We start from the raw sequence: 113,169 nt of genomic DNA, 5'->3' as shown, positions 1-113,169 counted from the left end.
TTCCCACAAAGGGATGGCCCTCGCATCAGAATATGAGGCCACATACCGTCCTTTTCACGAGATTGAAGATGCGCTCGCAGATTCTGACATGATCGTCTGCTCAACCGGTGCGGAGCATTATCTCGTGACAACAGAGATCGCCGAAAGGTCCCTCGCAAAAAGGGGACGCCGATCCATGTTCATGATCGATATCGCTGTTCCCAGAAATATTGATCCGGAGGTTGCTCGTCTGGGGAATCTGTTCCTCTATAACGTCGACGATCTGAAAGCGGTTGTGGAGTCCAATCAAAAAGAACGCGAATTTGAGGCCCACGCAGCTGGGGCCATCATCTCGGAAGAGCTGCAATCATTTGCCCGATGGCAGGAAAATCGTTCCTCTGTCCCGCTGATTCAGGCTCTCAAGAATCACACGGAGAAGATTCGCCAGTCCGAAATAGAGCGATTTCAGGGAACACTGGCTTCATTACCGCCTGAAGCCCGTGAAAAGATCGAAATTCTCACAAAGTCCCTTCTGAACAAGATCTTGCATCCGGCCTACCAAACGATCAGACATTCTCCCGGATCGGAAGAAATCTGGGAATGGACAATGAAATGCTACGGACTTCCTGAAAATGCCCTTGAAACACCTTCTCCGGAAAAAACGCCTGTCAATTCCCCCGTCTCAAATCCCATCCCCTTTCTGAAAGGTGAGAGCCCGGCCTAATGACTCAAATTCTGAAAATAGGAACCAGGGGATCCGAACTGGCCCTCTGGCAAGCCCGCCATGTCGCAGCACTGATAGAAAAAACATCCGGTGTAAAGTCTGAATTGACGATTATCAAGACATCAGGAGACATGATTCTGGACAGGCCCTTGTCCGACGTGGGCGGGAAGGGGCTTTTTGTCAAGGAGATAGAGGAAGCGCTTCTTTCCCGGCAGGTTGATCTGGCCGTTCACAGCATGAAGGATGTTCCTGCGGAGATGCCTGAAGGACTGATACTGGGTGTGACGATGGAGAGGGAAGATCCCAGGGATGTCTTTGTCAGCATCCACTACCCCAGCCTGAGAAAACTGCCGACAGGAGCAAAACTGGGAACCTCTTCCCTGAGAAGGGTCTCCCAGGTCAGAAGAATAAGGCCGGACCTGGTCATTGTTCCGGTTCGGGGAAACGTTGGAACGCGTCTCAGAAAGCTTGAGGAAGGCCAGGTTGATGCACTCCTTTTAGCTGGTGCCGGAATGAAACGGCTGGGACTCGAACACAAGATTACAGAGTGGCTTTTGGTATCGGACCTCCTCCCTGCAATCGGTCAGGGCGCATTGGGACTGGAATACCGGGAGTCGGACACCATCACATCCTCGATTGCTTCCAGGCTTTTCCATTCGGATACCCATATAGCTGTCTCTGCTGAAAGAGGTGTTCTCAAAAGTCTGGCCGGGGGATGCCAGCTGCCGGTCGCAGCCTATGCCACCGTCAAGAGAAGCGGATGGGTTCAGCTTGAAGCCCGGGTCATGAGCCTCAGCGGAGACAGGATGCTCACAGAAAAGGTCACAGGACCCTCCGAAGAAGCGATGGAACTTGGACTTGCCATCGGTCAAACACTCCTTGAAAAAGGCGGAAAAGAGATCCTGGATGAAATTCGCCTAGGTTCCTGACTCAGGAGATCATCATGAAGCTTCCCCCACCACCCCATCAACTTGTTGACGCCCTCAAAACACTTGAAGGCGGAGGGTTTCCGGTCCGTCGTCCATTTCCGACCAATCTCATTCATGATGCGGATCCGTTTCTTCTTCTGGACCATATGGGTCCCGTCAACTGGGCTCCAAGGGAGGCAATCGGCGCCCCTGACCATCCGCACAAGGGCTTTGAGACCGTGACATACCTTCTCGAAGGAGAAATGGAACACAAGGACTCCAAAGGCCACTCCGGCCGGATGGGGCCAATGGATCTGCAATGGATGACCGCAGGATCCGGTCTTTTGCACTCCGAGCTTCCGTCCCCTCAGTTTTGGGAACGGGGGGGAGTCATGAATGGTTTTCAGATCTGGATCAATCTGCCTGCCAGCCTCAAAAACACCCCTCCCCGCTATCAGGAGATCACCAAGGATAAAATCCCGTCCTATCAAAACAGGGAAAAAACAGGATTGGTCAAAATTCTTGCGGGAGAACAAGACGGGATCGCATCACCGATACAAACGCTGCATCAGGTCTTTATCGGTCATCTCATTCTCGACCCGAACGCAACAATCTCCCTGTCCCTTGCCCCGGAAGACCGGACACTTCTGTATGTTTTCAAAGGCTCCATCATTCCCAATGAAGACAAGACAGAAATCCGGGAAGGACAGATGGCCCTCTGGAACCCCGATTCCAAACGCCCCGAAACATGGCTCTTCTCCGGCATGAAGGAAGGGGCCGAAGCGCTGATCCTTTCATCTCCTCCCATAGGAGAGCCCGTTGCCCGTTACGGCCCGTTTGTCATGAACACGAATCAGGAAATCAGGGAAGCCATCGAAGAATATCGATCTGGCAAATGGGGAGACATCAACTGAGTTTTCTCTGCCTCCTGTAAAGATATATCATGGTGTCACCGTCCGAAGAGAGATAACCTCCCCACCCGGAACATCTGATCAGTCCCTTTAAAAAAAGACATGATCAATTAACCAATCGGATAGCAGCAAGATGGATAGCAACACCTCAGAAAAAAAGATTGGAACAGTCTACCTCGTCGGTGCGGGACCGGGAGACCCGGAACTTTTGACCCTGAAAGGGAAAAAAGCCCTTGAAACCGCTCAGGTGGTTCTTTACGACCATCTATCCTCCCTGGATCTGCTGGATCTTGTTCCGGACAGTGCCGAATTCATCGATGTCGGGAAAGAGCGTGGCCACCCGAAGCTTGGACAGCGCGAAATTGAAGAGCTGATGATTGACCGGGCAAAAAGGGGTCTGACAGTGATTCGTCTCAAGGGGGGAGATCCGCTCGTTTTCGGACGTGGTGGTGAAGAAGGCCAGGCACTCGAACAATCCGGGATTCCCTATGTCATCGTTCCTGGAGTCACATCGGCCATCTCCGTTCCGGCGTATGCGGGTGTCCCGGTCAGCCACAGGGAGACCAATTCCAGGATTTCCATCCTGACCGGCCATGGAAATCCCGACCGGATGACAAAGGAGGAAATCGCATCCCTGGCCATTCCGATGCAGACGGTGATCGTCATGATGGGTGTCGAACATCTCCAATCCCTTGCCCAAAAGATCATCTCTGCAGGCAGGGACCAAAACACCCCTGTCATGATCATTCGATGGGGGACAACCTCCCAGCAGACATCATGGGACACAACACTCGGAGAAATAGCGGCCCATGCGCTTGCCCCTCCCGTAAAGCCTCCCGCAGTGGTCGTCATCGGAGAATCAGCCGGAAAAAATGTCAGGCTTTCCTGGACACAGCACCTCCCTCTGGCACACAAAACAGTCTTGATCACCAGAGAGAGGGATCAGGCCAGTTTTCTGAAAAACAGCCTGACCTCTCTCGGAGCAGAGGTCCTTGTCTGCCCCACAATCAGCATTGACCAGCCGGATGATTGGAGCCCTGCGGATCATGCCATCAAAGCTCTGGAGCAATGGAATTGGATCATGTTCTTGAGTCCCAACGGGGTAAGAGGATTTTTCACCCGCTTCCTTTCCCTCGGCAGGGACTTGAGAGAGCTCTATACGAAAAAGCTCTTCTCTCTTGGCCCGCAAACGACAAAAGCCCTTTCCGACTGGGGAATCACTCCGGATCTTGTCTCGGGGGAATCCCATGGAGAAGGGGTCATCCGATCCATGCAGAACGTCCTCAAACAAGGAGAACAGGTTCTCCTTGTCAGAGGGGACCGGGGAGACAAATCCATCCCTGAAGGACTCACCCGCTCCGGAGGGGAGGTCTCTGTCATCTCCTGCTACGTAAACAGGCTTCCCAAACTGCTTCCACATGTTGAAGACCGGATCAGCGCAAGGATCCTCGAGGGAACCATTGACGCGATGGTCTTTTACAGCCCCTCAGCTGTCACCAACCTCTTAAGCCTGTTTCCCCGATTGGCCAATTCCATTCGATCGGTTCCCGCTTGCGCAATCGGTCCCACCACCCGGAAAGCGCTTGAGTCCGAACATTTTTCGAGGATTCATGTTTCAGACGATACCAGCGTCGAAACAATGGTCCAGACCATTCAGCAATCACTCAACACCAAACAGCAGCATCCATAAAAGAAGGGGTATTGACCATGGGATTCCCAATTGATCGACCAAGACGACTGAGAAGCTCTCAAACGATCAGAAACCTTGTCAGAGAATACCGGCTTCACCCCTCTCAACTCATTCTTCCCCTGTTCATTACCTTCGGGAAAAACAAAAAAGAACCCATATCCTCCATGCCAGGAGTTTTCAGATACTCCGTCGACAGACTGTCTCCGGTCATAGAGGAGGCGAAAAAAGTCGGAGTATCAAGCTTCATCCTCTTTGGAATCCCAGAGACCAAAGACCTGGAAGCCACACAGGCTCTCAACCCCGAGGGGCCAGTCCCCACAGCTGTCCGCTTCCTGAAGGAAAACTTTCCTGACACAACCGTCATGACGGATATCTGTATCGATGAGTACACCTCCCATGGCCATTGCGGATTTCTCTCCTCCGGAAACAGGATCGACAACGATTCGACCCTTGGATGCCTTGCCAGTATGTCCCTCGTCCACGCCAGGGCCGGAGCCGACGTTGTGGCGCCATCGGACATGATGGACGGTCGTGTGGCCGCCATACGATCCGCTTTGGACAAGGAAGGATTCATCGATACATTGATCATGTCCTATGCCGTCAAATACGCATCCTCTTTTTATGGGCCATTCAGGGATGCCATGATGTCCGGCCCCCAGTTCGGAGACCGGACCTCCTACCAGATGGATCCGGCCAACAGAACAGAGGCGATGAGGGAAGCCCGCCTCGACGTTGAGGAAGGAGCCGATATCCTGATGGTCAAGCCGGCGCTCCCCTATCTCGATATTTTGCGGGAGGTCAAGAATGCGGTTGATCTTCCGATGTGCGCCTATCAGGTCAGCGGCGAATACTCCACACTGGTCGCGGCCGGACAAAACGGGTGGATAGATCTTGACAGGGCCATCCTTGAAAGTCTTCTATGTATTCACCGGGCGGGAGCATCGACAATCATCACCTATTTTGCGATTCGGGCGGCGGAACTTCTTCTAAAGGGAGAATGATGGAACAAACACAGTCTGGCAAAACCCATGTCAGGACGCAGAATGGCCGGAAAGACTCCCTGATGGGAACGATTCCGTTTGCATCAGGTCATGCTGTTCGATGAAAATCATTGAACAATTTTCGGATGAAGGATTTTCTCCATCCAACAACCCCTATCCGTCCGGAACCAAAACATTTCTTTCCATCGGCAACTTTGACGGCGTTCATAAAGGCCACCAGCAGCTTCTGAGAAGACTCGTCTCCCTCGCAAGGGAGCATCGGGCGCTGGCAACGGTCATTACCTTTTCTCCCCACCCGCTGGAAATCCTTTTTCCCGAAAAACCTTTTCTCAGAATCATGGATCCTTCCCAGAAAGAAAGGATCCTCGCTTCCACAGGGGTCGACATACTGACAATTGTCCCCTTCACCACCCAGCTGGCGAAGATGAGCCCGGATGCCTTTACCACAAGCTTTCTGAAGAAACTTTTTCCATTGGCCGGACTGATCATCGAAGAAAATTTCCGGTTCGGCCATCAACGGATTGGCTCTGTCTCCGATTTTCAGCGGATTTTAACTCCGGACGGCATTTCGGTGGAAGTCATTCCTCCACTGACAGAAAATGGGTCAAGGGTCTCGAGCTCAAGGATCAGGGATCTCATCCGCTCCGGAAATGTCCGGGAAGCAGGAGATCTCCTCACACGCCCTTTTCAGATTGAAGGTCCGATTATCGATGGCGAACGCAGGGGGCGAAGAATCGGATTCCCGACTATCAACATTCTTCCACCCGCGGGAAGAGTTCTTCCTCCGAATGGGGTTTATGCCACCATTACGAAAATCCAGGAAAAACAGTATCCAGGCGTTTCTTATATAGGAAGCAGGCCAACCTTTGGCCAGGGACAGATCATTCTGGAAACACATCTGTTTGATTTTGAGGGAGATCTTTACGGACTCATGGCCGAAGTCTCTTTCATCGATCACCTGAGAGGCGAAAGATCCTTCAGTGGCCCGCAGGAACTGATCCAGTCGATCCGGCAGGATTCCGAACAATCCCGAAAGCTCCTGCATGAACTCTCTGGATGATCTCCTTGGGGATTTCCGCTTTTTTCATGACACATTAAGCCGTTTCCTCGAAAGAAACAGACTCTTTCAAAACGGAAACGAAGACCTCCAGGCTTTTGTCGGCGTATCGGGCGGAGCGGATTCCCTTTGCCTCCTTTACACCTTGTCCCGCTTCCCTGAAATCCGCAAAACCCTCACCATTCTTCATTTCAACCATCAGACCGATCCGGAAAGAAATGGAATGGAAGAGGCCTTTGTCAGGGATCAAGCCGGCAGTCTTGGACTTCCAGTCATGACCGGTTATCGAAAACAAGCCCCATCAGGGCTCTCGGAAGATCTTCTCCGAAGAGAACGATATCAGTTCTTCGATCGTTGCCTCGACCAATCATCCCGCCCGGTTCTCTTTCTGGGCCATCATCGCTCCGATCAATCCGAAACCATCCTCATGAATCTCTTTCGCAACAGGGGACCCAGAGGTCTGTTGGGGATGAGCGAGTTCAGGGACGACCGATATGCCCGCCCATTCCTGTCATTGACCTCCTCCGAGATCCGGGCGGCCCTTCAAAAGAGCAACCTTCCCTATCTCAAGGATCCCAGCAACCAGGACAGCCGTTACCTCAGGAATCGTGTCAGGAATGAACTGGCCCCCCTGATCAGGGAGATTTTCCCGCCCATGGGAATAGAGTCCCTTTCGTATCTGGCAGAGCAGATGGCAAAAGAGTTCCGGCCGGAGATCCGGAACATCGATTCTCTTCTTGACCATGAAATCCGGGGCACAATCATCATGCCCTTGTCTCTCTTTCGCTTTTTATCCCCCGTCAGGCAATCCATTCTGGTCGAGCATCTTTTTCAGCAGCAATCTCTTTGGGACTTGCCCGTCGCTCCTTCCGGAAACATTCTCCGGAGCCTGAACAGGACTCCCCCTCTCACAGGCCCAATGGGGAATGGTTGGCTCCTGTCCATTGAATCCGGAAAGATTCGACTCACCCATAACTCGACAGAACCGGAACTTGATGAGACACTCTCTCCATTCTTTCAATTCCGCCCACTCGACACCAAAAGCAATATGGAAGAGAATATAAAACTTCCAAGGGGAGGATTGATTCACTTGTCGTCAAGGCCCATAGAAGACGATTGGAACTTGTGGGAAATGGGAATGAAACCCTCCCGACAGTGTGTCCTTCAGGAAGAGGACTTGAAAAGTCTTGTTCTGGGCTACCCTTTTCGGGGAGCCAAAATCAAAATCGGCGTTCCCGGAAACCGTTCAAAGAATCTGAACCGGGAGATTCTGGAATCCCGCATCAGTCGCCAGGAGCGACCAAAGATCCCTGTTCTTTACCAGAATGGTGAAGTCCTTTGGGCTCCGGGAGTGGTTCCGCTGCCTCATTCACCTTCCCTCAAAACAGGATGGGGAGTCAAATTGACATACTTTCCATGGAAGGAGCTCTGAACCGTTGGAAAAAATTTTTGGAAAGCCGCTCATCACCCACGATGAAATCGTCCACAGGATCAGAGAGCTTGGCATTCAGATCACCGCGGACTACGCCCAGAAGAATTTGATCCTGATAGGCGTTCTAAAGGGAGCCTATGCATTTGTTGCAGATCTTTCCAGAGCCATCGGCCTCCCTGCGGGCATCGATTTCATCATGACTTCAACCAATGCCCATGGCGAGAAAACCATTTCAACCCCGACCATGGACTTGAGGTCTGCAGACGTTCTCGTGATCGAAGACATCATCGACTCAGGCGTGACGGCAAGAGTCATCCTCGAGCAGTTGACCAAGCTCGGTGCCGAGAGTGTCAAAATCTGCGCCCTTCTCGATAAACCGGCCGGAAGAAAGCTTGACATCACGGCGGACTATATCGGATTTTCCGTTCCGAACCGCTTTGTAATCGGATACGGCCTGGATTATAAAAACAAATACAGGACACTGCCTTATATAGCCGTTCTTGATGAACGTGCCGGATCCTAGCCTCAACGGATCAGTTTTCGTTGATGAGAGCAAGATGTCAATGCTAGAATGCAAAGGCATGTTGCTTATTCACGATTAAAAAATCAGGACCTCTGGGGGTGTGAATGAAACCGTTTTACAAGAACCTCGCGCTCTGGCTCGTTATTGGATTGGTGATTTTTCTCGTTTTTGACCTGTTTCAGGTACGTCAGCCGGGATACAAGAATCTGATCTTCTCCGACTTCATCTCCAAACTTCAGGCAGACCAGATCAGTGAAGTCACGATCAAGAACAATTATATCAGCGGAGTCATGAAAGACGGATCCCACTTCAATACGTACGCCGCAAATGACCCTAATCTTGTCTCCGAGCTGCAGAAAAAAAATGTCCGGATCGTGGCCGTTCCGCCCGAAGAAAATCCCTGGTATCTGAACCTTCTCATTTCATGGGGACCGATCGTTGTATTGGTACTGTTGTGGATTTTCTTCATGAGGCAGATGCAGACAGGAGGAAACAAGGCCATGTCTTTCGGAAAATCGAGAGCAAAACTGATCTCTGAGGACAAAAAGAAAATCACCTTCGCCGATGTTGCCGGAGTCGAGGAAGCAAAGGAAGAGCTCGTAGAGATTGTGGATTTTCTGAAAGATCCGTCAAAATTCCAGAGACTTGGCGGCAGGATTCCCAAGGGTGTTCTGGTTGTTGGCCCCCCCGGAACGGGAAAAACACTTCTTGCAAAGGCCATCGCAGGAGAGGCGGATGTTCCGTTCTATAACATCAGCGGATCGGACTTTGTCGAGATGTTCGTCGGAGTTGGCGCATCCCGCGTCAGGGATCTTTTCGAACAGGGCAAGAAAAATGCCCCCTGCATCATTTTCATCGACGAAATTGACGCGGTCGGTCGCCATAGGGGTGCAGGACTCGGTGGAGGCCATGATGAAAGGGAGCAGACCTTAAACCAGCTCCTGGTCGAGATGGATGGATTTGAAAGCAATGAGGGTGTCATCCTCATCGCGGCGACGAACCGTCCTGATGTCCTTGATCCCGCCCTTTTGAGACCAGGCCGATTCGACCGTCAGATTGTTGTGGGCCGGCCGGATCTGCAAGGACGCATCAAGATTCTGGAAGTCCACACGAGAAAGATCCCGATCGATTCCTCGGTCAATCTCGAAACCATCGCCCGTGGCACTCCCGGATTTGCCGGAGCTGATCTTGCCAATCTGGTCAATGAAGCCGCTCTTCTGGCCGCAAGACGCAACAAGAAAACGGTCGAAATGCCGGATTTCGAGGATGCAAAAGACAAGGTCCTTATGGGCGTCGAACGGCGTTCGATCCTCATCACTGAAGAAGAAAAGAAGGTTACGGCATTTCACGAAGCCGGCCACACACTGGTGGCAAAGCTTATCCCGGGAACCGATCCGGTCCACAAAGTGACCATCATCCCTCGTGGACGGGCTCTCGGACTCACACAGCAGCTCCCGACGGAAGACCGGTATACCTACAAGAAGGAATACCTTCTGAACACCATTGCCATCCTCATGGGTGGAAGGGTCGCCGAGGAAATTGTCATGAAAAGCATGACGACAGGCGCGGGAAACGATATTGAGCGCGCAACGGACATGGCCCGAAAAATGGTCTGCGAGTGGGGCATGAGCGATAAGCTTGGACCCATCACCTTCGGAAAGAAAGATGAAGAGATCTTCCTTGGAAGGGAAATTTCCCAGCACAGGGATTACAGCGAATCAACAGCGCTTGAAATTGACAGTGAAGTCAGCCGGATTGTCTCGGAAAACTACCAGAGGGCAAAGGATTTGCTTACGACCAATGTTGTGGCCCTGACCAGTATCGCAGAGGCTCTTCTCACAAAGGAAACCCTTGACGGGGCAGAAGTCGATGAACTGATCCGCACTGCCAATGCTCCCGCCTGATCTGTCCACACGAATCCGCAAGGTCCTGACCGACCGGTCAGGGCCTCTTGTTATGGGGGTCATGAACGTGACCCCCGATTCGTTTTCACCCTCTTCCCGTGTTCTGACAGCAGAAGACGCTTTCGAAAAAGCGCAACGATTCCTGGACTCAGGAATGGATATCCTCGATATTGGAGCGGAATCCACCCGTCCCGGCTTCACGCCCATGTCGACGGAGATGGAACTGGACCGGCTCTTGCCGATACTCGATCGGGTCGCCCGGCTCCCGATCCCGATTTCCATCGATACCAGGAATCCCGTTGTCATGGAAAAGGCGATGATTTATTCTCCCCTCATCATCAACGACACAGGCGGTCTCGAAGACCCGGGATTCATTCACCTCATGAAAAAACACGACACTCTTCTGGGGGTTGTCATGCATGGGGCAGGATCAGCCGTCACAAAGCGAAAAAAGGAGCATGGGATTTCGATTGAAAGCTCCGTTTCAGACTATTTGCACTCGAGACTCAAAGAGATTTCAGAAGCCGGGATTGACCCGGAAAGACTTCTTTTTGACCCGGGGATCGGATTCGGGAAGGACACAACGGAAAATATTCGTTTGATCAAGAACATTCAGGAATTGATTCCTGGCTTTCCTGTTCTCCTTGGTGTTTCCAGAAAACGATTTCTGGGAGAGATCACCCGGGAGCAGACTCCGGAGAACAGGGATCCCCAAACACTTGCCGTGATGGCTTATGTTTTTGAAAAGGTTTCCATTTTCAGGGTTCATGATGTCAAGGGAACCATAGCCTTCCGCAAGACACTCCAGACCATCCGCGAGGGAACCATCCATGCTGGGCCTTAATATCACCTGGCACAGCATCGTTGATATCTGCGCTGTCTGGTTCATCATTTACCAGATTCTGCTTCTTCTTCGGGGCAGCCGGGCATTCCAGATGGTTGTCGGGATCCTGGTGTTTCTCTTCATATACCTTTTTTCCCGTCTCCTGAAGCTTGACACCCTCAACTGGATGATCACGAGTTTTTGGTCCCAATTGATTCTGGCGGTCTTGATCCTGTTTCAACCGGAGATCAGAAGGGCACTGGCAAGAGTGGGAAAATCGCCTCTTCTTCTCGGATTTCGGCTTTCTGAGACTTCCCTGGACATAGACGAGATTTTAAAAACCTTACAAACCCTTTCCAAAAGGGGTATGGGGGCGATCATCGTCCTTGAGCGCAATAATGACCTCTCCGATGTCGTGGAGGTCGGAACAACGATTGACGCCACGATTTCACAGGAACTTCTCACCTCCATTTTCCTGTCCTATTCCCCTCTCCATGATGGCGCAGTCATCATCCGTCAAAACAGGATTCTTGCGGCGGGGTGCTTTCTTCCGATCTCCCTTTCGGGAGATGTATCAAGGCATCTTGGCACCAGACACCGTGCCGCCATCGGGATCACAGAAGAAACGGATGCGCTTGCGCTCGTCGTATCGGAAGAAACTGGACAAATCTCTCACGTTATCGCCGGCAGGATCCACCCGATGGCAAACATGACAGATCTCAGAAGCATTCTGGTTCGCCTGTTCAGGAAACAGCAGCCCTCCCGGCTGGCCATACGGGCGGCTCTTTTCCGGCAAAAGGTTGAACAAAAAATGGGGGGCAAAACAGATTCATATGGCGGAAAACGGCCATACTCCAAACAGATCGCACCCCAGGACCGTTATCTGGACCCCGAAAAGAAGGATCTGGAGAAGTGATCATTTCTCAAAAAATCCGCCAGTTTTTTTCAAAGAATCTTCTCCTGAAATCGCTTTCCCTGTTTCTGGCGATACTCCTGTGGTTCTATATCAGCCAAAGAGGGCAGGAGTCTTTCACGATGAACGTTCCGATCATCGTGAATCATATCCCTTCATCTGTTGAGCTGGAACGGGCATCTCCCACTCATGTACTGGTGACATTCACGGCCCCTCCGGGACTCTATCAGCAGCTCAAGGATCAGGACCTTTCGGTAAGAGTCCGGGCCGATACCATTCCCACTGGAACAAGAAGGGTCAGAATCTCTCCCTCAATGATCACCCTGCCCCCGGGAGTCCACATCCAGAGGATTACTCCGGAACTCGTCTCCCTTCATCTGGTCAGGACAATCATCAGGATCATCCCGGTGGAACTTCAGTATTATGGTCAGTTGACCGTTCCCCTTGACCGGTTCAAGATCATGGTCACTCCCAACACCGCAAAGGTTCAGGGTGATGCGATCATCCTGAACAAGATGCGGGCGCTGAGAATTCCTCCCATCGATCTCAAAAAGATCACGCTCAAACACTCCGAACAGTTTGTCATTCCTCTCACCGCCCGGGAAGGGGCAGGATTTCAGATCATCGGTCCGGAGAGCGTAACGGTGACCATTGTTCCAATCGCGCACAGGTAGCGGATACAGACATCCATGTTCCGATGGAGATCCAAAAGTTTGTGCCTTGAGCTCTCTCCTACCATTTTTCAGGAAGAATCCCCTTGAATTTCTGTTGGTGCATGGTGTATATTTCCGTGGTTAGATTCCCAACATTCCCCGGTAGCTCAGTCGGCAGAGCAGGTGGCTGTTAACCACCGTGTCGGGGGTTCGAATCCCTCCCGGGGAGCCATAAAGATCAAGCAGTTACTCTCTTCCAATCCCACCCAATAAAAATCAGGTCCCACACATACTCGACATTCGATAGGAAAAATCTTTGCCGCACACTGAGACTCGAACCATTCATCATTTTGCGGGGATCTAAGGGTTTCATCTCGCATAGATTCGATTGCGGTGAAACAGTTCCCATTGACATAGAGTTACCGATGCTTAAAAGATAACGATTGCCTGCTTCGTTCATCAGATCCACACGGACATCTATTTCAACGGAACTCCCGAGAATTCGTCCCTTGTTACCCCCATTTTTTCATCCAACGCCGTGTGATTTAACCTGCTTCTTTCAGCCCATAAATCTGATATCGTAATTTCATTAGTGAGCTGCTTATACTTTTTCACTCGTTCTCCTTTGACTTGGTTGTTTGAATAACATTGATAGTATCCCAGCTCAGCCTAGATTCATTTTCAAAAGTTGTAATTCAGAGTTGAATCCAAGTTTTATAAAAGGGATCACTTCAAATGGCCCCAAGCGGACTCCCATGTTATGATGCAAAAGCAAAAATCCTTGCAGAACGCTATGAATCCATGGACTTTACAAAAATTCATGGCTGGCTACTCCCACTTTTGTCCAATTCAGGCGGTTCAGCCTTGGATGTCGGAGCAGGATCCGGGCGAGATGCCAAAGGATTGCTGGATTTAGGATTTGATGTGGTCGCTGTTGAACCATCCTCCTTCATGCGAAAAGAAGGACAGACCCGTCATCCAGATCCAGGCATCCTGTGGATTGACGAATCTCTTCCGGGGCTCGACACCCTCCTTCGCCAGGGATCTTCTTTTGACCTCATTCTATTAAGTGCAGTCTGGATGCATGTATCGCCAGTCGATCGTCCTCGAGCATTCCGAAAACTCGTCTCACTTCTTAAACCGGCTGGGCTTCTTGCCATCACACTCCGACATGGTTCAGACGATCCCGATTGTCCCATGTTTGACACATCCATCGATGAACTTGAGTACTTGGCGAAATCTCATGGAATGTCTGTTTTACACTCTGACACTGAGCCAGACCACCTAGGACGAAATGAGATCACTTGGCACCATGTTGCATTCAAATTCCCGGATGATGAAACAGGAGCTCTGACTCTTTTTCGTCATGTCATTTTGAAGTCGGATAAAAGTTCGACCTACAAATTGGGACTTCTTCGATCTATCGCCCGCATTGCCGATGGATCCCAAGGAATGGGACGGCTCATAGGGGAAGATTTGATTTCTATTCCTCTTGGCCTCGTCGGTTTGTATTGGATTAGGCTATACAAACCCCTTATCTCCGCCGAACTCCCTCAAACCCCTACAAATAAAGGCACGAATGGCCTGGGGTTTATTCGGGAATCCTGGCAGCATCTTCGTCTCTCCCCTCTTGACCTCCGTCCAGGACTACAATTTTCAGGCGAGACAGCCCTTGCACTATATCGATCGATTCGAGATGCCGTTGAAACCATTACCAAAATGCCCGCCCACTATATGACCTTTCCGGGAAAAAATAATCCGATCTTTGAAGCTAAAAAAAAGAGAAACAGAATGCCTTCTGGATCCTTTTGCCTTGATGAAGACATCCTTCGAAGTTTTGGAGACATGCTGATCCCTCTCCATCTATGGAAAGCCCTGTCACGTTACGACGCCTGGATTGAACCAGCGCTTCAGGGCGAATGGATCCGTCTCATGGAGAGTTATCAAGAAGGGTTGGGGGTTGAAAAAGACCTTCGAGTCATCATTGAAGCCATGAAATGGTCTGAACCCAGAAGAGATGTATCAACCGTCAAAGAGATCGCTCGTCGATTTTTGGATAAAAATCAACTTTTTTGCATCTGGAGTGGAAAAAAGCTTACAGAAAAGAACCTTGATATTGATCATTGCTTTCCGTGGGCCGCATGGCCATGTGACGACCTTTGGAACCTCTTTCCAACAAATGCTTCTACAAACAGAAATAAGAGGGACAAGCTTCCCTCTTCCAAAGTTCTTCTTCAATCCTCAGAAAGAATGATGGAGTGGTGGAGTTCCGCATTTATCAAAAATGAAAGCCAACCGATTCGGAGACGATTTTTTGTCGAGGCACAGGGAACGTTGGTCATGAATCCTAATTGGAATATTGAAATACAACCATCAGAACGATCTCTTGAAATTCTTTTCAACGCACTCTCATTAAAAAGGGTTTCACTTAAAACCGATCAGGGGATCGAGGAATGGGAAGGAGTGCAAGAATAGATAGCTCAGAAGTTATCAATACAATTTTTCTTCAAAATACAAAGTCTCCATCCCGATAGCTGAGCGGAATAATCCATTTTCAAGAATGAAGAACATCCTCCATCAGGCGGTTGTCCGCCTTTTTTCTGATTCTGTTCATTTTATCCTTGAAGATCTCCTTGCACACAGATGACAGTACCTTCTGCAGACGTTCTTGATCCCCCCCCGAATGATGGCTTGACCGGGTCAGGCTATCGGATTATGTTTTGATCTTACGACAAAAAAACATCTCAACTGAAAATCTAAAATATAAGGATCAATAATGGCTGAATCAGACTCTGACAAGGTTAAAATCGCAGTATATTCCGAAACAGGAGATTATCTTGGGGAAAAAATCCTTCCAAAGGTCAAGGAAGATCCATCCTGGAAGGAGCGGCTATCCCCCCTCTCCTACGCAGTGACAAGAGACCACCAGACCGAACGTCCTTTTTCCATCCCTGGACATGATCAGAAAAGCCCTGGACTCTATCGATGCATCTGCTGCGGGACCACCCTTTTCAATTCAGAAACAAAATTCGATTCGGGAACCGGTTGGCCAAGCTTTTATGCACCTGTCTCAACGGAAAACGTAGCCATCAGGGAAGATAACAGCCATGGAATGAAGCGGAGTGAAGTGCTTTGTCGGCTATGTGATGCCCATTTGGGCCATGTCTTTAATGATGGACCAAAACCAACGGGTCTCAGATACTGTATCAATATGGTATCCCTTGATTTTGTCCCTAAACCATAATGGCCCTTTGAAAGCAATTTCCTCTGGAAAAAATAACGTATCCCAAAAATAATGGCAAAAGGAGAAAATGGCAAGATAAGCCGTGAGTTCAAGATTGTTACCGACAGCCATGTGTCAGAAAGCAGGGCAAGAGATGAATAAAGGAAATTTATATACAGGCGGTGGGTGGGTTGGCCGAGGGAAGAACGAACGCCCAACCCGCTGATTAAGAATCCGAAACCGAAGCGCTAACACAAGGCAAAATGTGGGATCTGCCCTCAGCTTCTCGGACATTGCCGGACGATAAAAGACGGTTTCGGACGATGAATATGGCACATGGAATAGACTAAGATTTGAAGAGATCCAGAATGTGTATTCCCCCTCACTTTGCTCAGGTTCCAAACGATCTACCTGAAGCCAAGTGAGTAGTAAAAACTTTCAGATAGAAACATATTCCACAAGACTCGTCGGTTCCGGGACGGGTTGATGATCTTCCCGCATTCCTTCAAGATGAAAAGCAATCGCCTCCTTAATTAAACTCTCTGTCTCTTCAATCGTGGATCCGGTCGCAATACAGCCGGGGAGATCAGGAACATACGCAGAATAGTTCGATTCCATTTTTTCAATAACAATAGCATAACGCATCTTGACCTCTTATTTCTTTGTTTTTAAGCCGGACTGCTTCAAAATGCTGTTCAATGTTCCAGGGGAAAGATCATCGCTTGTTTTCCCAGCCACTGTAACCCGGCCGGGTTTGAGAGAGTGTTTAAATTGTCGATGACTTCCCCTCGTATCGACTAGAAACCAGCCGTCTTGTTTTAGAAGATCAAGAACCTCGGAAACTTTCATGAATGCCAGAATACCATATTTCGAAATAGCCAAACAGATCAATAAGACTCACATGAAAGAAGATCTGCCCACAGGTGTCTGGTTCAAATGGGTGCACGACAATTTGGTAGGGGCGGCTCATATTCTGGACACCACGTTCAACACTTGGAGCGTCGAGCCTGCATGGTCTTTCGGCGTCCATCTATAGGTCCCTGCTGAGTTTCAGGCAATTTGCGATTTATCAGGTTGCTCTGCTTGGATCTCCTCCTGAGAGGGGACAAGGTGCAGCATTGTTGTTGCTGCATTCCTGATCCTATAGCCAACATTTCCGACGGTTTGTAAGAGAGGGGCCACCCTTGTAAGTTTGATGTTTTACATGTCACTCATAATTCATCTTCTTTCGCGCAGGATACCCTTCCCTGGACGGTTTATATCAGGGAACGGGAGGAATGCGCTGCTCCTTATCATCTGTTAGGAATTGAGACAGGAAACAATGTTTCCTGTGATGGGTCTATGAAAAAAACATTGAAGGTCAAACTGACCCCGACCAAAGAACAGGCCAAGTCTCTTCTGGAGACGATCGAGAGCTTCAACGACGCCTGCAACTGGATTTCCAGAAAGTCCTTCGAGGCCGGGACCCCGCACCAGATGAAACTCCACCATATGGTCTATTTTGAAGTGAGGGAGAGGTTTCCCGCCCTCACCTCCCAGATGATCGTCCGGGCCATTGCCAAGGTCTCCGGCAGCTACAGGACGGAGAAGAAAACGCTCCATTCTTTCAAGAGACATTCGGCCATGGAATACGACAAGCGTCTTCTGTCTTTCAAGTCCCTCTCCCACGCTTCCATGGCCACGGTCCACGGACGGATCACCGTTTCGCTGATATTCGGCCACTACGCTCCGCTCGACCGGAACAAGATGCTCGGACAGGCGGATCTCACCACCTCCGGCGGGAAATTCTTCCTGAATCTCCTGATCGATGTTCCGGACGGAACACCCTATGACCCCGAAGAGTGTCTCGGAGTCGATGCGGGGATCGTCCATCTTTCCACCGACTCCGATGGAGAATCGTTCTCCGGAGAAGGGGTGGATCAGGTTCGGGAAAAGATCCACACCCTGAAAAAAGCGCTTCAGGAGAAAGGAACAAAGAATGCCAAACGCCACCTGAAAAAAGTATCTGGCAAAGAAGCGCGATTCAAGAAAGACACGAATCACTGTCTTTCGAAAAAGATCGTTTCCAAGGCAAAAGGCACCGGACGAGGTATTGCCCTTGAGGATCTCAAGGGATTCAACGGCCGGACAATGGTTGGAAAGAGCCAAAGGGAACGATTCGGGAAATGGGCGTTTGACCAGTTGAGACGCTTTATCACCTACAAGGCTGTTCTGGAAGGCGTTCCCGTGGTGGTTGTCGATCCACGAAACACCTCCCGCACATGCTCTGTGTGTGGACATTGCGAAAAAGACAACCGAACGTCTCAAGGCCATTTCTCCTGTTTGAGGTGCACCCATACCGAACATGCGGACATCAATGCCGCACGGAACATTCGCTTCAAGGCTGCAATCAATCGGCCTATCGCAGTCTGAATCGAACGCTTGAACTGCAAACCCCCACTACAGCCTCGGCTGAGTGGCCGGTAGTTGATCTCCTCGCAGTATGTTTTTCAAGGGCCAATTTGCATTTCTACACATCCAATTTCCTGGCGGTTAGCCATTCGACCATAGCCGGATCGCGATGAGAGAAGAACGCGCTGGTCGCAGTATCCATTGCCGTGATCCTGTTCATGTCAGAGTCTGACAGTTCAAAATCCATGACATCGATGGTTTCCATCATGCGTTCTTTAATAATTATTGCGACTTTTTAAAATTCCCGGCGGTTATTTTTTATAAAAGATTGCATTTCCTTACTTTGAAAAAGGATTTTTGTCTTCTTTTTGAATGTCAACAAGCGGATGGAGGGAATCTATTCGACCTATGTTAACTTCTATTCCTTTCTTCTTACTAAACGCAAAGGAATTTGAACAGGAATATCAATGTTGAGTTTACAGAAAAAGGACGAAGAAGTGATTCTCTTGTATGCGAATATCCCTGATCACAAGAGACCTCGCTAAGCTTTCTTTTCCCTTCTCACGGAACGAGGCATCAATTCCTCTTTACGATCCTAATGCCATTGCAAAAAATATTGATATAACGCACCCCTTCCAGTAAACTCGATCAAAAGGAGAAACCATGGCCTCTTCCATCGAAGCGATTCAGAAAATTCTTCAGGAAACCGTCGCACCTGGCATCAGCGATCTTCGGGAACGATTGACACGCGTGGAAGTCGAGATCAAGCGACTAGATGACAAAATCGACAATGGGCTTGCCCAACTAGACGACAAAATCGAGAATGGACTTGCCCGGCTAGATGCCAAAATCGACAACGGATTTGCTCGTATGGACGAACGTTTCTTGCGTCAGGATGCACGAATGGATCATCTGGAAGATAAACTTTCCACCGCCCTTGATATCCGAGAACGATTGGCAGCTCTTGAAGCAAAAATGGCTTCCCGATAGATTCCTGTAGAAAGACGGCCAGACATGATTCATTTTAGTCCCGCAGCGGAAACGATCCTCATCATGGGCCTTTTCCTTTCGGCTCTACTCGGTGGAATTCTCTTGTATGGGAATATCCATGACCGCAAAAAACCACGTTAATCCACCAGAGTGAATATTCGCTCTGAAGGACCGTTACAGGCTGGACTTCATGAGCCCGCCGTATGATTTCCACCCCGCTTCAGAGAGACCAAAACATTTGACCTTCCCCTCCTGAATCAGATTTTTTACGGCTCCGGCCACCTCTTTGATTCGTTCAGGACGACTGTCTAATCCTTCGCTTGAATTTCCTTCCTTAAAGCCAGACTTGGTGGCAATCACCACATTGTCCCGAAAGGGTTCAAAGACTTCTGCAACAGTTTCTTCATTAATGAATGCCCCATAGGCTCTGGCTGTATCAAAAAAGGTGACTCCCCGCTCTACCGCCGACCGGATCAAGTAGAGGGCCTCCGATTTTGCCACCGCAGGGCCCAACCCATAGCTCAAATGGAGAACACATGCAATCTGCTCATTCCCAATGACTGTATCTTCATATACCGTCCTCCTGAATAAAAAACATGGTAGACGTTGTCATCGAATAGTCCCGAACCTTCATGAATCCAATCTATCACTGAACAGGCGAGAGCGGTAGAACGATCCTATTTATTCATTGCCTATTCATACGTTTTTTAAAATTAAAATTTTTCTTTTCGGATTGGGCTGGTAAAATCTGGAATGGAATAAACATTGGAAAGGGTTAGGTCTTAAAAAGACACAAATGGATCTGGCCCTTGAAACGCCAGGAGGAGGTATTGCTCGATTGATGAGAAACGCTCATCTGCTGATCATAGTTAAGAGGGATTCAACTGAAAAGGTTGACTTTGTGAGCATGGCTGGTGTTGGTGGGCCGAGGGAGGATCGAACTCCCAACCCGCTGATTAAGAGTCAGGATTGTATTGCCATAAATACTTGTTTTTTAACAACTTATCCGGTGTCTGCCAAAGTCTAACCGGATCAAAACGGATTGAAATTCCAAGCCCTCCGTTTAAGGTCACGTCACAAATTCGTCACAATGGAGAAATCGGGAATGAGCATCGGTTCATCTATCGCGGGAAGTCTTCTGGACGGTCTGGGACGATCCGCAGGCGCCTTCGTAGAACTCGAAACGGCAGACTCGAAGTATGTCCTGGCGGCCAGGGACGGTTCTCTCGTGACACTTCTGTCCGTCGGTGGCGTGGCGTCCCTCGTGGGAGGGCCCGAATTCGACGTTCTTGTGGGAAAAATCGCCGATGTCCTGAATACGGCGGTGGGGCGGGGAGGACACATCGTCCAGCTGTCCTTCTCCCGGGATCCTCTGGAATCCAGACGGGCGGTCCGGGAGAGTCTGGATTCGGCGATCCGGACTTCCGGGCGCCTTGGTCTTGACTTATCGGATCTGTTCGATGAAAAGACAAAGGTTCTGTCCGACTGGTGTGCTCAGGAGTCCGTCCTTATCGCTGTCTGGACCACTCCCGACGTTCTGCCTCCCGATTCCCGGAAAGAAGCCATCAAGGACCGGCAGTTTGAACGCGACGGCGAACGGAAATCCTCAAAATGGCGATCAGGTTCTGCCGGCCAGGATATTTATGCCGGTCTCGCACGTCTCCGGGAAAAGCACCGGGCGGTGGTCTCCAATTTCGAAATGGGGCTTTCCCAGACCGGCTTCCTCGTCCGGGCACTCGACTGCCACACGGCGCTACGGCAGATTCGCCACATGGTCGATCCGGATGTGACTCCGGAAGAATGGAGGCCAAGACTTCCCGGAGACAAAATTCCGGTCCGGTACCCGGATCCGGGGGAAGACCTGATCGACTGCGTCCAGTGGCCACAGGTCGCACAACAGGTCGTTCCCCGACCTGCCGAGGTTCTGGATCTCGAAACCGTTCGTCTGGGGGACCGGTATATCCGGACATTCTCCGTAACGATGCCCCAACTCTCCCCCGTTCCCTTCGGGGAACTGTTCTCGTACCTTCGGGAAATCCCATGGAGGATTCTTTTCCGGTTCGAGGGGAACGGAATCGGGAGCCTCTCCTGGCGGCCTGTGGTCGCCCAGATCCTGTCGTTCGTTTCGGCCCGGAACAAGCAGATCTTGGCCGGTGCGGAAGACATCCGGGCCCGCTTTCTGGCCGGACAGCCGGTTGTACGAATCTCCATGGCTGTCTGCACCTGGGGAGAAGACGGGAAAGAGGTCCGCCGGAACGCTTCCATTCTCCAGCAGGCACTAAACGCCTGGGGCGGAGTGGAGGCAACCGCCAGAACGGGAGATCCCTTTCTGGGACTCGTTTCGACCGTTCCGGGACTTTCTCGCCGGTCGGTTGCGCCCGTCCTGATTGCACCACTTTCCGAGGTGGCCCCTACGATTCCTGTCCGTCCGGCCAGCGTGTTCGAGAAGGGAGCCCTCCTGCTCCGCTCTCCCGACGGGAAGATCCTGCCCTTCCAGCCCGGATCTCCCCTTCAATCCTCCTGGATCGAGCTGGGATTTGCTCCTAGCGGCGGCGGAAAGAGCGTGTTTTCGAACGCACTGAACCTCGCGCTTTCTCTTCTTCCGGGTCTCCGGCGTCTTCCCCGGATCGCCATCCTCGATATCGGCCCATCGTCGTCCGGACTCATATCGCTTCTGAAGGGGGCACTACCGGAAGGAAAGAAGCATCTGGCAGCCCATTACCGGGTGACGATGAGCTCGGATTATTCCGTTAATCCTTTCGACCTGCCCTTGGGCTACCGCACCCCTCTTCCGGCACACCGGGCGTTTCTCGCGAATTTCCTGAGCCTTTTGGCGACCCCTCTGGGAGCGAATGACCCTTATGACGGAGTTTCGGGGATCGCCAGCCTCGTGGTCGATCGGGCGTATTCCTCCCTTGAGGACCGGGAAGCGAACGCATCTCCCCGGGAATACGCTCCTCACATCGATCCCGTAGTCGACCAGGCCCTTTCCGAAATCGCCTTCCCTTTCGAGAAGCATCCTAAACTCTACTGGTGGGACGTCGTCGACGCTCTCTATGACCAGGGGCGGATCCGGGAAGCATGGCTTGCTCAGACGCATGCCGTTCCGAATCTGAAGGATATCCCGTCCATAGCAAGCGATCCTGCGGTGACCTCCGAGTATCGGTTAACAACTCCGACGGGAGAATCTGTGGTGGAGTATTTCAAGCGACGGATCCAGGAAGCGATCCGGGAGTACCCGATTCTGGCGGGGGAAACGAAGTTCGACCTGGGAGAGGCCCGGGTGGTGGCGCTGGATCTCGATGCGGTCTGTCCAAAAGGTTCGGGACCGGCCGCCCGCCAGACGGCTGTCATGTATCTCCTGGGACGATACATGCTCGTCCGGGACTTTTTCCTGGACGCGGAAGAAGCAGTCCTGGCCCCGGACCGCTACAAGGCCTTTCATCTCGACAGGGCTCGGGATCTGAAAGAGGACGCCAAGCGCCTGGTCTTCGACGAGTTCCACCGCACCGACGCGGCACCCCTTGTGCGGACGCAGGTCATGACAGACATCCGGGAAGGCCGCAAAAGAGGAATCCAGATTGCCCTCTTCTCCCAGTCGATCAACGATTTCGACGAGACGATGGTGGATCTCTCCACCTCGGTCTGGATCCTGGGAGCGGCCACGAAGCAGGCGATCGACAAGGCGGGAAAGATCTTCGGATTCTCGGAGAGCGTGCTGGGGGCAATGGAGAAGATAGGGTCCCCGTCCAAAGCCGGCGCTAATCTGATTGCCCGGATGGTGACGAACCGGGGGACGTTCCAGCAGTTCGTCACAAACACCTTGGGGCCGATCGAGCTGTGGGCGTTTTCGACGACCTCCCAGGACGCGGTTCTGAGAGATGAGCTTTATCGACTTCTGGGGCCTGTGGAGGCCAGAAAGAGACTTGCCACCCGATTTCCGGGAGGCTCGGCGCGGGAAGAGATCGAGCGCCGCTCCCAGAACATGAAGGACCGGGGAGAAAGCGGAGACGCTGATAAGACGGTGGTCCAGCAGTTGGTGGAGGAGATGGAGAAGAAGAGGTGAAGAGAGTTAACTCATGGTTGATTTTTTTCATCTTTTTGGTTGGAAACCCGGTAAAGGGTTGAAAACTCAACTCCTTCTTCCTTCGCCGCTTGCTCCATAGGAATGCCATTCTTCACTTTCTCAAGAGCAGAACAAGTGGATTCTTTAGAAATTCGTTCATACCAAGTAGCAGTTCGGAAAACAGCGAGTGTAGCTGCTAGTGCTGTGAAGATGGCATAAATAAAAAACCAGAATCCAACAAATCTTAAAAATACCTTAATGTAATTAAATAATTCCAATAAAAAGGGAGTTTTTGGGATTGACAATCTATAGGCCAAAGCCATTATAGCTAATAAAATTGCGATTATCTGAATAATAACAAAGTGAGCAAATGTTGCACATACGCTCATATAATGGCTTCTTTTATCCTTACCCACCATGAGTCTTAATCGAAATTTCTCATCACCAAATCCGAGCCAAATAGTAAAGCCTGCCAAGGTAAAACCAAGAACGCTAGGAAGTACAGAAAGTGTGGTTTCCCACCAAGGCTTCTCCATCCAATAATGCTTCAACAATAAGGACATTCCTAATGAGGCATGGAAATACGGGGAACTTAGGAAAGCACGGAAGCCTCCGTATGCACTCCAATACCTATGCACTATATCAAACAAGTTCTTGTAATTAGCAAATATTTTATTAAACACCAGTTTTATTCCTTGCTATTTATGTTACTCCATATATCTATTGCTTTTTTTACTAATACATTAAATATATTTTCGTGTTCAGGATTGAAAGATGTTTTTGCATAGTAAGGGTGTTGCGATGTAGATAAAGTATTTGTGTTCCCATATTCTCCTCCAATTCCCGTAACCATCCCATTGGATTGTGCGACCTTAGCAATTTTTCTTGTTTTTTCATCTGGTATTAACCCGTTTTTGGTAGCAGCAGAAAGCTCCACACTGTAGGACCTTGCATTTTGATCATGCATTCTGCCGAAGATTTCTTTTTCATCTTCACCAAGGTCGTCTGGATTGGGAGGAGTAATTTCAATTTTCAAAGTGTGTAACTGAGGTAACGTCAAAATATTATCTAAGGATTCACGGGCTGGCTCCACTGTAATACTAACATTTTCATATTTTGTTAAAATTTCTGGTCTAGAAAACACACTGGAAAGGACTTTATTTGCTTGAAAAGGAGAAAATGAGTTTTGACCATTCTTTGTGATAAAAAATAAGCGATGATGCTCAATTAAAAAAACAAAAAAAGATTCTTGAAAATGCGGTTTTAGTTCATCTGGGATTTGAATAGATTCGATTTCATTTTTCTGAGCAGGCTTGAACTCTTTAATGTTAAACCATTTTTTTGTTGAGATGAGGTCTATGTATTTATAAAATTTTCCACAAAGGAACCTTACACTATTTTCTGTGCGTTCCTCTTCTGCCGCTATGACACCTATCATTCCAACCCAATCCCCTTTGAGATTCACTGGATTTTTTAATTCAAGTGCATCCTGCATGAGTTGAACATATCGGCTCGCTTCATGTGGAGGGGAAACAGCAATATTAATAATACTTATACTAATATTCCTGTCTTTGGCTTTCCTCATAATATGAACCCCCTATTCATTTTAATGATAAATCTCTTTTAGGCGGAGATCCTCCGGGATTCCCTCTCACGGCAACAATGGCAACCCCAGTTCTTTGAGAAACTCGTTATGTCGTCTGGCTGCCGCCTCGATTTTCTTTTCAAGAGAAATCAATTCTGAATTGACCGCCCCCAGGTCGATCCCTTCCTCTTCCTGCGCCGTGCTGACATAACGGGAGATGTTGAGATTGAAATCGTTTCCCTCAATCTCTTCCATTGAGACCCGTCTCGAATACCGCGCCTCTTCGGTCCTCTTCTGATATGTCTCGAGAATCTTGTCAATATCTTCAGGTCTTAGCCGGTTCTGGCGCTTGCCTTTTTCGTAGTGGTCTGCGGCATTGATGAACAGAACATCATCCGGCTTCTTGCATTTCTTTAGTACCAGGATGCACACCGGGATTCCGGTGGAGTAAAAGAGGTTGGCCGGAAGCCCGATAATGCTGTCGATATTGCCGTCTTTCAGCAGTTTGGTCCGAATACGCGCTTCGGCACCTCCTCGGAACAGCACTCCATGCGGGAGGATGATGGCCATGACGCCATCGGGCTTCAGAAAATGAAACCCATGGAGCAAGAAAGCAAAGTCAGCGGCAGATTTTGGGGCTAGGCCATAGTTCTTGAAGCGAACATCATCACCCACTGCATCAGTAACATCCCAGTGGTAGCTAAAGGGCGGATTGGCCACCACCGCATCAAATTTCGGTACCTTGGCCGGGTTGGTCTCACGCAAGAAGTCCCACTCATTGGTCAGCGTGTCACCGTGGAAGATTTCGAATTCAGAATCCTTCACCCCGTGTAGCAGCATGTTCATCCGGGCCAGGTTGTAGGTGGTGATGTTCTTCTCTTGTCCGTAGATCTTGCCGATCCCATGCGGTCCCATACGATGGCGCACGTTCAGGAGCAGCGATCCCGAACCGCAGGCAAAATCGAGTACGCTCTCCAGATGATTCCTTTTCCCGGTGGAGGGATCCTGACTGTCCAGCGTGACAATGCCCGACAGGATGCTGGAAATCTGTTGGGGGGTATAAAACTCGCCCGCCTTCTTTCCGGAGCCTGCGGCGAACTGGCCGATCAGGTACTCATAGGCATCCCCCAATGTGTCGCTGTCGGTGGAAAACTCGGAGAGTCCCTTGGCGATCTCACTAATGATCTTGCACAGTTTTGCATTGCGTTCCGGATAGGTTTTTCCCAGTTTATCCGAGGTTAGACCGATCTCTGAAAACAGCCCATGAAAGGTGCTGTTAAAGGATTCGTTTTCAATATAATTGAACCCCTTCTGAAGCGTATTCAGAAGCTCCCCGCTCTGGGTGCGCGCCATTTCCGCCATGCTTGACCAGAGGTATTCCGGGCGAATGACGTAATGCACCTTGCGTCGCATTTGTGTTTCAAATTTAGGGGTATCGTTGTGGTTCTGTTCATACCACACCGCAAGAGGGGCGCGCCGGTCGCCAGACGACAAGGAGGGATAGTCAGGCCCCAGTTCCTTGCTCGCCGCTTCTTCGTAGTTGTCGGAGAGGTATCGAAGGAAGAGGAACGCCAGCATGTAATCCCGGAAGTCATCCGCATTCATCGCTCCCCTTAGTTGGTCGGCGATGTTCCAAAGGGTCTTGCCCAGTTGTTGCCTTTCGATGTCGGTCATAATGTGTCTGTTTCCTCAGAGGCTTTAGGAAAAAAGTCTGGATTGAAGGGATAGCGGTTTAGGAAATCATACAGGATCTTCCTAAAATGCTGTTTATTTTCCTCCAGCATTTGCTTGGGTTCGTAGAGGGAATAATTGCCGTGGCTCAGGATATTGATCAGGCGGGCATGCAGAATCCCGTCCTGGTCATCGTCTTGCTTCTTGATGCAAGCCGAAAAGTTCTTGTGGCCATGGAAACTGGCAGTCTTCTCTAGAATGACGCGTAGCATATTGAAATGGTGGGTAAATAACCGGTCTTCCTGTGCGGCCTGATACAACTCTGTTAAGGCCGCAACATGGTGAAAAAAAGGCGTATCGCTCGTCTCCTCCCGAAGGATGTAGTTGCTACTGGTTGCCGGCTTTTGGAGGAAATACTTTCGAGCATTTTTCAGCTCGTTGCTCAGCACATTGAAAAATAGGGTGTGATGCGTTGAGATGACGGTCTTGAGGTGGCTGTTTTCGTGCTTGAGCAGTTGTGCGAGGTGGTTCGCCACTCCAATGGCGTTCTGCTCATCTAACGATGAAATGGGATCATCGATGTAGAGATATTTTACCCAGCGATAAGCCTCTATCTCAGGGTCCATCGCCAACTGGGCGATGGCAAGAAAGAAGCACCAGACGAAAATGTTCTCTTCGCCGCGCGAGACCTTGATGTTGTTGAGAATCTGCCCGTCCACCCTTCGCGAGAAGAATACCTCCCATTTTTCCGTATCGATGGAGAAGTCAAAATCCGCATAGCGTTCCAGCAGAGGACGGATTCGGGTCTCCATTTCCAACTCGGCGAGACCTGCAAAAAAGTACGACGCCGCATTGAGCACTAGCTGGCGGTCACTGTCGCCATCGAGATCGTTATCCCATTGGAAAAGATCCTCGGTGAAGGCATTGAAGTAGAGCGTGTCACGATCGATGGTTTCGTCATCATCATTTGTTTTCTTGCCAAGATCCTTGAAGGCCATGGACAGCCGCGTTTTGCCCGTACCGTTGTAGGCATAGAGAAGAATGATCTTCTTTTTTTCCAACTCCTGCCGTAGATCCTTCGCCAGCGCAGACAGGTCATTGAAGGGCTGGGACTCTTTCATTCTTCATCTTCCAGTACCGGAAAGAGCTGCTGCATCAACCCTTTCTTGTGAGTCTTGAGGGCCTCGAGTTTTTTGGTCTCCAGAGTGATCAGGTCATCGAGAGAGGAGAGGGAATCGGCGATTTTTTGTTGTTCCTTTTTATCTTTGGTAATGGCAATACGAATCTGCCTAAAAGTGGACTTGGAAATGTTGAATCGAGTGCTCCCTTGAGCGATATCAGTAACAGATTTGCGGTAGCTAGGACTATGAAAAAGATACCGCGAGAACTGACCATTCAGACTATTGTAATTATAAGCTCGAAGAGCGAAGCAAAAACTATTTAGGTAAGTCTCTACTTCTGGTTCAGCGAGAATAACGGAAGCAACGCCAACTTCATCTGGAGTTTCTGACGATGCTGTAAATAAAATATCCCCTTGCTGTAACTTGTTTTGTGTCTCATTTTTCTCGACTCTAACTCGTCTGCACTCTTTCATATCAATGTATGTACTGTTAAATATCTGGCGATAAGTAACAAACGGTGATCCTTGGCCAAAATCCTCGGCAGATTTGGCGCTCAGACCGCCCAACAATTCGCCGATTTCTGATATTGTTTTCTCTTCCCACTCCCCCGCCTCCCGAAACTCCGGAAACCTTAGTCGTGGAACGGTTTCCCCCGCACGAGGGAAGAGCTGTTGCATTAACCCTTTTTTGTGAGTCTTGAGGGCCTCTAGTTTTTTGGCCTCCAGAGTGATCATCTCATCGAGGGAGGAGAGGCAGTCCGCGATTTTTTGTTGTTCGGCATGTTCTGGTGTCGGAATTCTGATATCGTAAAAATCTTTCTTGCTGATATTTAGAAGTCCATTACTCCTTGCACCACTTGTGATGTGCTTTCTGAGTTGAATGCCATGCGCGTTCTTCTCAAAGCACTGCCGAAAGAAACTGTTCTCAAATCCATCTTTCAGTTGAAAGCAGATAAAGACATTGGGAGCCGCGACTTCACCCCAGCCCTGAAGATCGTAAACGCAGCCTTGGGGATATTTGAGAGAATTCCCTTTGTTGTAAACAAAGTTACCATCTCTAACCACGGTGTACAGCTGATATTGGTTTCCGGAAATATCACGTCCGAATTTCTGATATTGAGGCACGAACCCAATCCCTGCGGAAATACTAACGGGCGTGAGTTGTTGATCTCCCACTCGTTCTTCGACAGGTTCTGAAATTTCCCCCAAGGAAGGAGATTGCCACTCCTCCGCCTCCCGAAACTCCGGAAACCGTAGTCGTGGAACGAGTGGACGTTTCATTTTGTCATCCTTACTGCTCATATGCCTCCAATCCGGAGATCTCTCGCCCATGAGCGAGTTTTCGGAGTAAAGGGGCAAGTTCCTCCATAAGGGCCAGTTCTTTCTGTATTCGGGATTTCCACCCGAGATTTTGTGGAGCGAACAGCTCGCTCAGCCGCTCCCCGTCGAAGATGCGCCGGCGAAGCACCTCGTCAATAAAATCTTGCAGCGCTTGTGAATCCAAGCCGTGCTGGATCGCCAAGTCTGACAGAACCTCCGCTTTCTTTTCCGCCTTGAATCGATCGAATCCTTCCCGGATCTGGTTTTCATCCAGTGCCTGCGCCACGGGCAGACTGCGAATGTAATCGGCAAGATCGTCACGGTCGTCGAGAAACTTGGAATCAGACTGGATGAGCCCAATCAACTGTTCGCGGGTCATCGTTTGCTTGCCCGGTTTCTGTTGGGTGAGGCGCGCGATGAGATTCATGATGTAGTCATAGTCGATCACCGCCGAGGCAAAGAGCACAAACTTAAAGTCGATCTCGTTCACTTTGGGATTGGCGTTGCCTTTGTCCTGTTTCTCCTTGAGTTGGCGGGCAGTTTCGAGATACTGGGAGCGGAAGCCCTGTAACATATCAGGAGGAGTGATGCGGGAAATCGTCGCTATCTGCTCGTTGGTCAGGTCGGTGTACTGGTCGACCTTGGCGGTCATGCGCTGCACTTCTTTAAAGAGCTCGATGAACTGACTACGGGCGGCATCCCCTTTCAGGTTGGGAACGTCTTCCGGTGTAAAAGTGAGTCCCTGCGACTGCATGAAGGTCTCTAGTTGCTTGGTCGCGGTCTGCAACTTCTCCACGACTTTGGGAGCCGGGTCCACCAACCAGATCTCGCGCGGATTGTTAACCTTCTCTCCGGAGAACAGGGCAATGGCTTCTTCCACCAGATTTTGCTGGCGGCGAAAATCGAGGATATTCCCATAGGGTTTGCTGTCGTTCAGCATGCGGTTCGTTCGGGAAAACGCCTGGATCAAACCATGGTATTTGAGATTCTTGTCCACATAGAGGGTGTTCAGGTATTTGGAGTCGAAACCGGTAAGCAGCATGTCCACGACGATGGTGATGTCGATCTTTTGACTATGGGGCAGGTCTAAATTGGGGAATTGCTGATCCTTGATCCGCTTTTGAACATCCTGGTAGTAGAGGTCAAAGTCGCTCATGCGGTGGTTGGTTCCATAGCGGACATTATAGTCGGCGATGATTCGCTCCAGGGCCGCCTTCTTGCCCTCGGGATCTTCCTGATTGTCTTCCTTTTCTTGGGGAAGGGCTTCCTGGATCTGCAAGATGTCTTTGTTTCCGTTGGCCGGAGGAGAAAAGACGCAGGCGATGTTGAGCGGAATAAAGTTCGAGTCTTCTATGATCTTGGCGGACTGAAGACGCTGAAAAAGCTCGAAGTATTCGATGGCGTCGTTAATCGATTGAGTGGCTAGGAGAGCGTTGAACTTGCGGCTATTGGTGGCGGTGTCGTGTTTTGAAAGGATAGTTTCGAGAATCTTTTCCTTAGCCATCGCCTGACCGGGTTGGGGCGGGTTTTTCCCTTCCGGTTTGTAATAATCGACGTGAAAACGCAAGACGTTCTCGTCATCAATGGCGTGCGTGATGGTGTACTGGTGGAGACAACGTTGAAAGAGATCGTTGGTGGTGCGCAATCGCGCTTGGTCGCCATCGACCTGTTGGGTACTGGCGTTGGCCTCGAAAATGGGCGTGCCGGTAAACCCAAAGAGCTGAGCGTTCGGGAAAAATTCTTTTATCGCTTTGTGGTTGTCGCCGAATTGGGAGCGGTGGCATTCGTCGAAGATGAAGACCATACGTTTGCTCCGCAAAGGGGACAGGCGTTCGCGGTAGTTGCGTTTGTTTGATCCTTCCAGTGCCAGGCCCAGTTTCTGGATGGTGGTGACGATGACCTTGTCGGCGTAGTCGTCCGAGAGTAGCCTCGATACCAAGGTCTCAGTATTGGTGTTTTCTTCGACGCAGCCTTCCTGGAATCGGTTAAACTCCTCTCGGGTCTGTCGGTCGAGGTCCTTTCGATCGACCACAAAAAGGCATTTATCGATATCAGGGTTGTCCTTGAGAAGAGTGGAGGCTTTAAATGAGGTCAACGTCTTGCCGGACCCAGTTGTATGCCAAATGTAGCCATTGCCACAACGCTGGTGAATGCAATCGACAATCGCCTTCACCGCATAGATCTGGTAAGGCCGCATCATCAAGAGTTTTTGCTCGCTTGCCACCAGCACCATATACCGGCTGATCATCTCGCCAAGAAAGCATTTGGAAAGGAACTTCTCGGCGAATTTATCAAGGCTGTCAATCTTTCTGTTGTCTTCGGCGGCGAATTTATAGACTGGCAAAAAGCGCTCTTCGGCATTGAAGGAAAAGTGTCGGGCATTGTTGTTGGCAAAATACGAGGTGTTGGTTTGATTGCTGACAATGAAGAGCTGGATAAATGACAAGAGCGTACTGCCGTAGCCATTGCCAGGGTCGTTCTTGTAATTGACGATCTGTTGCATGGCCCGGCGGGGAGTGACGGAAAGGGACTTGAGTTCGATTTGCACTACAGGCACGCCGTTGATGAGCAGGATGACATCGTAGCGGTGGTGACTCGAATGGGTATTGACCCGCAATTGGTTGACTACCTCGTAGTCATTTTTGCACCAATCGCGAATATTGACCAACGTGTAGTTGAGTGGGGTTCCGTCGTCTCGGTCGAAGGAGTTCATCGAACGCAGCCGCTGGGCGGAAATGAAAACATCGGGACTGGTAATTTCGTCGAGCAGGCGTGCAAACTCGTCATCCGTCAGATTGACGCGGTTCAATGCCTCGAACTTGGTCCGAAAGTTGGATTCGAGGGACGATCGATTGCGAATTTCAGGACGAAAGGTATATTTGAGACCCTGAAGCTTTGAGATCAGGTCTTCTTCAATACCCTTCTCTGTCGTCATATACATTCTCCCCCCCATTTTTTTGCCCATCATAGCACAGGAATATCCTGATAATCATACTTTTTTCTTTATTTTTATATATGGTATAGTGAGATAACATTTTAATTAAACGGAGGAACGCATGAACAGTAAAAAGACGGAAAGAACAAACTTCAGGGTTCTTTTTCTAAAGAAGCTGGATCGGGATGGAATCGCAAAGTCCCTAGGGGACTTGGGAAAGGGCATTGTCAAAGCCTCCGGACGCGCGATCATGCGGGCGGGAAAACGGGCTATCGACTTCCGGCAGCCGGCTCTCCCAGGTCTTCCCCCAGGGCAGGATCAGGACCTGGCGGCTATCCCTCCGGCCAAACATCCCCAAGGGTGGGGTTCACCTGCTCAAGAGAAGCTCCCTTCCCTTTCCGGAACGGAAAATGCCCTTTCCCGCTCTACCGACTGGCGAAAAAGCCGGATCTGGATGTGGATCTCCGGAGGAGGCTGGAAAGGATTTCTCGGGGCCAGGCGTTATTGGGCCTCCCTCGCCCGACATGTCTTTGACGGGTTTGGGCGTATCGCCTGGGCCTTTAAATTGACGTGCGTCATCCCGCTCCAATACTCCACCCGCTACGCCGCGCTCATGTCTACCGCCTTTGCCGATTTCCAGCGCTTCCGGGATGAGAACCGCTTGGTACGCCCACACAAGACGACTCTCAAGAAAATCTTCTGGCACTGTGTCTTCCCTCCTCTCGTCGGAGGCTTCGCCATGCTGGCGGAGACAGTCTCCATGGAGGAGACGATCGGTCTTCCAACCTGGCTGTATTTGATCGATGGGGTTTCCGGAATCGCCGCCATCTGTTATCCGATCATTCTCTGGAACTGGTGTCTCGATGATCTTCCCCGTAGGCTCCCGTGGCAAAAGTGGCCCCTTGAGGTGGACCTCGAAAGAATCAAAAACAGCATGCTGGCCGGATTCGCCATTCCCTCCTTCGTCAATTCGGCACCCGGGTCCTTGGCCTCTTGCGTCCTCTATTCCCTTTTCGGATCTTCGGCGGGACAGAACACCTGTTCGTCCTCTCCATTGGGAGCTTTCGTTTCGGGATCCAACATCCTGGCCAACATTCCTTCGGTTCTTTCCATCGTGGCCGGGATGGTCTCGATTCTGGCGCTTTTTCTCCTGTCCCTTACATACGGCTATCACCTCGTTCAGGCCATGCACACCGCTGCCCATACCGGCGACTGGACACACCAGGGGGTGAACGCCGCCTGGGCCCCGATCCGGGGCGCTGTCTCCGCCGCGATGATCGCCGCTCCCGGGGGATTGTCGATCCTTGCATCCTTCGTTCTTTTTGTGGCTTCTACCGGGAACGGGATCGGGGATACCGCGGCCTCGAAAGTCTCGGCCCAACTTGTCGTTCCAAGTGTGGCGGCGGTCGTGCCGCCGGGGATCCAGGGAGTGGTGGACGGGGGGTTATACTCTCTTGTCTGCGAGCACGTCCTTGACAATTTCGTCAATCCGAATGGAAACATCCAGGCAGTGACGCCCCAATCCGACAGTTTCGGAGGAATTGGGTTTTCGAATGTCACCGGAACGGGGAGCTATGGACCCAATGTCTGCGGGGACTGGTCGAGCCAGAATGTCGAACCTGGAACAAACGGGGCGCCTACACTCGAAGGGGCCAACATGGCCTTCACGAATATGGTGAAACAGGGATCGCCATTGGATCAGGTCGCAGCAGCGATTGCAAGAAACTCCAACGGGTGCGGAGCGATCGTGATCGGCACAGGACTCTCTCCCTGCGCTCCCGCAGGAACACCCTCCAACAGATCGGTCTACGCCCAGGGCGGGGGACTGACGAATCCTGCGGCTGGAAACGTCGGTGCCCTCACCCAGGTGACGCAGCAATATGTCAACGACTTGGTGCAGTCCGCGGGGAACGCTGCTGGACCGAACGGCTCGATTGCCTCCCCTGCGGCCGAAATTAAGGCCGATGGCTGGGCGAGCCTGGGGGCCTACTATCGATTCTTTGCAAACGAGGAAACAACATGGGCTCAAATCGAGCAAGATCTGCCTCAGAATATTGCTCCCGGAGGTTTTGCGAACTGGTCCACGCTGGGACCAGACAATATCCAGGAACTTCAGACGGCTTTCAGCGACACGCAAAACTATATCAATTCGTGGGGATTCAAGGGGACCCAAGCTGGTTCCGCCTATCCATTCTGGGCAGCGTATCCCCAGTCGGAAACTCCGTCCGCCCAGGGCAAGCAGACGGCCGCTGATCTGGGATCCGTCATGGATCCGACGACAGGACTGACCCTCTCGATTCCCAATTACATGGCATCCAACCATTCTGCCGATCCATTGTCGAAACTCCAAAACGTCATAGAATCGGCCGATACGGCTCTGGCGGTGGGGGAAGGAGTCAATAAAACAATTGGGGTGGTTGCCGGAATCCTCTCTTATTTACCGGGCTACAAAGAGACGCCCATGGCACAAGCAACTTCCGCAGTTTCAAAATCGGGAAATAGTTTACTCGACCCCTTGGCCCTCGCATTTATGCTTTTAACGATCGCGGTCGGCTTTTACCTCCCCCTCATTCCGATGATCGATATTGCCTTCTATCTCCTATTTTGGATTATGGAGGTCGCAATTCTGGCTCTGTTTGCTCCCTTGTGGGCACTGGCCGTGGGTATCCCTCAGGGGGAAGGTTTTATTGGGCAACACGGAAAGGCTGGACTCTCCCGGATCACCGACATCGCACTGAGACCCTTGTTGATGGTGGGAATGTTTGTCCTGTCGCTGGGCCTGTATTTCCTTTCCGGAAATCTACTGACGGTTCTGACCTCGGAAGCCCTCGGGGCAAACAAGAACGTTCCCACGGCCGGAATGTGGTTTTCCATGGCCGGACTTGTCGGAGGATACCTGATTTATACCCTAATACTCTGGAGAACAATTCATTTTTCCTTCGAGATGATCCATAATGGGCCCTATTGGGCGATGCGAGTTTTGGGAATCGATGGAGAAAAAGGCCGGGAAGGCAGGGCGGGAGAGAGTTTCGGCCAAGCCGTCTCTTGGGTCGGGACGAATATGAAAACGGCCGTCGGCGGCTTGAACTTCATTCCTAAAAATCAAAAATGATTTGGAAATCTCTCACAAGTTCTTCACCCTTCAAGGGGCCACTTTTGCTGCGGGAGCCTCCGGGACGTAGTCGATCTCCCCTCGCGAATCCTCCCCATAAAACTAAAAATCCTGAAGATCTTTTCCCACTGCATGCCGCGAGGGAGGCAGAACAGATGTTCTCCGGAAAAGAATCCGTTTCCCGGACTGAGGAAGGAAAAGAAATTTCTTGGACAGACCTCAGTCAAGGGGTGGAATCCGTTTATAAAAGAGGCATCGGGATGCTGAACCATCTGGCCACGGTCCAGGAATATTACCACCCCTTGAGAGCGATAGATCCTGCCAAATGGAGGGATGTGGCGGAGAATCTGAAAAAAGATTATTCACTGGAACTTGTTGTAAGGAAGTGAATGGACCCACACGACATGCCGTTTTTTTACCGATTTCGATCGCTCGACGCCTTGTTAGGCGATCATCAAGAACTTGAAAAACAGGAGATTTATTTCTCTCCGCCTGAACAACTAAACGATCCAATGGAGGGGTACAAGGATCTGGTTTGGCGGGGAGACAAAATCGTCTGGCGCAACCTGATAAAGCATTATCTGCTCTGTCTGACTCAAACCGTACTAACCGCCATCTCGACTCCTTTAGGGAGGCAAAGGACCGGAAGTTGACCTACCGCTTTGCTGATCTTGAAGGGATTATTTTCGGCATCAGGACGCCGTTAGAAGACAAGGTCCGAATCTTTAATATTATTGCCACAAAATACAAAGAACACGGGAGGGGATCATTTGAATTCAGCCAAGCGGCCTACTCAGGGCATAGCGGTAAAATTGAGATCCGTCGTCTTGATCTTCTCCGGGTCAACGGTTCTTGATTTGAGAATTCATCTGACGAATTCGGCCGCCCTTAACAAATTGGCAGGATTCCAAAAATAGAACAAAAGGAATGGAAACAACCGTACGGAGTAATCTAAAGGTGAGGTGATTAAATTTGATGTCCTAATTCAAAAGAACCATATTCTTGTCTTTCAGGCATCCTCGGCGGTTCACCTAATTTTGGTCGAATTCCTTTGAAACATCCCGAAAAAAAATCATTACCGGCTTTCATATATTTGGTGTGATAGACATTCCCGAAGATATCCTGATATTCGAGGAATATTTCCCATAGGCCAGACCGAAACGAGGTATAATCCGTATCGGTATAATTATCCCCAAATTTGATCTCTATCGGAATAACCCGTTGTTCACGAGTTCCAACTTGAGGCCCAATCATTGACCATGCTTCACCAACTTGTATTACCCCACTGGGTATGATTTGATCAAATTCTTTATGTTTATCAATAATTCTTGTGATCAATCTCAATCCTAAGGCAGGTCCAAGCCCCTTATTCCGAATTGAACATTTCAGAAAAATAATGGTGCATGAAGAGGATTTGTGCATATCAACACCTCTGGTATGGTTCTTTTCACCAATTTCAGTATGAAAAACATCCTTTCCCTTAACATTATCATTGGGTTCGAGAACACATACCGGCCTCACATTATCAACATGTTGCTGGTTTTCTTGTTTTGTAAGCTTTACGGTCGCCCGGGCCATTTTCCGAGTCGTGAATGCCAACCAAGCCGTAAAAAGAGCAAGAATAACCGTTCCAATCATGACCCCGACAGAACCGATAGCCGTCATCTCATCCAGCATAACTTTATCCATCCATACCCCTCGGACAAATTTTAAAAAAGTCTACAAAGAAACTTACCCTCTCAACTTGGTCAGAATCAACTCTAAAATCTCAGTTTTATAGGCTTCAGAGGAGTAAAGTCGATTTCCACATCATCTGGAATCCCCCATCCACATAAACCCTTATAATTGCTTCTCTCTAGATCGTAAATTATATCATTAAATTTATCTTTCATCCACATAAATTTACAAATTACATCTGCGTGAAGCCCCCCTTGGATTGAGTTTTCAATAAATTTTTTAAGCGTACAAAGATAAATAGATATATCTTCCCAGCCATCATCAAAATTGTAGGGTGAAACGCCAAAATAGTCGATATAAAATTCCCCATCAAAATCTTGCTCGATCAGAGATCTGATTGCTTTTTCCTCGTACTCTGAAGAGTGCCACTTCGCATGATTCTCTTTGCCGATATCAATTATTTTTTTGTCAAGGATAACTCTCGGATACTTTGCATCTTTTTCTAGTTCCACTGCTTTTATAAGTGCGGGTCCAAAAACCAATTTGTCATCATGATAAAGCTTGCCGGTTGCAATAGCCCCTCTGACAATGATTCCCCATCTAAGCAATTCAATCTGAAGCATGTATGTGTCAAACAACAGGTGATAAACCGCACTATCTTCATCCAAATTGTATGAGACTGTTATCGAATCTGAAAACTGAGAAACTTTCTTGGATGTTTCATCAGAATCATTTTGCTGGTTTGGAAGGCGATCCCTAAATGCCTTAAAAATCTCAGACAATCCAGAATGGAGCCCTCCAATCTTCTCGATTGATTCCACCGACCTGTTGACCTGATCCGCAAAACCCAAAACATCCAGAAAGAGACAGATCCTGTCCTCATAGTTCATTGACTCCTCCACTATTTTACCCAGATCCATTTCAAGTTTTTTTCCATCTCAATCCCCCTCCCCCGCAATCATCGCCAACATGGCCTCCCGGTGCTGCTTCGAAACCATCCTCAAATACCGGATCTCCGCCTTCAGGCTTTGTTCCATGACAATCTCTCGCCTGAGCGTCGTCGGGTGGAGCGTATGAAGCGTGATGAGCCATTGGGGATTCGCCCAACGCTCCTGAACCTGGTTCGAGAGATTTTCCATGAGGCTCGCCCCTCCGGGTGTCGGAGGTTCTCTTAGGGAAAACAAACTCGTGAGAGTGTGACGAATCAGGCTCTCCCGGGCGGCAACTGTTTGAGGCAGAACATCCTGCGCCGTCTGCGCCGAATTTTGAGACCCGACGGTATGGCCCATGGGATGGGTCAAAAGCCAGATCATCCGGATCCCGCTTGATGTCTCCTGGGGGGTGAGAGTGTAACTTCCCGAACCGAAGAGACTCGATGCATCAGGTTCGGCCCAAGAGGATACTGAAGATGTCATTTGAGCCGATGAAACACCCTGGTCCTGGGCTATGAGCGTTTGATCGATCGCTCCGGCGGTCTCGGCGGTCGAATAAAGACTGGGACCGTTTTGGGCAACTTCGGTGGACCGGATGCAAAGCGATGGCTCCGACTGATATTCCCGCTCCATCCGGAGTCGTTCCCGAATCAAGCCAAGATGGGTCGTCGCATTGTCGACAAGCCTGGTCGTGTTTCTCACATCGGAAGACAGTGCGGTGGCAGCGGCAGAAAGAGCCATATTGATGTTCGTCCCGGCCGCGCACAGAACCCCGTGAAGGGCCACCGAGTAAGATTCAAGATTCAGAACCAAGCCTCCGGCGACAGGAATCCAGTAGCCAGGGCCCGAGAGAGGTTCGACGATTCCCATTCCCCCGAACGCCCCTGTAGCCACGCCTCCAGGTGTCCCTGCTACCGGTCCCAGAGCCGATTCAGCTCCGGCATACAAGGGAGGGAAAGCGGCCGCCGAAGCTCCCAGGGAGGCGGCAATCCCACACGGAACAGCGCCAAGACATCCGGCAGTGGCCGCCACCGCGGCCGCAAGGTCCACAGCAAGGGCCGCCGACCCGGCCGCCATAATCCCCGTATCGGCTCCGGACGCTCCCGAAAGGGTCACCGCCGTAGCAGGAGCATAGGTGACTTCCCCTTCGGCCACACAGGCAGCAAAGGTGGATCCGCCAACTGCTTGAGCGGGGGAAACAGACAGGGCCAAGAGAAAAAGAGTGCTCAACGCTTGGTGGAGGACGTTTTTCATCCTTGAAGTGCGAACCACGAGACGATCAATTTTTGTTCAGGAGATGAAAACCGAGTGGAGAACTGATCGAGAAGGCAAAAGAGAACTCTATCGACAGATTTGACGAACATGGTTCCTCCAGGCTCGGCTTTATTGATCCGCAGCATTAGGGATCTCGCGTATGAGCATACGAAAATCGTCGGACAGATTCTTACGGGCCTCGAACCTCATGACAGAATCGCGAAGCCATTTTTCCATATCGGCGTTGGCCTGGGCATGGCTCCTGTAGCGAAATACCCCCTTTGGAGCGATTCCGGAACAGGTTTTCTGTCTGGAAAAAGCCATGCGCGTCTCGGAAACGTGGGGAGTGCCGATTTTCGAAAGATCTTTCTCTTTCCTGCCGAGGATTCTTTTAATGGGTTGTTGATCTATTGGGTTAGAATCCAAAGCCATATCCGGGATTTTTCTCTTTTTTTGACTCTCGTCCCGAAACGCTTCGGCCCCCATGCCCTTCTTTCCCGGCAAGGGAGAGGTCCCAATAGGCATTTAGCCGATTTTTCCCCCATGAAACCGTTTTGTCGAAATCCATCTCTATTGGTGTTTCGATCAGATTCCACATTCTTTTGGCGGAAGAACTATTCGCCATCATTTCGAGTGACTGCCTGATTTCAGGCGCTCTTGAATTGACCAAGCGCGCGATTCTTTGAGAATCAACAGACCCCGGATACATCGACTCGATGCAGGCCCAGTCGAAAAGATCTCGCGATGTCAAGGACGCTCCACGATAAAATAGTTTCTTGGCCAGAACCTCTTCGATTGGATCGAGCAAGAAAAGACTTTTTTCGGAGGTCTCAGGAGGAAGTCCTGTAAGAGACATGCGAACAATAAAGTCGATTTCCCCTTCAGGAAATTTCAATTTCAAAAAAGTCGCATCCTCTTCGTACCCTGATACAAGATTTTCGACCTTTTCGTTCAACCTCGGAGAAATGAGGCCAATCCATTGCGGATCACGGATAAATAAATCGATATCTCGGCTTATCCTATGATTCATCTCAAGCATAAGCCTTGTTCCGCCTCCAAGAAGGGGAGACATGCGAACGCTTCCGGCAGAAGCCTCCGCAGCGGACACGATATCGGCGGCTGTTTTTTCGAGGCTCTTCCAGCCGCCCGCCGACTGCCAGTGGTCCATTTCCTTTTTCTCTATCTGCGACATGGTTCCTCCAGCGATTTAAAAACTGACTTTTTCCCAATCCGTAGAACGCGGAAAGGGCATCGCGATTATTTCCCTGTAAAGTTTCTGGGCTTTTTCGACCGATGAGCCGCATTCGTAAGCCGCCTTAAGAATGGACGCCGGGGAATTTTCATTGAAGAGAGAGACGAGAATATCCTTTGCAGGAGTCGCAATCCCGCCAAGACTCCCATTTTTCAAGGCATTGTAAACATCCTGTTCCTTTACAATATCCGGTCCGTAGGGAACACTCAGGTGAAACGCGATCATGGTCCCTGCGCTATCCATTGTCGTCCTTTTGTTCATTTCGGCTTCCCTTCGTTTAATCCAATCTTTTAAGATGCGATTATTTTATCACAGCGGACCAAATTACAAGTCAAATCCGATGGAGATCGGGAAGAAGAACGAATTTCCTCCGAACGCTCCCGGAGTGGGCAGATACGCCACCTTGGCCTCGATCGTGATAAGGCGGACATTGATCCCGATTCCAAGATCCCCATAAAACGAATGTCCCATCGAGGACGTCAGACTGGATGAAGCGCCAACGGTTGCGGGAGATCCGGAGCTTGCCGCCGTGATCGCGTATCCCAGATCGACGGGAGCGTAGACGAAATAATTGGTCGATCCGAACAGCTTGAAAACCGGACCGATGGTGGCAGCCCCGTATCCGAAGAAGGGACCGTTCTTGAGATTTGCATTGAATCCGTTGGCGAACACGTTTCCCTGGAGAAGAACTCTTGCCGCAATGTTGTCCGTGAACCAGACCTCGGTCCCGAACCCGAATCCGTATCCGGCCGACGTAATGGGAGATGATCCTTTGTAGACAGTCGTGCCTGCAGAATTCATTCCCAAGGTTCCGGCATTAAAATTGCTCCCCATATCAAGATTTCCAAAGAGAAGGAAATCCCAGACTCCGGGGCCGGAATCGGAAGCATCCGCGTTGGGGAGGAAAAATCCGAATGAAGCCGCCAGAACGAGAGTCAGGATTGCGCTTTTGATTTTTCTGATCATGAGTTGTCTCCTTGATGGTTGTTATGGTTGTTTCTTTCTTTCAAGATGTCCCTGACTTCTCCGGAGAAACTCTGTTCGCCGGAAGGGTTCCGGTCGTTTTTCTCCGTCATGGCCGCCTGGGCCTCTCTTTCGGAGGACTTTCTTTTTTCCCGGCAAATTCCGCAGAGTTCTTTTTCCGCAATTTGTATCCTTCTATGTCGCCCACAGAATGGGCCGACAGCGTAAACCGCCTCTCCATGTCCGCAAGATCTCCGGACAAACTCCCGGGTCACGGCTGCCTCCGGATCTCCACCTGCTTCGCCGCGATCGCAGCCAAAAGCGCCTCCATTTTCTGGTCGGACAGGAGGCTTTGCCATTCGATCTCGATCTCAAGTGCCCCTTCGAGAGCGGTCTCCCGAAGGACCCCGGTTGATGAAAGGGTGTGAAGTTCGGTAAGCCAGGACGGGTTGCTAAACCGGCTGTTCACGTCCGTTCCCAGAACGCTCATGAGACTCACTCCTCCGGCAGAAACCGGAACCGGCGGGAGGCCCGATTCCTGCGCCAGGGTGTTTTGCCAGGTCACAAGTTGGGGATTGGCCTGGGCGGTCCGAAGCGCCAGTTGTTCATTCATGGCATGACGGGCGAGCGACAGGACGGCATGCTCCCGAAGATTGGCGACCGAGGCTCTCTGTCCTTCGGTCGTATTCGCCGACGGAGTGGATCCCGCGGCATAGGGAATGGGGTTCGTGACATTCAGAACATAATTTTGGGCAGCCGTGGCCTGTGTCGGAGTCAGGGTCGATCCTCCGGCCAGATCGTTTGTTCCGAACAGATTCGCTGCGTCGAAGTTTTCCGCCGGCTGACTGGCGATTTTCTGGAGAGCCGCGGTTTTCGGGATAGTCTGTTGCATCCACTGGTTGGCGATCATGTCGGATGTGGCGGCCGTGGTGGCGGCACTTCCGATGACAGGCCCGGCCTGACCTGCCTCCATGCTTCTGGCGCAGACATGGGCGACAGTTGCGTGGGGACCGTATTCCCGCTCTGTCCGGAGGCGTTCTCCGATCAGGTACTTGTGCGTGAGGGAGGCGTCCGTCTGACGGGCCTGGTTGTGAAGATCCGAAGACAGGGCCGCGGTGAGGGATGCCAAGCCCGAAACAACATTCGATCCCTGTGCGCAGATCTCGGCCGCCATGGCTTCGACATACGGCTGGAGATTCAACGTCAGACTTGCGGAAACGGTTCCCGCAATAACTGAAGGGGTGGCGCTTCCGGCGGCCATGAGGGCGGACATTTCCGCCGTCACCACTCCCAGGCACTGGACATAGGACGATCCGGCGACCGCCATCGCCGGGATCGGACGAAACAGAAAAATGGCTCCACCAATCAGAAGCAAGGCGGAAAAAAAACGAAATCGTCTCATCATGATTCTCCTCGACTCCTCCTCACTGGAAAAGTTTCTGAATGGTTCCGGTGACGCCTCCGCCCGGCCCAATAGATTGTCCCGATCCAGTACTTCCTCCGGACGTGGAATTCTGGATGCCCTGTCCTGGGGTGTAGTTTCCGCCGGCGTTATAGGTGGAGTTGTTCATTCCCGAACTCTGGGACGTACCGATGTTCGGGGTGGCGTTTCCCGAGACGCCGGAGGTAAAGGACGAATTTCCGGTCGATCCGGTCCCGGACAATTGAAGCTGGCCTGTCGAAGGGTTGACGTTCATTCCACCGGACATGGTCGCATTCATGACATATCCGCCACAGAACCCGAACGGTTTTCCGGTGAGGGCGCCATAGAGCGCTCCGTTGATGAGACACATGAGGGCGTCGTAGACCGCCTGTCCGGCCATTGAGCAGGCCATCGTGACGATCTGGTCCAAGACCGCCGACCAGCCCGGAAGAGACGAGGACAGTCCAAAAGCAAATTTCAGGAAGTTCTGGGAACAGACATCCAATTGGCTGGCCAATGCCTGCATCACTCCCTGGTGCTTCGAGACCGCCCTGCTGGCCGTATTCAGATAGCCCGACTGGGCTCCCGCCATGGCGTTCAGGATCGGCTGGGCCGCGCAGTTGTTCGGAGCGGTACCCGCCGGGACAGACTGATATCCTCCGCCCTGGGACGGGGTCGGAGGCGGAGTCGTTGAGGATGAAACAAGGTCGGAGTTGAGCTGGTTCTGTATCGATGTCACGGACTGTGACTGTGGAGAGGGTGCGGTCGTGGTGGCTGGCGACTGTCCCTGTGCTGCCATGGAAACGATCGATCCAGGAAAGATCATGAGAACGGACAGAAAGCCCACCAGAATTTTTCTCACCGGACCCCTCTCTTTTTTTGGGATCCGGAGGTTTTGGTAACCTTCGGCCCGGATTTTCCTTTGGCAGAAAAGGGCTCCCATTCCTTTCCGAGCCCACCGTTGTCCGACCACCAGGGGCCGTGGCCTTCCGGACAACGGAAATAGGAAATTTTCATCTTTGTTTTCATCTCTCCCGTCGATTTTCCGCATTTCGGGCAGGATGGGCCGATCCCCTCCGGTTTTTCCGCTTCCCTCGGTTTTCCGGGCTTTCCCCGTTCATCCGGACAGGTCGTCTTGCAGGATTTTTCCGTATCCCGGTATCCAGTACACCCCCAGAAGAATCCGGATGGTCCCTTGATTCTTGCGAGCGGACGTCCGCAGGAAGGACAGGGAGATGGGACAGTCTGTTTTGAAGCGATGCCCATATCGATCGTTCCGGACACCTCTTTCAGGGAGAAGATCCATTTGGCCACCATTCCCGATACCTCATGAACAAATGCGTCAGGCCCGGAGCCTCCCGATGCGATTTCGGAAAGGGCTCGCTCCCATGTGGCCGTCAAAACGGGATTTGAGACTTCTGCAGGAACGGACTTCAGCAAATTTCTCCCCTTATCCGTCACCAGGAGCGCCGGATCCTTCGATTTGCCGGAAGCCTTTTCAAGGAGACTCCGCAGAATTAACTGACTCACAATTTCCGCCCTCGTCGCTTCCGTCCCGATCCCGTCCGACTCCTTCAAGATGGATTTTGCTTCCTTGTCGGAGACGTATTTGTGAACCGACTTCATGACCTCGATAATTCCTGACTCAGTGAACGGTTTCGGAGGAGTCGTCTTCCCTCCCCTGACGCTTGCCTCCGTCACCTTCCCGGGATCGAAGTTGTCGACTGGGGGCAACACCTTGTCGTTTTTCGGGCCTCCATGAGGCCATATCTCCGTCCAACCCTTTGCCTGGATGATCTTTCCCGACACCGAAAACGATTCGGGGGAGACCTTCAGTCCGATTTTTGTTTCAGAAAGGAAGAGGGCAGGAGCGAATTGGGCTAGATAAACCCTTGATATCGCCTCGTAGATTGAGCGTTCGTCGTGAGAAAGACTTCTGAATGAAGGGACCTTGATCGTAGGAGTAATCGCATAATGGGCCGTCACCCTGGAATCATTGAACGCTTTCGATTTCTGTGAAGGATTGACAAGGTTCTTCTCGATAGAGAAAACAGGAAGAAGCAAAGAGATGATTCTTGCCGCGTCCTGATGAATGCTTTCAGGGAGATACTCGCAATCGGTTCTCGGGTAGCTGACAAAACCGTTGTCATACAAGGATTTAACCGTTTCAAGAACTTCCTTCGGGTTCAGGCCGAATTCTTTTCCGGCAAAGACCTGCAAGGAGGAAAGAGACCATGGCAAAGGAGCGCCGACTGATTTGTTCTCTTTCTTGACCTCCAGCGGAAAACTCTTCCCCTTGGCACTCTGAACGATCTTTTCCGCATCCCGTCTTTCCAGAATGCGCTTTTCCTCATCCGTCACCCCCGGAATATCTCGTTCGGACCATTCAAGATCGACGGAAACATTCTTTCCCGTTTCGACCGTCAACACAGGAACAAAAAAATCCTTGGGATGGAAATTGGCGATCTCTTCGTTTCGATCGTGAACCAGCCTTAGAACAGGTGTCTGGACCCTCCCGATAGACCAAACCGTCCTGTCTCCCGTTCTGGTCTGGGCAACCGATGTGATCGCCCTCGTCATGTTCATCCCCACAAGCCAGTCCGCTCTCGATCTTGCCAGGGCAGAATTTTTAAGGCCACGAAACTTCGGAAGAGCATTGTCTTCAAGATTCCTGATCGCCTTCCTGATCGTTTCCGGATCGAGAGCTTTCAGCCAGATCCGCAAGACCTTCTTTTTGACATTCAGGTACTCGAGTATTTCATCGACGATCAACTGCCCCTCGCGGTCCGGATCGCCGGCATTGACGATTTCCGTGACAGAAGGATCCATGATCATCCGCGAAATCGCTTCGAAGTGTTCGAAAATTCCCTTTCTGAATCTGTTTTGTTCGGTGATTGAATCTTTTCCGAAAGGATTAGGAAGAGGTTTGAGCGGAAGAACCAGCCATTTTTCCGGGAGGACCGGAAGAGGGCGAAGATCCCACGGGGGAGCGAATTCTTTTCCATAAGCCTCTGGAGGGGCCTGTTCCATGATGTGACCGATGCACCAGGTGACCCGGTCCGACCCGCAATCGATATGCGTCCTTGTTTTGACGGGGTTTCCGATCGCCTCCGCTATCGCTCTGGCAAGACTGGGTTTTTCGGCGATAAACAATCTCATAGAGAAACCTCCTTTTGACTTTCTGTGTTTCTGGAGTAATATAATTAAATGGTAATTGATAATACCATATAATTTAATGAATGACCAGAGTGTTTATGAGGAGGAACGCCACTATGCACCTCGATCCCGCCAACAAAAAAAGATTCGAAGCGATTCTGAACCAGAAAGAGGAACTGAAGGAAACTCAAGAAACACTGAAAGACGCCGTCAAGCAACTCGCGGACGAACTGGGCGTGAAACCGGCCGATATCACCAAGATCCTGGGCCTCGTCGAAAAAGAACGGGCCAAGGGAGGAGTCATTGCCGACGAACGGGACATTCTCGAAACCGCGGGAGAGCTTATATGACGGAAAGCGACAAGGCAAAGAGCTATCTTCTGGTTGGAAACGAACCCGAATTACTTGAAAGAACCCTGGGGCGTCCCTTGCTCATCTCACTCGATCCTCTTGCCCGGTTGTCCGAAACAGATCCCGACGCCTTCGAGCTCCTTCGTGAGATGAAATCGCTCGGGGAACGGATGAAGAACTCAAAGGGAGGTGAGTGATGAGCCGCCTGCAACTCATTCCAGGGCTTTTTCCTCCGGAACCTCTCTCCACGACAAAACTGAGAGACGAGCCGGACTGGGTGCTGGTCGAACGCATCACCGGAACAAAATGCCCGGAGAACGTCAATCTCAGAGATCTCTCCCGGATGACACAAACCGAACTAAAAGAAACCTTGGGGCTCACGGATGTTCAGGGAAAGAAACTTGGAGCTGCACTGGTCCTGGGAGAACGCCTGGCGAACGAGGGCATCGACCGGGGAATGTCCATCAACAGCGCCGAAGACGCTTATCGGATTTTCAGTGGGCAAACAAAGGATGCGAAAAAAGAGTGTTTCTATGCGATTTCGATGGATCAGAAACATCAGGTGATCGATCTTCATAAAATCTCGGAAGGATCTTTGACTATGACGCTTGTCCATCCACGAGAGGTTTTCAATCCCGTGATCCGGGACTCGGCTGCGTCGGTCATCTTTCTGCACAACCATCCGTCAGGAAATCCCGAGCCTTCCACGGATGACTATAACCTGACCGTACGTCTGAACGAAGCGGGCATTTTGTTGGGAATCCGGGTAGTCGATCATGTAGTGATCGGCGATGGAGCCTTTGTGAGCCTCCGGGACCGGGGAGCGTTCCGTGAAGAGCGCGGAATGAGTCAGGCTGCCGAAAACGACGGGAGTCGGGAAACCACCCCCCAATCCCGAGAAGAACTCCCGGCAGAAAAAGCATCGACAGCGGTTTTGAGGAACCGGGCTTCGGAGGCAGAACGCAACCATGACTGGAAAAAAGCCGCCGAATATTACCGGAAGGCGATTGAAAATTATCCATCACAACCAGGAAGTGCGCTGGCCAAACGTGATATCGAGTTACTGACCGGATCCATGAAGGAATGTCTCCGGATGGAAACCTCTGGAAAAGATCGAAGCCACTCCGCCCCACAAGCCCGGGAAGAGAAGTCGGTCGAGCCCCAGACCTCCCGCCAGAGATCCCGTGACGGAATGGGCTTCTGATGGGACTCTTCGGATTCGGAAAACAAAAGGAACAAACGACAGGGGGTTCAGCGGGACAAAAGGCCTCTGCTCCCGGATCGAGTCCGATCCGGGAGGGAGGTGCCGAGTTTGTTCGTTTCCGGAACGACTTCTACAAGGATGAGTACCGGAACAAGTCAGCGATTCTCCGCTATGGAGCGGGGGCTCTTCTGGCGTCAGTCCTTCTGAATGGTGCGATGGGATGGGCGCTCGTCCACAAAAGTCCCGTCTATTTTGCCGCCACGAACGATGGCCGGATCCTGCCGCTTGTACCGTTGTCCCACCCCGCCGCGTCCGACCGTGCCGTTGTGTCCTGGGCCACAAATGTGGCCACCGCCGCCTATTCGTATGATTTTGTGAACTGGAGATCCGCCCTGTCCGGGCTTTCCCCCGAATTCACGAAAGAGGGATTTGCCTCGTTTATCGGATCGCTCAAGGCCTCCGGCAACCTGAAGCTCGTCTCCGACAACCGCATGGTAGCGTCTGCCGTTCCCACAGAAGCAGGAGTTATCCTCGCCAAGGGACTTTTGAAGGGCGTTTACGTCTGGAAGATCCAGGTGCCCATCCTGGTCACCTACCAAGCAGCCAAGTCGAGCGTTTCCCAGAATCTTCTTGTCACTCTCATGGTGGTCAGGCGCAGCGTCCTGGTTCACCCGAAGGGTCTGGCCGTTGCCCAGTTTCTGGCGAAGGAACACAAGCTGTGACGGCCGGATCACAAACCTTCCCGCCAGAATTATGGCGGGTCATGCCATCGAAGGAGGTATCAATGAAGAAAGTCTTGGCGCCACTCATTCTGGGAACCATCATTCTTGGCGGTTGCACACTGGCCATGCCTGAAGCCCCCATGAATCCAATGGTCGAAACGAAAAAACCCGTGGATCTCAAATCGACGGAGGTATGTAACGGAACCTTCGCCGCCGACACGACAACCGGAAGCGGTGATACGATTCTCGATGCCGCAAGGAAGGCCGGAATCAAAAAGATCTTTTCGATCCAGTACGAGACAAAGAATTATGTCTTCTTCACCCGCTTCTGTGCGAAAGTTTCGGGGACCTAAAAGAAAAATCTTTTCTCGAAAGAAAAGGGCCACGGCACACGTTGTGTTGTGGTCCTCTTCATATCTGTCACCAATCTTGACACGAAACTTATTTCCCTTTTCGATAATAGTTCATTATGGTTTTTTGAAAATATTGTCTTTTGATCTTTGTCGGTCTATAACAAGCAATGAGTCTTTGTGTTATTGACAGAATTCGGAAAAAGTATCGGGAGGATCAACCAGAGATCAGAGGGGGAAATCGTGAAGCCTGTGCAGGTGCTATTAATTGGACTCGGACGTGTGGGAACCCGTTTTTATGAGAAGTTCCATCTTTTGGGAGAAGACAGGGTCAAAATCCTGGCCATCTGTGAAATCGATCCCGGACATCCGTTTTTAGCAAGTCTCAAAGAAGACGGCATACCCGTTTTTCAGGACTACAAGGATGCCCTTTCCCGATGGGGAAGTGATATCGATATCATCCTCGACACAACGAACATCCCTTCTGTCAAAATCGATATCAGGCATATTCTTCAGGAAAGTGGCAACCATCATACGGTTCTGCTCCCCCTGGTCGCTTCCTACCTCTTGTGGCATATGGCCGCTCCGGATGAGGAACTCGTTCAGGATCACAGCAATCCCGGATATTGACCAAGTCACAATATCGATGGATCCCTTTCAATCAGAATTCGAGCATCAATTCATCCTTCAGGCCATAGGAGACGCCATCATTGCGGTGGATCTTGATCGGCGAATCCTGTGGGTCAATCCTGCCTTTGTCCGCCTCTTCGGCTACTCTTCCGGGGAAATGGTTTCCAAACCCATCGCTCTCTTGTATGCCAATCCGGTTGATTACGAGGAGCAGGGGAAACTTCGTTACAGCCGGAACAGCCCTTCTGACTCTCATCCCTACGAGATGCAGTACAGGAAAAAAGACGGCAGTACTTTTTGGGGGGAAGCCCATGGTGCAGTCGTCATCAACGAACGGGAGGAGCGAATCGGGTTTACCGTATCCATCCGGGATATCACCCGGCAAAAACAGCTGATCCATGATCTCCACCTCGAAAAGGAACAGTGGTTCGTGACACTCAAATCCATCGGGGATGCGGTGATTACGACCGATGAACATTGCCGGATCACCTATTTGAATCCCCTGGCGGAAGAGATGACAGGATGGGGATCTGATGAAGCCATGGGACATCCGATCGCTCAAGTCTTTCAGATCGTCAATGAATATACCGGAGCTCCCGGAGACAATCCGGTGGAACGGGCACTGAAGGAAGGCGTCGTTGTGGAACTTGCCAACCACACCCTTCTGATCAGGAGGGATGGAAAAAAGTTCTCCATTGAGGACTCCGCAGCGCCTATCAGAGATGATGAGGAGAAAGTCCGTGGTTGTGTGATTATCTTCCGGGATGTTACCGAAAAACGGAGACTCGAGCAGAAAATCAGCTACCAGGCCAATTATGATGCCCTGACAGGTCTTCCCAACCGACATCTGTTTCAGGACCGAGTGACCCAGGCCATCGCACAGGCTCATCGCACCGGCCGACTGTTTGCGCTTTTGTATGTGGATGTGGACCATTTCAAGAATATCAACGACCGCCTTGGTCACCCCTTTGGGGATCGGGTTCTGGTTGAGTTGGGGCGGCGATTTACAAGCATCGTTCGCGAGTCAGATACCATTGCTCGTATCGGAGGAGATGAGTTCGCCATCATTCTGGGAGATTTGTCGGATCAGACCGAAGCTCTTGTTTTGGGGCACCGGCTCTTGAATGAATCGGTCACTCCATTCAGGATCGATGATTCCCGCGCGGACCTGACAGTCAGTATCGGTGTGACCCTTTTCCCTGATGATGGAACCGACATGACAAGTCTTGTACGCAATGCCGACATCGCTCTTTACCAGGTCAAGAAAACCGGACGCAACAACATCCAGTTTTTCTCTCAGGAGATGAACCGGATTGTCCAGAAGCGACTGAAAATCGCGACAGAGCTTCAGGATGCACTCGATCAGAACCAATTTTTTCTCCATTACCAGCCGATTGTCGACTATGCACAGTCCAGAGCCATCGGAGTAGAAGCTCTTGTTCGCTGGAAACATCGAAATAAAACTCGCCATCCGGATGAATTCATCCCTGTGGCCGAAGAAATGGGACTCATCGTTCCCTTGGGAAGATGGGTATTGCAATCAGCCCTTCAGCAGATGAGAATCTGGATTGACCAGGGCTTTCTGCTAAACCGGTTGGCGGTGAATGTTGCCGTCAAACAGATCCACTCGGCGGGATTCGTCGATTTTCTGGAATACCTTTTGAAGGAGAATCGCATCGATCCCGCTCTTCTTGAGCTGGAAATCACGGAAAGGACATTGATGTTTCAGGATCATCATACGTTAGAAACACTCTCCCGAATACGAGATCTCGGCGTGAGTATTTCTGTTGACGATTTTGGAACAGGATACTCCTCCCTGAATTACATCCGGAATTTTCCAGTGAATACGCTCAAGATCGACCGGTCATTTCTGACAGGCCTGTTCAACAACCATTACGACCAGGCGATCGTTCTGGCCATCCTCGCCATGGCCAAGTCACTTTCCCTGGATGTGGTGGCCGAAGGCGTCGAACAGGAGGAACAAGATCGCTTCCTTCGAAACAACGGATGTTATCTGGCCCAGGGTTACTATTACGGCCATCCGGTCTCTCCCGAAAAGGTCCAACCTCTTTTTGACAGGATTGCACAGAATCCACCTCATAAAATCCCTTAGATCGAAAAGGTTTCTCTTTTGAGACCTCTTAACAACCTCCCAAAATTCATTTGGGGAAAAGCCATCTTCGGCTATCTTGGATCGGGATTCGACGATTCTGAGTATCTGACACACGCCGGATTTCCCATGTTTATCTGCCGGATTGTCCCATATCACGATTTTCTGGAAGAAGGAAATACAGATGGGAGGATTATCGTCTGGAGAGAAGGTCTGAAAGGAACCCCTGTCTGGAAAACAAACTTCGGATTTTTAGCGCGGGATTTTTTCTGGATTAACTGGCCCAAAAACGAAGAGGAAATTGCCCAAGTGTTAAGAGAGGCTTGCCTTGACCGGAGACTTCGGGAAGAACTTTATGAGACTTTGGACTGACGAAATTAGGATAACTCAATCGATGGAGGAGTGATCAATTTGATAGATTGGCACACTCCCCCGCTCCCTTATTATCAATTGCCTTGAAAATCAATCTTCCTTTTAGGAAGGAGCCATTTGATTGACGCGGGTTAAACAATCCAACATAATGGTTTCAAATAATTCGTCATGGATTCCCAAAAACTCCAAAGCTGCTCCGATTCTGGGCTCAATAAAAACGTAGTCAGGGTGTCCGAACCCGATCATCCCAGCAATTTGATCACCAACAAAACAGATGCACGCCAAAATCTGACTATTCTGAGACTTCTCAAATTCATGATGCCACATGATGGTGTCGATGAGTGTTTGAGGCAGTCTGAATTTTCTCGCAATCCCGCCTCCGATAAAGCAATGATTCACTCCCATGAGACTCTTCTCCATTCGCCAGTCGGACTGTCTCTCCAGAGAATCAGCCGTCTGTATTTGGGAATAAAAAAGGTCACCCATTGTTACAGCCAAGACAACTTTTCCAATATCATGAAGAAGTCCGGCTGTTTCTGCGACATCCACTTCTTCGAATCTAATCGCTTGGGCAATGCTCTTACAACAAATTGCCGAAGCGCGGCTATGAGTCCAGATTTCAGGGATACCAAGAATATTCTTGTATTTTTCAAAAATAGGCAAAACCAGGCATAGCCCCTTGATTGCAGTCATTCCAATGAGACTAACGGCCGCATCGACACTTCTAATAGGGTTGGAGAGGATGTACTGGCCTGAATTTGCATACTTCATGACTTGAGTAGCAAATCCAGGATCTCTTTTGATGATTTCTGCAATATCTATCAGTGAGGTGTTCTCCAATTCAAGAGAGTAAAGGACATCGCTAACCACTTCAGGAAGTGCTGAAAATCCTTCTTTTTTTTCGAAATTCTCGAATATCTTGTTAGTGTCTTCCACCATGACGCGACTCCTTCCATCTTAAGGGGAATCAAATTTGCAATATTGTCATCCCCCTTTTTCTTTATCTATTTCTCATGTAAAACTGCTCTACTGTATTCAGGACTATAGTTTTCAAGTCTGTATCCTTTTTTTCGGAACTCAGCAAATTCAGGCATTTTTTTAAGGTTGATATCTTGAGTTTAACGCTCTGATCGTCCTCACCCCGACCTTCATCCTTCTTATCCTCAATAAAAACTTCTCTCACCCCCCGGGACTGCAGTAATTTTTTCAGCTTCTCATCGAGAGTTACAGGAGATCTGGCAAGAAGCCTCCCTTGGGGATCAAAAATATCCGAAACAATAAGAACTCCCTCTTGCAATGTTTCCAATCGAACGAGCATATTTTTCATAAAAAACTCCTTCTTATTTTTGTCCATCATTCTTCTCTAGTAACGCATCTGTTCCTGTTCAGGAAAATCCTCTGAGGTTTATGATCCTTCAATTGATTTTCTATCCTGAACCCATTTCAGAAACTCTAAATTCGGGAGAGGAGTACTAAAATAATACCCCTGGATTTCATCACATCCCAGTTTTTTCAAAATATCGAACTGTTCTTGTGTTTCGACTCCCTCCGCAATCGTCTTTAGGCGGAGAGCCGCCGCCATCGTGATGATGGCGTTGGTGATTGCCCGGATATCTGGATCCTCCTGAAGCGGGGTCACAAATGAACGGTCTATTTTCAATTTGTAAACGGGAAGTTTCTTAAGACTCGATAGACTTGAATAGCCCGTGCCAAAGTCATCGATCGAGGTCCTGATACCCAGACGCAACAGATCCCGCAGATTGTCAGCAGTTAGGGAATGTTTCAACAGCACGCTTTCGGTTACTTCCATTTCGAGAAATCGCCCATCAACCCCATATTCAATCAAGGAGGATTCAAATGTCTCGGTCAGACGCCCACGTTCGAATTGTTTGACCGAGACATTGACGGTCAGTCGGATGGGGTCGAATCCCGTATCTTTCCATAATTTGATCTGGTTACAGGCAGCACGAATTACCCAAGCTCCGATCGGAACAATCAGCCCTGTCGATTCGGCCATGGGAATGAACTGCTCGGGAAGTATCCAACCTTTTTCCGGATGTCTCCATCGGATCAACGCTTCCGCTCCTACCAGCGTTCCCGTTTGAAGATCGATCTGAGGTTGAAAGTAAAGTTCGAATTCCTCTCGTTCCAGAGCCAGACGTAAATCCCGCTCCATTATAAATCTCCGTTCAGGAAGAGTACCAATTTCTGGACTGTAGGAGACATAAGAATTCCCGATCTCTTTTGCCCGATACATGGCAGCTTCCGCACGTCGTAAAAGAAGGTCCGCCGTGTCACCGTCATTAGGGTAGATCGATATACCAATACTTCCATTCATAAAAATCTGATTTTGATCAATTTCGAAAGACTGGGCCAACTCATCGAGAATTTTTTCCGCAATCTGTTCGATATTTATCTCTTTATCGAGATCTTTCAAAAGAATGACGAATTCATCCCCACCGAAGCGGGCTACGATGTCACCCTTTCTGAGACAGTGGGAGAGGCGTTTTCCTATCTCCACCAATAGGGTATCACCAATTGCGTGTCCCATGGAGTCGTTGATCCCCTTGAATCGATCCAGATCAAGAAACAGAAGAGCTATCTGTTCATCATTCCTTTCGGTCTGGGAGATGGCCCGACTCAGCAGATCGATTAGTTGTGTACGGTTGGGAAGACCTGTCAGGGCATCATAATTGGCAACATAAAGAAGTTCATCTTCAAATTGTTTGGGGCGGGTAAGATCACGAACTACGAGTGTCGTTAAAGGACCGGAAGGTTCATTGGAGATACTAGCCGAGACCTCAACAGAAAAAAATGACCCATCGCTTCGTTGACCCTGTGTCTCAAAAAATTGGTTTTCTTGCTCCTCTAGAGGATCGGTGACAGAGGAAAAGATAAAATCTTCCGCCTCTGGTAGGAGCATATGGAGCGAACGTTCTAACGCAAGATCCCTCGAAATCCCGAACATTTTTTCTGCAGACCCATTGAAATAAAGAATTATATTCTTCGAATCCACTAAAATGATTCCGGATTGAGCGACATCGGCCAATTTTCTGAAACGTCGTTCGGACCCGCCTGATATGGCTTTCAATCGTTCTTCTTCCGAAAGGTCTTTCATAATCAGAAGAGCCTGGCCCTCTTCTTCCTCAAAACGCATTCCCATAAGAATGACCTGCATTTGTTTCACAGGTTCTTTTCCGGATTTTCCTATTGTCAGAAAGAAATCGGAATGTGCTCCTGCTCTTCCGAGCACCTCCAAAAGACGAGACTTCAGCCCGGATGCGTTAAGGATTTTCTCAATGGGATTCCCGACAACCTCTTTCGTAGCAAGATCAAATTGTTTCAGAAAGGATTGGTTGGCAGAAAGGATCGTAAGGGATCCCGAAAGAACGAGAATGCCGTCAGGAATATTCGAGAGGATGCTCTCCGCATATTGTTTCAGATTATAGAGCCTTCTGGTCTCAATATATTTTTGGGTATCCAGAGCAAACCCCAGGTCAAACATCATCACCTTGAGAAAAGAGACGACAACTGACGTGAACTCTTCTGACAGATCGGACGTAAGCAACCGAATTTTGGGAAGAAAATCCGAAAGATATCTTACATACACGCCCAGATACCATTGCAGAGAAAGGCCAATGGAATGATGAATCAAGGCAATCTTGAGGCGACTGCTGATGTAATCCTTGTCATAAATCCCAGTCGTCAAATTATTAAAATAAGCGGTATGATTTTTTTTCAGAAACTCGACAGTTGCTTCCTCCTGGAGGAAACATCTGTTTTTTTCGAAATCGATGAGGTGCTGATAGAAGCTATCTATAAACTGAGGATAAAAGGAGGAAATATGGGGATGGAGAGCCTTTAGACGGGAGCCATCTTCTTCTGTGAATCCAAGAAAATCGCGACGGAGACGGTGACTCTCTTCATCAAGAGCTAATTTTTGGATTAATTCTTCCATAATTTTGTCGATCGATTTCATCATCGACCGGTTGAGACCTGAAGGCTTGCTTGCTTGCTTGCTTGCTTGCTTGCTTGCGCAAAAATCTTTCCAAGGAGGAACCTCCTTATTTCCGAGAGGGTTCGTTTCTTCACGGACTCATGCGGTTGCACTCGGGAGGCGTTCCGTATGTGACGCAGAATGTCCGGTAAATCTCTCGCTCCTCATCCCGCCAGTGTTCTCTGACAATCCGGAAGCGGAACCTGGCACCTCTGACGATTTTTTCCCGAAGTCGCTGGTTATTTCCGGTTCCTTGAAGATGGTGATGCAACCTTTTCCTGAGATCCCTAGTAGAGCCGATGTAGATAACACCTTCATGAGACCCCGGAACAAACGAGCGGATTTCATACACTCCTGGTTCGTTTGGAACAACCTCTCTCAAAATTGGTGTGGAAAGAAACATCGGTGGAGAAAAGTGTGCCGTCGCCACATGGTAACACCTTACCTGCCGTCGCTCCTTTCCCTCAGGGATACCGAGTTCACGGCGAATGTAAGCGACCGTTCTTCTCGACAAATGGGATCCGAAGTCTGCACCTACCCGTTCAGCGATCTCCCCATCCGTGAGTGGATCCAAAAGTTTTCCTTCATCCATCAATGATCTTTCAAGTTTTATCACTCTATTGATAAAATGACAACAAATTTCACGAGAACTCGGGGAAAGAATCGAAAGGTCACGGATCCGGTTATCCGGCATTTTTACGAAAAGAGTCCTAATGAGACGGGATATACGGCTAGAGTCGGCAATGCCCGAATAAAACCCGCCAGTTGCCAGACCAAAGGAAATCTGGCTCTGGGTCAATGGGCGGAGAAGCGTTGGGTCGGAGGCTCGAAGATACGTCGCCTGATAACGGAGCATGTATTGGATCAAAGCATAGGTCAAATGATTTCTGGTATTGATGAGCCGGAAACTCTGAACCATTTTTTGGAATTCTTTTTTCTGGAGAATCCCTTCTTGATCGGTATCATCGAAGTGATATGTCCTAATATAACTCTTTTTATGATATAGAAGTTCTGGAGTATTTCCTTCCCATCCAATCTCTCCGATCGTCTTTCCCTCCGGATCAACATTCTGGCCCATTTTTGTGCCTTCAATTTCTCGAATCGTGATAACTCCGGAGAGTCTCTGGGTTAATAGTTCCGACTCGAGGCGTTGCACAAACAGGTCGAAACGTTGAAGAGGGAGTTCCAAAAATCTCGCCACAACGATTTTTCCGAGAAGAGCTGGATCAAGTTTTTCTTTACATATGGGAATCATTAATAAAAAGTCATTCTATCCAAAAAAGGATCTCGAAATAAAAAAAGAAACAGCCTCGACTGCAGAATCTGCAGGTCAATAAGTAAGGCATTGCCCTTCTCTTATTTTAGGCTGGAGTATCCAAGATGGATTTATTCCACTCACTCAATAACTTGGATCCACATATACACACCAAGTTTCACACTTTGGACTTGACTCCATCCATCGTCTCCTTCATTCCTTCCACCAAAAGGTCCAGTTGATCTCTGACTTCCGATACGCTTTTTGATTGTGTTTCCGTAACTCCTACAATGGATTTCAGAGTATCGGATAAAATAGTCGCATGGGAGAGTATCGACTCAAAGACCGTTCCAACCACTTCGGCCTTGGACTGGCTTTCCGTTACCATTCCCAGAGTTCCGTGAATCAGTGTTACGGTCTGAGTCGTATCGTTCTGAGACTCGCGGATGGTCGATCCAATTTCCTTCGTCGCCCGAATGGTGCGTTCGGCAAGCTTCCGGACTTCGTCAGCCACAACGGCAAAGCCTCTTCCCTGGTCTCCCGCCCGGGCCGCTTCAATCGCCGCGTTCAGGGCCAGAAGATTTGTCTGGCTTGCGATGTCATCGATCACCTCCACGACTTTGCCAATCTCCTGGCTTCGGGCATTCAGGGTATTCACGACACCCACAAGCGCCCGCATCGCTTCGCCGGCTTCCCTGACCTGAGAGAGAAGATCTTTTAGAGTGTTCCGGCCAGCCTCGCCCTCCAATCGGGTTTTTTGGGCTTCGCCAGAAGCATTCCCTGTCGTTTTGACGATCTCCCTGATTCCCGAATTGAGATCCTCCATTGCCTTTGAGAGAGTCTCCGAAGATTTCTGTTGGGAATCGACAGATTTTTCAAGAAGAATATCACTTGTGATGTCCTTGAAGATCGTCATATACCCCAATACCCGGGTTGAAGACGGATCGATAATTGGCTCGGTCGTCGAAAGAAGGCTGATTCCCCCGATATCCATGACCTGATTCTTGCGCACTTCCCCTGGTTGAATTCCTTCAAGAATTTTTTTAATCCGGTCGGGATCCTTATGAAACCGGTGAATGGAGCCTCCCATGACTTCGGAGCCAGACACTCCGAAGCTTTTCTTCATTTCTGACTCCATCCTCGAAACAATTCCCTTCATGGTCTGATTCATATAGAGAATGCGATTTCCCGATTTTCCCGGACACATATCGGCTGAAGCGATCGCAATCCCAAAATCGGGAAGGGAGTCCAGAATTTTTCGCAGGATCCGGCTATCATTTAAAAAGTCTGACTCGTCTTTTGGCTCACTCAGAGGTCTCTCGTATTCATTCAATTGTGCCGATCTGCCAAACCATGCCATTGTGACCTCCTGTGTATATTGCAAAAACAATCTATAATTGGAGACGACTCTATTTAGGAAGCACCTTTGTCATTCATCAATATTTAAAACATGTTCCCCTTTTCCCCTGCCATGACCGTCCTGTTTCTCCCTTCCTTCTTGGCCTGATAGAGTGATTGATCGGCTTCTTTCATCACCTCGGCCAGGGAAGTCTCCGGAAAGAATTCCGCAAGTCCTGCCGATATGGTCACATTGAGTTCCTTCACCCTTTCCCATCTTGACTCTGTTGTCTTTCGGATCTTTTCCGCCACGACAAAAGCCTGGGATCTGTTTCCAAACACAATGATCGCGAATTCCTCCCCTCCAACACGCGCAGCCATATCTTCCCCCTGTCGCATACTGCTCCGGATGATTTCCGAAAATTCCCGGAGGACCTTATCTCCTGTTTCATGCCCATGCGTGTCATTAATCTCTTTAAAATGGTCGATATCCAGCATAATAAAGGTGTAAGGGGTTCCATGTCGGAGCATAAGAGCCACCGCCCTCTGGAAAAAGTCTTCCAGATATCGCCGATTGTACAAGCCGGTCAGCGGGTCAAGAATTGCTTCGTTCCTATGCCGATGCAACAGTCTGAGTTTTGAGAGAGACATTCCAACATGGGCCGCGACATCCCTTAAGAATGAACGGTCTTCTTCTGCCCATCCAAATACCCCTTGCGCCCTTAGCGTGATCGTCCCGAGAGTCTCTTCAGAGGACTGGATGGGGGCACAGAGATACGTTCTTTCCATCAGGCTATGTTCACATTGGTGGCAGCGGACCAATCCATTCCAGTCCTGATCGCTGATCAGTCCTCCCTTCCTCATAGCCCAGCATTCATCCACTTCGGAAAACGCTCCAAGATGGAAATGAATCTCTATCGGTTTTCCAGCAAATACCGACATCAAAGCTTGACGGGATACATTGAGGATGTCCTCTTCCCTGGACATGAAGCCCGAAGCCTGGATGATCATCGACAGGAGTTCGTTATACTGAAGTTTGCGCTCGGTATGTCCCAACGACTGTAATAGAGACTCTTTCATCGACCGGATGGACCCAACCAGATCCCTAATTTCCTCATCCTTTGGGAAAGATTCGAGGTGTCCGAACGCCATCTCCTCCCCTTTTGTCACTCCCCGAGACCAGATCGCCAGATCTTCCAGAGGTCTCAGAAGGGATTTTTCGACATAGTTTCGAAGAGGGCGCCCTATCCATAAGAGAAGAACAAGTTCCGAGAGAAGGAAAAAGACATTAAAAAGGATGACCAAGAACATCTGGTGGATACTCTTTATCTCCTGCGCCCGCAATTCGATGAGAAGAGGATCAATTTCCTTGTGGACCGATTCGAAAATGAGATTGGTGAGCGTTAGTGAAAGTTGTTCCCGTTCCTTCTTTCCAATGTCTGGAATGAAGAGGGCGTTTCCCAATGACCGGATCTGCAAGATGATTCCTTTGATCCTTTGTTCTGAAGGAGTGAAAACACTTCCTGGAGATTGCACGGCATATTCGGGTATTTTTGAGAGTATTTTCTGAAGGATGATATTGAAACGAAGTTTCTGGGAAGAACTGTGCGTTTCCACATACACGCTCAAAGGTTCCTGGAGCCTCAGAAAGTTCCGTTCGATTTGTTCATCGACCAGAATGCTCTTTTCCTTTTTGAGAACACCTTGTCCAACTGAAATGTAAAGGGCAATAAATCCAACCCATACAAGAAAGAAAAAAACCGCGCCAAAGCGGACCCGGTTGATCAATCTCTGGATGTAGCCCCGAATGGTTTTTTCTTTCATGAAGAAATTCCCTTTTTTTCGGCTACGGACTGCCCCAATGGAACAAGCAGAGCCAGATATTCTTCCGGCACAAAAAACTCCTGAATAAAACGGGGATGACTCCGGCCGAATTCAACCTGGTCGAAAAACTCTCTCGAAATATTCTCGAATGCGTGAACGACCTCAGGGTCGAAGAGTATTCCGGAATTCCGCTGGATCTCTTCGATCGCTTCTTCATGGGATTTCACAATGTTGTAAGAACGGCGGGATATCATCGCATCATAGCTGTCGACTACCCCAAAAATGCGGGACTCCATCTGAATGGCATCCTGTTTCAACCCTTTTGGGTATCCAGTCCCATTCCAACGTTCATGGTGCTGATAGACAATATCCTTCGCAAAAGCGAGGCTGGGAATTTGGGAGAGGATCGAGCGGCCATGGGCTGGATGCTGCCGCATAATGGACCATTCATTAGGAGTGAGTGCACCGGGTTTATTCAGAATATCCTGCTGAATCCGAATCTTTCCGATATCGTGGAGAAGGGCTCCGCCTCTCAATATCGTCAGTCGGGAAGGAGACAACCCCATTCTCTTCCCCAACTCTTCCGAGAGAATGCTGACCCGGTAGGAGTGAAATCTCTTCTCATAGGTCCATCGGTCAAGCTGGGTCATCATTTCCTCAAGAAAAACAAGAGTTGTTTGATGCAGAACGTCGAGGAGGGAAGAAACAGAATGCGAGGAGGGTGATTCCTGGATTTGAGGCGGATCGGATGAGGATGAGGGGATAAGGGTTGTATTCACGATAAAGTTTTCCAAGTCATTCCCCTTTTAAGAAAATAGGATCTTTTCCTATTAGCTCATTCCGTAGTGTCGGGGATGATGGCGAGGGAGAATCCAACCATACCAAAATGCTCTCACTCCACACGGATTGATTGAAAATAATTATTTATTTACTTATTCTGCAAAATATACAGCAACATGTATGCCAAAAAAATAAAAAAAATGATTCAAAAGACTTAAGGGATCTCCATGGTAGAAGCCACTGACAATAATGCCAACAAACTGACAAATAGATGGTCCAGATGAGGCATCCCCTCTGTACCACCAAAAATTTGTTCCTCTATTTTTCAAACAGACCATTGTGATGGGGGCAAACGCAGAAGTTTGAAGGAACTTAAAGGTACAGAAAATTGCTATATTTGAGAGTGGCTCCAACCGTGTATAAGATATCTTATTGCCGGCCGATCCCTAACTTGACCGATCATCAGTTATGATTCCGAACCATGCGTGTTCTGATTCTCTTTATGCAGACTCCTCCCGGACCGGTTCTTCCTCCTTTTTCATCCGGCAGAGATCTTCTATCCGTTTCGCGATCTTCTGAACAGAACTCCGTAAAATTTCGACAGTCGAGATCACGTACCCCTCAGTAACGTCTCCGGACTTGTGGTTCAGGAGCTTTTTCAGAAGGTAAGGTGGTATACCCATCTCCGCCGCGATCGTCGCAAAGGTTCTCCTGAGATCATGAATCGTGAAGGCAATTCCGGATTCCTCGATCACCCGAAATCGGGAATCGTCAATATCCCGGATTCGACCGGTAAGATCCTTTCCCGGAAAAACATGGGTAGATTTCCCCACATCCGGTTTTCGTTCCCGTAAAAGTCGAACCAGAAAATCCGGAAGTGGCAGAGTATGGTCCCTGTGATTTTTTGTATTTCTGGCTGTCAGGGTTCGGGACCGAAGATCAATGTCTTCCCACTTGAGGGACATGATCTCCGTTTTCCTGAGACCGGTAAAGAGTCCGACCAGGAAGATATCCCGAGCTGTGCGTTCCTGCCGGGTTTTGCTTTGAGAAGAAACGGCCTTGTACCATTTCGGAAGATCGTTCTTGTGAATGAGCTGTGTTTTCCTGATGGGAGTGAGAGCTATTCCGGCTACACGAAGGATCCTTCCAATATTTCGTTCTGGAATCCCAAATCTTGCAATCGCATAAGAATAAAGAGCCTTAAGCACCCTGACCGCAAGCGCCGCCTGAGCAGATCCGGATTTTTCCCGGATCCACGCGTATTTTTTGAGGATCTCGTCGTCCGTCAGAGACGAGAGGTCCCGTTCCAGCCAGTCGGCAAGATACTTCAGAACGACCCGGTTGTAACCCGTTCTTGTCGATTGGCGCAGAACACGCAGGGAAACATAGCTGTCGTAGCATGTTTGAAGGGAAACGACCGGCACGACCTGGTTTTTAAAGAGACAGGAAGAGGAACAATCGATTCGGATCGTGATGGAATGTTCAGAAGGAGGAACCACAATAATGATTGGAGTCTGCATGTGCTCTTATCGGAGACTCCTGGAAAAAGGAAGAGACAACCAATCTCTGCAGGAACGGTTAATACGACTACAACTTCTTGGGCGCAAGACAAAATGGGCCTATGGGTGAGCCCATGCCCGACATATACGCTCGAATACAATTACTGGAAAGGGGAATGTGGGTGCTATGCCGGGGAATGGGCGTGTTTTACAGGAATTGTTGCCAATAATCTGGCAATAATGGACCGAATGACTCAGGCATATGAAAATGGAGGTGGAGGTGGTTCTGCTGGAAATACGGCCCCTGGTGGTGGACCACCAGAATGGCAAAACCCCGGAGCACAGTGGTGAGTACCTCTAGAGATGGATTGGCCGTAGCAAAGCCATTGGCCAACCAATCTACTCGGGGGCGTTGTACCCAAACACGAACCAAGTCTCTTACTATAACCCTTGTGGAGTTTATCCCTACTACTCAGCTGGAGCTTGTACCGGAGCATGGGGATTGGGGATACATGCGTTTTGCGCTTTATCGGGGGAGGTTGGGTGGCCGGACGGACCCAACATGCTCGTGCCCACCGTAACGGGTGGCCTCCCGTCGTGGACGCTTTATTCTTGGAACGAGTCAGGAGACGTAGCCTCCCCAACAGCGACGTGCTTTGATTGATAAAAGGAAAAGCTCAATCTACAAGCATGGAACAAGAAAAACTGCCGAATTGTTATCGGCACCAAACACCCCAAAACAGATAGGGACACCTCCTATACTTACGCCCGCAGAGTAAGTCGGTCCTACTAACCCACACCCATATCCGGGGTGAGGAAGAGAGCATTGGGCATATCCAGTAGGTCCGTTAATATTTGCCACTCCCGAGTAGATTGGTTGTCCATTCGTGTTGATCGAACCGGAAGAAAGTGAATTTCCGTCCATGTTGACGGTCCCGTTCGGGCTGTTCAGGTTGTAGGTCTGCACCTGGTTGGCGTTATTGAGGTTGTTCCCGTTCATATTGATACTGGTCTGCATCTGGTTCGCCTGGGGGAATCCAGGAATATTTGAGCGATAGAGAAAATCCTGGGGCATGTTGTTTGCATTGAACTGCTGAAGGGCAATCAGGCTTCCCGGCCCCACTCCCGTAAAAGGGTATTGGGAAAAACTCGCCTTCCATGTTCCACCGGATCCCTGATAGCAGTTTGTTCCGCAAATCCCAGGGAGGGACAGGATATCCGACGTTGGGACAAATCCCCCTTGAGCCCCGATCAGGGTTGCGAGCTGGTTCAGGTGCGCGCCGGCCGGGGCCGTTCCCCCCTGGGTGACCACCGCTCCGACAAGAATACCGGCAATGGGCTGAAGAATCTCCCCCACAACTGTCTGCCCATACGGATCGACGGTGTTCGTTCCGGCCGGCAAGAACCCTGTGGCAACAAGAGCGGAGATTGGAATGACCGCCGGCTTGGTGGCCGTGCTCACCCCCTCGATCGCGGAATAATAGGCCTTCGTATACCCGGCCAATCCGTCCGAGACCTGTCGGATCTGTTGGGCGGTCGTCTGGTCCATGAGCGCGTGATGTTGTGTCTCGAGCCAGAAAGGAACCGTGTTCGCAATCAGGATCGTGCCGAGAGCCGTTGCAAGGATCATTCCCAGCAAAGATGAGTTTCCCCGATCATCCAGCCGAAAATCCGCCAAGGATTTCAGAAAGCAATGTTTTGACATTGATCAAACCTCCCAAAAAGACACGATAGAGCCATTCGGAACGAACGATGGAACACCGATGGAAACGGAAATTCCCGAGGGTGAAGCAAAGGTTCCATTTTTGTTCACCCCCACAAGAAGAGAACCGAAGGACTTGGCAAACTCCGGTCCCATCACAACATCCGGAGAGTAGACAAGAGATGAGGAAGGGGCGATCCAGGTCCAGGCAACCCCTCCCGAAACGGTGTTTCCGAACATCGACGGAAGGATCGTTCCAATAGGAAGACTCAGTGAGGAGACAGGAACCTCCCCGTTAAAGCCCGGATTGGCGTCGAGATAATTTGCCACCGCCTCTCGATACAACTGAAACAGGGTCGCTTCCTGGTTTGCCTCGAGGGAAAACCGGTTCGCATTTTCAAGAGTCGGCACACTTGTTCGGGAAACAGTCATGGACATCCCGGACAGAAGGAGTGCGATCGGAAGGATCCCCAGCAAAAGCCACATGTGTTCTCCGCTTCAGTCCGAAACCCAGGTGATCGTGTCGCTTCCGGAGGAACAGACCCCCTGGGCCATCTGAACGCTTACCGGTTGAGTGACGCTCGATCCGTTGACCGAGACGGAGTACCAGGAATTTCCTGTCGTGGTCTGCTCCAATGTTCTCATGCATCCCGAGCTCGTAATTCCGGCCAAGGTGATCGAGAATGTGCTGTAGTTTCCGGTCACCGTATAGAAAGAGGTTCCCGTCGGCCCCTGGAGCGTCGTCGTATTTCCAGGAATAATCATGTTGCTGGGAACGGATTTCGAGGCAATGAGGGCAGACGTCAGATCTCCTGACCCATAATTTCCCGGAGAAGCCACCTGTTTCACTCCGGTCTGAATTTCAAATGCCCCGGAGGACGAGATGGCGCTGGTCGTGCTCGAGAAGGCGAATTTAAAAACGCCTACCAGGGCGGCCAGAAGAATGATCCCCAAGCCGATTCCCAGCAGAATGGACATGGGTCCATCGTCAGCAACACCCCTTTCGTCCGAGAGTGTCCGGATCACCCGAATACGATTCTGTTTCCACCAGGCGATTGTCTTTGTCATTTCTTCCTCCTCTTCATTTTAACATGGTATTTTACTATACCATTATAATTTATTAGATAGAAAACAGGATCATCAAACCCCAAGTCCGCCCATCGCCTGCTGCACGATCTGGAGTATTCCAAGCCCCAGAAAACCGATCGCCACAGCGGCCAGTGTCATGGCACCGTAATTCAGATATTGGGCCTGACGTTCTATTTTCGGCAAACCGTCCTCCTTCCAGTCCCGCGCGAATTCTGCGAGGGCCGGTCCCAGATCGCCGTATTTTTCCCGAAGGGAAAGCCGGACGATGATCTCGTCGGAAGGGAAGTGGGTCCGGCTCTTCTCCATCGCATCTCCCAGTTTTCCGGTCCGCCGGTAAATTTTCATGACGGGAACAATCCTCGCCCGGAGGTACGGCGGCGCCTGTTTACGAATCTGCTCGAACGCCTGCATAACGGGAATGCCCGCTTCCAGCATGGCTGACAAACCCAGCAGAAATTCCGTTCCCATCATCATCCGGTAGATGGACCAGGGCGGAAGACGATCCAGAAACCTGCGTCCGGGAAAATCCCGACGCAAGGATCCCCACACCACCCCGATGACGGGGAAGGGGAACAGCACGATCAATAACCAGAAATGGTGAACGAAGGAGAAGAGGTCGAAAGAGATTCTGGCCGCCCCGAACAACCGGTCCTGGGAGATCTTGAACGCCTGGAAGATCTTGGGGAGCAGGGAATCCGAAATATAGACGGTAATCACCCCGATATTCAAAAACAGAAATGCCGGCTGCTGGAGTGCTCCCAGAAAGGCCCTTCGGATTTTTCTGGACTCGTCCATATTTGCGGCAAGAGTCGAAAGAAGGCGAACCATGATTCTGGAATCGCCGGTGGATTCCGCCGCATGGAGAATCATCGATTCCGACTCCGGAGTCAGATTTTCAATTGCTTTGGAAAAATCGCGACCGCGGCCGAGCCCCGCTCCGATTTCCACTAACGCGGCCTTCGGTGCGGAGGGAAGTTTCTTGAACTCCTCGATCGCGACACGGATCTGGACTGGGCTCATCGATGAGTCTGTCCGGAGAATGGAAGCCAGGTCGGCGTAGAACTTTCGTCGAACGCCAGGGCCGAACGAGAGCCTCTTTTTGAATGCATGGAGGTTTCCGGACAAGGAAATTGTTTTCATGAAAGCCCTCCGATAATTTCCCGGATCGTCCGGCTGTCGAGAGATCCTTTGTGGATCCATCCAAGACGGGCCTCGACATCGCGCGGATCAACGGCCCCCATCCGGATTTTTTCAAGCGCATGATCCATCATCGTACGACCTTCGAGTTTTTCCGAGAAGTAACGCCAGGCGTCCGTCATGCGTCCCCCTGCGACAAGATCCAGAATTTCCTGATCGGGAATGAGAATTTCCGCAACGATTGTCCTCCCGGTGATTCCCTGCCCATTGCAGGTGTCACATCCGCCGGCACGGTGAAAAAAAGCCTCTTCCGAATCCACAGAGACATCTTCCAGGCGTTTTAAAAGATCCGGTCGCAAGATTCCAGCTTTTTCCGCTTTCTCCCATGAAAGTTTGCAATCCGGACAAAGAAGGGGGACGAGTCGCTGGCAAATCATGCCGCGAAAAATCGTCGGGTCGCACAGGAGATCCCGTCGGACTTTTAATCCATCCAGACGCCGGGGAATGGAAAGAACATCGTTCGCATGCACGGTCGAATAGACCACATGTCCGCTCATGGCCCCCTCGACCGCCTTTTCGGCCGTCGATTCGTCCCGTATTTCGCCGATCATCAAAAGATTCGCATCAAAACGCATGATGCGCCCAAGAACCTCGGAAAAGAGGCCACCAGGGACAGCAATCTGGCTGGCTGTCGGAATCACGTACTCCGGAGGATCTTCGAGCGTCGCAAGATGGAGGCCCCTCCCCTCCTCGAGCGGATTCATCGACAGAACGATCGAGAGAACCGAAGCCATGGAGGTGGATTTTCCGGATCCCATGGGCCCGGAAAAAAGGACGATTCCATAGGACAATCCCATGAGATACCTTAATTGAGCCAAGTGATCCGCCCCGTACCCCAGAGTATCGATATCCTGGGCCGACGCAGTAGCGGTTCCTGAGCCGTACTGGAGCCTCAAGACCATCGTGATAGTCCCGAGGCCCGTCCCTCCCGTCGGGGCATGGAACTCCCGGATATTGAAGGTGCCCCGGGGAAGGTAATCCTGCCGAAACTGTCCATCCTGGGGTTTCTTGTCGGAAAACATATTATCCCGCCCGGAGGAATCGAGCATCGTGTTGTAGACAATCCGGGCGAGACGTTCTCCTTCGTCGTGGGTCAGTGTCTGTACGGGCTTGAGCCAGCCGTGGATCCTTAAAAGGATTCTCGTCCGGTCCCGTTCGATTCGGAGATGGATATCGGAGGCTTTCCTGGCGATGGCGTCCCGAATGATCTCCATGATTTTCCGGGCCTCGTCCCCCTCTGCCTTGTATCCGTCTGCGACAGACTCGGAGGGCAAGTTTTCCAGACGGATTTTCCGCAGGTGCTCGTATGGCACATACTGCGGCTTCGGAACTGGTTTGTCGCCAAAAATCTTTGGCCACAATTCCGGAACGAAATGCCGACAATAATAGTTCACATGCTGGTTTGTCTTGTGCTCCCTGGACACATAGAAACGGCCGTCCAGAAAGAGAAGAACCATGGAAGCGATATCTTCCGGTGCCCGAAAATCCGGAATGGTGCCTCCGGACGGGACCGAAAGGCATTCAGTGTCCCCCTCCCTGGAGTTGATGGATTCTTTTTTTTCTTCCAAAACCTCCGAAATTCCCTTTCCAACATCGGTTGCCAGAGACCTGGAGGGGGAACCTCCCGCAGAATCCTTTATCAGGGGAATCCCTGGAGCACATTTTTCTCCGGAATATTTTTTAGAGGTCTCCTTCTCAAGACTTTCCGCTGGCTTGCGGGCTTCTTCCTCCGTATTGATGCTCAAAAGCCCCATCTCGCCCAAAAGATGGGAATAGTCTTCCTCCTCACACTCTCGAAGCCTCTTCGCAAGAAGATCCCGGATTTTTCTGTTTGGAACATAGGAAATCCGAAATTGTCCAATGGTTCCCCTGGCCTCCATCCTCATGGAAGTTTGTCCTACAAAAAGGGCGAAATCCGAACTCCCGCGAAGGTCTTCCGATGCTACGATCTGACCATCCTCCATTGCAACCACTTTTTTGGAAAGAGATTCGGGGATGGGAATCCCGTCTTTTTCTGAAAAAACCTCATCAGGAAGAGATGTCTCCGGAGACTGTTCCATGTTGGAGGGGTCTGGCAATAAATTGGAACTCGGTGAAGAAGGGCCAGGAAGCTCCCTGAGCTTCGAAAGAACATTCGCAAAAATGGGTTTCTCGACCCAGAAAACCATACGCTCCCCTCCCTTCCCGGATGTTTCCAGATACTCGGAGAATCGGGCGATGTAGGCATCGACATCCGCCCTCCCCTTGAACTCTTTCAGAGCGAAGAGCTGGCCGTTTCCCATTCCCACAAGTCCCTCCAAAAGCGATGAGGGAGCCGGGAGGTCCCCGTCCGGTTCGGAAACCACCTCGACCGGGAGGTGGTGAGGAAGTTCGAAAACTTTCACGGATGCCCTCCTGTCCTCTGGTACGGAGGGGGAGGAGGAGAGAATCCGGAAAACTGGGGGATTCCCCCACCCTGGCGAGATCCGGACGCTTCTCCGTACGGATAGGTCACTATCGATCCGCGTTTTTGAACGGAAACTCCGGAGCCGTCTATCCTGATAACTCGGGTGCCATCCGGAAGTTTTTCTCCCTCCCGAACCCGGATTTTTCTTCCATCGGGCCAGGCCAGAACGGCATAGCGATTTCCGTCGATACCCGCCGCAAGAAGCGTCATGGGAGATCCTTGTGTACCCGTGTCGAGCGTTTTTTTCGCGCTATGCCCCGAGAGCTGCTTCTGTAGTTTTTTGATGGCGATTTCCCTTTTCAGAAGGGTCTCCTGCCGTTTGAGTTCGAAAAGGGAGCCCAGAGAACGATGACTGCCGTAGGTCCCCGGGGAACTTTCATCGGTCCCCGGGGAGACGGACGGAAGGGAGGGCCGTTCCCTCATACTGTCCCTTTGTTTTTTCGATTGGGCCGGAAGACTCCCTGGGGGCGAGGTTTCCGGAAACGGAGCCGAATTGACGCTCCCCGACAGAACTCCTCCCTGATTTTCCGAAGGGGGGAGAAGATTCGTGTTTCCCGCCTGGACCGGAGCCACTCTCACCAGAAGTTCCCCTCCCAAAGCGACCATCAGAACGGTCGTGAACCAAAATGATCGGCGCATGTTTTAATTCTCCTTTTAAAATCCACTGCGATTTTCCGGCCCAATCAAGGGAGCGGACGGAAAGGCCGTTGACCGATCCCAGGGCTGACAAAAGTCTGTCATCGGGAATATCGGGAAGGTTGACCGAAAATCCCGCACCACTCCCTCCGGAAAACCCCGGAAGAAACGAATCACCCGCCGCTTGATAGTCGAGATTGTAATATTCCAGTACAGAGGCAAGATCTTTCTTTTCCTCCTCGAGATCAGGAAGTCTCCCGACAGGAATTTCGTATTCCGGAACAGACAGGGAAATTCCGGTCTTGGCCCTGTTCTTTCCGACGAGTTTGACCCGGGAGGAAAGAGCCCTTTCGAGATCCCGGATCGTCCCCGATCCGGAGGATCTCTTCCACAGGATCCAGATCTTGTCCGGGCGACAGGAGATGCTTTGGACCGTCCATCCCACCGCGTCCGAGGGGATCCGGTTGACCGCCGAAAGACAACCCGCGACAAAAGCTCCGACAGGTACGATGCGGGCTGGCGGGGTCACATGAATGACCACATGCCGGGAAAGAAGCGCCAAGCGGGCGGCCATCTCCTGACGATCCCGAACGATCTTCGAAACGACGACAAAGCCGGCCAGAACGAGAAGGATCAAAACGGTGACCTTGATCGCCGCCCCCCTCCCCTCTCTTACCGAATGAAGCCTGGGAGGTTTCACTCCACTTGTCCGGATGGAATCTTCGAAGGCGGATGTTTTGACACCAGAAGCATCCCATGGAGAGGAAACATGGTCCCACTTGTGCTCTCCGACGATTCCGTCGAACCATGTCCGGATTTCTTCGACACTCCCCACCACATCGTCGTAGATGATTCCGTTTAAAATCTGGAATCCGATTGCAGGCTGTCCGTCTGGAGCCAACGCAATCAGTGTGTTCGCAGGCCACCCATCCGCAACAAGCGGAGCCAGGACAGGAAGCCCCGCTTTTACACCGTTCGCCTGATCGCAGTGGCCGACCATCGGCTCGATGTCTCCGGAGGTCACATAGAGATCGTTTTTGCTGTGGCGGGTTTTCTCGATCGCCTGTGGCCTGAGCGGCCGGTCGGGCGTGAGGGGTCCCCAGGAGAGGCCGACTGCATACTTTTTCTTTCCGATCCGGACGACCTGGGCCAATGGTTACCCCCCCACGACCGGCGTGACCAGAATGACGATCGCATCCCGGACGATCTGGGAATTCTGTCCACCGCCAAGATAGAAGTTCGACGGAGTGCCGGTACCGTTCTGCTGAAAGACCCGGCGGGTCTGCTCGTAGCCACCGATGACCGCCGTCTGTCCGGAAGTCAGTTTGACCCATTGCATGAACGATCTCTGGGACGTGTTCGGGAGCTGGATCGACCCTCCTCCGGAGGTCAGGGTCTGCATCTGGTTCAGATTGGTGTCGTCGATCGAAACGCCAAGGAGCATTTCCTTGTTGTCCAGAAGATGGGGCACCAGGGTCATCGTGAACCCGACGGTGACGGATCCCGGGATGTTTTGCGTGAATGTGGATTGCCCGATTCCCGCGATTCCGGCCAGATTTTCCATCAGGTAACCAATATTCTGAACGTTCTGGACAGGAACGGCCTGGTCGTTCAAGGTCGTGACGAAGGAGCGGGTCGCCACCGATGTCTTGCCGAGAGAGGAAAGCGCATGAATGACCGCGTTCGTGGAAGAGTTTGGAAGTGTCATGGTCGTCGTAGTGATCGGACTGGCTCCCGCGAGTGAAAAGACCCCCGGCTGGCCAGTCGTAAGAATCGATCCGCTCTTGGCGAGTCCCGAAAGCGCGGCCGACAGGTTAAAGCTGTTGGCGTTCTGGTCCGTCAAATTGACGTCCAGGACCTCCACCTTGAGCCAGACATGTCGGGAGAGGGAGTTATTCAGATCGTGAACATACTCGGCGATTTCTCCCATGATCCGGGGGGTCGTGGTAACCGTAACAGTCCCCGCTGACTGGGCGATGGAATAATTGCCCCGACCTCCCAAAATCGATTTCAGGCTCTGGGAGATTTCGCTCCAGACCGTGGAGATGGAAAAAGAGGAGACATTCTGTCCGCTTCCCCCCATCCCGCCGCCCATACCCCCACCCATCATGGAAGATCCTCCCATTCCTCCCGTCATCCCCCCGGACATACCGCCACCCATCATGGAGGAGCCACCCATTCCTCCCGTCATCCCCCCGCCCATCATACCGGCCCCTCCTCCCATGCCACCGGCGGCGCCCTGGTTCATGAGGATGCTGGAAAGCCCCGTCATACCGGAATCCGAGATCGAATTCGACACGATATTCATGACGGGAGCGGCGTTGATCCGGAAGATTTTCGTGGTCGTGCGACCGAAAGAGACCACATGGTCCCGGTAGGTCCAGAAGAGCCCGAACCGGCTGGCCGTATAATCCAGGAGTCCTTCGAGGGAACCGTCCCAGTCCACCCGGATCTTCTTCTTGAGAAACGTTTCCCCGGAAGATGTTCCCGCTTGAAGGGAGGGAGCAGACGGTGCTCCGGCGGGGGAGGATCCTCCCATCATCGGCATGCCCATACCGCCACCCATGCCCGAAACATTGCCCGATATCCCCATTTTCCGGGGAGTCGTCACGGTCACGAGAAGTCCCGTCGAGGTCGTGATTTCGCTGGTGATATCGGCAATGCCGATCGGCTTTTCGGAAACCAGGAGAACGCGCTTTTCAAAAAGCGCGGGAAGATGCTTCGGACGGATATGAAGCCGAATATGCTCCGACCGCCGAATCCGCACCCGGTCCTCAGATCCCGCAAACCACGCCGAATCGCTCACCTCGAAGTCTTCCGGAGGTTTTGGCTTGGCGTCACTGAACGTTTTCAACCCCTTGTTGATGTCCTTCGTCGCGGAAATATCGACGTGTTTGTCGAAAGAACATCCCGCGCACAGGATGATCCCCGCGGAAAGAATCATTGCACCCCATGTTTCCAGTTTAACGTTTCGCATCTTTTGTCTCCCAATCGATTCTCAAGGTTTCGGTACCGGTTTTGACGGTCGCCCGGGAGGAATCGAAAGAGATCCTCCCGCCGGAAAATCCCGGTGTCTCCGTACGACAGGCAAACCAGCCCAATGATCGTTCTTCCATGGAAAAAACCGGCACAATATGGGGGCCAGTACGCATGAAGAATCCCCTCACAGCCAAAATTCTGTCTCCTTCCTTCCAGCGGGCGGCCATGAACGCATGTCGGGTCCGCACGAAAAACGTTCTCGAAACATAAGGAACCGCGCGGTCGATCCGGGACAGGCTGACGGAGACCCGAACCTTCCGGCTGCGGGAGATGCTTCGAATGTAATCTCTGATCGATCGGGCCCGAACCGCAGAGGTCCAGACACCAAAAGCCATTCCGGAAGGGAGGACAGCCTCCCGGATTCGCCCTTCGGATCCCGCCATGGCATGAACCGTGCGGGAGACGACCCGGACATCCGGGACAGGGACGGGCGTCCGGCACAGGAGCCCTCCGCCCTCATAGGGAAGGGACTCGAATGTTTGCGGGGACACATCCGACAAATTCAGATCCCTTTCCGGAATACACCCGGAAAGAAGGATAGCAAGCACCAGAAATACAGGGGCGATTCTTCTCATCGACCATCCTCGACCAGCAGCACATGGTTCGAAAGATACGCGTGAACTTTCAGCCATCCTCCGGAGCCGGCGTTGAAGATTTTGATGCTTCGCCGAACCGCCCCCAGAAAACTTCTCCCGGCTGTATACCTGGCCTTGACCGGAAAGCTATATTCCGAATGCCAGAGGACCTTCCATCCGGAGGCCTTTCCCCATGCTTCGAAATTCTCTTTCAGGGACTCTCCCGGAACCAGGACGAAGGTTGCGAGCGAATGGGTCTCCTTATTGACCGGAGACTCTCCATTCGAAGGAGCTTTTTGAGTCTCCTGGGGAGCGGAGCAGTTATCCGAAAGCGGATCCCCGCAGAAGTAAGCTTGGGCTGAAGGTTCAAAGGCCTTGAGAAGAACAAATACCCCCATAGCCACAGTCAGGCTTGATCGTTTCAATTGAACAGTCCTCCCAAAATATCTTCCGGTTCCTTTTCAACAGGGGAAGAGACTGATTGATTCCCCATCGGATGCATTTCTTTTTCGCCCCTGCCCGGGTCATTTCCTGAAAGAATTTCATGTCCAAGAATGAGCGTTTTCAAAACCCAGCGGGTATTTTTGTCCCACGATTCTCTCGAATCGTATCTCTGTAAAAATTGGCCGAGATAAGGATGATCGACGAAGAAATCGACCCGGATATTCCGGATCTTCCCGTTTGGCTCTGGTTCCGGCCATTCCTCTTTCTTCGGGCATCCGAAGCGGAAACCCAGAAACAGACACGTCCGCAGGTATTCCTGCCGGTGCGCCCTTCTCATTCCGGAAAAGACCTCCCAAAATTGCCGGAGGGGTTCGATCCCGGTATGACAAACTATCCCGATCCGAATCCGCCTGGCCCTTCCGGTTGGAGAGGGGGGCCGAGGCATCAAGCTTCCTTTCTCATGGACAGGGCCTTGAGAAGACCCCGGGCGTTGGCGAATTCTGGCTGGTGCGGGGTGACCGCGTTGGGAAACATCGACACCAGATCCCGAAAGAGGTAGCTTCCACCCCCGACAAAAAGGATGCTTTCCAAACTCGATATTTCTTTTCCAAATGCGGAAAGGATCGGCGCTTCAAGCTGCTCTCCGACCGAGCGGACAGCCGCGGCAATTTCATCCTGGACGGAGTGATCCTTTGTCCAGATCCAGATGCTTCCCGTGGTCAAAGCCCTGTCCAGGTCTTCGGAGGAAACGTGGTCAACCTTGTGAATACTCATGATTTGGCGTTTCAGGATCTTGTGGACATCGAGCACCCCGATATCCTCGGTCACCAGGTTGTCGCGGTTCGTCATCAACTCTCCTTTCTGGTCAAGCCAGACCACAGAAATATCGATGGTCTGACCGCCGATATCGACGATTCCGATCTTTCCTTTGTGCGAACGGGGGTTTTTCCCCTCGACAAACCAGTCGACAGCCGCCGTCAACCCCTGGGCAAATACTTTGTGGGCAACGATTCTCGCCGGTTGTCCTCCATCCAGTCGGCGAACCGGCTGGGCAAAGTTCCAGACTTTTTGCTCAACCCTTTCCTCGTCTTTTTTTCCTCCATTGAAATACCGGTTGAGAGGGAGTCCCGAGGCGATGCGGACGGCTTTTCCGCCGAATCCGGCCTGAACAAGGGCATGATGAGCCAATACCCGCGCAGTTCTCGACAGGTTGTAGTCAGGAATTCTCGTTTCGGAACCGCCGATATCTGGCCCTACGGTGTAAACAATCCCATCCGTTTCGTACCCTCCAACGGTTCCGTTCTCTCCAAAAGACCCAACTCCCAGGGATCCTTGACGGGTAAGGGAAGGAATGGACAGGGTCCGGATCGCCCCGCTCGGGTCGTACCAGGCGACCTTGACGGCGGCGTATCCATCATCGATCCCCACATCAATAGCTTGCGGATCGGAATGATCCTCCTTAGCAGAAATGGATGGTTCAGGCATAGAGTCCTCCTCTTCAATATTCCCGGTAGAACCGGTACACAGGTTTCATCGGATGTTCCGGCCAGACAACCGGGCCGGAGAGAAGCCGAAGAAGAACACGCCAGGCGACCGGCAATGTCAGGCCGAATCGTTCAAGAAGTCCAAAAAATGCCACGCCAAGAAACGCGACTCCCAGCGTCCAGAGCCGCATATGAAAAAAGAAAATCAGGAGCGCGACCCCGGCCCGGGCGTCGACCGGACCGAGACGGGGAACTCCGGAGGCCCATCTCCACATCAGGCGCCTCCCTCAATCGCCAGAAGGGAATCTTCGGCAATCAGACCAGCCTCATAGACACGCCGGGCATCCTGGGAGGCACTTTGTCCCCGTTTCACAAGAATATCGCCGATCAGAAACGGCCAGTTGGACCAGGGTGAGGCCATGAGAGTTCTTTTGATGTCCCGGTCGAACACGAGCCATTCCCGAACAGCCACCCGTCCGGAACCGTCGGCTTTCCGGATCAACCTCTGGTGAACCAGAACCCTCATGGCGGCAAGGATCTTGGAAGCCACAGCATCCCGCTCTGGACCGGGAAAGGCCTCCGCCATGCGTCCGATGGTTTCTCCCACTCCGTTGGTGTGGATCGTCGTATAGGCGGTATGCCCGGTCTGACAAGCCAATACCGTGTTCGAGATCGTCTCCGCGTCTCGTGATTCGCCGACCAGGATCACATCCGGCTTTTGCCGGAGCATCTCCTCCACGGCCTTGCCAAAGGAAGGGTGATGGGTGGGAACCTCGCTCTGGACGATAATTCCGGTTTCCCGAGTCTCGACCTTGTCGTAGACAAATTCGATGGGCGCTTCCGCGGTGGCGATATGGCACCCGCCCCGTTCGAGCTTTTCACGAAGGTTGGCCGCCAGGAGCGTGCTTTTTCCGGATCCCGTGGCGCCGGCCACGCCCACCAGCCCGTCCAGGGGGAAAAGCGCAGCCACAAGTTCCGGAGGAAGCCCCATCGATTCGAGCGTCGGAGGCACGTCAGGGATGCTCCGGAGAACGATCTTCAGATCCCGGGGACCGGACCGCCGGGTTCCCGTCGCATTGACCCTGAACCTCAAACGGGACTCCCTGCTCCCCAAGGAGACTTCGTAGGCGATATTTCGAGCCGTTCCCGAAGCCACCATCGAAGACGCGTTCGCCATGTCGATGGCGTTCAGGATGTCCGCGAGTTCGTGGGTCTTGACCGCTCTCGTTCCGACCGTCTCCCATCGTCCCCGGAGATAGGCCCGGACGGGGGATTCGGAAACCAGAAGGATGTCCGAGGCCCCGACCGATACGAGGGTTCTGAGCAAGGAATCGAGACTGTCCCGGTCATGCCGGACCGGATCGCGAAGTTCGGGAAGAGGAAGACTCACTTTTCTTCCTCCTCCTTCACTTCTAACGGTTTCCAGTGCTTCGATGCGGTAAACCGGGCCGGTCTCGTAATCCGGAGAACCGTGTCCCCTATTTCGAGAACTTCACCCGTCCGAAGCGTGGCGGCCGGAGATCGTGCCCAGGTAGGCCGGTCGATCTGGCCGGCGAGCGTCAGTTCATAAAAACGGATTCTTCCCTCGATCGCCCTGACAAGCCGTCGCATTCCAATCCGGAACGCCTGATCGGAGAGTCGCTCGCCGGCATTCCATCCCCTGTCCGTCCATTTTTTCCAAAGTTTTTTCTCCTTCAAATTTTTGGGAAGGAGAAGGGAATTGACCTTTTTAGGCGTCCCGGGAGAAAGGATCAGATAATCCCGGAAGGTGGGAGGAATGGAAATAATCCTGGCCGGCTCATGAATGCGATAGGACACGAGCGTCGAGTCCGATGAGGTTCTGTCTTCAAGCTTGAATGCCCTCTTCCCGATATCGACCGAAGGCAGAAGCACATGCTCATCCGTGGACAGAAACGGCCGGAAGCTGAAGACCCGGTCGAGGAGGAATGACTCCTTCCTGAGCCAACGGTTCCGAAGACTAGTTTTTCTGGCATACCCGGTCTGGGCGCCCCACGACAAGGCCGCTTTTTTTTGGGCCGACTGGCGAAGCGCCCGCTTCCGGAGCTTGTCGTCCGGCTTTACTGGATGTTCGGCCTGTCCGATGGTCGGCAGCGTCTGGCGGGAATTCGCCCCGGAAGGCAATCCGGCGGCAAATGCGATTTTTGGCGAAAGGCAAAGGGAAAGAGCAAGGAACGACATGGCAAGCCTATTTTTCATAAACCCGCCCTTCTTGCGTTTTGCTCGTTCGAGAGGGAATGGGTGGCGGATAGATCAGGTCGATCTCCCGACCCTCGGGCCGAAGAACAATCCAGGCCGCAGGTGTTATCTGCACGCCGGCATCCCGAAGGATGTCGTAAAGAGGCTCTTTTTTCGACCGTATTTCGATCATGGGTTGGGACGCCGGTCTCTTGCCAATCACCGAAAGTTTCCATCGGGCGGTTTTTCCGAGATGCCGGAGGAAGGGCTCCACCGGTCCGACATATTTGAGGGTCAATCGTCGTCCCATCGTTCCCGTTTTCTGAACACGGGAGATTCCAAGAGATTGCGGAGGAAGATGGCTCTGGTACGCCAGAAGACGGTCCCAGTCCCGGGAGATGCGCAAGGCGGCAATGGACAGGATCTTCGGTGCGGAGTCGTCCTGGAGGATGGATGTGACCTTTTGTTTGAAAGAGACAGACGATGATGCGCAGCCGGTCATCATTACAGACACCCCCACCAGAATACTTGTCCATAAACAACACCTGCACCAATCCTTCCAGGTCATCACCCATGCCACCCATGTTCAAGTGGTGCCTCGCATGTCAACACAGGTGCCTTATACGTCATTTCACTGTCTCCTGTGTCGAAAACGGTGTCTTGTGGGTCACTTGCTGACCTGAATGTCATCGAAAATGACTCCTGTGTCTTCCACCCGCCTCACTTGAATGTCTTGCGCAATTCATATAAACATTTTTAAATGGTATTAGTCAATACCATTATAATTATAAATAGAGAGAAGGATAAAATGTCCTATTCGTTCGAGGAATCTCTTTCGGGATCTTGTCTGCACTGGCAACCCATTGTCGATCTCAAAACCGGACGAACCGTCGGAGCGGAAGCCCTATTCCGGCCTCTGGCCGGAACCCCAGTCGAGATGTTGATCCAGATTGAAAGAACGGGAGAGTGGGAAGAGTTCACCAGATGGGAAATGGAACAGGTCGCATCCGATCTCTCTGAGATCCCTCCTGGGGAAGAACCTTTTTTGGCCTTCTTCAATCTTTCGCCCAGGCAATGCATGTCTTCGTTTCTTTTCCCCTGGCTGTCCCGTTTCCCCTCCCGGATCGTGCCAGTTATCGAAGTACTGGAGGAATCTCTTGAACCATCCGAGTTATCGGTTCTTGTCGAGGCGAAACGTAGGGGATTCGGAATTGCGATTGATGATTTTGGGACAGGACATTCCAATATCTCAAGACTTCTGGACCTGTCCGTCGACTTCGTGAAAATTGACCGTAAACTCATTCAGGCAACGGATAGAAATGACAGGAATCTTGTCGAAGGCGTTGTGCGAGCAATTGGGAGGACTGAGATCAGTATTCTGGGGGAAGGACTCGAAACCGAGGCACATGTCCATTTTGCGGGAAAGATCGGATGCGCTTCGGGGCAAGGCTGGTTTTACGGAAAACCGGTACCAATCGAAGAATTTTCCCGAGGACTGACCAGGGGAAAATTGAAAAAAAACGCTCTCTTCGGTATCGTTAGCGAAAATGGAATTAATGGTATTCATAACTACCAAGCTGGGAGAAAAACGGATTGATACCACGGAAGCTTTCAAAACTCGCCCGAATATTGGTTGATCTTTCTGATCGACCGGTTCTCTATTGGGCCAGCGTCTGCGGGTTCCACCCTTCCAACCTCTCGAACTGGCTTCGGGACAGAGAGACGCTTTCCGAGGAAAACCAGGCCCGCCTTCTAAAGGCGCTATCCCTCGACCCCGACACCCTGAAATTGGACCCCTCCAGGGTCCATGTCTGGATCGTGGCGCTTCACGAACTGGAAACACTGACAGGCGCTGCGGAAGCGTTTCTCGAAGCGGATGTTACGATGACCCTCGTATCTCCGGATCCGGATGGCCCAGCCTCTCTCTCACAGGCACCTCAGGCGGCCCTTCTCAGGTCGGGAAATATCCGGATCGTCCTTTTAAGAAAACTCTTCCCTGCAAAAATGAGCGAATCCCCATTGTCCCAAAAAGCGGGAACTCCGTGGATCCGTCCCGCTCTGATCCCTAGAGCCAGATGGAAAGCAACGGGAATCGCCTCTGAAAAGGATGCCCCACCGCTCCTGGTTCCTGGCCCGTTCCTCTTTGACCTCGTAGTGGGAAACGTCTCGATCGAGACATTCGACGCGCTGATGGACAAGAGCACCCCATGGGAATGGAAAGACGTCGAAGCACTGGCCAAAAAGCTGGGGGTGACTGCCCGGGAAATCGCGGAGATGATCCAGGAACGGAGTTCCGGTTAAAATCTACCCCCCCCCCCGAAAACTTTCACGTCGAGGTTAGCCCAAACCCGCAAAAAGTGGAGATTGAAATGTCCATTGAACTAGGTCTTTGGCGTATTGATGACAAACTCCAGCCGATTCATTTTGAGCCAATGGAGTCAGAGTCGCGATTAGAAGACATTCTTGCCAAGAATATCGGCATTCTTGCTCCAGAGCTTATGGTAATTGGACGTCAGGTAAGGACCTCATTCGATAAAGTAATCGACATTTTAGCCATAGATATTACTGGCAACTTAAGTGTTATTGAACTCAAGAAAGAAAAAACTCCCCGTAATATCGTTGCTCAGGTGCTTGACTATGGCTCATGGATTTCCACTCTCCACGACGAAGACATCGCCAACATACACAACAATTATTTGAAGCGTTATTTTCCTGAAAAACAGCTACAATCCATTAACGAAAATTTCTGTCGGTATTTTAATGTCAAGACTATGCCTGATGAACTGAACCAAAGCCACCAGTTAATCATTGTTGCTTCCTTTCTCGATCCAAGCACCGAAAGGATTGTCGATTATCTTGCCGAGCAATATAAAGTTGATATCAAAACTATTTTTTTCCGCTTTTTCAAAGATGGGGAGAGTGAATATTTGGCCAGAGTCTGGTCGGGAGAACCCATCATAAGTAGCAATTCGACTGATTCCGAATCACGAAAATGGAATGGAGAGTATTACGTATCCTTTGGCGGAAATGATAAAAACCGGGATTGGGAAGAGGCCATAAAATATGGATTCATATCGGCCGGAGGAGGAGCTTGGTATAGTAATACCTTACAAATGCTTGCTCCCGGTGCTCGGATTTGGGTCAATATCCCAGGAACTGGTTACGTTGGAGTTGGGAGGGTTATCAGTCCTGCTGTTCCCGTTGAAAATTTTCGAGTCAAAGATGAACCTATCATTAGTCTTCCCCTCAATATTGCTAAGTCGAACCGGTCTGATGTGTTTCCTGATTCAGCTGAATATCTGGTTGGGGTGGATTGGATCAAAACAGTCCCTTTAGCAGAAGCCGTTAAGGAAAAAGGATTCTTCGGGAATCAAAATAGTGTTGCTCGCCCCACAGATCCAAAATGGAATAATACGATTGAACGGTTACGGCAAAGATTTGGCGTGACATCATAAGTTTACCTAATTAGCGCTCATCAGGAACAATTTTCCAGTTTTTTTACAACCCTCTGGTGATAGCGCTCTTTGTAGGCCTTTTCTCCGGCATCGAGGAGATGCTCGGGCCTCCAGTTCCCCTCCAGAGATTAGCCACTGCGCTCGGGAAGACTGGATGCGCCTGTCGAACAAAGACGCCAGAACCACGGGATTCCTCTCTCCTTTGAGAATGGCCCTCGTAATGGCCATTCCGCTCGTTCTGGCCAGATCGGACAGAATATTGCCCAGTCACAGGATCCCCCCTTATTTCTCCCCTCACTGATTTTTTATGTTTTAATTAGTTCACGCTGAAAAACGCGGTTCTTGAAAATTGCCCCTATAAAATCGGGGGTCAGGTTAAAATGGGAGGGGGTTTCATGGATTCTTTTTTCACGATTGATGGAATCGAGGGGATTTTTTCCTGTCTTTCCCCTCAGGTTCGGCAACCCTCCACCCATTTTTTCGTATTCCAGGCGATCGCTGCCCAGGAGACATTCAGATGATCCCCCGCCAATCCCTTGTACCGGGAGCGGTTCATCCGGTGATCAGTCTTCAGGTGGCTGATGATCGCTTCCAGACCGGCCCGTCGGGCGGTCAACCGCTTGAACCAGCCGGTCTGTTCGTTCGGACCTTTGGTCTTTCCCTTGCGGGGAATCGCCACCTTGGGAACCTGCTCCAGAATCTCCGGCTCCCGGTCCGCCGCCAGCCTCTTCGGAAGGGATCCTGTGGCCTCCACCCAATCCTCCAGAGCCTCTCCCAGGGTCGTCGAGTCATGCCGGTTGTCCGGATATTCCCGATGGGCCACCACGAACCCGTTGGCATCGACCGACAGGGAGACCTTCACCCCGTATTCATGCCTCTTGCCCGCCTTGTTCTTGGTGATGCAGGTGACATGCGGCTCGTGAGTGCTGTAGATCCGCTTGTCCTCTACAGGTCGTTCCTTGATCCTGTTGACGGTCTGCGTGATCACCCGCTCCAGAACCCGGCTCTCCTCCGTGACTTTCTCCACCAGACGGGTCAGGGTCTTCTGCAACACGCCGTCTTTTTTTCTCCTGGCCTTCGTCACGGCCTTCCTGGCATTCCCGAGCGCTTCGGGAACCCGGTTCATGGTCCGTCGGGCAAAGGAGAGGAGCTTTTTCACACCCTTGTCGATTCGCTCTTTTGTCCTTGCCGAACTTCGCCATGCTCAGGACCGTCTTCCGGCTCACCCGGACAAAGCTTCGCAGCCCCTTGGGAACGGCAACGCCCACCGCCTCCATCTTCTTGATCAGGCGGGTCAGACGAACCCGGCCTTTCTGAAGAAGTCCCGCGTCGGTCGGGTAGGCGATGTGTTTTTCCATCGCCGTGGTATCCACCCGCATGGAAGGCGCGATCCGCTTGTCCTTCCGGAGTTGCTCCCGGATGAGCGTCTCGACCTTCTCCGTTCCGTCCGGCCCCAGTCGTTTCCGGAACTTGCACAACGTGGAACTCTCCACAAAATGGGCCTCTTCCGGAGGAACGCCACAGAAAACCATCCACACCACGTTCTCGTGGAGCCCCTGAACAACCTCCTCATCCGACTGGTTGAAGCGGTGTTTCAGGATCATGAGGCCGACCAGTCCTGCGCATCGTTCGAAAATTTGCTCCATCGCACTCCTCCCGGCTGGAATGACAGTTCGAATCGCCGCCTCTCCGGGGGAGCTTCGCGATCAACGATTCTGACCAACGCGCTCAAGGGCACAATTCGGGGTTCCGGAAGCTCCTGCGCCAGACTGGTTATCGGACTTGGAAGTGCCAAGAAAAAACCGGCGTCGTCCGGGAAACGGCCCTTTCAGTCTACCCCAATTTTCATGATTCGCGGGTGGGCCACCCGCCCATGAGGGACTGGTTAGAAAATGGCTTGCAAGTTCTTGTAAAATTAAGATCTCGTGTTTCGAGATTCCTGGAAAATCTGGTTCCTTTGAAATCTCTGTTTTCATCCTGCAGGGTGAGCCCTGCTCATGACGACTAGTCCAAATTCACAAGAACATACTTTTTCTTTAGCTTGGTGGTCCCCATTATAATCGTGTTCACAATCTCGCCGTAACCTTGCTTGCTTAACCGTATCAAAAAAGCGCCATTATTAGCCCAAATGGCTTTGTTTTTAACACAGATCCGCAATGTCAAGATCGCGACATACGGATTCCTGACATGATTGCCACCCCCTTTAAGGTCTGAACACCCCCATACAAAAAATCTTAAGGGAACATTGCTCCTTTGCCTGTTTGTTTTCAAAATCTCCCTCTACGGAATCCCCCCTGCTCCGCTTGTCGCCTTCCGCGCGCGACACCGAGACTTTGTGGGTCTCTGGGCGCTTCGCTGGTCTTCGACCCGGCGACATCGCTTTGGACGGGCTGGCACCTGAAGACTTTCACGACATGGATAAAGGCTGGAAAAATGAAAGCAAGAGAAAGGTCACCTTTCCTGTCTGACAGAACCGCCAGCGAAAGAGCCTTCAGGGCGACTTCCCCCCCCGAAGAGGGCCAGGAGAGAAAGCAACCTCTCTTCCCGGACCAGGAGACGGTCCAGAAAAGAGGCAGCGGGGATTCTCCCCGAACCCCTCAAAAGGTCATAACACAGCACGCACCCTCTCGGGGTGGGAGAAAATCCAGTGTGCGTGCCGTTTCCGGGCACTGGTCCGGTGCCTTGTCCCCTTCATTTCAAAAACTGTCTTTGAGGGGACAAAGGCCTTCCGGAACGAGGGGACAATGAGGGGCTGTCCCCTCAAAAAAGTGCTCCCATTCAGGGAGATAGAACACCGGCACCGGTACCACTTAACAAACTCGATAGGAAGCCTCTCCGGGATTTTGTGGAATCACTGCTTTCCAATCATTTGAAGATCTCTCCCTTTTTTCCGGATCCTCTGGCCGGGTCGCCAGGACTAGTCAATGGCAGATGGTCAGGACTCAAAGGACCCCATTGGCCCAAGTCGAATTCTTCGATTCATCTTTCCTCCTTAATGGGTTCACCCAATTTCACCCAATTCCCGTCCTGACTTACAAATCCCGTTCTGGGACAATCAAATTGTACATAATGCACACCATTCACACCTAAAGCGGAGGGAGAAAGAGGTGAAACAACAGTTTTGTTCGATTCGTCTTCCGGAAGAGATTTTTCGGGAGATCGAGAAAATCGCGAAGAAAGAAGACAGAACGCGGAGTGCAGTCATTAGGCGAATTGTTCAACAGTTTTTTTCAAAGGAGGAAGAAAATGAAAGTGAAAATCATCGGAAGAATGATTGTCCTGGCAACGGTATTGATCTCGGCGGCGGCCTGTAATCCCCTGACATCGAGCTTTGCTGTGCCGGACTTTCTGAAGTCCGAGAGAAATAAGTGAAAAGAGAATAGAACGAATGCTTCCGGAGAAACATTCGTCTTCGGTTACAGGTAATCTATCACATCCCCATTCCCCTATCCCTGGAGCGGTATTCAGCCCAGCAGGCTTTTTTCAGGGCTTCCCACTCCATCTTCTTGACTGCATATTCTCCGGCCTCCTCCCCTGGAATCAGTTTTTCCAATGTGTCCAGTGCGCTGATCATGTGAAGCAGCATTGATGCGTCGATCATTTTGTTCCTCCTTGTCGAAAGTCGATTAAAACTCCATCCCGTCCCGACCTCTCTGCCGCTCGATCCGGGGAGCCTCTTTCTTTTTCTCCTGCTCTTTTTCCAGCCGTTTCTCCTGGAGTTCTACTGCCCGCTCTCCGGTCTTCTCGCGCTCTTTCTCCCGGGAGCGTTCCCGTTCCTTCGACATTATTTCCTCTTCTCTCTTCTCCTTCTTCATCTCTGTCGTCTTCTCTTCTCCCGGAATCTTCTTTTCCCCTTGACCTGGTGGGACGACCGGAGCGATTCCGCCCGTTTCAATTTCAGTTTTTTCTCCTTGTTCTCCCGGCCTTCCGAAGAAGCCGACGTCATCGATTTCAATTCCGCCCTTTTCGAAACGGGCTTTCGTTTGTTCGGGAGTCTCCCCGAACCGCAGCTCGTCGGGAAGGTTCTTCGTCTTTCTCTCCCGATTTTTCTCCTGAACCTCCTTCTCCACATCAAGGGCCATGGTCTTGTCTTTCTCCCGGGAAACGGCTCCGGTGAGCTTTTCCATGTTGTCAGTAAAAGCGATGACCTGGTCTTTTGTTCGGGTCAGATTCGTATAGAAGCTTCTCCGATTCAGAGTCTGTGAACTCGATGGAAGATCCAGAATGACGGTCTGAGCCCCCAATCCCTGGGCAGAGTGCCCTGTCTGTGCATATCCATGGTCGATCTCGACTGGACGGGATCCCGGCTTCAGATCGAAGGTCTTTCCGCTATCCAGGAGAATTTTTAGCATGCCATTCTTCGATTCGAGAACCGCCCCTCTCATTCCGTTGGTAATCCCCTCTTTCTTGAGTTCGTTCCCGGTGATCCGGATCCGGTCCCCTTTCGATAGTTCGATCTTCTCAAGCTGTCCGATCTCGTGGCCCTTTCCGGACATTTCCCTGGGAGTCAGGGTCGCTTCCCGCCCATCCTCCATTTTCAGGAGGACCTGCCCTGTTTCCTTGTCAACTTCGACAACCTTGCCAAGTTCGCCAGATTTGACCTTCACGCTCCGGTAATCCTTTCCGAACCGGATATCCTGACCGACCTCGTAGGCATCGATCCGCTTCTTCTGCGCTTCCGTAAAATCCCCGGCTTCATAGCGGGTAAACTCATTGCCGCATCCGGCCAGTCCCAGTGACTCCCGAACATGATTGTTCACGGCCTTCCGGGCATCGTGCGTTCCAGTAAGACAAAGAGTTTCCTTCGGATCCTTCGATTTCAGATATGCTTCGGAGATAGCCTTGAAACGCTCCTGGGAATTCCTGATTTCCCGGATCTCAAGCTTTGAAAGTGCCGCCTCCGGGGACTCGATAGAGAGCCTGGCCGCTTCCCGAACATTCTCTGGAGCGTTCTTCTGCCTCTGCATTTCCTTGACGTAGACCGTTTCCATTCCGTTATCCTGCAGAAGCCGGAACACCGGACCTGCGGCCACACTCTCGTATTGCTTGATGTCTCCCACAAGGACCGCTCTCGCTCCCGCCTTTTCGATCCGCTTCATGGCGGATTCGAGGTCGCTGGCATTGGTCAGTCCAGCTTCATCAATTACGACAACGGTTTTGTCGTTCAGATTCTTTCCCGCCTGTCGGTCCGCAAGCCAGCTTTGTAGCGTTCGGGACTCAATGATGCCCGCGTCGCGCAAAGCATGGACCGCTGAATGTTGAGGGCCAAGACCAATAACCCGGTATCCGGCATTTGTCAAAGCAGAAACCGCCACGCCGTTTTGAAGGGATTCGATCGCCGGTTTCAGCATCGTGGTCTTTCCCACGCCGGCATAGCCATTGATGCCCGAATAGCGATTATCGGTCGTCAGAATCATCCTGGCCGCCGATTTCTGCTCATGGTTCAGTATCAATCCCTCTTTTTCCTGAATCGCTTTCAAGGCGTTTTCCGCCTGAAGAGGGTTCATGACGGGGACCACTGCATGACGGCCGGACTTCTCAAAAGAGAGAATCCGTTTTTCCCGCTCCAGAGCTTCCCGACTGGTCATCAGGTTTTGCTTTGATCCGGCCCCACTCTGCCGAATCAGCTGGCCCTCCGCTTTCGACTCATCGACCGCCTTTTCAATATCTCGACTCGTCACTTTTCCGCGCCCGGCCTGCAAAGCCGTCCTGATCAACTCCCCCTCCTTGACGGCAGATTCCCTCTCCGTGTGGTGTTCAATGGCAAATTTCAGGGAATCCCGGGCGATCTCCAGACGACTCGAAGGAGAGAGATGTTTTCTTTCCTTTTCCGGAAGCACTTTTTCCATACCGAGATCTCGCGCCCGACTCTCCCATTCTTTTTGAAGTCCTTCCATCTCCCGGACTTTTTTTGCCTCCCGAGAATGTTCCGCGGCGAGCCTCTTATGCGCCGGAGACGCTGTTTCCCTTGTTTCCCCGAAATGCTTCATCAGATAGGCATCAACATCGGACGTTCTTTTGGAAAAATGCTCGATGTGCTCCCGGGTGTACCCTTTGATCTCCGGTTCCCCATACTTGCCCTTCTCCAGTTCATACCCCATCGATTCCATTCGATGGGCGAGTTCCTCAAAATAGATCTCCTGAACCAGCCGCTGATAGTTCATCATCCGATCGTTTGTCATGGCCTGATAATTGCCATCGGAGTTTTTCGTGATGTTCATAAAAACCACGTGGTCGTGAAGTTGCGGATCTCCGGCCCGGCTGGTCATGTGTGTGACCCGCCCGATCAACCCCTTTCCGGAAGTTTCCCAATTTTTCCCGGCATGCCCCCGACGGGCGCCAACTTCCCTTTCAAGAGCCGCCATGGCAACATCCACAGCCTCCCGATGAGCCCGGACAAGTTCTTCATCTCCGTGAACAAGCGCCTGGAGGCTGATCGACTTGGGAGCGGAAAATTCGAAGTCCGTTCCGGCCCGGCGCTCTCTTTCGCCAGTTTTTGGATCCTTGAACGATCCTCCCTCGATCTCGATCCCTCCGGGAAAATGTCCATTCAGGGCATTTTTCCAATCTTCGGCACCGGCTTTCCCGGATAAATCCAGTTCAACGGCAAGCTTCCCTCCCCATTCGAGACGGTGGTCATCTCCTCCTTCACGCTCCAAGTAGTAATCATCTTTCCTGTAGTATGTCTCCCCCTGGGCGGGGGAGATATTCCGTCCGAGCGCCATCAATATTTCTTCTGTTTCGGAATGAACGGCTCCGCTACCTTCGGCAATCCCCTGGGCTCAAAACGGAATTTGCTGACCCCAGACTGGCCGCTGATGCGCGCATACCCGCAGAATTTTGGAAGATCCTGCAATTCGGCAGGAAGGACCAGTTGGCGGATCTCCCTCTGAGCATGTCTGCCGAACGACTCTCCGGCACCACCGTTTCCCCCCTTCGATCCCCCCTCGTTTCTCACGATTCTTTCCACCTCCTGCTGGCCCAGGTAATCGCTCCAGTGTTTGGCATCGGCAAAATCACCCTGCTTCATGATCAGCTTGTTCACAAAGCACGCCAGGAGAGCCGCACTTCCATCCGGCCCGTACCGGATCCGGAGCTGCGCAAGGGTTTGAATGGCAGAGATAACGGACAGGCCCATTTTTCTCCCTTGAGAGAGCGCTTCTCCCATTCCGTGAATCGTTCCCAGAGAATCCAGTTCGTCCGTGATAAACCAGATCCGGCGAGTCGGAACACCGTTTTTGTCCACTTCGATCGGCAAAGAGAGTGTTTCCCGAATGGCCAAAGAGAGCCAACATCCAAGAAGAGGACGCATCGCTTCGATTTGAGCGGGGGTATAGATCAGGAAGAGACACCCCTTCCCTTCCCAGACCCAATCCCTGATTGAAAACCCTCCATCGGGTTCCAGAAATTCCCATGCGGACAGGGCATTGGAGAGAACCCCGATGACGGACCCGAAAAAACGCTCATTCGGGCCGCTCAAAAGAGATTCGGCAGGTGTTCCAGTGATGTATTGCCGCACGAGTTCCGGATCAGAGGGTCGGATCAACTCGAGGACGCGCTGAGGGTTTGGATTCCCTTCTTTATCCAGACCCTTCATGATTGACTCCAGCATTGTTTGGGCAAACTGGCGCCAATTCTTTTCTTCTCCTGACGCTCCGTCCGTCGTGATCGCGGACGTGGACAGAAGCTTGAAGTCCATTTCGTTTTTTATTTCCCGAAAAGGGTTCCACTTGAGACTCCGCTTGTCGGAAGGATTCACCAGATGGTCCTGAGGGTGACTACGGCTCTCGGCAAACTGTCCGTTCAGGTCTGTGATGATCGCTCGTTGACTTTCGGGACGAGCCGCGATGCCCTTGAGGATCGAGTCCAAAAGATAGTGGATCAGCTGGCTTTTTCCTGATCCGGTCGTGGCCGGGATCAGGATGTGCTCAAGTTCCGCGCCCATGGGGAAAGTCAGACCAGGCAAGCTCAGGGGGATACCCTTTTCTTCTTTTTTTCCATCAAACCAGCCCATCTTAAAACCTCCTGAATTTTTAGTTGAATCTCCCGCCGCGGATGAAGGGGGCCACTTTTTTATTCATTGATCTGAAGATCCAAAAGCCAATCAGTATTCCTGTAATGACCGAAACAGTCAGGGGAACCCAGAACGAAGCCACGAAAGCGTCATACATATGGCGGCTCCTGAGCCAGATCTCGAATTCAAGCCATGTTCCAAAATCACCTTTGTAGGAAGGATTCAAATGTCCAAAGAAGGCGAGCCAGTAGGCATGGATCGTGTCCGATCTGCCGGCGCTCACTGACCAGTTCCATGGGCCCCATCCAAGATGCCACCACGCCCATTCCGCACCCAGATACGCTCCGATTCCGGAGAGACTCCCGGCTAAAGCGGCAACGATTTCCGATCCATTTTTCTGATCGTCGAATCCCTGAAAATTGTTCATTTTTCATCTCCCAAGTTCAGGTTTTTCACGGTTTCCATCGCCATAGCCTCCGCGTATTTGACTCGATCCTCATGCTCTTTAGTGTTTTCCTGAGAAAGGTGAAGGGAAATCTTCCTCAGCAGTTCGTATGTTTTTGTAAGAGTTTCAACCTGAAATTTGATCATTTGAGGGGATAGACCTGATCCGTTTTGGGAATCGGGCAAAAGCCCCATTGCGGCCAGTTCCGATCGGGTCTTTTCATGCTCATCCCGCTCCTCCCCAATCGCCTTTTTTAACATCTCCAGATCCATTCCCGATCCACCCCCGAGAACGGCAAGTTCATTGGATCCCGATGTGCGCGCGAGAGAGGACTCGATCAATTCCCTAACAATTTTTGATGCCGATTTCCCTTCTGAAAACGCCCGTTTTTTGATCGCCGAGATGGTCGAATCCGACACTCGGAGATCCATCCTTTGGTAACCCATCTTTTTCTCCTTCTCCTTGTGTCTGGGACTGGTTCCTATCTCCCTGAATGGGAGCACTTTTTTGAGGGGACAGCCCCTCATTGTCCCCTCGTTCCGGAAGGCCTTTGTCCCCTCAAAGACAGTTTTTGAAATGAAGGGGACAAGGCACCGGACCAGTGCCCGGAAACGGCACGCACACTGGATTTTCTCCCACCCCGAGAGGGTGCGTGCTGTGTTAAGTCCTTTTGGGGGGTTTGGGGCACCGCCCCGAGTCCCCTGTTCCAACGGGAAACGCCAGGGACCCGTGCGACCTTTTTTGGTCGCCTCGGGAGGCGGCGTGTTCTTGTCCTGATAGGGAAAGGCGACAAGCGGAGCAAGCAGGAATCCCCCCTCATCCTTCCCTCCCCTCGAGAAACTCCTTTACCGCCGCTTCGAGAGTCTCCTGGAAGGAGGGAATCCGTCTCTCCGCCTCCAATATCCGGTCATGGATTTCGTGGCTGATCTTGGAGATCTTCCTCTCGATCCGGAGGCAGGTGATCTGGGCACGGGATGTCGGCAGGATCCCCCGGTCGAGCAACCAGGAATCCAGTTCGGAATCCAGTCCCCTCATAAGAGAGACGACGTCGGTCGGCTTTTTCTCAAGAGCAAGTGCCCGACACACGTCCGCAAGCAGGGCGGAGTCCTCCTCCGCAGGAACCTCCCCGCCCGATCCGGGAACCGGACCAGATGGATCCTCTCCAGTCAAGAGCCTCACTGCGTCCAGGGCCGCCTTCCGTGCCTCCGCAAGGCCGAATATTTCCCGCTCCCGGAATTCCAGGATCATCTTCTTGAGTTTCATCGCCCGATCCGTCCAGAGGCGCATCGTCTCCAGACGGATCCTCTCCCTTTCCAGATCCATATCCCCTAACAGGGGGGCCGTCTCCTTCATCTCAATCTTCGTACTGCGCCCGGATTTCCCCTTCTGGCTTCGAAGCTCTTCCTCCATCTGGTTGAATGCCTCGATGTACCTGATCTTGAATTCCATGGCCCGCTTGCCGTTGAACCCCATGGCCAGGATCGTGAAGCCGTCCCGGGTGATGAGAATGATCGGTTCTTTCCGGATGGACCCATTCGGGCCGGGAACCTCTCGGAACGTCGGCGCAAAATTGCGCTCACGATAATCATCAGGAATTTCAAGATCTTTTATGGAGCGGAGAACGTCGCGATGGTTCTTTTCGAACACGTTCGAGACGGCGAGCGATGTGGTGGTGATGCGGTCGTTGACAATCTGGATCTCCGGAGCGAACTCCGGAGAAAGTGGCGTGCTCATAAGAACCTCCTTTTATAAGAAAAAGACATCTGCCCGTCCGAAGCGATGTTGCCGGGTCCGAAGGACCAGCGATGCGCACAGGGACACCAAAAGTCCCGGTGTCGCGCGCGGAAGGCGACAAGCGGAGAAGGGCGGAAGAACTACCCAGGGGTCAGTGTGTGTGACAAGTGAGCCCCGAACTCATGGAAGGCACCGGAAGATCGGAAAGGGAAGAAAGACTCCCGCCTCCGCTCCCGGGAGGGGTGATCTGGGCGAGGCGACCGAGGGCCGTTCCTCCCAATGCTTCCAGAACGACCAGAAAAATGAGGGTACCGATCGACACCCATACGATCATGTTTCGTCTCCCCTGATTTCTGAGGACTTTTTCGATTTTCCGGGAAAGCAGGATATTTGCACTCTCGTTTCCCGGACTCCCGATCAGAAGAGGATCACCGTCCACGCTCCGAAGCTTCACTCCCTCCGGATCCACTGAAAAAGCAACCTCCGGATCAAGGGGAACGCTCCCGAACAATTTTCCGTCCCCCATTCCCCACACGAGAGTCCTGGATCCTTTTCTCTCCCGGATCCGAACCCATGGAGTATCTGGACGGGGATGAGTCCTCAGGAAAAACCGTTTTGAAACTCTACCCATTACTCCCATAATCGCTCCGAAAAGATTTGCCTTTTTGTGCTCCTTGATTGTTTCTTCCTTCTTTTCTTCCATCATTCCCCCTTGGTTTGTTCCAGCAAAAAATTTCTCACGTCTCGACTTCAAAACCTCTTTCAACGCCCTTATCCACCCATGTAATTCCCCATCGTTCCCAGAAACTGGTTGATGTTGATCAGGAAAATTCCCGCCACGAAGTGTGTCGTTCCCCGCCAGACCGTCCCGGGAGGAGATCCCGACCGGGCGGATTCGGACCAGAGGAGAAGGGCCCGAAAGGCCGCGAGCCACCCGAAGAACTTCAGGATCACAAAGGCAAAGGACGGAACCGAAGATCCGGGAGTTCCAGAGGAGGAGGATGCCGTGTAGGAAAATGTGGAAAGATTCCCGGTCGAAAAACCGATGGTCATCGTGGCGGAATTCACGAAGTAGATGAAGTTGACGAGTCCGATCCCGACCATGAAGATCCCGGCCGCACCCATCATGGATTCTCCCCGTTTCTGCTCTTCGACCGCCCGATACAGGCCGTACCCGCAGAGAACAAACCCCGTCAGAGAGGCAAACGCAATCAGGAGGTTCCAGAAGGCGGGCAGGTCGTTTGCCACCTGCTGGAGAAGGGATGTGGCCGTGGACGTTAGTCCGCTCACTTGCCTCCTCCGCAAAAGATCCGGACCTGCTCCGGGTCATACCGGATCAGCCTTCCTTGCGGATCGATCACAGGACGATGAGTCGGAATCCATTTTCCGGGAGAGTTTGCACACATCATTCGCTCCGGGTAAAACCGGGGGCCAACGTATTCCGGGAGACTCATCACCGGATGTTTGATGCTGTATTTGACCAATGGGACCGATGGATTCCGTTTCACGGTGAATGGTTTGTCATACTTGACCGACGAATCTCGGACGACGATCGGCCCGAGCCGGGCCGGAGCCGCAATCAGACGGCAGGCTTCTTCCGGATCGACAACTTGGTGTCCGAGAACGGGACACAGAAATTCCCAGTTGTCCCGGTAAAGAGTTCTCCAGCCCATCGGCGACTCCGTCTCCGCACGCTTATATGATGGTTTGGTGGTGGGAGGGACCTTTTGATCCGGCGGAGCAAGGAAAAGAGGTTTGGGAGGAGGCGTTGACGATTTAAAAACAAAGAACCAAGCCATGAGGACAATAACCACCATGACCGCGACGGGGAGGACAAAGCCACCGGATTCTCGTTTCATCAAGATCTCCTTCTCGACAAGTTCTCATTCCAAGGACGATTCGTCTCCCGTGTCCAGATTCTCCGGAACGTCGATTCGAATTTCCGGACCTCCCGGGGATCGTTCGTGATAAAAAGATTGTTGTCCTGCTGATCCCGGTGAAGCCGTTCTCCTCGGGAACACCAGGCGCCTTCTCCGGGGGGCGACCAGTTGGCCGACCCGGTCCGGAGGATCATCCCGTCGATGAGATACGCCTTCAAATGCATGATGTTTCTTGAGGAATTCCTCTTCACTTCGATCTGGACGACTCCGCTCTGTCCGGAGGCGGACAGAATGCGCCTCGACTTGTCACCACGGTCTTTGATCTGAATGCCGTCCCGGTAAATCCACACGTGGACGCCGCGAGAGGACGCCCGGATGACCGCATCGGCGATCGGACGATCCGTGAAGGCATACATGGCAATCTCAATCGACCGTCTGGCGTGGTCGATCAGGTCCACATCGATCGATTCGAGGTTCTCTTCCGGAGAGTAATGTTCTCCGAGAAGGGATTCTGGAGAGGAGGTTACAGGTCTCGAACACGAAGAAAAATGTTCGGACCCGCGAAAGGGCCAGGCACCCGCTTGTGCCCCTCCCGCCAGAAGAATTCCCGGAATGACAAGCACCAAGAATCCGGCGGTGATCCGGGAGGACGAAAGAAACCTCACGCCGCCTCCTTCTTTTTCCGGGTCTTCTTTTCCTTTCCACCAGCTCCTTCCAGGCGTTTTTCGAGATCATGCAAGGCGGAAAGATCCGGACAGGACATGATTTCCGGCCAGGAAGGAAGATTCGGAATTCCCAGAAACGAACAGTCCTTCCATCGCTGATACAGAAGCGTCTGAATTTCCCGGAACTTGTTTCCCCAGAAATCCAGGCCGTCAAGCTGCATGGAGCACTCCTCCCAGTTCGGCGAAACGGTGAAGGAATCTTTCCATCGAAACCTCCGGAGACCATGGAACGATCTGTTCTGAAAGAGGCTCGACTCCTTCGAGAATGGGCCACGCCCATGGATCGTGCGCCATCAGATCCCGCTTTTCCGTCGCGAGAAGGATACGGTCGGCTATTCTTACGGGGACACTCATCTCTTCCGGAAGACCAAACTTTAGTCGGATCACCCCTTCGAGGATCCCTTCAATCCGCGAATACTCTGGCAACAGTTTTTTGAGTGGAGAGGGAATATCCTTGATGAAGGCTTCGGTGGCGTCGTGCAAGAGGGCTTCCAGAGCGAACTCCGCAGAGACGATAAGGCTTGCCAGAACAGAATGCTGGGCTACGGAATAAAATTCCCGGCACTGTCCGGTAAAACGGCATTCCCGCGAAATTCCCCGCGCGATGTCTGAGATATCGATTTCCTCAGGATCGGGATTTCTCAATTCCACATGCCGTCCGCTGTGGGTCAGAATCCATTCCCCTGCGCTCAGGACCGGTAATCCAACGACTGTCTGCATTGATCCTCCATGATAATCTGTCTTAATATTTTTATGGTATATCAGAATACCATTAAAATATATATTAATGAAACAATTCCCCAATATGGACAATATTGGACAGAAGCAGTCCTGGGATTGCTCCTGCCGTCAGCCACGGTCCGAACGCCACAAGTCCCCGCTTTTTCTGGACCGTAGAAACGATCAGGGCAATCGTTCCTCCCACGAACAGGGCGATTCCCAATCCCAATACTCCTGAAAATGCCCCAATCGCCCCCGCAAACACAGCGTCCCCAAATCCAAGAGAATCTCTCAGGTTCCAGGAAAGAATCCCAAGAGAAAGAATTCCGACAGCAAACCCCAGAAAAGCCTCCCATGGGGACAGACCGTTTCCAGGAACAAACGAAAATAAAAACCCAAGTCCCGCCATCGGGATGGTCATCCGGTGAGGGAGCCGGAAGCTCCGGAGGTCGATGACGGACAAGATCGTTCCGAGTGTGATGAATACAGTGACCTTGATCCAGAAAACGGAGGTCATCAGGTTCCCCTTCCCAAGAAACGTGCGAAGACTCCTGTTTTTCGGGACGATTTCCGTTCGGAATCCGCTTCCGGCAGGGTATTCAACCATAAAGGCCGTTCCTTTTCGCGAATTTCAAGGAATGGCAATTGGTCTAGACAGGCATCCGTAAGGATTTTTCGTAAAATGATGTCTGGAGTCGTCATCAAAGAAGCCCATGATTTCTAGCGATTTCATCCGGTGTGGTCCCTTTTGCTTCCAAAACAGGGATTAATTTCTCCCAAGTCCATCCCAAACTTCCAGTAATTCCCAAAATTATGTCTAAATCATGAACGGAGAGATCTTCGTCACCTGATAGACGAAGAAACATTTCCTCAGGAAGATCCACCCATAATGTTTTTTTGATTTCTTCTTTTTTATTTCCTTTGCTTCCCTCGGGGCAAAACCATCCTTCCATGCGGAAAGGATCAGGGGAGTGATTGTCGAAGGGGCTGATCAACTGTTTAACTTTTTCACCCATTTTGAGGATTACCCGAAGATCTGGAAAAGCTAGGGGAACCAGAACCCATCGGACCCAAGGGGACCAAGGAACATATGATTCAGTGGTCATCTTAATCAAAATGGGGTTTTTCCTTCGAACAGGATAGATAGTTCCGCCGCCAGGAAGAAATTTCTGGACGATAGATTCCACTTGCAGAACATCCTCTATTAAATGAGATGGAACCGTCCAACGATGAACTCCAGGGAAAAGTTTTCCGACCTTATAGTCTAAACCCAGGTATTTGGCCATCCTTTCGATTTTCTCTTCCTTGACGTAACCACCTTTCTGAGACTTGAACCAACGACTGAGATTGGCTTGGGGAATGTCATTTTCATTCGCCAACCTCATAGTTGATATCCCCTTTAAGTTACTAATATTTAAAAGCATTTTCCTTTCTAACGTCATGATTGGATTCCTTCTTTAATTGTTTCTTCACGGCATCATCGGCATCATGGGCATGCCGTATCCGCCCCCATAGGGGCTTCCTCCATATCCACCACCGTAACCGGGATAGCCGCCCCCCATCATCGGCTGCTGGGGATATCCAGGCTGGGGAACCATCGAAGGACCAGGGGCGGTTACCAGGCCCGGTTTCGCCGGAGCATTTCCAGCGGACGAAGACGACTTTGGCATTTTCTGCCCGGTTTCCGCGACAATCATGAGACCGACGGGCGAGTTCGCGGCAACCTTCACTGTTGGAGGCGTATTGAAAGCATTCATTGCTTGTCCGCCAAGCATCATTCCCGCCTGCCCGAGCCCCATCTCCGTCTGCTGCATGAGCGTCATTCCGTTAAATCCAATGACTGGAGTGCCCATAGCCGAAGGGTATGATGTCGAATTTGAATACATCGCAGACTGTCCGAATCCCTGCATGAAGGCGGAGGCCAGAAGTGACCCATACCGGTAGAGGTAATGGTTGTTCACATCCGTCTCGAGTCCGGACCGGAGCTTGGCTCCCGGAGATACGGCATAGGCCCCGATCGAATCCGTCTCGCCATCCGGATAGATCACCCGGTCGAACTTGATCACGAGAGCTCCGTTATCCCGCTGGAAGCTTCCCAGGAATTTCACTCCGTCGAATTTTCCGCCGACCGCTTCAGCCAGAACCGGTCCGGGACGGTCCGAGTTCAACTCGTTGATGATTCTTCCATAAAGGATTTTGCCGGCAGGAATGATCGGAATGCCCTTACCCACTCCTCTGACGCTTCCAGACTTTCCGGAAGATTTCCCTGGATTCCCTTTTGTATTCGTTCCTGCCGGTGTGGCCTCTTTTGGTGCGGCCAGAATAGCGAGGCTGGCCCCCTGGGACGACCAGGACGCCAGAATCCCATCGAACTCCTTCGCAACCGCAGTCCGTTCGAGGTCATTGGCGGCGTCGACAGCCTTCTGTGTCGCTTCCCTTCGGGCCTCCCTGATGGCATCCGCATCCGCCGACGGATTGGTCTGATACGAACTCGGAGCCACCGGCGGAGCCTCTTTCGAAAAACCCGGGTGACCTCCTCCCCCCGCCGACGGAACGCTGCTCTGCCCCGTTTTTTCAGCCTGGCTGCCTCGCTCCTGATTCAAAATATCAATCTTCCTGCGATACTCCTGATTGGAAGAGACTCCCGCTTTCTGGTCCGGGAGCGGAGGCGCAGAAACCACGGATCCGGTCGGGGAGATCAGAGTACTTTTTTTGTGAACGAGCAAAAAGGCCCCTGCGACAATAAGAACCAGGACAACCATCCAAGCCCATTTTGGAAGCATCCGAAGGGAAAATCGCTTACGGCGGGGAGCAAGCGGATGTTCAAAAGACCCCATAACCTCCACATCATCCCTTTCCGACATCAGTGGCTCCTTCTCCCAGTTCAACGGTGATCATTTCTCCATCCTCTCCCGCCGCGGTAATAACCGAGACCGGAGAAAACACATAAAGCTTCATTCCGTTTGGCCCCGAGACCGTTTCGATCCAGGCAGGGGCCAGCACATCAAGATGGGTCCGCACAAACAGGCGGTTGCCATCCCGCCATGCTTCCATGTCCCCTGTACCATGGACAGGAATCGCCCGGGCCTCGGAGGGAGGAATTCCGTCCAGAAATGCCAACACCCGGCTTGAAACAACCGGCTTTGCTTCCCGAAAAATGGGGATGACCGCATTCGGCCCCCGCGCTTCGATCCGGGCGGTCACCCGCGTATCCGAAAGAGTGTCCGAATCGACAAGTTTCAGAACCGCCGGGGTACCCCTCCCCCGAAGAACGAGGGAGAGACTCGTCCATCCCACATTGTTCTGCGGTTCGATCACGACACCGTTCGTTGCGCTCATTCGACGGACCGGAAACGACTTGGCGTTTCCAACGATGACATCCTCGATCGGCCAGGGAGCGCCGCTTGCATCCACCACCGTGATGGTCGAAGCGATCCCCGGAACGAGGTGGATCACCGGAAACTGGGCTCCGGGATCGAGAGATACGGAAACGGAAACGGCCCGGCCCTCAGGAGGAGGTCCATGAACCGCTTTCTGCGTCTGCTTCAGAATACCCTTCAAAAGACCTATATCGCCCGGAGACAATGGAAAACGGTTATGGATCACCTGTCGAACCACCGAATCGTGAAAATCTGCCGGAACTGGGGGTGGTGTAAAACCGGCAACGGTACTCCCGGGAGAAACCTCCCTCGGAGCGACGGAACTTCCCTTTTTGGAGGAAGGAACGGATTGTCCGGAAGCCTTCACTGGCCCGGAAAGAGCTGGAGAAGGAGCCAGAAAGGAGTCTGCTTTGGCCGACGGAGGACCGATCCCCACCCGGAGATGGACCTCAGACAAAAAAAACTCCACTAATGCCCCGAGAACGAACGCCACCAGAATGATTGCAAATATCCCTCCCTGACCTCCCGAAGCAGCCGGGATCGTCCGTTCCGGCCCGCCGGATGGACCCTCCGGGCCGAAGAGGCTCTCCAGACCGTTTCCCAACGCCCGTTTTTGCTTCCTACCGGCCATCCGCTTCTCCTCCCCGATCAATCCCTTCCCGTTCAAGCCACTTGGAGAGAATTCTTGAAACCCGGAGACGATATTTCCGGCTTTCCCCTGGACGTCCTGAATGGTAGTGCCCGATTGCCATCCAGACATCTCCGTCCCGGGCATAGGATCGGGCGAGTATCCACGCCCCTGCCCAAACGTTTGCGCACGGATTCATGAGAAGTTTGCTGCGGGTCAAACCGTATCGGGCGAGACGAGGCAGCCACCGGCTGTTGATCTGCATTGGGCCCAGGTCCTCGGACCCGTCGGTATTGCGGACCGCCTGGCCGAGACGACCCCCTTCCGCACCAAGAATCCCGACAATCGCGAGAGGAGGAAGCCCGTAATATCCAGCCGCCGAACGGACGCACGCGACTGGGACAGGAAGGGGAGGAAGATCCATCATTTGTTCCCCTCTTTTCCGCGATCGATCATGTCCAGAACCTCCTTCAGACGAATGCCTCCTCGCCTCCCCCGCCTGGAGAGATACCCGATCTGGCTGACAAACGGCCGACCTGGTGGTATCGGGGGATATCTCTTGCCTTCTTCCGAAAGACACAACGAGAGCCCGAAGGCCAACTTCTCGACGGGAACCCGGATATCAACCGTCCCATCTGAAATATGCACGCGGTCTCCCTCAATCTCAAGTATCCGGGGATTAATCCCCAGCCGATGGAGATTCCACCAGAAAAGATTTTCCATCTCCAATTTCTTTTCCCGAATCGGGCCGGACTCCGGCATTTCCGGTCCGGAGCATTCGGGATCCCCATGGAGCAGGAGTGGTGGGATGAAACTCGGTTCCTTCACAAGCATGATTCCTCCAGGCAATGGTCCAATCTTCACCCGCCCCCTTCGGGCGGGTGCGATCGATACATAATTGAAGCTTTTCAGAATGAGAGATCCCCATCCGATGCTCCCTCCGGCTCCCCGGAAGCTTCTCCCTTTCTTCCCAAAAACTGGACAAGCCCCACGCGCAATACCGTTCGGCTCTTTTTTTCTCCATCCTGTTCCCATTTATCCGTGCGAAGACGGCCATCGACAAGAACAGGATCTCCCTTGGACAGATACTTACCGACCGCCTCCGCCGTCTTTCCGAAGGTAACGCATGGCATGAACAACACCTCATCTTCCCGGTCAGGGTCCTTTGAGGGAGGTCCGTTGACAGCAACCGTGAAATTCGTCACCGCACTCCCATCCTTCGTGAATCGTTTTTCCGGATCGGCCGTGAGGTTGCCCATGAGGATTGTCCTGTTGTAATTCGCCATTTGCTTTTCTCCTATTGAAAAGTCAGTCGTGAATGTGGGGGGACACGATGTCCCACCGGCAAGAGTTACAGATATAAAAGCCGGCGTGGTCGCTGATCACCCGGTAGAGTCTCCCGCAAAGCTCGCATTCAACCGCCACCTCCACAAGATTGATTTCTTTTTTTTCCTTCCGACCCAAACCTTTTCTCCCTCCTTTTTCCATTTCAGTTTTTGACCCCCGCCAGAAATCGCCGGAGATCCTCTGGCATGCCCATCACGCTATGGGCCTTGCCATCCGTGCCCTGGTACACGATAGTCGGTGTCGCCAGTTCTCCTGTTGCCTGGCCAAGACCAATTGTGGAAGTCGCAACAGACCGTTCGGAGGCAACATCGATCTTCCCCGGATTCGGGTATCCACCTTCCTCCGTTTCGGTATCGAACCGGTCCTCGTTTTCCCGGAGAGCGAGAAGCGGATTACGCGCCTGGAGAATTCCCGTCGCTTTTTTGAGCGAATCGTCTTTTTTAAGGAATCCCACCGGGATCCAGTGCGCCGTCACGACTTTGTCGAACGGCTTCATTTCTTCCCAGAGACGGTTGCAGAAGATGCAGTTCGGATCGAAGTAGATCCAGACTGTCCGGCTTCCCCTCCCCAGGGGGATGGATTTCAAATGCCGGGACATCAGCAGGAAATCGTCCGCGGACATTTTCTTCCCTTGAACAGAAGATCCTGCTTGCGGACGTGTGTCGGGCACTTGCTCCCCGGCGGCTCCCCCGATTCCTCCGGGAAATCCGGAGGGAGCCGAAGTCACCGGTTTCGACACGGCATCGACCGCCTGTTGTGCGATCCCGGTCAGGTCCTGTCCGGCGGCTGTGATGACGGGGCCCGGAACGATCGCCGCACCATGGGGTGTCATCCAGACAACCCTCATGACTCCGGACTGGTTTTTGAAGATCACTCCGACCAGACCGTCGGGGCCCGGGTAGAGCCGGACCACGGAGGCTGTGTTTTTCGACAGAGTGCCTATCAGTAGACTGGCGCTCTTCATGAGACCGGCACCGCTTGAGGCCGGTGGCGAGGGAGCGGCTTTATGGCAGGCGGCCAAAGCCGCCAGGGAGAAAAAGAGGATTGCCATCCTTTTTCGAGGACTTCTCATAAGTGTTTTTCCCTCTCGTGTTTGATAAAATCGTTCCCGCGCGCACGATCCAGTCACAGGAGGCTCCATGTCGATAAAACTTTTTGTACCGACTCTCGTTCTTGGCATGTTTTTACTTTCTCCTCTTCTCGCTTCCGCCGATGAAACCCGCTTCTGGGTGCTTTGGGAAGAAGTTATTAACCAAAACGCGATTCTATATCCGAATCCACAAAATCCGACCACACACTTGCCATTCGCCGAAGCCATGGCTTATGCAGTTTTTCCTTCTCAAAAACCCTGCGAAGACAAACGAGCCGAAATAGCAAGAAATAGTCCAGTCTTGGCAAAAGGCTGGCCGTATTTCTTCATCTGCCTTCCGGACCGCGTCCGGCCTTTTTACTTCGGGCGCTGATCTTTTTCCTCCCCTTCAAACAGGACAACCGTGCGCGCCATAAACGGCTTGTTCGGATCGACCGTTTTCAGCTGAAAGATTGAAACTCCCCGCTTGAATACCACGACCAGATTCGAGTCGACCGGAGGCGAATAAGGAGGATCCAAGATGACCACGCCTTCTCCCGCTATGTTCTCGCTCGATCCCGACCAGGAATAACCGCCCAGAAAGATCTTCCGGACATTTTTCCCGGGAAAGAGCAGAACCGAGTCGTAGCCGATTTTGCCTCGGATAATCGGCAGTTTTTCCCCATCGACACGGAGAACCTGTTCGGTCCCAAGATAGGGACCATCCAGACCGAGCATCGGCGGAGCGAGGGGCGGTGGAGACAATTCGTTTTCACCCGCAAACGCCACGACTCCCGACAAACACAAGAGACTCCCGACCCATACCAACCCCTTTCCCAATTTCAAAAAAAATGTCTTCATGTCTTTTTTCTCCCTCTCTATAGTTTTTTTGACCCGAGGTCCAATAGCCGAAAGCGTCCCGGGAAGGGTGAAACCCTCTCCCGGAGAATGCTTCCCGATCCCGCCATCAGGGATTCACAATGCCCTGAAGAGTGGAGGATGTACCGGCTCCCATCGTCGTCGAGCCGGAATTAATGAAATACATGAGTCCTCCGGCCAGAATGATCCCGACAACCAACATTGTAGCCGCTTTTCCCATCTCCCCAGGCTGATGACTTTGCTGTGCCTTATAAAAACCATGGATTCCCATTCCCGCCATAACCACTCCGACAAGTGTGAACAAGTACAGGATCAGAGCCCCGACCCCCTGTGTGTTCGAAATGAAGCCATTTGACATCGCTCCGAAATTCTGTCCACCCATTTCACTTCCTCCTCTGATGAAATTTGTGCGGAAATTTCCGCATTCAGGGAGACACACAGTGCCTCCCGCTTATTCCCCCAAGCGATCCATGGCACTTGCCATAGCTCGTGGAACTTGCCATCGAATTTTTTCGATGGTCGGCCTGTCAATTTCATTACTGCTTACCGGGGAAACCCGGCACTTTTTGCACTGACGACCTCTTTCCATCAGAAACTGATCTTTTGTCTCCGGGGCCTTGATGACCTCCTCATGACCGCAATAGCGTTTGATGAACATGGTCTTTCTCCTGAATAATAATGTTATTTTCAGATACCATCCTTTATAGACGAAGCGATTTTTTCCGGAGCGTTCTTTTTGAGCCATGACAATGATTCGGGATTCGAAAGCTTCGATACCCAGCCGATTGCCTTATCATAGTTGCCGACGACTTTTGGCTTCTGGGGTTTTTCTCCGAAGAGAAGATTCTTTTCGTCGTAAATTCCCAGGAGTTTGGGAGGAAGATTGGTGAGGGTCCCATATCGGAGATGGTGCTGATATCGTTCCCGGAAATCTTTTTTCCACCAGGTGAACTCGTTTTCGCTTAGCCGGCAAGTGCGCACCCATCCTCCCAATTCGGGAATCACGGCATGAATGATCGGATCGTCGAAAACCACCGTGGCGTAAGATCCATAGCGACTCATGGCGCTTTCAACCTTGATCAGGGCGGCCAAAGCCAAGTCCTCTTCGGATCCCCTGAGGATATTCAGTATGTCGGCAGGGGCCGGCATTCCCGATTCGGTCTGGATATACCGGTTGAAAGCATTTTTAATCTCCTCGAAGGGATGTGAATTCAGGGCGGCCAGCCAGATTTTGAATATTTCTGCCGACATTTCCCGGTTGTTCATCCTGGAGATCGCTTCGAGCATGGAAAAAAGTGCTTCAGACTGAAATCGTTCCAATGGAGGCCTCCGTTTCTTGTGGTCCGTAGATTTCATCCAGTACCTGCTTCGCTGCGGTGTGGGTTCTTTCGGCTTTGATCTGTTCGAAGGTCTTGGGTGGCGTTCGGAATTCCGGACTACTCGATCGTCTGAAGGTTCCACCCTTATCCTGCTCCTTGGAGAGCCAGTGCACTATGAAGCGGAGCCAATTGGATTTCCATTGGGAACGATGAGCGGAGGCCCAGACTTCCATCTCCCGGAGTTGTTGTTCAACATCCACCGCAGGATAGGTTTTCTTCCAGCGTTCGATGTCTTCGGGGAGTATTCCTTTCCAGTGAATGGACACTGCATCAAGCCGAATGCGCTGATGGGGGAGAAGGGTCGTAGTTCCGTCCAGAAGCGGCGATGAGGGGTCTTTCTGCGGTTCTCCGGAATGACTACCGGGTTTTTCATCGGTTTCCGGCTTCGAGGATTTTTCGCTTTTGGAAAAATCGCTCGGAGCAAAAGTTTTTAAATCTTGTTCCTGTTCTTGTTCCTGTTCTTGTTCCTGTTCTTGTTCTTGGCTTCGAAGGGCCTCCGAAGGGGCTTCGAAGCCCCTTGCTTCAGCCATGACTGGAGGCGTTTTCAAAGGAAACGATCCTTTCTCCTCCGATCCGTCTTCCCGCAAATGGACAATCGCCTTCTTTTCTCCCTCTGAAGGGGGTTCAAGAGGGGATTGATCGCCCTTCAGAACCCCTTTGAAGTGGCTTCGAAGGACCTCCGAAGGGGCTTCAAAGTCCCTTGAATTTGTGAGACAAAAAGCACTTCCATACTTTTCAAAGAACCCTTGGAGAAAGGGATTTTCGTGTAGATCGTCGTACTCCTTTTGAATTCCGGCGACCCGGTTATCGGCGGACTTCAGGGAATCCCCGATCTGAAACCTGGCCATTTCGTAGATCCAGACGGTTTCAGTCGCTTCGTCATAATTGCAGAAACCGGCATCGGCGCATCCCGAAAGCCCCTTCATCGCTACTCCGACCTCGCATCCCAGATCGTGCGCCATATAGGCGACCGGGAGATGGTAGACACCAAGCATATTCGCATGGGGATTCGTGAGCAGGTACAACGCGACAAGCTGAGCTTCTGGACCCGTTTTGCGGAGTTTTTTTCCCGTTTGTCCGATCCAGAATTGGGGGGAAATTTTGGCATAGGTCCGCATCAGTTCTCCTCCTCTTTCATATCCGTTTCCGGATTGATGAAACGGCTGTGAGGATAGCGGGGAACGTACCCCTGATCGATCGCAACGAAAAATCGGGAGAGGACCCGGACGAGGCGTCGATATTCTCTGAGCGTGTGTTTCCCATATATACAGCTGACACGACCTTCAATCTGGTTCATGAGATTGCCAAGGTCGAATGGAAGAGGTGATTCTGTCTGATAGTACACACAAAGGAGTTCCTGATACATCATGATATCGAAGTCCGGAATATTTGTTAACTCCGGCCCGGAGCCCTCCCGATCCCAGACAAACAATCCTTTTATAAGGTAAGATTTCTGGATTTTTGATTCGTTTGAAACCGAAGAGTCATTATTGCAGTCGAATTTCTCTTTCATCTCATCCTCCGTACATGGGCACTGCTCTGGAATTCTGGTAGATTGTCATGGTTGTATTTCCCTTCCCCCCTACTTCTAAAGGAGGTTGTTTGTGAGATCCAAGATCGGATTCTTTCTTGCTCTGTCCGGTCTCACTCTCTTCGCCGGATGTGCGACGATCGGGTCAGGATGTCGAGACGTTTCCAGAGCCGACCGCATCCTCTTTTCCTTCAAAGAGGTGATTGGATCGACCGTTGTCTTTAAAAATTCACCATTGGTATCCGGAGCTTTTGGTTCTTCTCCAAAAGGATTGCCTCAAGGATTCCAGTGGCCTTCAAGTTCGATCATGGTGAATGTCGGCAGCACTTCCTTCGTCATGTACCACGTCGAAAAGTGTAGAAACGAGATCAAATATGCCGGACGCCTTTCTTATGATGGACAATCTTTCCCTGAGTTTCATGGAACATTGCAGATCGATCGCTGGTCGGTGATATTCAGGGATCCTTCCAAAAACCTGCAAATGCTCATCAAGGCGAATCGGTTGAAAACTTGACGATGCATTTATAGGAATCTTTCACACAGTCCAGCATTCCGCGAAAGTGTTCCGGTTGAGCATAAAAATCTTTTTTTGTACGGATAAAATAATGGAGACCATCCTTTTCCACCTTCACCCATCCACGAACTCCTGACCAATGGGGACCAATCTTGAACGGCATGCTGGGTGAAGTTTCAGTCGATAAAACGGAGACGGAATCAAAAGACGTTTTCTTGTCGAGTTTTGTCGAAATCAACATGTGCCATGGAGTTCCATAGACGATCCCATCAATGTGAATCCTGTAGATCCCCGGATTCCATCCCATTCCGGCTGACATCGCCAGATCGGGAAGAAAGCCGACGAGTCCCATGAGCGCCAAAGAGATTGCCAAGTTTTTTTTCATTCGCTCTCTCCCAGTCTCAGTAACCAAGCCACTGAGCGGGCTTCGTTGCAAACGGCAATCGATCCGTAATGTCTGACCACAATTGAGGGATCATCAATCCAGGAGAATCGTTCCGGTTCCTTGGAATCCATCTATAAATTCCTCATGATTTGGAAAATCCTGTTATGAGCACCATTTTTCACTCTAATCCTCCGAAAAAAGGTTATAATCCCACGAATTATTCAGGCGGAGTGAGAACGTAAAGATGGCTGATTCATTTATTGCCACTTTGCCGAGGATTCTCCCGCCGCCCCTTGTCGCTATTTCGGCGCAACACACCTCTTCTGTCCTCGGCTACCCCGGACATTTCAGGGGGCTTTGTGGAAATGGGTTCGGGCACAATGGGAGTTGTGATTTCAGCGACTTCTCCAATACCGGTCAGATGGATGATTTCATTAAACAAGATCTTTCCTTCCGTTAGCCGCTCAATCTGGATCGCTCGCCTCACTGGAAGATGATTGGTGGAGACCCAGCGCTGAATAGCCTGCGGGCTAATGGACAGTCGACGGGCCATCTCTGATTGGTTTCCAAAATAGGAAATGATTTCTTGGACAGAAGAGAGGGTTTTCATGGATGAAAACATACAACAAAATGTTAAACTAAGTCAACAAGGAGTTGAATTGTTCGATTCAACATTTGGCTGTAACATGCTAATTATGGAATTTAAAGATAGACTTCGTGAAGCAATGAAAAAGGCTGGGATTGAACAGAAAGCCTTAAAGGGTAAGATGGGGGTGAGTATTACCACCATCCAGTACTGGCTTACTGGGCGAAATAAACCGTCACGAGATAAGATAAAAAGACTGGCCGAAGAAATTAAGTGCTCTCCAGAATGGCTCGAATTTGGAGCTTCCGTGGAATTATCAGGACTCTCCCAAAAAGATTCGAATGTTGTCTCCTTAGTTATCCCCACTGAAATTAAAACTGTCCCGCTCATCTCTTGGGTGCAGGCAGGAAATTGGTGTGCAATTCCAGACAACTACCCTCCCGGGCATGCTGAAGAAATGATTCCGTGCCCGTCTAAATGCGGGCCTCATTCCTTCGCCCTTCGGGTCAAGGGAGATTCGATGGATCCCGACTATCCAGATGGATCCATCGTCATCGTGGATCCGGATAAGGAACCCAGGCATAACTCAGATGTTGTGGTCCGCTTGAATGGCGAGATGGAGGCAACCTTCAAACGGCTCAAGATCGATGGTCCGCGCTGGTTTCTTCATCCTGTCAACGATCGCTATCCCGTTCTTCCTCTGGAAGGAAAGGACTTCACGATCTGTGGAGTGGTCGTTTGGGTCGGAAGGGAGGTCGGTTGAGGTTGACAAAGAGTGCAAGAGCGATACGGATAAATTAGTTTCAGGGATATAACGCAGCATCTCAGAACTCACAGTATTTCGTCTCTGCCAACCTCCGGCTGGTTAAATCATAATTTGGAGTCAATGGGGGATGTCTAATCGGAAGAGTGGGGATTTTGAAAAAAAGTCCGATGTTTTATCGAGGGAATTCTGTTGCTGGCATTTGTTGACGAAACTGGAGACACGGGCCTTAAAACAGACCGGGGGTCAAGCCTCTATTTCACCGTTGCATTGGTTCTTTTTGAAGAGCATTCCGAGGCTGAAAGCTGTGATCAAAGAATTAATCAGCTCAGAGCAGAACTGAATTTGCCTTCCACATATGAGTTTCACTTTCAATCCAACTCAGACCGAATCCGCCGGAAGTTTCTTGAAGCTACTGCCTCCTACAATTTCCAATATCTTGGATTTTCCCTGAATAAATCCTCTCCGAACCTTTGGGGGCCAGGGTTCCAAGTGAAATCCTCCCTCTACAAATTTACATGCGGGACGGTATTTGAGAACTCCAAACCGTATTTATCGGATACGATTGTTGTAATCGATGCGTGTGGCTCAGATACATTCCAATGTGAACTTGCAAAATATCTCAAACGGAAGATAACAGATCCTGACCACCGGCTGATTAAAAAAGTGAAGATGCAGTCGTCAAAATCCAATAATTTACTACAGCTTGTGGACTACGTGGCAGGAGTAATCAATAGAAAGGTCCAGAATAAAAAAGACGCCAGCGACTATTACCGATATATTGCCGCAAAAGAAACAGATCTTCGCGTGTGGCCCCAATAAAAACCCAACCCCTACTCCTTAAATAAGGAGACGCACACCATCAAGGTGACTAATCAGGATTGGGCCAATTCCAATTGTCATTTTCCTACACCTTCTGACACTTGTCAATCCTAATTTTCTCAGCAATTCAAAATTTGGAATATGATTTTAAAATAATCATTTACATATGAAGATACTGGACACATCGCGGATTTTCTGGGATTCTTGAGAGATGGAACCTCTTCGGATTCGGAACACCACTCCGAATGCTCTTCCCATCAAGGCCCAAGGTCTTGTCGACTGGATTCCGCCGCTTTCCTCGTCCTTTTCGATCCAGACAGGATAAACATCTTCATTTGATCCCAGCCTCCTTTAATATCTGTTCTACTTCCTCTTTCTGCTGAGCTGTCAGGAGATCCGAATTTCCCGCAGTAAACTCATGTTCAACGATTTCCTCATTTCCTGGATGGTTCCTTTCCCATTCTTGCCGTCGGCTCCTATTTTTTGTTGTATGTGGGCTCCCTGCATAAAAAAGATGGACTACAAACCTTCTTCCTGAATTTTCGGGGTCCCACACTTTCAATTGATGTGCAATAGCCTCCATCGGGGGACTCTGTGTAACATCAATGACACCGTTTCTGGTGTTTTCAATTTCTTTTTCGGAATTCCACGGCTTAATGAATAAACCTGCCTCTCTGGCAATTTTTTCAAGATTTCTTTGGATGTTCAATGGTAACATTGGTCCCATTAGCTCAAGACAATAGGCTGTAACATTGTTGAAATCATAAATAGTCAACATTTTCTTCTCCATCGAAAAATTTTTTTCGGGAATCCATTCTTGCGTTCTCCACGAATTTACCGATTCACAAAAATTATAGAAAAATTTTAAGGATTTATTCCTTTCCCCGGAAGGATCCATACCCCCTTCAGTTATCAGACGGAAGCATCATTGTTTCGACTTCGGCTCCCTTCCGATAGGCGATGTTTGTTGCTCCGGCCAGATACCCCAACAGAAAAACGATGCAAGACTGACGTTCAACGGAGGAGAGAGCGTCAATTTTCCCCGCAATCACCTGGGCCAAAACGTGTCCCTCAAACTTTCGCCTCGCCCTTGGCATATCCAGGGATGAATTGATTTCCATGAATTCATTAATAGCTTTTTCGAGGTCGTTTTTTCCAGGTAACGGCACAGCAACTCCATTTCTTTGAATGTATTTTTGTAGGTCACAGACTTTCGCTCCTTAACAAACAACATCATAACTGAAAAGCCTCCACTTCCCGCTTCGGCGGGTTTTTATTGCCTGAATCTGGATGTCAGCGAATGCAGACGCAGAAAAAGCGGCCAGTTTCCGGACCGCTCTCCATAATTCACCCTCCCAATAACTTCCTTTCAGAATACCCACACACGCATCCCGTGCACTGCAAGTGAGTTCTGGCCCACCTGGACGTTGAGCAAATAGCAAGCAGCTCATCTTCCTCCCAGAATTCCATTTATGATCCAGTTTTCAAAGAAAGATGTGTTTCAGAACCCCGAACCGCCGGGCTAGGGCTTGGATCTGACGGAGGTTCAGTGACCGATTTCCGGCAAGAATCTCGGAAACAACTCCCTGACTACCGACCTCCGGAAGATCCGACTGCCGAAGATTATGTTGATCCATTAAAAATCTCAACATCTCTTTCCCGGAAACCGGGGGGACGGATTCGTGTTCTTCTTCCCAGGCTTCGATCACCGTTCCTAGTGTTTCCACAAATCCGAAGAGCGGATGCGATTGATCGTCCATTACACGATCCAGAAGCATGTTCAAAATTTTCACGGCATTCTCGTACTCGTCCCGGGTCCGGATATGGAAAAGATTCTCCAGCGGTTCCCAACAGTGGACAAGGCGTTCAATATCGACGGTCGTTTTCATTTCCAGTCTCCCCGGTCATATTCGGAATGGGTCAGAACGTGCCGGACATAGGCGCGGTTTCGGTTAAAGTGGAAAACCGTGATCAGGCGGTATTTGTTTCCCCCAATATTGAAGACACATTGTCCTCCTACCCAATCGACGCTTCCAAAAACCCGCTTCAGATCCACAAACGATTCATACTGACCTTGGCGGATCAATTGAAACCACGAACGAAGTGGATTTTCGGCTTCGGGATGAACGGTCCAGAAATCCTTCAATGTTTTACGGCTGATTACATGCATTCGAAGGTCCATCCTTTGTTCTTATTGCTCCCGAACAGGATATCTCAATTCGAGATATTTTTCAAGAAAAATTCCTTTTGCCTCTCCCTCCCCGCTCCGACGGGCTTTTTGTTGTGTTGATATAGTCTGAAGCAGAGTACCCGGGAGATAACCCCAAGGCTCTCCGTCTGCTCAGACCAAGTGCTCTCCTGTTCTTTCGCATCTATCACAATGGAACGTCAGAAGATTTATTTCCGGGAGGATTGTTGATTGGATAGACAAAAAACAAATCCCTTCGACATTCTCCGTGAAAAGAATAGTTCCTTCTTTACAGGCAGGACACTCGATCTCTCTCTGCTGACTGTACTGCACGACAACCTCTTCACATTCATGAGCCGTGAATTTCATAGTTCTTCGCCTTCCTGGTAAACCGTTGGTGGAGACATGCGCTTTTCAATACGAATGGCCCTGTTTCCCCTGTGGGTTCCTGGACGGGCAAGGAAGCGTCTGACTCCCTCAACATTGACATCGATGGGGTCACTGATGTGGCGTTCCAACGCAATCACATCCCCCACCTTCCAGGACAGAACCTCCCGAACCTTTCTGGTTGTTCTGCCAAGAATGGCCTGAATATTGATCGGACTTGCTTCAATACGATCCCTAAGCCGGATCCCCCACAAACTATCCACTTCGAACTGGTCACTCTGAAATCCCGTGTACAGCTTCTCCTTGATCGGCTCGATCGTCGAATAGGGGATGCAGATGTAGACAATATTCCCTTGATCTTCAATCTCAAGCATGTAGGATAAAGTAATGACCATCTCGGTCGGAGGCACAATCGCCGCAAACTGCGGATTAACTTCCGATCGAATATAGGTGAGCGGCATACTGTAAACCGGAGCCCATGCCTTCTCAAAATCATCGATTGCCAGATCCAGGATATTTCTGGTAATTCTGGACTCGATCGAAGTAAAGTCCCGACCTTCGACCTTCACATGTCCCCGGCCATTTCCTCCCAAAATATGATCAACAATGAGGTAGACCAGACGGGCATCGATTATCAGAAGAATGTTTCTCCGAAGAGATTCAAGGCGCAAAATATTGATGTTCGATGGCATTGGAAGCTTCCGGAGGAATTCCCCGAACTTCAGCATCTCTATCCCCTTGGGGACAAACTCGATATTTTTTCGCAATGTTCCCGAAAGCGTTACCTGAAAAAAACGAGAGAAACGGTCATTAATCACCTCAAGCGTCGGCATCCTTCCCCGGATGATTCTCTCCTGACTGGCCAGATTGTAGCGATACGAGGCCCCTACCTCACCTTTTTCTTTCCCGTGCCCCTCAGTATTGATCTCTCCATCTAAAAGACCTCGCAGAAGAGAATTGACCTCATCTTGGGAAAGGATGCTTTCTGCCATGCCCAACCTCCAGGGTAATATTCCAAGCCGCCGCCAAATCTTGGCGATGCTTCTGATCTATTATCGGTAAAAGAATACCCATCGCCTGCATCATAGCACCCATGCCCTTTATATCCATGCGCCCCTCCCCTTGTCCATCTTTGTTTTCCCTTGTAAATTTGAAACAAAAAGCGGCCAGTTTCCTGGCCGATCTCTTTTTTAAACCCCAAACATAATCTTTCCCGAAATTCCTTCCTCTTTGCATTCCATCCAAAGGTAATTGAGCGTCGGACCTCCTGGCAACTGTCCCGGAAGGACCCCGTCCTCTTCTAACCACTCCATTAAAATCCGTCCGCACCTCGGACAATCGAGGGCATTCCCTTGCATGTACTTCGAACGCAACCTTTCCATTTCCAACTCCGAGAACAGATTTCCCATGATGTTTCTCCTTGATAAAGGTTGAAGGAATTGTTCAAGGGCCTATGCCCTTCATATCTATTATAGGAAGAAAATCATTTCACTCTTCCTATATTCATGAGTTTACTGCTTATTGGAAAACATCCTTGATGATCAGGCAAAATTGCCCCTTCCCAAGGGGCTTTTTTGTGCCATAATTCCCATAAAAACATATTGTTGACTAATTAAACATTTTGTTGTATAAATTGTTTCACGCCAACAAACCCTCCTGCCTTAGAGCAGCCCTTAAGACGGATATATAGGGGATCCGGAGGTTGGAATGGAAGCGGATAGAACGATCAGGAGGGGTGGCAGAGTCCGGTTGATTGCTGCTGTCTCGAAAACAGTCGGCGTAAGAAACGTCCGTGGGTTCGAATCCCACCCCCTCCGCCATCACAAACCGAAAGGATCAGAGATGCTCGTTCACGGAAAGGGATCGGCGGTGCTGGCCGCGTTCCGGCTCGAAAGGCGGATGATTGTAATGGCCTGGACTACCGGGTCGTGATGGCAAAGGTCCTCGACTGTGTGGATGTCGAAGTGGTGACAACGCTCAGGAGAGTCGCCGTTTCTCAAACGGAACTGGCCGAATCGAGAGGAAAGGGACTGAAAAAATTGTCGGAGGGCCGAAATGAGAGCTGAACAGGAAGGAATATCGTTCGAGTCCGTCTTTCAGGCGAAGACTATCATTTCCCGCGAACTTAAGAAAAGCGAAAACCATTCAAGTGATGTCATTCGCAAAGCCGAAGTAAAAGGCTATCGGGTAGCGTCTTTCGACTCTCAGAAAATACGTGAGTTTTTTCTAAAAGACTTGCTCGACGGATCAGGGATGGTTGTTAACAGGAGGTATTTGAACATGAGCATGGAAATGACGAAAGCGGCGGAAATTCTTGATTCATCGACAAAACTTGTTGAAGACAAACTAGCCAGATACATGAAAACAGCTGATCAAGCCGTGGAGAAAATCCAAAACATGGCCAAACAGTTGGCCGACCACGAAAATCATCTTTCTGAAGCCATGCAGCGGCTGAGCAAAATACTCGGAGATCCGGCAATGAGCGCCGCATTGGAAAACGCAAAACAGTTATCTGCCGCGCTTTCTTTGCTGGAACAAATGGAACCCGGCGGGGCGCTCCAACGGGTCGTAAAAGCCTTGTCCTCCTCCAGTAAAGACTGAGAAATGACGATGTCTCAGAAAAGGATGAAGTGTGCTCATTGCGGAGAAATCCTGATCCGGGAAGAGCTTGAGGATCAGGATTTTCTGGAACGGACCCGATCCATTTTCCCGGTCTGTTTCGAGTGTGCGGAGGAATTGATGCCAGAAGTTCCTTCCAAGGTTTCCGGGAGAAAACCTTGAATTCCCGGCCGACAATGGGATCCCTGTGGAGACAGCTTCATGGGCTGAAAGAGGAAACGGTCATCCATACGGAAGCGGTCAATTCCCACTCCGGATTGGGTGATTCCAACATTCTTCTTGCGGGAATCTGGGTCGTGGCGGGTTTGATCCTGGTGGGGATGGGAATAGCTCTTCACGGACATTCCGGAACGTTATTGGCCTGGATCGATAGGAGAAAAATGTGATGGATTGGACATTGACTACTTCTGATTTTTTGAGCACATGGAACAGTCTGGCCCATCCGAAAACTTGTTTGGATCTGAAATCCGCTTGGAACCGAATCCGGAACCAGGCGGAGGAGATTGACCCCAAGGGGTTGAACGAGCTTTGGGACTTCTATCTCGAAAGACTCGGTGAATTCGAATCGAAGGCGGAAACTGTCCGGCGATGAGTCAGAAAATTAAAACGATCAATGGCTGCCGTACCGATTGCGGGTCCCGATGGTGTGAAGGAGACCCATGCCCTTATCTGTTATATACCGCTCCTCATGGTCAAAGCATAGGGGAAAAACGTCCGCACTCTTATTGTACTTTGCTGAATCAGAACATTTTGATGGAACTATTACCGAATCAAGAAGAAATTTCCAACGAATAGAAGAGATTCAGATCCATTCGTCCGAAAGAATGTCCTGTAACGAAACCTAATCTTTTTAACTGGAAGGAGAAAAACCCATGAGCCTGATGGAATATTG

General features: G+C 51.1%; 123 protein-coding genes, 2 tRNA genes and 4 pseudogenes (2 of these 129 running past the window's edge). 45 read left to right on the top strand and 84 right to left on the bottom strand.

Going from position 1 to position 113,169, the window contains the following annotated elements:
- From hemA to msrB, 15 genes are all read left to right on the top strand, one after another.
- On the top strand, nt 1-703 hold the 3' portion of the coding sequence (gene hemA, locus LFE_RS03310; RefSeq protein ID WP_232502584.1) for a glutamyl-tRNA reductase. It extends 641 nt beyond the left edge of the window; the window shows 703 of its 1,344 coding nt (coding positions 642-1,344); its start codon lies beyond the left edge, outside the window; it ends in the stop codon at nt 701-703.
- Entirely contained in the window at nt 703-1,632 is a 930-nt protein-coding gene (gene hemC, locus LFE_RS03305) for a hydroxymethylbilane synthase (RefSeq protein WP_014448856.1), read from the top strand. Before hemA ends, hemC begins: the two co-directional genes overlap by 1 nt.
- A 14-nt stretch (nt 1,633-1,646) precedes the next feature.
- Entirely contained in the window at nt 1,647-2,525 is an 879-nt protein-coding gene (locus LFE_RS03300) for a pirin family protein (RefSeq protein WP_014448855.1), read from the top strand.
- Between the two features lie 130 nt (nt 2,526-2,655).
- A complete protein-coding gene (cobA, locus tag LFE_RS03295; RefSeq protein WP_014448854.1) occupies nt 2,656-4,212 on the top strand; it encodes a uroporphyrinogen-III C-methyltransferase in 1,557 nt (518 codons plus the stop codon).
- Between the two features lie 17 nt (nt 4,213-4,229).
- Nucleotides 4,230-5,213, top strand: coding sequence for a porphobilinogen synthase (gene hemB / locus LFE_RS03290; RefSeq protein ID WP_041773985.1), 984 nt, complete (start codon nt 4,230-4,232; stop codon nt 5,211-5,213).
- Nucleotides 5,214-5,313: 100 nt separating this feature from the next.
- Nucleotides 5,314-6,273 (top strand): bifunctional riboflavin kinase/FAD synthetase, encoded by a 960-nt coding sequence (locus LFE_RS03285; RefSeq protein WP_014448852.1) that lies wholly within the window; start codon nt 5,314-5,316, stop codon nt 6,271-6,273.
- Entirely contained in the window at nt 6,257-7,702 is a 1,446-nt protein-coding gene (gene tilS / locus LFE_RS12955; protein ID WP_014448851.1) for a tRNA lysidine(34) synthetase TilS, read from the top strand. The genes LFE_RS03285 and tilS overlap by 17 nt, the downstream gene beginning before the upstream one ends.
- Nucleotides 7,703-7,706: 4 nt before the next feature.
- Nucleotides 7,707-8,225, top strand: coding sequence for a hypoxanthine phosphoribosyltransferase (gene hpt / locus LFE_RS03275; RefSeq protein WP_014448850.1), 519 nt, complete (start codon nt 7,707-7,709; stop codon nt 8,223-8,225).
- A 104-nt stretch (nt 8,226-8,329) separates the two neighbouring features.
- Nucleotides 8,330-10,129 (top strand): ATP-dependent zinc metalloprotease FtsH, encoded by a 1,800-nt coding sequence (gene ftsH, locus LFE_RS03270; RefSeq protein WP_014448849.1) that lies wholly within the window; start codon nt 8,330-8,332, stop codon nt 10,127-10,129.
- A complete protein-coding gene (folP, locus tag LFE_RS03265) occupies nt 10,116-10,973 on the top strand; it encodes a dihydropteroate synthase (protein ID WP_050989475.1) in 858 nt (285 codons plus the stop codon). The genes ftsH and folP overlap by 14 nt, the downstream gene beginning before the upstream one ends.
- Nucleotides 10,960-11,868, top strand: coding sequence for a diadenylate cyclase CdaA (gene cdaA / locus LFE_RS03260; RefSeq protein ID WP_014448847.1), 909 nt, complete (start codon nt 10,960-10,962; stop codon nt 11,866-11,868). Before folP ends, cdaA begins: the two co-directional genes overlap by 14 nt.
- The gene (locus LFE_RS03255; protein WP_014448846.1) at nt 11,865-12,539 is read left to right on the top strand and encodes a CdaR family protein; all 675 of its coding nucleotides are present in this window, start codon (nt 11,865-11,867) and stop codon (nt 12,537-12,539) included. Before cdaA ends, LFE_RS03255 begins: the two co-directional genes overlap by 4 nt.
- A 135-nt stretch (nt 12,540-12,674) precedes the next feature.
- A tRNA-Asn gene (locus tag LFE_RS03250) sits at nt 12,675-12,750 on the top strand.
- A 503-nt stretch (nt 12,751-13,253) separates the two neighbouring features.
- On the top strand, nt 13,254-14,993 hold the full coding sequence (locus LFE_RS03245) for a methyltransferase domain-containing protein (protein WP_041773984.1): 1,740 nt from the start codon (nt 13,254-13,256) through the stop codon (nt 14,991-14,993).
- Nucleotides 14,994-15,294: 301 nt separating this feature from the next.
- Entirely contained in the window at nt 15,295-15,762 is a 468-nt protein-coding gene (gene msrB / locus LFE_RS03240) for a peptide-methionine (R)-S-oxide reductase MsrB (protein ID WP_014448843.1), read from the top strand.
- A 417-nt stretch (nt 15,763-16,179) separates the two neighbouring features.
- Here the strand turns inward: msrB and LFE_RS03235 are convergent, their stop codons facing one another.
- Together LFE_RS03235 and LFE_RS14640 are read right to left on the bottom strand one after the other, a co-directional pair.
- A complete protein-coding gene (locus tag LFE_RS03235; RefSeq protein ID WP_014448842.1) occupies nt 16,180-16,386 on the bottom strand; it encodes a type II toxin-antitoxin system HicB family antitoxin in 207 nt (68 codons plus the stop codon).
- Nucleotides 16,387-16,395: 9 nt separating this feature from the next.
- Nucleotides 16,396-16,590 carry a type II toxin-antitoxin system HicA family toxin gene (locus tag LFE_RS14640; RefSeq protein ID WP_041773983.1) on the bottom strand — a complete coding sequence of 65 codons (195 nt, stop codon included), beginning with the start codon at nt 16,588-16,590 and terminating at the stop codon, nt 16,396-16,398.
- A 492-nt stretch (nt 16,591-17,082) separates the two neighbouring features.
- Here LFE_RS14640 and LFE_RS03220 point away from each other — a divergent pair, with 492 nt between their 5' ends.
- The gene (locus LFE_RS03220) at nt 17,083-18,153 is read left to right on the top strand and encodes an RNA-guided endonuclease InsQ/TnpB family protein (RefSeq protein ID WP_014448840.1); all 1,071 of its coding nucleotides are present in this window, start codon (nt 17,083-17,085) and stop codon (nt 18,151-18,153) included.
- A 97-nt stretch (nt 18,154-18,250) separates the two neighbouring features.
- On the opposite strand, the pseudogene LFE_RS13555 reads toward LFE_RS03220, so the two are convergent.
- A pseudogene (locus LFE_RS13555) lies at nt 18,251-18,409 on the bottom strand (aldo/keto reductase); the annotation flags it as partial.
- 386 nt (nt 18,410-18,795) lie between these two features.
- Here LFE_RS13555 and LFE_RS03215 point away from each other — a divergent pair.
- Complete coding sequence (locus tag LFE_RS03215; RefSeq protein WP_014448838.1) at nt 18,796-19,122, top strand: hypothetical protein; 327 nt, start codon at nt 18,796-18,798, stop codon at nt 19,120-19,122.
- Between the two features lie 142 nt (nt 19,123-19,264).
- On the opposite strand, the pseudogene LFE_RS03210 reads toward LFE_RS03215, so the two are convergent.
- Nucleotides 19,265-19,680: pseudogene (locus LFE_RS03210) on the bottom strand (aldo/keto reductase); the annotation flags it as partial.
- A 547-nt stretch (nt 19,681-20,227) separates the two neighbouring features.
- Here LFE_RS03210 and LFE_RS03200 point away from each other — a divergent pair.
- A complete protein-coding gene (locus tag LFE_RS03200) occupies nt 20,228-23,188 on the top strand; it encodes an IcmB (RefSeq protein ID WP_014448835.1) in 2,961 nt (986 codons plus the stop codon).
- A gap of 11 nt (nt 23,189-23,199) precedes the next feature.
- Here the strand turns inward: LFE_RS03200 and LFE_RS03195 are convergent, their stop codons facing one another.
- The 6 genes from LFE_RS03195 to LFE_RS03170 all read right to left on the bottom strand — a co-directional run bounded on the left by LFE_RS03195 (nt 23,200) and on the right by LFE_RS03170 (nt 31,819).
- Nucleotides 23,200-23,871 (bottom strand): hypothetical protein, encoded by a 672-nt coding sequence (locus tag LFE_RS03195; protein ID WP_050989474.1) that lies wholly within the window; start codon nt 23,869-23,871, stop codon nt 23,200-23,202.
- A 5-nt stretch (nt 23,872-23,876) separates the two neighbouring features.
- Nucleotides 23,877-24,773 (bottom strand): DUF4747 family protein, encoded by an 897-nt coding sequence (locus LFE_RS03190; protein WP_014448833.1) that lies wholly within the window; start codon nt 24,771-24,773, stop codon nt 23,877-23,879.
- Nucleotides 24,774-24,839: 66 nt separating this feature from the next.
- Nucleotides 24,840-26,447 (bottom strand): type I restriction-modification system subunit M, encoded by a 1,608-nt coding sequence (locus LFE_RS03185; protein WP_014448832.1) that lies wholly within the window; start codon nt 26,445-26,447, stop codon nt 24,840-24,842.
- Complete coding sequence (locus tag LFE_RS03180) at nt 26,444-27,565, bottom strand: AAA family ATPase (protein ID WP_014448831.1); 1,122 nt, start codon at nt 27,563-27,565, stop codon at nt 26,444-26,446. Before LFE_RS03180 ends, LFE_RS03185 begins: the two co-directional genes overlap by 4 nt.
- The gene (locus tag LFE_RS03175) at nt 27,562-28,845 is read right to left on the bottom strand and encodes a restriction endonuclease subunit S (protein ID WP_014448830.1); all 1,284 of its coding nucleotides are present in this window, start codon (nt 28,843-28,845) and stop codon (nt 27,562-27,564) included. Before LFE_RS03175 ends, LFE_RS03180 begins: the two co-directional genes overlap by 4 nt.
- A 10-nt stretch (nt 28,846-28,855) precedes the next feature.
- Complete coding sequence (locus LFE_RS03170) at nt 28,856-31,819, bottom strand: type I restriction endonuclease subunit R (RefSeq protein ID WP_014448829.1); 2,964 nt, start codon at nt 31,817-31,819, stop codon at nt 28,856-28,858.
- Between the two features lie 121 nt (nt 31,820-31,940).
- On the opposite strand from LFE_RS03170, the gene LFE_RS03165 reads away from it, so the two are divergent.
- The 3 genes from LFE_RS03165 (at nt 31,941) to LFE_RS13885 (ending at nt 35,787) form a co-directional block, all read left to right on the top strand.
- The gene (locus LFE_RS03165; RefSeq protein ID WP_014448828.1) at nt 31,941-34,931 is read left to right on the top strand and encodes a DotA/TraY family protein; all 2,991 of its coding nucleotides are present in this window, start codon (nt 31,941-31,943) and stop codon (nt 34,929-34,931) included.
- A gap of 260 nt (nt 34,932-35,191) precedes the next feature.
- Entirely contained in the window at nt 35,192-35,320 is a 129-nt protein-coding gene (locus LFE_RS14495) for a hypothetical protein (protein WP_269763952.1), read from the top strand.
- 146 nt (nt 35,321-35,466) lie between these two features.
- On the top strand, nt 35,467-35,787 hold the full coding sequence (locus LFE_RS13885; protein ID WP_148272527.1) for a hypothetical protein: 321 nt from the start codon (nt 35,467-35,469) through the stop codon (nt 35,785-35,787).
- A gap of 110 nt (nt 35,788-35,897) precedes the next feature.
- Here LFE_RS13885 and LFE_RS03145 read toward each other — a convergent pair whose 3' ends face one another.
- The 11 genes from LFE_RS03145 to LFE_RS03095 all read right to left on the bottom strand — a co-directional run bounded on the left by LFE_RS03145 (nt 35,898) and on the right by LFE_RS03095 (nt 45,591).
- Nucleotides 35,898-36,620 carry a hypothetical protein gene (locus LFE_RS03145; RefSeq protein WP_014448824.1) on the bottom strand — a complete coding sequence of 241 codons (723 nt, stop codon included), beginning with the start codon at nt 36,618-36,620 and terminating at the stop codon, nt 35,898-35,900.
- 71 nt (nt 36,621-36,691) lie between these two features.
- The gene (locus LFE_RS03140) at nt 36,692-37,498 is read right to left on the bottom strand and encodes a hypothetical protein (RefSeq protein WP_041773979.1); all 807 of its coding nucleotides are present in this window, start codon (nt 37,496-37,498) and stop codon (nt 36,692-36,694) included.
- Nucleotides 37,499-37,546: 48 nt separating this feature from the next.
- Nucleotides 37,547-38,794, bottom strand: a complete 1,248-nt coding sequence (locus tag LFE_RS03135) for a hypothetical protein (RefSeq protein ID WP_148272526.1) — start codon at nt 38,792-38,794, stop codon at nt 37,547-37,549.
- 129 nt (nt 38,795-38,923) lie between these two features.
- Nucleotides 38,924-39,220 carry a hypothetical protein gene (locus LFE_RS03130; RefSeq protein ID WP_148272525.1) on the bottom strand — a complete coding sequence of 99 codons (297 nt, stop codon included), beginning with the start codon at nt 39,218-39,220 and terminating at the stop codon, nt 38,924-38,926.
- Nucleotides 39,210-39,986 (bottom strand): nucleotidyl transferase AbiEii/AbiGii toxin family protein, encoded by a 777-nt coding sequence (locus tag LFE_RS03125; protein WP_014448820.1) that lies wholly within the window; start codon nt 39,984-39,986, stop codon nt 39,210-39,212. The genes LFE_RS03130 and LFE_RS03125 overlap by 11 nt, the downstream gene beginning before the upstream one ends.
- Before the next feature lie 15 nt (nt 39,987-40,001).
- Nucleotides 40,002-40,307: a hypothetical protein gene (locus LFE_RS03120; protein WP_232502555.1), complete on the bottom strand. Its 306-nt coding sequence runs from the start codon at nt 40,305-40,307 to the stop codon at nt 40,002-40,004.
- A 63-nt stretch (nt 40,308-40,370) separates the two neighbouring features.
- Nucleotides 40,371-41,012, bottom strand: a complete 642-nt coding sequence (locus tag LFE_RS03115; protein WP_014448818.1) for a hypothetical protein — start codon at nt 41,010-41,012, stop codon at nt 40,371-40,373.
- Nucleotides 41,009-41,284 (bottom strand): hypothetical protein, encoded by a 276-nt coding sequence (locus tag LFE_RS03110; protein WP_041773976.1) that lies wholly within the window; start codon nt 41,282-41,284, stop codon nt 41,009-41,011. Before LFE_RS03110 ends, LFE_RS03115 begins: the two co-directional genes overlap by 4 nt.
- Nucleotides 41,281-42,411, bottom strand: a complete 1,131-nt coding sequence (locus tag LFE_RS03105) for a hypothetical protein (RefSeq protein WP_014448817.1) — start codon at nt 42,409-42,411, stop codon at nt 41,281-41,283. Before LFE_RS03105 ends, LFE_RS03110 begins: the two co-directional genes overlap by 4 nt.
- A 22-nt stretch (nt 42,412-42,433) precedes the next feature.
- Complete coding sequence (locus LFE_RS03100; protein ID WP_014448816.1) at nt 42,434-43,294, bottom strand: hypothetical protein; 861 nt, start codon at nt 43,292-43,294, stop codon at nt 42,434-42,436.
- Entirely contained in the window at nt 43,291-45,591 is a 2,301-nt protein-coding gene (locus tag LFE_RS03095) for a DNA topoisomerase 3 (RefSeq protein WP_014448815.1), read from the bottom strand. Before LFE_RS03095 ends, LFE_RS03100 begins: the two co-directional genes overlap by 4 nt.
- A 113-nt stretch (nt 45,592-45,704) precedes the next feature.
- On the opposite strand from LFE_RS03095, the gene LFE_RS03090 reads away from it, so the two are divergent.
- The 8 genes from LFE_RS03090 to LFE_RS03055 all read left to right on the top strand — a co-directional run bounded on the left by LFE_RS03090 (nt 45,705) and on the right by LFE_RS03055 (nt 51,326).
- The gene (locus LFE_RS03090; RefSeq protein WP_014448814.1) at nt 45,705-45,938 is read left to right on the top strand and encodes a hypothetical protein; all 234 of its coding nucleotides are present in this window, start codon (nt 45,705-45,707) and stop codon (nt 45,936-45,938) included.
- A complete protein-coding gene (locus LFE_RS03085) occupies nt 45,935-46,135 on the top strand; it encodes a hypothetical protein (RefSeq protein ID WP_014448813.1) in 201 nt (66 codons plus the stop codon). The genes LFE_RS03090 and LFE_RS03085 overlap by 4 nt, the downstream gene beginning before the upstream one ends.
- Nucleotides 46,135-47,142, top strand: coding sequence for a RadC family protein (radC, locus tag LFE_RS12950; RefSeq protein WP_014448812.1), 1,008 nt, complete (start codon nt 46,135-46,137; stop codon nt 47,140-47,142). Before LFE_RS03085 ends, radC begins: the two co-directional genes overlap by 1 nt.
- Nucleotides 47,142-47,864 (top strand): type IVB secretion system apparatus protein IcmL/DotI, encoded by a 723-nt coding sequence (locus LFE_RS03075; RefSeq protein ID WP_014448811.1) that lies wholly within the window; start codon nt 47,142-47,144, stop codon nt 47,862-47,864. The genes radC and LFE_RS03075 overlap by 1 nt, the downstream gene beginning before the upstream one ends.
- A 62-nt stretch (nt 47,865-47,926) precedes the next feature.
- Complete coding sequence (locus LFE_RS03070; protein WP_014448810.1) at nt 47,927-48,217, top strand: hypothetical protein; 291 nt, start codon at nt 47,927-47,929, stop codon at nt 48,215-48,217.
- A 240-nt stretch (nt 48,218-48,457) separates the two neighbouring features.
- Entirely contained in the window at nt 48,458-48,844 is a 387-nt protein-coding gene (locus tag LFE_RS03065; protein ID WP_041774737.1) for a Gfo/Idh/MocA family oxidoreductase, read from the top strand.
- A gap of 16 nt (nt 48,845-48,860) precedes the next feature.
- Complete coding sequence (locus LFE_RS03060; RefSeq protein ID WP_050989473.1) at nt 48,861-50,957, top strand: putative bifunctional diguanylate cyclase/phosphodiesterase; 2,097 nt, start codon at nt 48,861-48,863, stop codon at nt 50,955-50,957.
- 18 nt (nt 50,958-50,975) lie between these two features.
- The gene (locus tag LFE_RS03055; RefSeq protein ID WP_014448807.1) at nt 50,976-51,326 is read left to right on the top strand and encodes a hypothetical protein; all 351 of its coding nucleotides are present in this window, start codon (nt 50,976-50,978) and stop codon (nt 51,324-51,326) included.
- A gap of 102 nt (nt 51,327-51,428) precedes the next feature.
- Here LFE_RS03055 and LFE_RS03050 read toward each other — a convergent pair whose 3' ends face one another.
- The 25 genes from LFE_RS03050 to LFE_RS02920 form a co-directional block, all read right to left on the bottom strand.
- On the bottom strand, nt 51,429-52,265 hold the full coding sequence (locus LFE_RS03050; protein ID WP_014448806.1) for an HDOD domain-containing protein: 837 nt from the start codon (nt 52,263-52,265) through the stop codon (nt 51,429-51,431).
- A 61-nt stretch (nt 52,266-52,326) separates the two neighbouring features.
- Nucleotides 52,327-52,680 (bottom strand): hypothetical protein, encoded by a 354-nt coding sequence (locus LFE_RS03045; protein WP_148272524.1) that lies wholly within the window; start codon nt 52,678-52,680, stop codon nt 52,327-52,329.
- Between the two features lie 51 nt (nt 52,681-52,731).
- A complete protein-coding gene (locus LFE_RS12945) occupies nt 52,732-55,284 on the bottom strand; it encodes an EAL domain-containing protein (RefSeq protein ID WP_158310238.1) in 2,553 nt (850 codons plus the stop codon).
- Nucleotides 55,253-55,378: a hypothetical protein gene (locus tag LFE_RS14490; protein WP_269763964.1), complete on the bottom strand. Its 126-nt coding sequence runs from the start codon at nt 55,376-55,378 to the stop codon at nt 55,253-55,255. The genes LFE_RS12945 and LFE_RS14490 overlap by 32 nt, the downstream gene beginning before the upstream one ends.
- A gap of 36 nt (nt 55,379-55,414) precedes the next feature.
- The gene (locus LFE_RS03035; protein WP_014448803.1) at nt 55,415-56,578 is read right to left on the bottom strand and encodes an RNA polymerase factor sigma-54; all 1,164 of its coding nucleotides are present in this window, start codon (nt 56,576-56,578) and stop codon (nt 55,415-55,417) included.
- Nucleotides 56,579-56,756: 178 nt separating this feature from the next.
- On the bottom strand, nt 56,757-57,938 hold the full coding sequence (locus LFE_RS14485) for a methyl-accepting chemotaxis protein (RefSeq protein ID WP_014448802.1): 1,182 nt from the start codon (nt 57,936-57,938) through the stop codon (nt 56,757-56,759).
- Nucleotides 57,939-58,021: 83 nt separating this feature from the next.
- A complete protein-coding gene (locus LFE_RS12940; RefSeq protein WP_014448801.1) occupies nt 58,022-59,740 on the bottom strand; it encodes a GGDEF domain-containing protein in 1,719 nt (572 codons plus the stop codon).
- Complete coding sequence (locus tag LFE_RS03020; RefSeq protein ID WP_014448800.1) at nt 59,737-60,534, bottom strand: HD-GYP domain-containing protein; 798 nt, start codon at nt 60,532-60,534, stop codon at nt 59,737-59,739. The genes LFE_RS12940 and LFE_RS03020 overlap by 4 nt, the downstream gene beginning before the upstream one ends.
- 486 nt (nt 60,535-61,020) lie before the next feature.
- Entirely contained in the window at nt 61,021-62,040 is a 1,020-nt protein-coding gene (locus LFE_RS03015; RefSeq protein WP_014448799.1) for a tyrosine-type recombinase/integrase, read from the bottom strand.
- A 661-nt stretch (nt 62,041-62,701) separates the two neighbouring features.
- Nucleotides 62,702-63,724, bottom strand: a complete 1,023-nt coding sequence (gene pilV, locus LFE_RS03005; RefSeq protein WP_014448798.1) for a shufflon system plasmid conjugative transfer pilus tip adhesin PilV — start codon at nt 63,722-63,724, stop codon at nt 62,702-62,704.
- Nucleotides 63,725-63,727: 3 nt separating this feature from the next.
- Nucleotides 63,728-64,207 (bottom strand): type IV pilus biogenesis protein PilM, encoded by a 480-nt coding sequence (gene pilM, locus LFE_RS03000; protein WP_014448797.1) that lies wholly within the window; start codon nt 64,205-64,207, stop codon nt 63,728-63,730.
- Between the two features lie 12 nt (nt 64,208-64,219).
- Nucleotides 64,220-64,789, bottom strand: a complete 570-nt coding sequence (locus LFE_RS02995) for a type 4 pilus major pilin (RefSeq protein ID WP_014448796.1) — start codon at nt 64,787-64,789, stop codon at nt 64,220-64,222.
- A 72-nt stretch (nt 64,790-64,861) separates the two neighbouring features.
- A complete protein-coding gene (locus LFE_RS02990) occupies nt 64,862-65,950 on the bottom strand; it encodes a type II secretion system F family protein (protein ID WP_014448795.1) in 1,089 nt (362 codons plus the stop codon).
- Complete coding sequence (locus LFE_RS02985) at nt 65,947-68,391, bottom strand: GspE/PulE family protein (protein WP_014448794.1); 2,445 nt, start codon at nt 68,389-68,391, stop codon at nt 65,947-65,949. The genes LFE_RS02990 and LFE_RS02985 overlap by 4 nt, the downstream gene beginning before the upstream one ends.
- A complete protein-coding gene (locus LFE_RS02980; RefSeq protein WP_014448793.1) occupies nt 68,388-68,876 on the bottom strand; it encodes a hypothetical protein in 489 nt (162 codons plus the stop codon). The genes LFE_RS02985 and LFE_RS02980 overlap by 4 nt, the downstream gene beginning before the upstream one ends.
- Entirely contained in the window at nt 68,830-70,242 is a 1,413-nt protein-coding gene (gene pilO2 / locus LFE_RS02975; protein WP_014448792.1) for a type 4b pilus protein PilO2, read from the bottom strand. Before pilO2 ends, LFE_RS02980 begins: the two co-directional genes overlap by 47 nt.
- A 3-nt stretch (nt 70,243-70,245) precedes the next feature.
- Nucleotides 70,246-72,066: a type IV pilus biosynthesis protein gene (locus LFE_RS12935; RefSeq protein WP_014448791.1), complete on the bottom strand. Its 1,821-nt coding sequence runs from the start codon at nt 72,064-72,066 to the stop codon at nt 70,246-70,248.
- Nucleotides 72,053-72,703, bottom strand: coding sequence for a hypothetical protein (locus LFE_RS02955; protein WP_014448790.1), 651 nt, complete (start codon nt 72,701-72,703; stop codon nt 72,053-72,055). Before LFE_RS02955 ends, LFE_RS12935 begins: the two co-directional genes overlap by 14 nt.
- Nucleotides 72,700-73,128, bottom strand: coding sequence for a toxin co-regulated pilus biosynthesis Q family protein (locus LFE_RS02950; RefSeq protein ID WP_014448789.1), 429 nt, complete (start codon nt 73,126-73,128; stop codon nt 72,700-72,702). Before LFE_RS02950 ends, LFE_RS02955 begins: the two co-directional genes overlap by 4 nt.
- Complete coding sequence (locus LFE_RS02945; protein ID WP_041773970.1) at nt 73,125-73,592, bottom strand: hypothetical protein; 468 nt, start codon at nt 73,590-73,592, stop codon at nt 73,125-73,127. Before LFE_RS02945 ends, LFE_RS02950 begins: the two co-directional genes overlap by 4 nt.
- Entirely contained in the window at nt 73,592-74,632 is a 1,041-nt protein-coding gene (parM, locus tag LFE_RS02940) for a ParM/StbA family protein (protein ID WP_014448787.1), read from the bottom strand. The genes LFE_RS02945 and parM overlap by 1 nt, the downstream gene beginning before the upstream one ends.
- A 13-nt stretch (nt 74,633-74,645) precedes the next feature.
- The gene (gene icmT / locus LFE_RS02935; RefSeq protein WP_014448786.1) at nt 74,646-74,906 is read right to left on the bottom strand and encodes an IcmT/TraK family protein; all 261 of its coding nucleotides are present in this window, start codon (nt 74,904-74,906) and stop codon (nt 74,646-74,648) included.
- Nucleotides 74,906-76,021: a type IV pilus twitching motility protein PilT gene (locus tag LFE_RS02930; RefSeq protein ID WP_014448785.1), complete on the bottom strand. Its 1,116-nt coding sequence runs from the start codon at nt 76,019-76,021 to the stop codon at nt 74,906-74,908. The genes icmT and LFE_RS02930 overlap by 1 nt, the downstream gene beginning before the upstream one ends.
- Nucleotides 76,018-76,848 carry a type IV secretory system conjugative DNA transfer family protein gene (locus LFE_RS02925; protein ID WP_014448784.1) on the bottom strand — a complete coding sequence of 277 codons (831 nt, stop codon included), beginning with the start codon at nt 76,846-76,848 and terminating at the stop codon, nt 76,018-76,020. Before LFE_RS02925 ends, LFE_RS02930 begins: the two co-directional genes overlap by 4 nt.
- The gene (locus LFE_RS02920) at nt 76,838-77,395 is read right to left on the bottom strand and encodes a DotD/TraH family lipoprotein (RefSeq protein WP_081495324.1); all 558 of its coding nucleotides are present in this window, start codon (nt 77,393-77,395) and stop codon (nt 76,838-76,840) included. Before LFE_RS02920 ends, LFE_RS02925 begins: the two co-directional genes overlap by 11 nt.
- Before the next feature lie 240 nt (nt 77,396-77,635).
- On the opposite strand from LFE_RS02920, the gene LFE_RS02915 reads away from it, so the two are divergent.
- The 4 genes from LFE_RS02915 to LFE_RS14100 all read left to right on the top strand — a co-directional run bounded on the left by LFE_RS02915 (nt 77,636) and on the right by LFE_RS14100 (nt 80,583).
- Nucleotides 77,636-78,424: an EAL domain-containing protein gene (locus LFE_RS02915; protein WP_014448782.1), complete on the top strand. Its 789-nt coding sequence runs from the start codon at nt 77,636-77,638 to the stop codon at nt 78,422-78,424.
- On the top strand, nt 78,421-79,128 hold the full coding sequence (locus tag LFE_RS02910; RefSeq protein ID WP_014448781.1) for a hypothetical protein: 708 nt from the start codon (nt 78,421-78,423) through the stop codon (nt 79,126-79,128). Before LFE_RS02915 ends, LFE_RS02910 begins: the two co-directional genes overlap by 4 nt.
- A gap of 68 nt (nt 79,129-79,196) precedes the next feature.
- Nucleotides 79,197-80,282 carry a PDDEXK family nuclease gene (locus LFE_RS02905; protein WP_014448780.1) on the top strand — a complete coding sequence of 362 codons (1,086 nt, stop codon included), beginning with the start codon at nt 79,197-79,199 and terminating at the stop codon, nt 80,280-80,282.
- Nucleotides 80,283-80,436: 154 nt separating this feature from the next.
- A complete protein-coding gene (locus LFE_RS14100; RefSeq protein WP_158310237.1) occupies nt 80,437-80,583 on the top strand; it encodes a hypothetical protein in 147 nt (48 codons plus the stop codon).
- A 150-nt stretch (nt 80,584-80,733) separates the two neighbouring features.
- Here the strand turns inward: LFE_RS14100 and LFE_RS14320 are convergent.
- Nucleotides 80,734-81,898, bottom strand: a pseudogene (locus LFE_RS14320) (IS5 family transposase); the annotation flags it as partial.
- A gap of 835 nt (nt 81,899-82,733) precedes the next feature.
- Nucleotides 82,734-82,901, bottom strand: a complete 168-nt coding sequence (locus tag LFE_RS14090) for a hypothetical protein (RefSeq protein WP_158310235.1) — start codon at nt 82,899-82,901, stop codon at nt 82,734-82,736.
- Nucleotides 82,902-83,389: 488 nt separating this feature from the next.
- Between LFE_RS14090 and LFE_RS14635 the strand changes: the two are divergent.
- Together LFE_RS14635 and LFE_RS14480 are read left to right on the top strand one after the other, a co-directional pair.
- A pseudogene (locus LFE_RS14635) lies at nt 83,390-83,494 on the top strand (ribbon-helix-helix protein, CopG family); the annotation flags it as partial.
- Nucleotides 83,495-83,528: 34 nt separating this feature from the next.
- The gene (locus tag LFE_RS14480) at nt 83,529-83,654 is read left to right on the top strand and encodes a hypothetical protein (protein ID WP_014448776.1); all 126 of its coding nucleotides are present in this window, start codon (nt 83,529-83,531) and stop codon (nt 83,652-83,654) included.
- Between the two features lie 58 nt (nt 83,655-83,712).
- Here the strand turns inward: LFE_RS14480 and LFE_RS14085 are convergent, their stop codons facing one another.
- From LFE_RS14085 to LFE_RS12915, 21 genes are all read right to left on the bottom strand, one after another.
- Nucleotides 83,713-83,883, bottom strand: a complete 171-nt coding sequence (locus LFE_RS14085; RefSeq protein ID WP_014448775.1) for a hypothetical protein — start codon at nt 83,881-83,883, stop codon at nt 83,713-83,715.
- Nucleotides 83,884-83,908: 25 nt separating this feature from the next.
- Nucleotides 83,909-87,007 (bottom strand): MobF family relaxase, encoded by a 3,099-nt coding sequence (mobF, locus tag LFE_RS02870; protein ID WP_014448774.1) that lies wholly within the window; start codon nt 87,005-87,007, stop codon nt 83,909-83,911.
- Complete coding sequence (locus tag LFE_RS02865) at nt 87,007-88,296, bottom strand: type IV secretion system DNA-binding domain-containing protein (protein WP_014448773.1); 1,290 nt, start codon at nt 88,294-88,296, stop codon at nt 87,007-87,009. The genes mobF and LFE_RS02865 overlap by 1 nt, the downstream gene beginning before the upstream one ends.
- 19 nt (nt 88,297-88,315) lie before the next feature.
- Complete coding sequence (locus LFE_RS02860) at nt 88,316-88,723, bottom strand: hypothetical protein (RefSeq protein WP_014448772.1); 408 nt, start codon at nt 88,721-88,723, stop codon at nt 88,316-88,318.
- Entirely contained in the window at nt 88,720-89,187 is a 468-nt protein-coding gene (locus LFE_RS02855) for a hypothetical protein (RefSeq protein ID WP_014448771.1), read from the bottom strand. Before LFE_RS02855 ends, LFE_RS02860 begins: the two co-directional genes overlap by 4 nt.
- A 370-nt stretch (nt 89,188-89,557) precedes the next feature.
- Nucleotides 89,558-90,475, bottom strand: coding sequence for a Rha family transcriptional regulator (locus LFE_RS12930; protein ID WP_014448770.1), 918 nt, complete (start codon nt 90,473-90,475; stop codon nt 89,558-89,560).
- 151 nt (nt 90,476-90,626) lie between these two features.
- Complete coding sequence (locus LFE_RS02845; protein WP_014448769.1) at nt 90,627-91,178, bottom strand: hypothetical protein; 552 nt, start codon at nt 91,176-91,178, stop codon at nt 90,627-90,629.
- A gap of 68 nt (nt 91,179-91,246) precedes the next feature.
- Nucleotides 91,247-91,765 (bottom strand): hypothetical protein, encoded by a 519-nt coding sequence (locus tag LFE_RS02840; RefSeq protein ID WP_014448768.1) that lies wholly within the window; start codon nt 91,763-91,765, stop codon nt 91,247-91,249.
- Complete coding sequence (locus tag LFE_RS02835) at nt 91,762-92,334, bottom strand: hypothetical protein (RefSeq protein WP_014448767.1); 573 nt, start codon at nt 92,332-92,334, stop codon at nt 91,762-91,764. The genes LFE_RS02840 and LFE_RS02835 overlap by 4 nt, the downstream gene beginning before the upstream one ends.
- Nucleotides 92,334-93,020 carry a phospholipase D-like domain-containing protein gene (locus tag LFE_RS12925; protein ID WP_014448766.1) on the bottom strand — a complete coding sequence of 229 codons (687 nt, stop codon included), beginning with the start codon at nt 93,018-93,020 and terminating at the stop codon, nt 92,334-92,336. Before LFE_RS12925 ends, LFE_RS02835 begins: the two co-directional genes overlap by 1 nt.
- Entirely contained in the window at nt 93,017-93,241 is a 225-nt protein-coding gene (locus LFE_RS02825) for a hypothetical protein (RefSeq protein ID WP_014448765.1), read from the bottom strand. The genes LFE_RS12925 and LFE_RS02825 overlap by 4 nt, the downstream gene beginning before the upstream one ends.
- Nucleotides 93,231-93,800 (bottom strand): HD domain-containing protein, encoded by a 570-nt coding sequence (locus LFE_RS02820; RefSeq protein ID WP_014448764.1) that lies wholly within the window; start codon nt 93,798-93,800, stop codon nt 93,231-93,233. The genes LFE_RS02825 and LFE_RS02820 overlap by 11 nt, the downstream gene beginning before the upstream one ends.
- A gap of 64 nt (nt 93,801-93,864) precedes the next feature.
- Nucleotides 93,865-94,407: a prepilin peptidase gene (locus LFE_RS02815; RefSeq protein ID WP_050989472.1), complete on the bottom strand. Its 543-nt coding sequence runs from the start codon at nt 94,405-94,407 to the stop codon at nt 93,865-93,867.
- A 94-nt stretch (nt 94,408-94,501) separates the two neighbouring features.
- Entirely contained in the window at nt 94,502-95,242 is a 741-nt protein-coding gene (locus LFE_RS02810; RefSeq protein ID WP_014448762.1) for a hypothetical protein, read from the bottom strand.
- 27 nt (nt 95,243-95,269) lie between these two features.
- Complete coding sequence (locus LFE_RS14225) at nt 95,270-96,664, bottom strand: DotG/IcmE/VirB10 family protein (RefSeq protein WP_014448761.1); 1,395 nt, start codon at nt 96,662-96,664, stop codon at nt 95,270-95,272.
- Nucleotides 96,648-97,811, bottom strand: a complete 1,164-nt coding sequence (locus LFE_RS02800; RefSeq protein ID WP_014448760.1) for a DotH/IcmK family type IV secretion protein — start codon at nt 97,809-97,811, stop codon at nt 96,648-96,650. The genes LFE_RS14225 and LFE_RS02800 overlap by 17 nt, the downstream gene beginning before the upstream one ends.
- Nucleotides 97,801-98,235 carry a lytic transglycosylase domain-containing protein gene (locus LFE_RS02795; RefSeq protein WP_014448759.1) on the bottom strand — a complete coding sequence of 145 codons (435 nt, stop codon included), beginning with the start codon at nt 98,233-98,235 and terminating at the stop codon, nt 97,801-97,803. Before LFE_RS02795 ends, LFE_RS02800 begins: the two co-directional genes overlap by 11 nt.
- The gene (locus tag LFE_RS02790; protein ID WP_014448758.1) at nt 98,232-98,642 is read right to left on the bottom strand and encodes a hypothetical protein; all 411 of its coding nucleotides are present in this window, start codon (nt 98,640-98,642) and stop codon (nt 98,232-98,234) included. Before LFE_RS02790 ends, LFE_RS02795 begins: the two co-directional genes overlap by 4 nt.
- A 74-nt stretch (nt 98,643-98,716) precedes the next feature.
- Complete coding sequence (locus LFE_RS02785) at nt 98,717-99,094, bottom strand: single-stranded DNA-binding protein (protein ID WP_014448757.1); 378 nt, start codon at nt 99,092-99,094, stop codon at nt 98,717-98,719.
- A gap of 22 nt (nt 99,095-99,116) precedes the next feature.
- Nucleotides 99,117-99,272: a hypothetical protein gene (locus tag LFE_RS14080; protein ID WP_158310234.1), complete on the bottom strand. Its 156-nt coding sequence runs from the start codon at nt 99,270-99,272 to the stop codon at nt 99,117-99,119.
- Between the two features lie 25 nt (nt 99,273-99,297).
- The gene (locus LFE_RS12915) at nt 99,298-100,227 is read right to left on the bottom strand and encodes a hypothetical protein (protein WP_050989471.1); all 930 of its coding nucleotides are present in this window, start codon (nt 100,225-100,227) and stop codon (nt 99,298-99,300) included.
- A 67-nt stretch (nt 100,228-100,294) separates the two neighbouring features.
- Between LFE_RS12915 and LFE_RS02770 the strand changes: the two genes are divergently transcribed.
- Nucleotides 100,295-100,618, top strand: a complete 324-nt coding sequence (locus LFE_RS02770; protein ID WP_041773960.1) for a hypothetical protein — start codon at nt 100,295-100,297, stop codon at nt 100,616-100,618.
- Here the strand turns inward: LFE_RS02770 and LFE_RS02765 are convergent.
- The 6 genes from LFE_RS02765 to LFE_RS02740 form a co-directional block, all read right to left on the bottom strand.
- Nucleotides 100,603-101,085 carry a hypothetical protein gene (locus LFE_RS02765; RefSeq protein ID WP_014448754.1) on the bottom strand — a complete coding sequence of 161 codons (483 nt, stop codon included), beginning with the start codon at nt 101,083-101,085 and terminating at the stop codon, nt 100,603-100,605. The two genes, LFE_RS02770 and LFE_RS02765, sit on opposite strands and share 16 nt — an antisense overlap.
- A 106-nt stretch (nt 101,086-101,191) precedes the next feature.
- The gene (locus LFE_RS02760; protein WP_014448753.1) at nt 101,192-101,485 is read right to left on the bottom strand and encodes a hypothetical protein; all 294 of its coding nucleotides are present in this window, start codon (nt 101,483-101,485) and stop codon (nt 101,192-101,194) included.
- A 69-nt stretch (nt 101,486-101,554) separates the two neighbouring features.
- On the bottom strand, nt 101,555-101,761 hold the full coding sequence (locus LFE_RS02755; protein WP_014448752.1) for a hypothetical protein: 207 nt from the start codon (nt 101,759-101,761) through the stop codon (nt 101,555-101,557).
- A 29-nt stretch (nt 101,762-101,790) separates the two neighbouring features.
- Nucleotides 101,791-102,423, bottom strand: coding sequence for a DUF6475 domain-containing protein (locus LFE_RS12910; RefSeq protein WP_014448751.1), 633 nt, complete (start codon nt 102,421-102,423; stop codon nt 101,791-101,793).
- Nucleotides 102,404-103,600 (bottom strand): hypothetical protein, encoded by a 1,197-nt coding sequence (locus LFE_RS12905; protein WP_014448750.1) that lies wholly within the window; start codon nt 103,598-103,600, stop codon nt 102,404-102,406. The genes LFE_RS12910 and LFE_RS12905 overlap by 20 nt, the downstream gene beginning before the upstream one ends.
- A complete protein-coding gene (locus LFE_RS02740) occupies nt 103,600-103,995 on the bottom strand; it encodes a hypothetical protein (protein WP_014448749.1) in 396 nt (131 codons plus the stop codon). The genes LFE_RS12905 and LFE_RS02740 overlap by 1 nt, the downstream gene beginning before the upstream one ends.
- Nucleotides 103,996-104,086: 91 nt before the next feature.
- Here LFE_RS02740 and LFE_RS02735 point away from each other — a divergent pair, with 91 nt between their 5' ends.
- On the top strand, nt 104,087-104,527 hold the full coding sequence (locus LFE_RS02735) for a hypothetical protein (RefSeq protein WP_041773959.1): 441 nt from the start codon (nt 104,087-104,089) through the stop codon (nt 104,525-104,527).
- Here the strand turns inward: LFE_RS02735 and LFE_RS02730 are convergent.
- The 3 genes from LFE_RS02730 to LFE_RS02725 all read right to left on the bottom strand — a co-directional run bounded on the left by LFE_RS02730 (nt 104,502) and on the right by LFE_RS02725 (nt 105,522).
- Complete coding sequence (locus LFE_RS02730) at nt 104,502-104,912, bottom strand: hypothetical protein (RefSeq protein WP_014448748.1); 411 nt, start codon at nt 104,910-104,912, stop codon at nt 104,502-104,504. The two genes, LFE_RS02735 and LFE_RS02730, sit on opposite strands and share 26 nt — an antisense overlap.
- Nucleotides 104,909-105,043, bottom strand: a complete 135-nt coding sequence (locus LFE_RS14475; RefSeq protein WP_014448747.1) for a hypothetical protein — start codon at nt 105,041-105,043, stop codon at nt 104,909-104,911. Before LFE_RS14475 ends, LFE_RS02730 begins: the two co-directional genes overlap by 4 nt.
- 122 nt (nt 105,044-105,165) lie before the next feature.
- Complete coding sequence (locus LFE_RS02725) at nt 105,166-105,522, bottom strand: transcriptional regulator (protein ID WP_148272523.1); 357 nt, start codon at nt 105,520-105,522, stop codon at nt 105,166-105,168.
- Between LFE_RS02725 and LFE_RS02720 the strand changes: the two genes are divergently transcribed.
- Both LFE_RS02720 and LFE_RS02715 read left to right on the top strand, forming a co-directional pair.
- Nucleotides 105,521-106,261, top strand: coding sequence for a LexA family protein (locus tag LFE_RS02720; protein ID WP_014448745.1), 741 nt, complete (start codon nt 105,521-105,523; stop codon nt 106,259-106,261). The genes LFE_RS02725 and LFE_RS02720 overlap by 2 nt on opposite strands.
- Nucleotides 106,262-106,453: 192 nt before the next feature.
- On the top strand, nt 106,454-107,083 hold the full coding sequence (locus LFE_RS02715) for a DUF3800 domain-containing protein (RefSeq protein WP_014448744.1): 630 nt from the start codon (nt 106,454-106,456) through the stop codon (nt 107,081-107,083).
- Between the two features lie 331 nt (nt 107,084-107,414).
- Here the strand turns inward: LFE_RS02715 and LFE_RS02710 are convergent, their stop codons facing one another.
- The 6 genes from LFE_RS02710 to LFE_RS13875 form a co-directional block, all read right to left on the bottom strand.
- Nucleotides 107,415-107,981, bottom strand: coding sequence for a hypothetical protein (locus tag LFE_RS02710; RefSeq protein ID WP_041773958.1), 567 nt, complete (start codon nt 107,979-107,981; stop codon nt 107,415-107,417).
- Nucleotides 107,982-107,988: 7 nt separating this feature from the next.
- Nucleotides 107,989-108,252, bottom strand: coding sequence for a hypothetical protein (locus LFE_RS02705; protein ID WP_014448742.1), 264 nt, complete (start codon nt 108,250-108,252; stop codon nt 107,989-107,991).
- 315 nt (nt 108,253-108,567) lie between these two features.
- The gene (locus LFE_RS02700; protein ID WP_014448740.1) at nt 108,568-108,972 is read right to left on the bottom strand and encodes a helix-turn-helix domain-containing protein; all 405 of its coding nucleotides are present in this window, start codon (nt 108,970-108,972) and stop codon (nt 108,568-108,570) included.
- Nucleotides 108,969-109,253, bottom strand: coding sequence for a type II toxin-antitoxin system HigB family toxin (locus LFE_RS02695; protein ID WP_014448739.1), 285 nt, complete (start codon nt 109,251-109,253; stop codon nt 108,969-108,971). The genes LFE_RS02700 and LFE_RS02695 overlap by 4 nt, the downstream gene beginning before the upstream one ends.
- A gap of 383 nt (nt 109,254-109,636) precedes the next feature.
- Nucleotides 109,637-110,650 carry a flagellar motor switch protein FliM gene (fliM, locus tag LFE_RS02685; protein ID WP_014448737.1) on the bottom strand — a complete coding sequence of 338 codons (1,014 nt, stop codon included), beginning with the start codon at nt 110,648-110,650 and terminating at the stop codon, nt 109,637-109,639.
- A complete protein-coding gene (locus LFE_RS13875; RefSeq protein ID WP_148272522.1) occupies nt 110,622-110,894 on the bottom strand; it encodes a hypothetical protein in 273 nt (90 codons plus the stop codon). Before LFE_RS13875 ends, fliM begins: the two co-directional genes overlap by 29 nt.
- A gap of 493 nt (nt 110,895-111,387) precedes the next feature.
- Between LFE_RS13875 and LFE_RS02675 the strand changes: the two genes are divergently transcribed.
- The 6 genes from LFE_RS02675 to LFE_RS14065 form a co-directional block, all read left to right on the top strand.
- Nucleotides 111,388-111,478 (top strand) — tRNA-Ser (locus LFE_RS02675).
- A gap of 108 nt (nt 111,479-111,586) precedes the next feature.
- On the top strand, nt 111,587-111,724 hold the full coding sequence (locus tag LFE_RS14075) for a hypothetical protein (RefSeq protein ID WP_158310233.1): 138 nt from the start codon (nt 111,587-111,589) through the stop codon (nt 111,722-111,724).
- On the top strand, nt 111,714-112,259 hold the full coding sequence (locus LFE_RS02665; RefSeq protein ID WP_014448735.1) for a hypothetical protein: 546 nt from the start codon (nt 111,714-111,716) through the stop codon (nt 112,257-112,259). The genes LFE_RS14075 and LFE_RS02665 overlap by 11 nt, the downstream gene beginning before the upstream one ends.
- Nucleotides 112,260-112,262: 3 nt before the next feature.
- A complete protein-coding gene (locus LFE_RS14070; protein WP_158310232.1) occupies nt 112,263-112,439 on the top strand; it encodes a hypothetical protein in 177 nt (58 codons plus the stop codon).
- Nucleotides 112,436-112,663: a hypothetical protein gene (locus tag LFE_RS02660; protein WP_014448734.1), complete on the top strand. Its 228-nt coding sequence runs from the start codon at nt 112,436-112,438 to the stop codon at nt 112,661-112,663. Before LFE_RS14070 ends, LFE_RS02660 begins: the two co-directional genes overlap by 4 nt.
- Nucleotides 112,664-113,149: 486 nt before the next feature.
- Nucleotides 113,150-113,169, top strand: the 5' portion of a protein-coding gene (locus LFE_RS14065) for a hypothetical protein (RefSeq protein ID WP_014448732.1). Its footprint extends 154 nt past the window's final position; only the first 20 of its 174 coding nucleotides appear in the window; the start codon lies at nt 113,150-113,152; the stop codon falls past the right edge of the window.

Source organism: Leptospirillum ferrooxidans C2-3 (assembly GCF_000284315.1).
Taxonomy (GTDB): Bacteria; Nitrospirota; Leptospirillia; order Leptospirillales; family Leptospirillaceae; genus Leptospirillum; species Leptospirillum ferrooxidans.
The sequence above is the reverse complement of the archived record's forward strand: the minus strand, read 5'-3'. Positions and strand labels throughout refer to the sequence as shown.

Coding starts and splice junctions, on each gene's coding strand:
- hemC (WP_014448856.1), top strand. CDS start 703: ATGACTCAAATTCTGAAAATAGGAACCAGGGGATCCGAACTGGCCCTC.
- LFE_RS03300 (WP_014448855.1), top strand. CDS start 1,647: ATGAAGCTTCCCCCACCACCCCATCAACTTGTTGACGCCCTCAAAACA.
- cobA (WP_014448854.1), top strand. CDS start 2,656: ATGGATAGCAACACCTCAGAAAAAAAGATTGGAACAGTCTACCTCGTC.
- hemB (WP_041773985.1), top strand. CDS start 4,230: ATGGGATTCCCAATTGATCGACCAAGACGACTGAGAAGCTCTCAAACG.
- LFE_RS03285 (WP_014448852.1), top strand. CDS start 5,314: ATGAAAATCATTGAACAATTTTCGGATGAAGGATTTTCTCCATCCAAC.
- tilS (WP_014448851.1), top strand. CDS start 6,257: ATGAACTCTCTGGATGATCTCCTTGGGGATTTCCGCTTTTTTCATGAC.
- ftsH (WP_014448849.1), top strand. CDS start 8,330: ATGAAACCGTTTTACAAGAACCTCGCGCTCTGGCTCGTTATTGGATTG.
- folP (WP_050989475.1), top strand. CDS start 10,116: ATGCTCCCGCCTGATCTGTCCACACGAATCCGCAAGGTCCTGACCGAC.
- cdaA (WP_014448847.1), top strand. CDS start 10,960: ATGCTGGGCCTTAATATCACCTGGCACAGCATCGTTGATATCTGCGCT.
- LFE_RS03245 (WP_041773984.1), top strand. CDS start 13,254: ATGGCCCCAAGCGGACTCCCATGTTATGATGCAAAAGCAAAAATCCTT.
- msrB (WP_014448843.1), top strand. CDS start 15,295: ATGGCTGAATCAGACTCTGACAAGGTTAAAATCGCAGTATATTCCGAA.
- LFE_RS03235 (WP_014448842.1), bottom strand. CDS start 16,386: ATGCGTTATGCTATTGTTATTGAAAAAATGGAATCGAACTATTCTGCG.
- LFE_RS14640 (WP_041773983.1), bottom strand. CDS start 16,590: ATGAAAGTTTCCGAGGTTCTTGATCTTCTAAAACAAGACGGCTGGTTT.
- LFE_RS03220 (WP_014448840.1), top strand. CDS start 17,083: ATGAAAAAAACATTGAAGGTCAAACTGACCCCGACCAAAGAACAGGCC.
- LFE_RS03215 (WP_014448838.1), top strand. CDS start 18,796: ATGGCCTCTTCCATCGAAGCGATTCAGAAAATTCTTCAGGAAACCGTC.
- LFE_RS03200 (WP_014448835.1), top strand. CDS start 20,228: ATGAGCATCGGTTCATCTATCGCGGGAAGTCTTCTGGACGGTCTGGGA.
- LFE_RS03190 (WP_014448833.1), bottom strand. CDS start 24,773: ATGAGGAAAGCCAAAGACAGGAATATTAGTATAAGTATTATTAATATT.
- LFE_RS03185 (WP_014448832.1), bottom strand. CDS start 26,447: ATGACCGACATCGAAAGGCAACAACTGGGCAAGACCCTTTGGAACATC.
- LFE_RS03180 (WP_014448831.1), bottom strand. CDS start 27,565: ATGAAAGAGTCCCAGCCCTTCAATGACCTGTCTGCGCTGGCGAAGGAT.
- LFE_RS03175 (WP_014448830.1), bottom strand. CDS start 28,845: ATGAAACGTCCACTCGTTCCACGACTACGGTTTCCGGAGTTTCGGGAG.
- LFE_RS03170 (WP_014448829.1), bottom strand. CDS start 31,819: ATGACGACAGAGAAGGGTATTGAAGAAGACCTGATCTCAAAGCTTCAG.
- LFE_RS03165 (WP_014448828.1), top strand. CDS start 31,941: ATGAACAGTAAAAAGACGGAAAGAACAAACTTCAGGGTTCTTTTTCTA.
- LFE_RS14495 (WP_269763952.1), top strand. CDS start 35,192: ATGCTGAACCATCTGGCCACGGTCCAGGAATATTACCACCCCTTGAGA.
- LFE_RS03145 (WP_014448824.1), bottom strand. CDS start 36,620: ATGGATAAAGTTATGCTGGATGAGATGACGGCTATCGGTTCTGTCGGG.
- LFE_RS03140 (WP_041773979.1), bottom strand. CDS start 37,498: ATGAACTATGAGGACAGGATCTGTCTCTTTCTGGATGTTTTGGGTTTT.
- LFE_RS03135 (WP_148272526.1), bottom strand. CDS start 38,794: ATGAAAAACGTCCTCCACCAAGCGTTGAGCACTCTTTTTCTCTTGGCC.
- LFE_RS03125 (WP_014448820.1), bottom strand. CDS start 39,986: ATGTCGCAGATAGAGAAAAAGGAAATGGACCACTGGCAGTCGGCGGGC.
- LFE_RS03120 (WP_232502555.1), bottom strand. CDS start 40,307: ATGAACAAAAGGACGACAATGGATAGCGCAGGGACCATGATCGCGTTT.
- LFE_RS03115 (WP_014448818.1), bottom strand. CDS start 41,012: ATGATCAGAAAAATCAAAAGCGCAATCCTGACTCTCGTTCTGGCGGCT.
- LFE_RS03105 (WP_014448817.1), bottom strand. CDS start 42,411: ATGAGACGATTTCGTTTTTTTTCCGCCTTGCTTCTGATTGGTGGAGCC.
- LFE_RS03095 (WP_014448815.1), bottom strand. CDS start 45,591: ATGAGATTGTTTATCGCCGAAAAACCCAGTCTTGCCAGAGCGATAGCG.
- LFE_RS03090 (WP_014448814.1), top strand. CDS start 45,705: ATGCACCTCGATCCCGCCAACAAAAAAAGATTCGAAGCGATTCTGAAC.
- LFE_RS03085 (WP_014448813.1), top strand. CDS start 45,935: ATGACGGAAAGCGACAAGGCAAAGAGCTATCTTCTGGTTGGAAACGAA.
- radC (WP_014448812.1), top strand. CDS start 46,135: ATGAGCCGCCTGCAACTCATTCCAGGGCTTTTTCCTCCGGAACCTCTC.
- LFE_RS03075 (WP_014448811.1), top strand. CDS start 47,142: ATGGGACTCTTCGGATTCGGAAAACAAAAGGAACAAACGACAGGGGGT.
- LFE_RS03070 (WP_014448810.1), top strand. CDS start 47,927: ATGAAGAAAGTCTTGGCGCCACTCATTCTGGGAACCATCATTCTTGGC.
- LFE_RS03060 (WP_050989473.1), top strand. CDS start 48,861: ATGGATCCCTTTCAATCAGAATTCGAGCATCAATTCATCCTTCAGGCC.
- LFE_RS03050 (WP_014448806.1), bottom strand. CDS start 52,265: ATGGTGGAAGACACTAACAAGATATTCGAGAATTTCGAAAAAAAAGAA.
- LFE_RS03045 (WP_148272524.1), bottom strand. CDS start 52,680: ATGGACAAAAATAAGAAGGAGTTTTTTATGAAAAATATGCTCGTTCGA.
- LFE_RS12945 (WP_158310238.1), bottom strand. CDS start 55,284: ATGGAAGAATTAATCCAAAAATTAGCTCTTGATGAAGAGAGTCACCGT.
- LFE_RS03035 (WP_014448803.1), bottom strand. CDS start 56,578: ATGATTCCCATATGTAAAGAAAAACTTGATCCAGCTCTTCTCGGAAAA.
- LFE_RS14485 (WP_014448802.1), bottom strand. CDS start 57,938: ATGGCATGGTTTGGCAGATCGGCACAATTGAATGAATACGAGAGACCT.
- LFE_RS12940 (WP_014448801.1), bottom strand. CDS start 59,740: ATGAAAGAAAAAACCATTCGGGGCTACATCCAGAGATTGATCAACCGG.
- LFE_RS03015 (WP_014448799.1), bottom strand. CDS start 62,040: ATGCAGACTCCAATCATTATTGTGGTTCCTCCTTCTGAACATTCCATC.
- pilV (WP_014448798.1), bottom strand. CDS start 63,724: ATGTCAAAACATTGCTTTCTGAAATCCTTGGCGGATTTTCGGCTGGAT.
- pilM (WP_014448797.1), bottom strand. CDS start 64,207: ATGTGGCTTTTGCTGGGGATCCTTCCGATCGCACTCCTTCTGTCCGGG.
- LFE_RS02995 (WP_014448796.1), bottom strand. CDS start 64,789: ATGACAAAGACAATCGCCTGGTGGAAACAGAATCGTATTCGGGTGATC.
- LFE_RS02990 (WP_014448795.1), bottom strand. CDS start 65,950: ATGAAAACAATTTCCTTGTCCGGAAACCTCCATGCATTCAAAAAGAGG.
- LFE_RS02980 (WP_014448793.1), bottom strand. CDS start 68,876: ATGAGGGAACGGCCCTCCCTTCCGTCCGTCTCCCCGGGGACCGATGAA.
- LFE_RS12935 (WP_014448791.1), bottom strand. CDS start 72,066: ATGCGAAACGTTAAACTGGAAACATGGGGTGCAATGATTCTTTCCGCG.
- LFE_RS02955 (WP_014448790.1), bottom strand. CDS start 72,703: ATGAGAAGAATCGCCCCTGTATTTCTGGTGCTTGCTATCCTTCTTTCC.
- LFE_RS02945 (WP_041773970.1), bottom strand. CDS start 73,592: ATGCCTCGGCCCCCCTCTCCAACCGGAAGGGCCAGGCGGATTCGGATC.
- parM (WP_014448787.1), bottom strand. CDS start 74,632: ATGCCTGAACCATCCATTTCTGCTAAGGAGGATCATTCCGATCCGCAA.
- icmT (WP_014448786.1), bottom strand. CDS start 74,906: ATGTGGAGATGGGCCTCCGGAGTTCCCCGTCTCGGTCCGGTCGACGCC.
- LFE_RS02925 (WP_014448784.1), bottom strand. CDS start 76,848: ATGAAAAATAGGCTTGCCATGTCGTTCCTTGCTCTTTCCCTTTGCCTT.
- LFE_RS02920 (WP_081495324.1), bottom strand. CDS start 77,395: ATGACCTGGAAGGATTGGTGCAGGTGTTGTTTATGGACAAGTATTCTG.
- LFE_RS02915 (WP_014448782.1), top strand. CDS start 77,636: ATGTCCTATTCGTTCGAGGAATCTCTTTCGGGATCTTGTCTGCACTGG.
- LFE_RS02905 (WP_014448780.1), top strand. CDS start 79,197: ATGTCCATTGAACTAGGTCTTTGGCGTATTGATGACAAACTCCAGCCG.
- LFE_RS14100 (WP_158310237.1), top strand. CDS start 80,437: ATGCGCCTGTCGAACAAAGACGCCAGAACCACGGGATTCCTCTCTCCT.
- LFE_RS14480 (WP_014448776.1), top strand. CDS start 83,529: ATGAAAGTGAAAATCATCGGAAGAATGATTGTCCTGGCAACGGTATTG.
- LFE_RS14085 (WP_014448775.1), bottom strand. CDS start 83,883: ATGATCGACGCATCAATGCTGCTTCACATGATCAGCGCACTGGACACA.
- mobF (WP_014448774.1), bottom strand. CDS start 87,007: ATGGCGCTCGGACGGAATATCTCCCCCGCCCAGGGGGAGACATACTAC.
- LFE_RS02865 (WP_014448773.1), bottom strand. CDS start 88,296: ATGGGCTGGTTTGATGGAAAAAAAGAAGAAAAGGGTATCCCCCTGAGC.
- LFE_RS02860 (WP_014448772.1), bottom strand. CDS start 88,723: ATGAACAATTTTCAGGGATTCGACGATCAGAAAAATGGATCGGAAATC.
- LFE_RS02855 (WP_014448771.1), bottom strand. CDS start 89,187: ATGGGTTACCAAAGGATGGATCTCCGAGTGTCGGATTCGACCATCTCG.
- LFE_RS12930 (WP_014448770.1), bottom strand. CDS start 90,475: ATGAGCACGCCACTTTCTCCGGAGTTCGCTCCGGAGATCCAGATTGTC.
- LFE_RS02845 (WP_014448769.1), bottom strand. CDS start 91,178: ATGGAAGAAAAGAAGGAAGAAACAATCAAGGAGCACAAAAAGGCAAAT.
- LFE_RS02835 (WP_014448767.1), bottom strand. CDS start 92,334: ATGAAACGAGAATCCGGTGGCTTTGTCCTCCCCGTCGCGGTCATGGTG.
- LFE_RS02825 (WP_014448765.1), bottom strand. CDS start 93,241: ATGCAGCTTGACGGCCTGGATTTCTGGGGAAACAAGTTCCGGGAAATT.
- LFE_RS02820 (WP_014448764.1), bottom strand. CDS start 93,800: ATGCAGACAGTCGTTGGATTACCGGTCCTGAGCGCAGGGGAATGGATT.
- LFE_RS02815 (WP_050989472.1), bottom strand. CDS start 94,407: ATGGTTGAATACCCTGCCGGAAGCGGATTCCGAACGGAAATCGTCCCG.
- LFE_RS02810 (WP_014448762.1), bottom strand. CDS start 95,242: ATGACGTTAGAAAGGAAAATGCTTTTAAATATTAGTAACTTAAAGGGG.
- LFE_RS14225 (WP_014448761.1), bottom strand. CDS start 96,664: ATGTCGGAAAGGGATGATGTGGAGGTTATGGGGTCTTTTGAACATCCG.
- LFE_RS02800 (WP_014448760.1), bottom strand. CDS start 97,811: ATGGCCGGTAGGAAGCAAAAACGGGCGTTGGGAAACGGTCTGGAGAGC.
- LFE_RS02795 (WP_014448759.1), bottom strand. CDS start 98,235: ATGATGGATCTTCCTCCCCTTCCTGTCCCAGTCGCGTGCGTCCGTTCG.
- LFE_RS02790 (WP_014448758.1), bottom strand. CDS start 98,642: ATGCTTGTGAAGGAACCGAGTTTCATCCCACCACTCCTGCTCCATGGG.
- LFE_RS02785 (WP_014448757.1), bottom strand. CDS start 99,094: ATGGCGAATTACAACAGGACAATCCTCATGGGCAACCTCACGGCCGAT.
- LFE_RS12915 (WP_050989471.1), bottom strand. CDS start 100,227: ATGAGAAGTCCTCGAAAAAGGATGGCAATCCTCTTTTTCTCCCTGGCG.
- LFE_RS02770 (WP_041773960.1), top strand. CDS start 100,295: ATGTCGATAAAACTTTTTGTACCGACTCTCGTTCTTGGCATGTTTTTA.
- LFE_RS02765 (WP_014448754.1), bottom strand. CDS start 101,085: ATGAAGACATTTTTTTTGAAATTGGGAAAGGGGTTGGTATGGGTCGGG.
- LFE_RS02760 (WP_014448753.1), bottom strand. CDS start 101,485: ATGGGTGGACAGAATTTCGGAGCGATGTCAAATGGCTTCATTTCGAAC.
- LFE_RS02755 (WP_014448752.1), bottom strand. CDS start 101,761: ATGTTCATCAAACGCTATTGCGGTCATGAGGAGGTCATCAAGGCCCCG.
- LFE_RS12905 (WP_014448750.1), bottom strand. CDS start 103,600: ATGCGGACCTATGCCAAAATTTCCCCCCAATTCTGGATCGGACAAACG.
- LFE_RS02740 (WP_014448749.1), bottom strand. CDS start 103,995: ATGAAAGAGAAATTCGACTGCAATAATGACTCTTCGGTTTCAAACGAA.
- LFE_RS02730 (WP_014448748.1), bottom strand. CDS start 104,912: ATGAAAAAAAACTTGGCAATCTCTTTGGCGCTCATGGGACTCGTCGGC.
- LFE_RS14475 (WP_014448747.1), bottom strand. CDS start 105,043: ATGGATTCCAAGGAACCGGAACGATTCTCCTGGATTGATGATCCCTCA.
- LFE_RS02720 (WP_014448745.1), top strand. CDS start 105,521: ATGGATGAAAACATACAACAAAATGTTAAACTAAGTCAACAAGGAGTT.
- LFE_RS02725 (WP_148272523.1), bottom strand. CDS start 105,522: ATGAAAACCCTCTCTTCTGTCCAAGAAATCATTTCCTATTTTGGAAAC.
- LFE_RS02710 (WP_041773958.1), bottom strand. CDS start 107,981: ATGGATCCTTCCGGGGAAAGGAATAAATCCTTAAAATTTTTCTATAAT.
- LFE_RS02700 (WP_014448740.1), bottom strand. CDS start 108,972: ATGAAAACGACCGTCGATATTGAACGCCTTGTCCACTGTTGGGAACCG.
- LFE_RS02695 (WP_014448739.1), bottom strand. CDS start 109,253: ATGCATGTAATCAGCCGTAAAACATTGAAGGATTTCTGGACCGTTCAT.
- fliM (WP_014448737.1), bottom strand. CDS start 110,650: ATGGCAGAAAGCATCCTTTCCCAAGATGAGGTCAATTCTCTTCTGCGA.
- LFE_RS13875 (WP_148272522.1), bottom strand. CDS start 110,894: ATGCAAAGAGGAAGGAATTTCGGGAAAGATTATGTTTGGGGTTTAAAA.
- LFE_RS02665 (WP_014448735.1), top strand. CDS start 111,714: ATGAGAGCTGAACAGGAAGGAATATCGTTCGAGTCCGTCTTTCAGGCG.
- LFE_RS14070 (WP_158310232.1), top strand. CDS start 112,263: ATGACGATGTCTCAGAAAAGGATGAAGTGTGCTCATTGCGGAGAAATC.